Raw genomic sequence first — 91,125 nt, 5'->3', positions numbered from 1 at the left:
GTCGCAATCCACACCGAACCCGGAAGGCCCTCACCCGTTCAAGATCCCTCAGCCGAGACCTGCATCACCCGTCCACAACCTCCCCGGACAGAACAGCTAGCGCCTTCTCCAGGGCGGGCCGAACCGTGACTGCGCCTGGGGCAGCGAGGCGGTCAAGACCGGACGAGACCCCTGTCAGAGGCCGGCGGACCACGGTGGCCCGCTCTGGTGGTTGCCGCAGTACGTGGCCTCGGGGCCAGTGCCGCGCGGAGCGCCGGGGCGAGGGTGAGGCGGGCCTCGGCCGGGGTGAGGGCGGCCGGGGTGGGGAGCGGGTTGAGGTAGCGGGTGTAGATGAGGCCGCCGAGGATCGTCACCACGGCCGTGGCTCGGGCGGTCGCGTCCTGGCCGCCGAGAAATTCAACAAGCCGGGCCAGCAGCTCCTGTTCCAGGTATTCGCGGATGACCTCGGCCGCCTCGTCACCCTGGACGGTGAGCCGACGGAAGTCGGCGTCCTCCCACAGGTCCGTCACTGCATCGATCAGGCGGTCGGGGAGGGTGGCCCGGTCGCCGTCGAGGACGTCGTCCACGGTCAGCGCCTGGGCGCACTGGAACTGCATCACGTCCGCGAACAGGCCCTTCTTCGAGCCGAAGTGGTACGCGATCAGCGCCGGGTCGACCCCTGCTGCCCCGGCTACCGCACGCACGGTGGTGCGCCGGTAGCCGCGTTCCAGGAACAGCGACCGGGCCGCCGAGACGATCGATTCACGGGTCGGCGGGTTACCGCGGGGCCGGCCTCGGGTGCGGACAGGGGCAGGGGCGGCGTTATTCATCAGCGTTGAGCCTGCGGTTCATGATCGCCACAGTCAAGGGCGTTCCGCAATCCACACGAAGGGATGCCCCGACACCATGCGCATCGCAGTCTTCGGCGCCAACGGACCGACCGGCTGCCACCTCACTGACCAGGACCTCGCTGTCGGGCACGAGGTCGTCGCCGTGACCCGCCGCCCCGGCTCCCTGCCCGCACGGCCCGGCCTGACCGTGGCGGTCGCCGATGCCACCGACCCGGCGGCCGTCGATACCGCGGTCAGCGGGACGGACGCCGTTCTCTCCGCGCTGGGTGCGCGCTTCAGCAAGGAGACCATCACCACTTACTCGGCGAGCGCCGCGGCCATCACCGCGGCCATGACCCGCCACGGCATCAGGCGCCTGCTCGCCGTCAGCTCCAGCATCGCGGACCCGAAGTGGCGGCCGACCGGCGCGCACTTCTTCAACCATGTGCTCGACCCGCTGATGAACCGGCGCCTGGGCCGCACCCTCCACCAGGACATGCGTCGTATGGAGGCCGTAATACGGCAGACGCCCCTCGACTGGACCCTCGTCCGGCCCTCGGGCCTCTTCGATCACCCGGCCGTCACGGACTACCGCATCGCTGGGACCAGCGCCGACGGCGTCTTCACCGCCCGCGCGGACCTCGCCGCGAGCATGCTGCGCGAACTGGAGGAACAGCGGTACGTCCGCACGGCCATGGGCGTCATCACCACGGCCGTGAAGCCGAACATCGCCAAGCTGATCTGGAACGAGGGCGTGAAGAAGAGGTGAGCCGAGCGACCGCCGAACTGCCAACCGCTGCGCGGACGTTCCTCACCCGCCCTCACGCAGCCACCCTCACCACCATCCGTCCCGACGGCACCCCGCACGTCGCCCCTGTCCGCTTCACCTTCGACGCTGCCGCCGGCCTGGCCCGCGTGACCACCCGCGCGGGGACCCGTAAGGCCCGGAACGTGGCAGCGGGCGGACCGGCAGCGCATGGCGCGCTCTGCCAGGCGGACGGCTTCCGCTGGATCACCCTCGAAGGCCAGGCCGCGGTCAGCGACGACGACACGCGCGTCGCCGATGCGGTGCGCCGCTACACCGACCGCTATGGCACGGCTCCTCCCGCCCCGCCGGATCTGGTCGTCATCGAGATCTCTGTCGAACGCGTCCTGAGCCTCAACCTCTGAATCCCCGCACAGAAAGCGAAGTGACACCGCGATGCCCACCCTTCCTGTCCTCGACTCCACCCTCCACTACCGTGAGAGCGGCGATCCCGACGGGCTGCCGTTCGTCTTCCTGCATGGCAATCCCACCTCCTCCCACCTGTGGCGAAACGTCCTGCCTGGAGTGGCCGCGCCCGGCCGTCGCCTACTCGCGCCCGATCTCATCGGGATGGGCGACTCCGGCAAGCCCGACCTCGCCTATGCCTTCGATGACCATGCCCGCTACCTCGACGCCTGGTTCGACGTACTCGGCCTCACCGAGGCCGTTCTCGTCGGCCACGACTGGGGCGGCGCGCTGGCCTTCGACCGTGCCGCCCGCCTCCCGGGCCGCGTCCGCGGCATCGCCTTCACCGAGACCATCATCAAGCCGCTGATCGGCGATGAATTCCCGGCGGCCGGACGCGAGTTGTTCAGGCTCCTGCGCACCCCCGGGGTGGGCGAGGAGATGATCCTGGAGAAGTCACTGTTCATCGAGGGGCTGCCTGACACGCTCGCCACCCCGCTCGCCCCTGCCGACCTCGAGGTCTACCGCCGCCCCTTCCCGACCCCGCAGAGCCGCCGCCCGGTGCTGGCGTGGACGCGCATGATGCCGTTGGACGCCGAACCCGCCGACGTCGTGGCCCGCATCGAGCACTACGACGCCTGGCTGGCCGCCAGTCGCGAAGTCCCCAAGCTGCTGGCCGCGTTCGAGCCGGGCCCGGGAGCAATGACCGACCGAAGAGCAGTGGCCTGGTGCGAGAAGCACATCGCAGGTCTGGAGGTCTCCCGGCACGGCCTCGCCGGCCACCACTCCCCTGAAGACCGCCCCGAGGAACTGGCCGCCGCGATCAGCGCATGGGCAGACCGCCACGGATTGGCACACCCGTAGCTGCGCCCTCGATCACGGTGGCCGGTGGCCGCTCGCCCGGGGTCATACATTTTCGGGCGGCGCTTCACAACAGGGCGAACGTTGCTTGATACGGCACCAGGCGTGCAGGGGCGGGCGCAGAGCGTATCTCTTTGATGGGTTGGTCAGTTGATCGGATGTGTCTGTCCGATTGGTGACCACTGATTCGATGTGGGACCGGATCGAGCCGTTGATGCCGACCGATCGGGTCCGTGGGCGACGGTGGGCCGACCACCGTCGAACCCTTGATGCCATCGCGTGGAAGTACCGACCTGTTCGCCCTGGCGGGACCTGCCTGCCGACACGGCTGTCCTGAGTGCTGCGGGCGCTGGTGACGAGTTGGGCTGGACGGTGTCCGTGGACTCAACACTCCACCGGAGTCAACAGCACGCCGCCGGAGCCAGGAAGCGATGCATCAACCAGCGGCAGCAGGGGCGCGGCCCGGCGATGCGAACGGACAAGCTCGCCATCGCATATCAGGCCGCACTCCACTTGCCGCCATCCTCATCTGGATTCGGCAATAGCCGGCTCGGTCACCGGTCGACCGCCCAACGCGCGTCCGCGGGCCAAGATCCCAAGCTGACGATGTGGTCTACGATCCTGAACGCCTCGTCAAGAGGAACGGTGTCCACGTCCGGGTATTCGTCGTACTGCCCGTCGGACAGGACGAAACCGCCGCTCGATCCCTCAGCTCCGGGGTCGGCGGCATGCTCGCCAGCATCATCCTCACCGTTCATCAACACCACCATCGCGCGCTCGGCGTCGGTCACAAAGGCCAACTTGTGCCCGGACGAGCTGGCCAGCCATGTCCAAGCTGACCTTCGCTGGTTTTCGTCCGGAGGGTCTCCGGTACCACCTGCACAGCGCTGCCGTCATCGACAACCCAGGACTCGATCATGAGCACGGCGATCCCACAGACGGATCTGAGAGACATTCCCCAGCTGTGCCATCTCACGACAGGAGTTCTCGCTGTCAGTCTTGACGGGCGTAGGACGAGAGGCGATCGGCGAACGCGGTGACGAGGTCGCGCAGTTCGTCGGGGCGCTCGATGACGAACGGCCGGTCGAGTGAGGCGAGTATCGGAGGCAACCAGTCGAGCCGCTCCGCCCGCAGCTCGACGCGCAGCCAGCGCTCGGTTGCCCGGTCCTCGTCTGCCGCGGGCTCGTGCTCCTCCAGGCTCGCGACGCCGGCGGGAAGGCGGGCGCGGATCTGCCCGACCGTGCCGTGGATACGCAAGGTCACCTCATGCCGGTACTCGGCGGTCGCGAACGCTGACAACACGCGCTGTGCCGGACCAGGGCCCACGGGCGCTTCGAATGAGCCGGGCAGCGCCCTCGCGTCTGCGATGCGATCGAGCCGGAAGGTTCGGTCTTCGCCGATCCGGGCGTCCTTGCCCGTGACGTACCACCGGCCCGCATGGGCGACGATCCCGTACGCGTGCAGCGTGCGTTCGCTGCGCCGTCCGTCGCGGTCGGTGTAGCGAATCGAGACCGGTCGGCAGTGGTGCACCGCATCGGCGATGGTGAGCAGGACCTCGGCGTTCGGAGTGTTGAACTCGCCGGGCTGATCCGTGAAGGCGAGAGCTTCCAGGAGCGTTTCGAGCCGATGGGCGAGGTGCTTGGGCAGCACCCGCCGGATCTTGGCCGATGCCGTCTCGCTTGCCGTGTGCTCCGTCGTCGTGAGCCCGGTTCGGCGGCCTGCGACCAGGCCGAGCAGCACGGCCAGCGCCTCGTCGTCGCTGAGCATGAGGGGAGGCAGGCGGTACCCGTGGGCGAGCCGGTACCCGCCGTAGCGGCCGCGCACTGATTCCACTGGTATGTCCAGGTCGATCAGCTGATCCACGTACCGCCGCACGGTGCGCCCTTCGACGCCGAGTCGGTCGGCAAGTTCGGCCACGGTCCGGGTGCCGCCCGACTGCAGCAACTCCAGGAGGGTCAGCACGCAGGCCGTCGGGCGAGACATATTCGGAGCCTAACGCAAAATACAGGACCGATTCTGTCCACTATTCCCCCTAGCCTGCGACGTGCACGCCTCCAGCACAGCCAAGGAGATTCCGATGGACTTCGTCTCGATCCGCATCATCACCGGCGACGTAGCGCGCCTCGTCGAGTTCTACGAGCGAGCCACAGGGGCGCGGGCGACGTGGGCCACCGAGGACTTCGCCGAACTCAAGACCGCGGGAGCCACCCTCGCGATCGCCGGCACCCGCACCGTCCCGCTGTTCGCCCCGGGCTCCGCCCGCCCGGCGGACAACCACAGTGTGATCACCGAGTTCCTCGTCGACGACGTGGACCGCGTTCACCAGAACCTGACCGGCTTCGTCACCGACTTCGTCACCGAGCCCACCACGATGCCCTGGGGCAACCGGTCACTGCTGTTCCGCGACCCCGACGGCAACCTCGTCAACTTCTTCACCCCCGTCACCCCGGCGGCCATCGAAAAGTTCGCACGCTGACACCACACACAGCCGCTCACACGGGAGCCCTGCGATCCCAGGGCTCCCGGTGAACGCGGCCGCCGAGTCCGGGAGCACCGCCGGCAGGGGACTTCGGAACGCACCAAGGACCCCCCGGAGGACGTCTGCGCTTGTCTCTATGGATCGACGCCGGACGTCCGATCGCGCACGTCGCTGCGGAAGCCGGCATCTCCCGCCACCGCCTCGCCGAGTGGTACGCCCTGTGGCTCGCACACGGCGAAAACGGGCTGCGGCACACCGCCAACTACTCCCCCGCTCCCAGCCGCTCGACGGCAGCCACGGCGTTCCCACAGTCCCGGCCCAACGCAAGGCCCGCCGCGAGTACGAGAACCGCGTCAGCAGACCGTGCCGGGTCAGAATTCGGTGCACCGTCGAAGCGGGCAGTCCAAGGATCGAGCCGAACCGGCCCGAGTTTGCGGTCCTACAGGCCGTGTATCGAAAGTCCTGCCAGATGGTGCGAGTCGATCTCGACGAACCTGGCTGTCAGTGCCCTCAAGTAGATTCTGTCCGTTCGGCCCGACGGGTGGGTCGTCGAGCTGAGGGATTCATCGTCGTGAGCATCTACCTGCACTTTCGTGCCGTGGCGGAGTCCGAGATCCGGGACGACCACACCTGGCTCGCTGCGTTCATGTCTGTGGCTTGGGAAAATGACGAAGCCGAACACCACTCACCCCAGGACCCGGACGACGCTCAACGTCCCCACAGCCGACATCGAGCCGGCCTGGTGACGGGGGATGCCGTGTTCCCCGGTGACGTTCCGGCCTTCGGCGGGTTGGACGACCGCGGCCCGGCCTCAGGAGTCCTGGGCGGCGCGCCGAGGAGATGAGGGCCGACGTGGCGCCTCGCCCCCGGCCTGATCCGGGCATCGGGCCCGGCCCGTGGCGCCGGACCCGCCCACGGTTCCGGGGACAGGTCGGAACTCGGTGACGTGCGGAGATGAGAACCGCCGGCTCGCACGACATGTCCGGCTTGTTGGACGCGCGGAAACACGCCCAGCAGAGAACGGTCATGAGCTCGCCCCGCACCGTGCACGCCCGGGTCAGTGATCAGCGGGCCGGGTTCCGAGTGACGACGGAAGGAGTGGTCCGTCCGTGGCTCGGGACCAGCGGCAGGTCGGGCCCGGCTGCCGCACTGTCCTGCGGGGTCAGGAGTGCCGTCGGCTTCCGTCAGGCCCCGGCCACTGAATTACCGAGCGTCTGACGGGTGGCTGAGTCCGTTCCCGCGTCCGTTACATCCCGGGAGTACAGTCGCCGTGCCCCGTCGCTTTCAGTACACAAGGTGAGAGATGTCCAGCCACATAGACCAGCGGTCCACGCACCCCAGACCTGACGACGCCCTCTACACGGAGCGCGCGCACCGGTTGCGCCGGCGGCTGGAGCGCCTGATCGGCATCGCCGCCACCGAAGGCAACAAACTCGTCCCCCTCCGCAACGGGGACCAGATCTTCGCCTCGATGCTGGAGTCCATCCGCGGAGCGCAGCACACCGTGGACATGATGACGTTCGTGTACTGGCGTGGCGACATCGCCCGCGACTTCGCCGAGGCACTGGCCGAGCGAGCTCGCGCCGGAGTTCGGGTGCGGCTGCTGCTGGACGGATTCGGCTCCCGGCTCATCGAGAAGGGCCAGCTTGCGCTGATGGACGAGGCCGGGGTGGAGGTGGCGTGGTTCCGCAAGCCGCTCTACCTCTCGCCGCTCAAGCAGAACCACCGCTGCCACCGCAAGGTCCTCATCACGGATGAGGAGACGGCGTTCACCGGCGGAGTCGGGATCGCCGAGGAGTGGTGTGGTGACGCCCGCAACGAGAACGAGTGGCGGGACACCCATGTGAGGGTCCACGGCCCCGCGGTGGACGGTCTGGCCGCAGCGTTCGCGCAGAACTGGGCGGAGTGCCACGACGAGCTGTTCACCGAACGTGACCGGTTCGTCGCCGCGACTCAGCCTGGCGACGCGGTCGTACAGGTGGTCCGCGGATCGGCCGGCTTCGGCTGGCAGGACATGCAGACCCTGTTGCGCGTCGTGCTGGAGTCCGCCGAGGAGCGGGTCCGGCTCACCACGGCGTACTTCGCGCCTGACCCGTACTTCATCGGGTTGCTGTGCGCAGCCGCCCGCCGGGGGGTCTCCGTGGAGATCCTGCTCCCCGGGCCGCACACGGACAAGCGGGTGTGCCAGCTTGCAGGTCAGCATCACTACGAGGAGCTCACGGCGTGCGGGGTGAAGATCTACCAGTACCAGCCGACCATGCTGCACGCCAAGGTCCTGACGGTGGACGGCATCGCCTCGCTGATCGGTTCGACCAACTTCAACCGCCGTTCGCTCGAGCATGACGAAGAGGTGATGCTCGCGGTCCTGGACCAGGAGTTCACCGCCACGCTGGACGGTCACTTCCTGGAGGACGTGGAGCGGAGCACGCTGATCGACGGACGACGGTGGAGGCGCCGTTCACCGGTGCAGAGGGTGCGGGAGGCGGCGGTCCTGCCGATCCGCCGCTGGCTCTGACACACACGAACGGGTGCGCCACCACGCAAAGTGGTGGCGCACCCGTGTCTCACGCGCGGCCGGTCAGCCGCCCACGTACCAGCTGAAGCCGCCTGACGAGGCGGCCACGACCATCAGGACGACGAAGAGGATCACGTCGATGACGCCGAGCACCAGCCCGGCCTTCGCCATCCCGGCGCCGCCCTTCGCCGAGACCTGACGCAGGCCGAAGACGCCGAGGACGATGGCGACGGGGCCGAGGATCACGCTGAAGAAGACCAGGCCCACGATTCCGCACACCAGACTCGCGACGGCGAGACCGTTGGTTCCCGACCTGGAAGTGGACATGGACGAACTGTCGTGATGCGACATCACTCTCTCCCCACGTTCGACGGACTGTGCGCGTGCAGTGACGTACGGGTGCCCCTGAGCCGGTGCGGCAATCACCCGGTTTCCGGTGGTGTGACGGCTCAGGACGGGGGCATACGCGCTGTCACCTGCCATGTGTCAGGTGAAGGGAGTGGTCCATGAGCGAGTTTGTCGAGACACGGCCGCAGACAGCTGCGGTGGTGACGGAGCCGGTGCCCGATCTGCAGCTGCAACTGCTGATCCAGCTGCTGGACAGAGAACTGCGCTCCAGTCTGCCGATCACCCTCACGCTGGCCGGTGGCGTACTCCACGGAGACGTGATCGGCCACGAGGCGTGGAAGGCCGACTGGGCACGGAGCCTCCGCCAGGTGGAGGGTGAGGGCGCGAACCTGATCGCGGAGTTCCCCGAGACGGTGGACCAGGGCATCAGGGAGCTGGGGGCCGGAGAAGCCGCCTCGCAGCTGCCGCGCTGGATTCATCTGAGGGACGCCACGATGGTCTTCGGCGGTACGGGTTCCCTGCGGCTGCCCCTGTGGCGCGGGCGTCTGGCCGATGTGTCGGGCTGGGCGCTGGGACGGCCGCAGTAACAGAGAACGTGCGGGACTGCCGGCGGGCACACGGGCGAACCGGACCGCCGGCAGTCGGCTGTCCGAGACCGACCGCTCACCGACGCCCGTGGCCGCGTCCGTACGGGCCGCGGACCCGAGCCGGAGCAGCTTCCGGCCGGCTCCCCGGCGGGGCGTCCTGCGGCGCGGCGCATCCTGATCGCGGGTGAACGGAGCGCCGGACAGGGCACACGAGTCACCCGAAGAGGCGGTCTCCGTGGCGGCTGCTCGCTTCGGAGCCCGGAACGTGATCGGGTTGACGCACCGTCAGCCGTACGGGACCGAACCGAGGGACGTGGATGACGAACCGACAGCACCCGCCGCCGCCGGACGCCGTCGTCGTGGGCGCAGGCCTGGCGGGACTGGCCTGCGCACTCGACCTCAGCGGCGCGGGGTTCCGTGTCGAACTGCTGGAGGCCTCCGACGGAGTGGGTGGCCGGATGCGTACGGACCGCAGGGACGGCTTCCTGCTGGACCGTGGCTTCCAGGTCTTCAACACCTCCTACCCGCAGGTGAAGAAGCGCGTCGACCTGCGCGCACTGCGCCTGCGGCCCTTCACGCCCGGTCTCATCGCACGGACACCCTCGGGGCGGGTGCGCGTCACCGACCCCACCCGACGGCCGGGGGACGCGGCCCAGCTGCTGCCCGGCAGGGTTCTCCCGGCCCGGGACCTCGCCGCCCTCGGTGCACTCACCGCCCGTGACGTGCTGCTCCCCGCCAGGCGTCTGGGGCGTACGACCGACCGCACCGCGTCGGAGGCGCTCGTCCGCGCCGGGCTGTCACCGCGCGCGATCGAGGACCTGTTGCGGCCGTTCCTGTCCGGGGTGTTCCTGGAGGAAGGCCTGGAGACCTCGGCGCGCTTCCTGCACCTGGTCTGGCGGAGCATGGCACGGGGCACGCTCTGCCTTCCCGCCCGGGGCATCGGCGCCGTGCCTGCCCAGCTCGCCGCCCGGCTGCCGGACGGCACCCTCCGGCTCGGTTCGGCCGTCGCGGAGGTCACGGATTCCGGGGTGCTCCTGGCCGACGGCGGCGAACGGCCGGCCGCCTCCGTCGTCGTGGCCACCGACTCGGTCACGGCCGCGCGCCTGCTGCCGGGCCTGCCGGTACCTGACAGCCGTACGGTGACGACGTACTACCACGCGGCGGACCGGTCACCACTGACGGAACCGACCCTTGTCGTCGACAGCGGTCTCGCCGTCCTGAACAGCTGCGTGCTCACCGAGGTCGCACCCACCTACGCACCCCCGGGCACCACGCTGGTGTCGACCTCCGTCCTGGGCGCCGGCCCTCCGGGCGGCGACAGGACGGTCCGCGCCCGGCTGGCCGAGCTGTACGACACGGACACGAGTACCTGGGACACGGTCGCCGCCTACACCGTGGAGGGCGCCCTGCCGGCCATGCGGCCTCCCTGGCCGCTGAGCCGCACGACGCGTTTCGCGCCCGGGCGGTACGTGAGCGGGGACTACCGGGCCACCGGGTCCGTGCAGGGCGCGCTGGCCTCCGGCAGCAGGGCGGCCCGCGAGGTACTCGCCGACCGGGCGGCGGCACGGACTCCCACGAGGTGACCGGAGGCGTTCACGGGCGGGTGGACGACGCCGTCGTCGTGGGTGGCGGCGCCGCCGGGCTCTGCCTGGCCCACTGGCTCACCAGGACCGGCACGGGAGTGACGCTGGTCGAAGCACCCGACGGGCCCCTGCGCCCGGCCGAGCGCACCTGGTGCTACTGGGAGGCCGGCACCGGCGAGTTCGAGGAGGCCGTCGTCGCGTCGTGGCAGCGGCTGCGGGTGCGGGGGCCGGACGGCAGCACCGTCGGGTCGGACCCGTCTCCGCTGCGGTACCGCATGGTGCGGTCGGGCCCTTTCGAACGACTGATCCATTCCCGCCTGGCGGCGGCTCCGGCAGGCCGTGTCCTTCGCGCGACGGCCCACGAGGTACGCGACGCACCGTACGGCGCCGAGGTGCGCTGCACCACGGCCGGCGGACAACCGCTCACGCTCCGCGGCCGGTACGTCTTCGACTCCCGGCCCGTGCGGGACACACCGCCGCACCGCACGATGCTGCTGCAGCACTTCCGTGGCTGGTTCGTGCGCACCGCCGTCCCCCGCTTCGAACCCGGAGTGGCGGACCTCATGGACTTCCGGGTCCCGCAGCCCCGCCACGGTCTCGCCTTCGGCTACGTACTGCCGCTGGCACCGGACCGGGCGCTGGTGGAGTACACCGAGTTCTCCCGTGCCCCGCTCTCGACGGCGGCGTACGAGGCCGCTCTGCGGCAGTACAGCGCGGGCGTCCTGCGGCTCGGCAGGTTCACCGTGGAATCGGCCGAGCAGGGTGTCATTCCCATGACCGACGCGCGCTTCCCCCGCCGGACCGGCCGCGCCGTCTTCCGCGTCGGAGCCGCAGGGGGCGCGACCCGCCCGGCCACCGGCTACACGTTCGCCGCCGTCCAGCGCCAGAGCCGGGCCATCGCCACCGCACTGCGCGACGGGCGCCCGGTCGTGCCGCCGCCGCACGGCCGCAGGGCTCTCGCCATGGACGCCGTGCTGCTCAGGGCCCTGGACACCGGGCGTGTGGACGGGCCGCGCTTCTTCACGGACCTGTTCCGCCGCGTCCCCATGGAGCGGCTGCTGCGTTTCCTCGACGGCGGGAGCACGCCGTGGGAGGAGTTCGGGATCGGTCTGCGTACGCCCGTGGGCCCGATGCTCCGCACCGCGGCCGAAGTCCCCTTCCTCGCCCGCCGGACCACCGGCCGATCCGAAGAGAGCTCTTGATGACCCTCCTGCGGGACCACGACCTGGCACGCGCCTTCGATCACGCGTCACACTCGTACGACCGGCTCACGGCGATGAATCCGGGCTACCGCTCGGGGCTCCTCCGCTCGGCGCACCGTCTGCGGCTGCCTCGTGGCGGCAGGGGGCTGCGGGTCCTCGATCTCGGCTGCGGGACGGGTGCGTCCACGCGGGCTCTTCTGCGGGCGGCCCCGTACGCCCGGATCACGGCGGTCGACGCCTCCGCGGGCATGCTGGAGCAGGCGCGCGCGAAACGCTGGCCCCCGAACGTCCGTTTCCTGCACCGTTGCGCGGAGGACCTCCGCACCACCGACGACGAAGGCTCGTACGACGCCGTGTTCGCGGCCTACCTGTTCCGCAATGTCGCCGCCCCCGGTGACGTGCTCGAAGCCGTGCGCGCCGTTCTGCGCCCCGGAGGCCGTCTGCTGGTCCACGAATACAGCCTCAGCGGTTCGGCCGTGCACCGTGCTGTGTGGAACACGGTCTGCCGGGGCGTCATCGTCCCGGCGGGCACGCTGACCGGAGACCGCGAGCTGTACCACCATCTGTACCGCAGCGTCCTCGCGTTCGATACGGCACCCGTGTTCGCGCGACGGATCTCCCGAGCCGGGTTCCCCTTCGTACGGACCGTGCCCGTCGGCGGGTGGCAGACCGGCATCGTCCATGTGTTCCTCGCCGGGGGCGGCGTGGCTTCCGCCGGGCCCGTGGCGTCATGAGTGCCCGCAGGCGCCGCGTCGACGCCACGCGGCACGGACGCGACGGCCGGGCAGAGGTGCTGATGCCCGGCCCCGGACGCGAGCGCTTCACCGGCGACGCCCCGTCGGCCGCGGTGATCGGCGGCGGGATCGCCGGTCTCGCGGCGGCGACCGCGCTCGCCGAACGCGGTGTCCGCGTGACCCTGTACGAGCAGGGACAGAGCCTCGGCGGACGTCTCGCGGGGTGGCCCGTGCACCTTGCCGACGGGTCGGACACGACGATGAGCCGCGGGTTCCACGCCTTCTTCCGCCAGTACTACAACCTGCGCGGGCTGCTGCGCCGGGCTGACCCCGGACTGTCGGCGCTGAGCCCGATGGCGGACTACCCGCTGCGGCACCGGAACGGGATGGCGGACAGTTTCGCCCGTGTGCCGCGGACCCCGCCGTGGAGCGCGCTCGGATTCGTCGCGCTCAGCCCGTCGTTCGGCTGGCGCGACCTCGCCGCGATGAACCCCCGTGAGGCCCTGCCCCTGCTCGACGTCCGGGTACCCGAGGTGTACGAGCGGTTCGACGGGATCAGCGCCGAGGACTTCCTGCACCGGATCAACTTCCCCGAGGCGGCCCACCACCTGGCCTTCGAGGTGTTCTCCCGCAGCTTCTTCTCCGACCCGCGCGAACTGTCCGCCGCCGAACTGCTGCTGATGTTCCACATCTACTTCCTCGGCTCGTCCGAAGGTCTCCTCTTCGACGTGCCGCGCGAACCGTTCCCGCAGGCGCTCTGGGAACCTCTGGGCGGCTGTCTGCGCCGGCTGGGAGCCGAGGTGCGCACCGGCACTCCGGTCCACCGCGTCCGCCCGGCCGCCGACGGGGATCTGACCGTGGAGACCGGCGGAGGGGCGGACCGCCACCAGGCCGTGGTCCTCGCCCTGGACCCACGCGGCCTGCGCCGTCTCGTCGGTGTTTCGGAGCAGTTGGGAGACGGGTCCTGGCGCGCGGACATCGCCGCCGTGCGTACGGCGCCCCCGTTCCTCGTGTCCCGCCTGTGGCTGGACCGCCCCGTGCGCGAGGAGCGCGCGGGCTTCCTCGGCACCAGTGGCTTCGACGGGCTCGACAACGTCAGTGTCCTTGACCGCTGGGAGGGCGAATCGGCCCGGTGGGCCGCGCGGACGGGCGGTTCCGTGGTCGAACTCCACGCCTACGCCGTCGACGGGAGGGCCGAACAGAAGGAGATCCAGCGCCGGATGCTCGACCGGCTGCACGAGGTGTATCCCGAGACGGCGGACGCGGCAGTCGTCGACTCCCGTCACGAATGGCGCGACGACTGCCCCCTCTTCCCCGTGGGCGGCTACCATCGCCGCCCCGCCGTGCGCACGCCTCATCCCCGTGTCACGGTCGCGGGCGACATGGTCCGGACCGGCCTCCCCGTCGCCCTGATGGAACGCGCGGCGACCTCAGGTTTCCTGGCCGCCAACGCGCTCCTCGCCGGCTGGGGCATCCGGGGGCAGGTGCTCTGGACCGTTCCGCGCGCCGGGCGGTCACCGGTCCTGCGGGCTCTCGCGGGCCTGGCCGCGCGACGCTGAGACTCAGCCGGGGAAGCGCCCGGCGCTCCGCAGCGTCCAGCGGCGCTCGGCGTACGCCAGGTCGTCGCGCCAGAGGCGGCCGGCCGTCCGGCGCATCAGAGGCCGAAGAGCGGGCGCGACGGCGCGCGCCAGGGCGAAGCCCCGCCGCTCCGAGGCCGCCACGACGGCCTCGACCACCGCCGTGCGGGGGTGGGTGGAGCCGGGTGCGGTGAGCGGCGTGGCGTGGGTCTCCACGACCGACCCGGCACCCTCGCCGTCGGTGATGTGCATGACCACCGTGCGGGGTCCGGGCGCGGTGAACACGGCCCGGACCGGCACCACAAGGCGGCCGGCGACCTTGAACGAGACATCGACGGCGAACGCGTCGTCCCCGCCGTCCTCGGGGGTGCCTGCCACCTTCAGGCCGACGAACGCGTACGGGTGGAACCAGGATCCGTGCCAGGGGTCGAGCCGGTTCGCGACCACGTCCTCGGGTTCGCACCGCCCCACCGCCGTGAACACGGCGTCCACCGCGCCCCCCGGCACAGGCCGCACCGGCACCGCCGGGCGCTCCAGCGGGGTTTCGCCCCCGGCGGCGTCGAGCCTCACCCAGACCAGCACGCCGTCGTCGTACACCGGATACGGCTCCCACCCGGCGAACGGCCCGCCGTCCAGGGCAAGACCGTGCCAGTGGCACAGGAGCGTCCCGCACACCACCCTGCTGTCGCGCAGCGGGGCCCCGAGATGCGGGCACTCCCCCGGGCCGCAGCGCAGCGCACCGTCCTCGGACCGCCACAGGACGACCTCCGTCCCGGCGATCGTCCGGCCGTACGGGCGGTCCCGCGCGCCGATCTCGCGCGAGGCGCCGGCGACGTACCAGTTGCCCGACGGGCGGGCGGCGGCTCGCTTCAGCGCTGCGGCGATCACCGTGGGCTTCGCCTCGCGCCAGGTCGGGGTCTGCCGCTCCCAGCCGGGTGCGCGCCGCACGCGCAGCGGTGACGTCCACGGAGTCCTTCGGCGCGGTTCGCTCATCGCCGTGACCCCTCCGCCCGCGCGACCGCGCCCGGCGACGCCACCGGCGTCCGGGCCCGCATCCGCGCGCCCACGATCCGTACGAGCCCGCCGGCGGCGGTGAGGGCACGGCGCCGGCGCGGCACCACGGCACGACGGTGCAGCACCCGGTAGTCGTCGGCGGCGATGGCGTCCAGGATCCCCCGGTACAGCACGAACGCGGTGCGGATGCAGGGCTGGACCCGCGGCTCCAGCATGTCGACGCCCGGCGCCGCCTCCCTGTACACGGTCCGGATCAGCGCGTCGGCTTCGACGAACGCGGCCCTGATACGCGGGTCGTGGCGTCCGGTGCGGCGACTCCAGTCGAGCAGGGGCCTCTCCACGCCGTGGGCGGCGAGCAGGTCCGCCGGCAGGTAGACGCGGCCGCGGTCCAGGTCCTCGCCCACGTCCCGCAGGAAGTTGGTCAGCTGGAAGGCCACGCCGAGAGCGGCCGCGTGCGGGGCCGCTTCCTCCCGTGGCACGACCGTCCCGAGTACGGGCAGCATCTGGAGGCCGATCACCGCCGCCGAACCGTGCATGTAGGCACGCAGATCGGCGTACGTCGGGTAATCGGTGACGGTCAGGTCGCTGCGCATGGACGCCAGGAAGTCGGCGAACAGGCCGTGGTCGATGGCGTACCGCTCGGCGGTGTGGGCGACGGCCCTGACCACTGGTTCCTCCCCGCCCCCCGAGCGCAGGCCGTGGGCGAGGTCGCTCTCCAGGCGACGCAGCAGGCGGTCGCGTTCCCCGGGAGGCTGCCGTCGGTCCAGGTCGTCCACGATGTCGTCCGCCCACCGGGCGAAGCCGTACAGCGCGTGGACGGCGCAGCGGCGTTCGACCGGAAGCAGCCGGGTGGCCAGGAAGTACGTCCGGCCGTGCCGCGCGTTGAGCCGCCGGCATCTGGTGTAGGCGGCACGCAGAGCGGGCCCGGTGATTCCTGCGGCGTCCAGCTCACGGCCGTTCATGTGCTCTGCCCTTCGAGGAGGGGGGAACGACGGCGCGCACCCGTCGCGTGGGGAAGGCCCGTGATGCGGGCGGCGGCGAGCTTCCCGCTGACGAGCACGGTCGGCACGCCGACCCCGGGTGTGGTTCCACATCCGGCGAGGACGACGTTGTCGTAGCCGCGTACGAGGTTGCGTGGCCGGAAGGGGCCTGTCTGCGCGAACGTGTGCGCCACGGAGAACGGGGTGCCCGCCGCGTGGCCCTGGGCGGCCCAGTCCACCGGGGTGACGAGCAGTTCCTGGTCCATGGATTCCTCGAAGCCGTCCAGTCCCCGGCGTTCCAGTTCGGCCAGGAGACTGTCGCGGTAACGCGGTCCCAGCTCGTGCCAGGTGGCCGCTGACGGGCCTGTCGTGGTGTTGGGGCACGGGGCCAGGACGTAGTGCAGGTGTCGGCCGGGCGGGGCGAGCGACGGGTCGTGCGTCGTCGGCCGGGTGATGAGCAGCGACGGATCGCTCATCAGACGGCCGGTCCGGGTGAGTTCGTCGAAGGTGCGCTCCCAGGCGGCACCGAAGGAGAGCGTGTGGTGCGCCAGGCCGGGCCAGGTGCGGTGGGTACCGGCGTGCAGGATCACGGCCGACGGCGCGTGGCGCAAGGGCACGGGGCGTCGGGGCGCCCGCCCCAGAAGACCGTGGACGACAGGCAGATCAGGTGTCAGGACGACGGCGTCACAGGCGATCCGCTCGCCTGACTCCAGCCGTACGGCCCGGACCCGTCCGGCGGCTCGCTCCAGTCCGGCCACCTCGGCCGACCAGCGGAAGTCCCCTCCCGCGTCGGCGGCGGCGTCGGCCATGGCCCGGGGCAGTGCGTACATGCCGCCCTTGGGGAACCAGACGCCCGCGACCGTGTCCATGTAGGCGATGACCGCATAGGCGGCGAGCGCGCGGGCCGGCGCGACTCCCGCGTACAGCGCCTGGAAGGAGAACACCCTGCGCAGCCGCGGGTCGGTGAGGAATCTGCCGATCTGCGGGTCGAGCCGGCCGAAGCCGCCCAGGGCTGCCAGCCGGGCGAGGTCCGGGTGGAGCAACTGGAGGGGCGAGTCGAAGTTGGTGTCGATGAAGCGGCGCATCTGCGCCTGGTAGAGCCTTTCGAGCCATTGACGCAGACGGCGGTATCCCGCGGCCTGCGACGGCCCGGCGAACCTCAGGATCTCGGCCTCCATGGCGTCGCCGTCCGTGTGGACGTCCAGCCGGCTGCCGTCGGCGAAGTGAGCCCGGTAGGCGGGGTCCAGCGGGATGAGCTCCACCCGGCGGTGGAGGCTGTCCCCGACGGCGGCGAAGGCCTCGTCCGCCAGGTGCGGCATGGTCAGCACCGTGGGCCCCGTATCGACCCGGTAGCCGCCGAGTTCGAGCCGTCCCGCCCGGCCTCCGGGACCGGAGGCGCGCTCGACGACGGTGACCCTGCGGCCCGCGCCCAGCAGGTGAAGGGCGGCGGCGAGGCCGGAAAGGCCGGCGCCGACCACCACCACGTGGTCCGTGGGGCCCGCCACGGTCCTCATACGCCCTCCCCCTTTGCGTCGGGCACGGTGCCCACGGCCCTGGCCACCAGCACCGCGAACTCCCGCCGCGCTCGGGCATCGTCTCCGACGGCGGCGAAGTGACGCAGGCTCGACGCCGAAAGACCCGCGATCTCCTCCTCGACGACCGCCCGTGCGCCCGTACGTTCCAGAGCGGCGCGCATCCGGTCGACCGCGCCTGCGTCCGGCCCTGCGTCCCCGGCACCGAGTACGGAAAGAGCCTCGGTGTCGCCGGATTCGGCGGCGAGGCGGAGAGCGACCGCGCGGAGACAGGTGAGCTTGCGTGCCCTCAGGTCCTCATCCGCCGGCTTCCCCGTGACAGCCGGATCCCCGAACGCGCCCAGCACGTCGTCACGCAGCTGGAAGGCGAGTCCGGCGCATCGTCCGGCGGCCCGTAGCCCGTCCATGGTGCGGGCATCGGCACCGGCCAGCGAGGCACCCAGGGCGAGCGGCCGCTCGACGGTGTAGAGCGCGCTCTTGAGTGTCGCGATGTTCCTGGCCTGGGCGTGGTCGCAGGAGCCGGTCGCCTGCGCCCGCATGTCCAGGTACTGTCCGGCGACCATCTCGGCGCGCATCGCCTGCCATTCCCGGTGCAGCTGCTCGCCGTACGGGGAGGTGAGTGCGGTCTCGGTGAGCAGATCGTCGGCCCATGCGAGCGCCAGGTCGCCCGCGAGCAGTGCGGCGTTGGCCGCGTAGGAGGCGGCGGAACCGCGCATGCGGCCCGCCCGGTGAGCCCGCGCGAAGTCCGCGTGCACGGCGGGCGCGCCCCGGCGCACCGGCGATCCGTCCATGACGTCGTCGTGCACCAGCGCACAGGTCTGCAGGAGTTCGAGGGCGGCACCGATGCGCAGTGGGGTCCGGGAATCGCCGACACCTCCGGCTGCCAGCCATCCGCACCAGACGAAGGCGGTGCGCAGCCGTTTACCGCCGTGCAGGACGAACGCGGCGACGCGCGATGCCACTTCCTCGGCGAAGACCGCGTCGACCTGTCGGGCCTCCCGCAGCCTGGTGCGCAGGTGCTCCTCGAGGACGGCCCCGACGGCTGATGCCGCCTCACCGGCGGTGCGCGGGGCCCGGCCCGTGCGGATGCCGGCGTCTGCGTCCGGCACGGGGTCCGCGCGGGAGTCCGTGCATCCGCCGGTGCTCGTCGGCGGGCCGGCGCCTCCGCCGGCCCTTGCGCGCGCCGCCCGTGGACCGAGCATGGAGAGCCCCTTTCGCTGGGTTGTCCGCCTCATGCGTCCACCGGTGCTTCCCGGCCACGTAAGGCGCGGATGCCCCATGCCTGCCCGCGGCGCGGCGCGGTCGGGGCGGATTCCACCCGGATGGCGGACAGAAAGATGGAAGGGACGGGCGCGGCCGCTCGATCCGCGCCCCTTGCGCGTCAGTCGCCTGCACACAGACCAGCGATGCGCCGGAACCGCCTAGGCTCGCCTCATGCTGAGAATCGGAATCCCTGTCATCGGCGTCACGGACATTCCCCGCGCAGTTGCCTTCTGGACCGCGGCGTTGAACCTGGTCGTCGCGCAGGAATGGAAGAGCGAGACGTGGCGAACGCTCGATCACGCCGACGGATCCGGCAGAGCTCTCGGGCTGCTGCGCAGCACGTCCCCGGTCGAGCCGCACCCCCGTCTGCACCTGGACCTCTTCACGGATTCGGCCGAGGAACAGCGGACAGAGGTACGGCGGCTGGTCGGCCTCGGCGCACGAGAGGTCGACTGGGACCTTTATCCACCGGCCCCGGACTTCGTCGTTCTCGCCGACCCCGACGACAACGTCTTCTGCGTTGTGGACCTGAGCCATGCGCCCAGCGGCGGTGACGATTCGACGCCCTGACAGCGCGCGCCCTCCCTGGGACGCACAGCAACGGGGCAGGCCGTGTGCGAGATGATGCGGCGGTGATCAACGTCCCGACGACCTCTGGCTCCACGGGACGCACCGACTCGAACTCGCCCGAAAGGCAGCACCCGATGAGCCAAGCCACCACCCCGATCGTCCGGAACGTGGACGCGAGGCACCGCTACGAGATCCAGACCGACGAGGTGAGCGCGGGGTTCACCGCCTACCGCGACCGCGACGGGCAGCGCGTGTTCTTCCACACCGAGATCGATGACGCCTTCGCGGGCCGGGGGCTGGCCTCCGTTCTCGTGCAGGAGGCGCTGAGCCACGTGCGGGGCGAGGGCAAGCGGATCGTGCCCGTCTGTCCGTACGTGGCGAAGTTCCTCGAGAGGCACGACGAGTTCGCCGACATCACGGACCCGGTCACGCCCGAGGTACTGCAGTGGCTGGAGGCCACCCTGGCACGCTGATCACCCGCGGCCTCGTCCCGTACGTCGTCCGGGGCGGGGCCGCGGAACCAGGTCAGGCCGGCCGCAGCTCGAACCAGTCGAAGGCCGGGGTGCCGCGGGTCGCGTACATGCCGACGACCCGGCCGGTGAAACCGCCCGCGACCTCGGTGGTGAGGTAGCGGCCGTCGAGTTCGGCGAGGACCTCGAAGTGTCCGTCCTCGGTCTCGTATCCCAGGCGGAGGGTGTCGGGTCCGCCGACGCGGAGCCCGGACAGCGTGTCTGCCTCGGCGTCCGCGGGCCGTGCCGTGACGGTGGGCGGCAGGACGTCCGTGGTGGTCACGTCGATCCGCAGCGTCAGGGGACCGGAGGCAACCGCCCGTTCGGCGACCGTCTGACACAGCGGACCGATGCGGGCGACCGCGCGCACCATGCCGTCCTCGGTCTCCACCTGGTAGTGGTGCGCCTCGTCGAGCCGTACGGCCAGGCCTCCCCTGCCGCCTTCACCCGCGTCGGCACGGGCCCGTGCACTGCAGTCCGCGTCGCGCTGACGCCGTCCCACGAACACCGCACCGGGCTCGTCCAAGCTGTTCGCCCGGGCATGCAGCACCAGTTGCCCGGGCCGCTCGTCGAGGCGTACGGCGTCCGGTTCGTGCCGTCTCGTCGACACCCAGCAGGGTGCGAGGGCCGGTGCGTCGAAGTCGTCGCGGTGCGGCTCGGCGGGCCAGGGGTGCGGAGTCAGTTCCGGCGCCGGGGCGCGGAGTTCCAACGGTCCCGGCAACGGCCACTCGTCCTCCCAGCGCACGGGCACGAGGAAGGTCTCCCGGCCCATCCCGTGGTATTGCGGCGTGTCACCGCGGGGCCGGGTGCCCAGCAGCACCATCCACCACGTCCCGTCGTGCGCCTCGACGAGATCACCGTGTCCGGTGTTCTGCACCGGGTGACCGGTACTGCGGTGGGACAGCACCGGGTTGTCCGGATGCGGTTCGAACGGCCCCGGCAGGGAGCGTGCCCTGGCGATCGACATCGCGTGCCCGCGTTCCGTGCCGCCTTCGGAGAGCAGCAGGTACCACCAGTCACCGACCCGGTAGAGGTGCGGGCCCTCGGGGTACTGCAGCCCGGTTCCCGACCACATCCGCACCGGTTCGCCGAGCAGTCGACCCGTCTGCGGCTCGATGCGCACCGCGCGGATGCCGTCGTGGGAGAACACGCACCAGCAGTCCCCCTCGTCGTCCCAGACCAGATCGGGGTCGATGCCGGGTATGCCTACCGGCACGGGATCCGACCACGGGCCGGCCGGATCCTCGGCGGTCACGAGGACGTTGCCCGCGCCGGCCACCACCGTCGTGATCATCCAGAAACGGCCGTCGTGATGCCGGAGCGTGGGTGCGTACACCCCGCACGAGGACGGGGCCGTGTCCGGCAGCCGCAACTGCGACGGGCGGTCCAGCGCGTGCCCGATCAGCCGCCAGTGCACGAGGTCCCTGCTGTGCCACAGGGGCACCCCGGGTACGTACTCGAAGCTGGACGTCGCCACGTAGTAGTCCTCGCCCACGCGGCAGATGCTCGGATCCGGGCTGAAGCCAGGGATCACGGGATTGTCGAAGTACGCCATCGTCCGCCCTCGGGGCTCAGGCCGGGACCGGAATCCCAGGCCAAGATCGTTGAAGCGCTTCGAAGATGGCAGTCGTGAGGAAGGGTGTCAATAGGCCCGTCGGGAAGTTCAGGTCGGGAAGTCGAGCAGACAACCGCAGTGAAACCTGCGTCCATGGACGGCCTGCGGTGGTGAGCCGGACGACCGTTGCCTACGTGAAGCAGTCGAAGCGCTTCAACAGCCGGTGCGACCCGGTCTCCGTCAAGCGGCCGCAGCCGGGCAACTGAGCGTGGAACTGTGCGCGAGAAGCCGGTTCCTCCGCTCCGGCCCTCACGTAAAGTGCGGTCGTCGGCGCGGTCACATGCACCGTTCCACACGCCTCCCGGACCTCTTCACTCCCCTCGGGAGGCCGAACCCGCAGGACCGCCCGTCCAGCGTGGTCGTCGGCGGTGCCCCGCGCCGGTAACAAGACAAGGGCCGGTGTTGCGGCCGCGATGGAGGCGCAGTGGAAGGTCCCGATATGTCGCACCGTGCGCGTCTCGGCACTCATAGCACCGTCTCCACGTCCTTGGCCCTGCGCAGTGATCGCGCCCTGGGCGAGCTCGTGGACGCCGCCGTGCCGATCGGATCCGGCATCGGCGGGAAGTCGGCACTGATGGAGGTCGCCGGCACGCCGGTCTTCGTGAAGCGGGTGCCCCTCACCGATCTGGAGCGGCAACCTGAGCACGTCCGGTCCACGGCGAACCTGTTCGAACTGCCCGTGTTCTGCCAGTACGGCATCGGCAGCATCGGAGGACCGGGCTTCGGGGCATGGAGGGAGCTCGCCGCGCACACCATGACGACGAACTGGGTGCTCGCGGCGGAGTACGAGGGCTTCCCCCTGATGTACCACTGGAGGGTACTGCCGGACTCGACGCCCCTGCCCGGGGAACTGGCCGACGTCGAACGGGCTGTGGCGTACTGGGGCGGAGGATCGCAGGTACGCCACAGGATCAGGGCCCTCGAACGGTCCTCGGCGAGTGTCGCGCTGTTCCTGGAGTACATCCCGCGGAACGTGCACCAATGGCTGGGCACCCAGGTCGAAGGCGGCGCCCGCGCCGCAGGCCCGGCCTGCGACATGGTGGAGAGGAACCTGGCAGCCGGCACCTCGTTCATGAACAGCCGCGGGCTCCTGCACTTCGACGCCCACTTCGAGAACATCCTGACCGATGGCCGGCGCCTCTACTTCACGGACTACGGACTCGCCGTCTCCTCCGGGTTCGAGTTGTCGCGGGTCGAGTCCGACTTCTTCGAACGGCATCAGACCTACGACCGCTGTTACACCTCCACGTATTTCGTGAATTGGCTGGTCACCGCTCTTTTCGGATACCGGAGAGAGGACGGGGACGGCCGCTACGCCCTGGTGCGTGCCTTCGCGGAGGGCAGGCGCCCCACAGGAATCCCGGAGGAGGCCGCGGCGATCATCGCCCGGCACGCGCCGATCGCAGCGGTGATGTCCAACTTCACTCGCACGTTCGGGCGCCGGAGCAGGCAGACCCCGTATCCCCTGGAAGAGATCCGACGGATCGGTCGCCTGTAGAACCGGCGCCCCGCAGGGCTTCGGTCACCAGGAGGCCGGCCACCACGCATCCCGGCTCCTCCCGGCAGCAGGTTTCGGTCCGGCCCACGACGGACACGCGCAGGAGGGTGCAACAGCTCGGGCACGGCTGCAGCCTCGTTCGACGTGCGGGGCGCAGCGGCCCGGACACAGCCCGAACAGGGATTCCTCATTCAGCCGTATCAACCTGTTTGCCCCGATTGAGGTCGGGTACGCCGCAGTGAGGGCGGAATGCAGTGTTCCGCTATATGCCTCAACCGCTGCCGGGGAGATTTCGTGTCGGATCAGCGCGTACGGCTTGGCGTGGCCGAGTGCCGGAGGCGGGGCTGCGTGATCGCCCGCTGAACCGCCGCCGCCGTGCACCGGTGCAACCCGCCGGGCAGTGCGGCGGCGTCCGCACCGCCCGTACAGAACGGCCCGGGACGCCCGTGGCAGCGGTAACAACCCTGAACACCAACGACAAGGAGTCACCCGTGCCCGCAGTACCCGCCATCACCCTCAACAACGGCGTGGAGATCCCCCAGCTCGGTTTCGGCACCTTCCAGATTCCCCCGGAGGACACCCGCGAGACCACTCTGGCGGCTCTGGAGGCCGGTTACCGCCACATCGACACGGCACAGATGTACGGCAACGAGAAGGAGGTCGGCCAGGCGGTCCTGGACTCCGGCCTCGACCGGGCCGACGTCTTCGTCACCAGCAAGCTGGACAACGACGCCCACGCCTACGACGACGCCCTCCAGGCGTTCGAACGCACCATGGAGAAGGTGCGGCTGGACTACCTGGACCTCTTCCTCATCCACTGGCCTCTCCCCGACAGGGGTGATTTCGTCGAAACCTGGAAGGCCCTGGAGGAGATCTACCGTTCGGGACGCGTCAAGGCCATCGGGGTTTCGAACTTCCAGCCCAACCACGTGCGCCGCCTGCTCGACAACAGTGTGGTGGTGCCCGCCGTCAACCAGATCGAGGTGCATCCCTACCTCACCCAGGACGCGGTCCGGTCCTTCGGGGCCGAACACGGTATCGCCACGGAGGCCTGGTCCCCGATCGCACAGGGCAAGGTGCTCGACGATCCGGCCCTCGTTCGTATCGCGGAGCGGGTCGGCAAGTCGACGGCCCAGGTGACCCTGCGCTGGCACCTGCAGCGTGGGGACATCGTGTTCCCCAAGTCGGTGACCCTGCGGCGCATCGAGGAGAACTTCGACCTCTTCGACTTCGAACTCACCGAGGGGGACATCGGCGAGATCAGTGCCCTGAACCGCGACGAGCGGACCGGGTTCGATCCGGACCGCTTCAACGGCTGAGCGCCGCGCGGCGGAACGGGAGGACCCGCCCCTCGGCGAGGGGCGGGTCCCGTGCGTGTCCCGGTTGTTCAGCGCGTCACTTCAGGGCGGGCGGTGCCGCGTCCGCCGATGTGCCCCACCGCGAGGGCTGTGTACCGACCTCGAAGGACAACTCGCGCGTGTCACGGATGTCTTCGGTGGTCAGGTAGGTCTTCTCGTACGCGGCCCCGTCGGTCCGCGCCGACTGGATGTAGCGGGACGAGTCGGAGGTGCCCGGAGCCTTCACGGTCAGGCTGCCCCTGGGGTAGTAGCGCCGGTCCAGGGTCAGGTCGACCCGCTCGAAGACGGGGGTCGACAGGCTCCACGTGTCGGTGCCCGGCTGGACCGGGAAGATCCCGATCGAGGAGAGGACGTTCCAGGCGGACATCGTCCCCAGGTCGTCGTTACCGGTCATACCGGTCGGGGTGTCCGTGAAGAGCGTCAGCGCGGCGTGCACCACGTCGGTCGTCTTCCAGGGCTGGCCGGTGGACAGGTAGGTGTAGGGGGCGATCAGGTCGGGCTCGTTCTGCGGGTTGTACTTGTCCGCGTTGTAGTAGTCGTACGGCCCGTTCACCCACACCTCGCGGGCGGTCTTCGCAGGGTCCTGCAGCAGCTGTTCGTACGCGAAGAACGAGTCGAGACGCTCGTTGGCCGCCTGGGTGCCACCGATCAGGGAGACCATGCCCGGCAGATCCTGCGGGACGAGCCACTGGTACTGCCAGGAGGTGCCCTCGTGGAAGCCCTCGCTCTGTGCCGGGTCGACGGGGCCCGTGAAGTCCCCCTTCGCGTCCCGTGCGCGGAAGAAGCCCGTCGAGCTGTCGAAGATCTTCCGGTAGTTCTGCGCCCGCTCCGCATACCGCGCGGCGTCGGCCTCGTGCCCCAGCTCCTTCGCCATCTGCCCGAGCATCGCGTCGGACAGGGCGTACTCCAGGGTCGCGGAGGCACCGTGGTCGTAGTCCGAGTCACCGGGCTTCACATGGGCCCTGCCCTTGATGTAGGGCGCGAAGCCGTCGGCGAGGTACTCCTTGTTGGCTTCGCGGCCCACGGGGGCGGAGTCGGCCGGGGGCACGCCGTCGGCGTTCTTCCTGAGCGCGCGGTAGGCCTGTTCCTCGTACCCCTTGAGCAGGCCCTGCTGGTAGGCGTTGGTGAGGAACGGTGTGACCGGGTCGCCGGTCATGATGTTCGTCTCGACCGTGCCGTAGCCCCACTTGGGCAGCCAGCCGCTGTCCTCGTCGATCTTGAGGACGGAGATCGCCATGTCGCGCGACTCGTGGGGGGCGAGCAGCGACAGGAGCTGGGCCTGGGTGCGGTAGGTGTCCCAGAGCGACCAGTTCTGGTAGTAGGTGAATCCCTTGGCGCGGTGGATCTTCTGGTCCCAGCCGGTGTAGCGGCCGTCGACGTCGCTACCGATGTTCGGTGCGAGGAACGAGCGGTAGAGGGACGAGTAGAAGGTGCGCCGCAGCGTCTCGTTGCCGCCCTTCGCGCGGACGTCGTCGAGGCGGTCCTCCCACGCGGCCTGCGCGGCGCGCGCGACGCGGTCGTACGAACGGCCGCCTTCGGCACGGAGGTTGAGGGCCGCGCCCTTGGCGTCCACGTACGAGATGGCGGTGGTCGCCTCGACGGTGCGGTCCTTGGTCGTGTCGAAGCGCAGGAAGGCTCCGTTGCGCTCGGCGGCCGCCGACGAGGACTTCGAGCCCTCGGTGACCGTGTCACCCTTCCAGGTACCGGAGGTCGTGAAGGGACGGTCGAAACGGGTCAGTGTGTACACCGTGTACGGCTTGGTGTCCTGGCAGAAGCCACTCCCGGTGATGGCCGTACGCACGGTGCGGCTGTCGAGGATCTCCACCTCGGTGTTCACCGTCCTGTGCAGCGACTGGCCGGCGTTGATGAGGACGTTGGCCTTGTCGGTGGCGGGGAAGGTGTAGCGCTGTACACCCGTCCGCTCGGTGGCGCTCAGCTCGGCCTCGATGCCCGTCTTGAGGCCCACCTTGTAGGTGCCGGGGCTCGCCTTCTCGTCGTCGTGGCTGAACTCGGCAGCGTATGTGGCGTTGTCCGTCGAGGTGATGTCACCGGTCGTGGGAAGGACCGGGAGGTCACCGCCCAGGCCGCAGCCCACGCCGGAGATGTGGACGGTGGAGAAGCCCCTGATGTGGGTCTCCGAGTAGTCGTAACCCGTGTTGTGCCCGGTGTCGGGCGAGAACTGCACCATGCCGAAGGGCACCGCGGCACCCGGATAGGTGTTGCCCTCGTTCTCCGTACCGATGAACGGGTTGACGAGATCGGTGAGCCGACCGCGCTCGGCATGCCCCCCTCCGTCCGCCGCGGCAGGTGCGGCGACAGCGCCGCCGAGGAGAGCGGCCGTGGCGGCCGCCGCCCCCGCACCGCGAATCCAGTGGGTCCATCTCATGGAATGAGCGCCTCTCGAAACGTAGACAACGTTGTCATGCGCACTGCGCGATCATTCTTGGCCTGCATGCGTGTACTCGTCAAGAGTCCGGGCGGACCCGTCACCCGGCGTCCGCATGCCGGACGCGCCCTTGGGCCGTCTGTCGGCGCACCGGCCCTTGCCGTCGGCCGGTATCGGATCCCGCCGGATCCGAGCGGCGTGCACGGACTTGGGACCGGGCGACGTTCGCCACGCCGACAGCGGCACGTGGGCGCCAGCCGTCGGAGTGCTCGTTCCGCCGGACGATGCCGGCGGCGGAACAAGCTGCCCTGTGCCTCGTGGCCGGGATGGTCGATGCCGTCGAGGGCGAAGTGGAGGACCGCCGTTGACCGGGCCCCGCCGCGGACGCGTGCCCGGCCCGGGGTCGTTTCAGCGCAGCGTCGCGTACACGATCAGGTTGTCCACGGGGTGACCGGCGGCGTCGAAGGCTCCGTCGCAGGTGATCAGCCGGAGCACGCTCTCATCGGTGGCGCCGTAGACCTTCTGGGTGGGAAAGGTCTTCTTGCTGACGGTCTCCGTTCCGCTGACCGTGAAGTGGACCTTCTCCCCTCCCCCGCCGGACACGGCGATGTCCGCACCCTTGGCGATCGTGTGCAGGTCGTGGAAGACGGCCTTGCCGAACCGTGTGTCGTTGTGCCCGATGAGCACGGCTGCGCCGGGCTCGCCGGGCACGGCCCCGCCCGCGTACCAGCCGGCCGTCATGCCCTTCTCGGCCGGCGGCACCTCGACCGTCCCGTCCTCGTTGAGTCCCAGCCGCAGCAGCGTGCTGTCTATCCCCAGCGACGGGACCGTCAGCCGCGTCGGCGCCGGCGCCCCGGGGGATTCCGAGGGCCCGGGAGTGGCTGTGCCCGTCCTGACGGGAGGCGGGGGCGCATCGTCCGTCGCGCAACCGGTGACAGGGGCGAGCAGCAGGCCGGCTGTTACCACGGACACGGCCGTCCGCATGGACGATTTCGATGTGAGGGACATGAGTTGCTCCGGTGCAGTGGGCGAGCTGAGTCGGGAGGAGAACGGCGGGTGGCGCCCCTCCCCACGCGGGGAGGGGCGCCACCGTCGGGGATCAGCCGTTGCGCTGTGCGGACCGGCGGCGCAGTACGAACGCGCCGCCGCCCGCGAGCAGCACCGCACCGGCCGCGGATCCGTACAGCGCGGTGCCGCCGGCATCTGCGGCCGGGCTCTCCCCGGCGTCGACACCGCCCCGCGGCATCGGGCCGGCCGGCACGGAAACGGCCGGGGCCGAGGTCGGAGCCTCGGAGCGTTCGGCGCCTTCGGGCGCGGGGGCAGGGGTCGCCGTGCGCTGGGCGGGTACCGGCGTGGGCGTGTCGTCGGCGACGGCCACGCCTGACGGGAGCAGGACCGCGCCGAGGCCGACAGCGGCGAGGACTGCGGTGCGCAGGGTCGGGCGAAGGGACATGAAGAACTCCGATTCCAGCTCGGCGTTGGTGGTGCCCACGCACGGATGCGCGTCGGGCGCCGGGCATGCCCACAGACTGGAGTGAAGTTGTGAGGAAGCTGTCAGACCACCGTGTTCATCGGATCAGGGCCGGCCGTCGGCAGCCGCAGTGTGAACACCGATCCCTGGCCCACCGTGCTGGCCACGGAGGTCGTCCCGCCGTGCGCCTCGACGAGCTTGCGGACGATCGCCAGCCCCAGGCCGCTGCCCCCTGTGCGACGGCTTCGTGACTTCTCCGCGCGCCAGAACCGGTCGAAGACGTACGGCAGGTCCTCCGCCGCCATACCGCTGCCGGTGTCGGCGACCTCCACCACCACCTCTTCGCCCGTTCCCTCTCCGCCGGCCGTGTACGCGCGCAGCGTCACCCGTCCCTCCTCCGGGGTGTGGCGTACGGCGTTGGACACCAGGTTGCCGATCGCCTGCCGCAGCCGGACCGGGTCGGCGGTGAGTGTGGGGGCCGGTGTGCCGCCCCGCGGACCGGTCACGGTGAGGCGCACCCCGGCGGCGTCGGCCTGTGCCTGGTGCGCCGCCGCGGCGTGGGCGAGCAGGTCCTCGATCCGTACGGGTTCGGGGTGCAGGCGCAGGGCGCCCGCATCGGCCGCCGACAGGTCCTGGAGGTCGTCGATGATGTGCTGCAGCTGCACGGCCTCCTCCAGCAGCGAGGACACGAACTGCGCGTCCGCGTCGGCGATGCCGTCCTGGGCACCCTCCAGCCACCCCCGGATGTTGCTCAGCGGGGTGCGCAGTTCGTGCGCCACGTCGCTGACCATCACCTTGCGCTGCTCCTCCAGGCGGGCGCGGTGGGCCGACATGTCGTTGAAGGCGGCGGCGAGCCGGCCGATCTCGTTGTCGGCGGCCACTTCGACGTGTGACGGCTCCTCACCGTCCCGCATGCGCTGGGCCGCTCCCGTGAGCGCGTGCAGCGGCCGTACGAGACGGACTCCGGCGAGGATCGAGGCGCCGACGGTGAGTGCGAGGACGAGCGCCGCGACCCCGGTGATCCTCGCCGTGTTCCCGGGGGACAGTTCGAAGCCGGGGACGGCACCGCCGCCAGGGTCGGTGATGAACAGCAAGGCGGGTGAGGCGACATACGAACTGAGCTGCTCCTGGCGGGCGATGCCGACGCACGAGGCGATGTCGCGGTCGACGTCGCTGTCCACGGGCGAGGCGGTGGGCAGCTCCGTCGGCACGGCCTCACGCGGGGCGCTGATGCTGGGCACGGGCCTCGGCTCGGAGACGGCCGACGCGGACGGAGGCCGGTACGTGTCCCACGAGAGGTCGAGGTCGAGCCGTACGGCTTCGCGCTCCTGCCGGCCCAGGCAGGCGTTGACGAGCTCGTTGAGCGCGGTGAGCGCCTTCGTCTCCGTCGCGGTGGGGCTGTCCAGGGCTTCCGTCGCGCACCGGCTGCCGCGTATGCGGTCGGGATCGTTGCCCACGACCTGGATACGGGGCCGCCCGCTCGGTCCCTCGACGACGTCCGAGGCGATGCCGGACCGGCTGAGGCACCGCACCGTCTCGTCCGCGGTGCGCCTCAGCGACGTACGTTCGGTCGCGGAGAGCCTGAACGGTCCGACGGCCCGCGCGTCGACCCGGTCGGTCCCGGGGTGCTGCACTCCGTCCGTGCCGGGTGCCGCAACCGTCACGGACCCGGATTCCGATCCGGAGGGCACGGCGGCCACGGACAGCGGGTCCACGACCGCCGATGCCTGGGGAGGCAGAGCCGGTGGCGGCGGGGAGGAGTCCGCGGAGTCCGCGAGTGTCTCGCGGCTCTGCGTCGTCAGGGTGATGCGGCGGTCGGACGCGTCGGCCAGTTCGTCGACCGTGGCCTCCACGCCGTCCCAGGTGGGGTGTTCGGCCGCGTAGGCGAGCAGGGCGTCGAGGACGCGGGTGTCCGCGGCGAGGTTGCGGCCCTGCTCCTTCTCGATCGCGCCGGACGTCGTCTGCACGGCCAGCCACGCGGTCGCGGCGACCGAACAGGCCGCGACGAGCGCCGACACCGCCAGCAGCCTGCCGAGGAGGCTCTTGCGCAGGCGCAGACGTTGGGCGCCCCGCTCAGCGCGAAGCACGCGGGGTCCCCTTCAGCGGGTCGACGAGTTTGTAGCCCACTCCGAAGACGGTGAGCAGCCGGGCCGGGCGCCGGGGGGCACGCTCGATCTTCTTGCGGAGGTTCATGATGTGCACGTCGACCGTGCGGCTGCTGATGTACCGGTCGAACCCGTGGAGTTCGGCGAGCAGTTGCTCACGCGTGAAGACCCGCTCGGGCTCGGCGGCCATCGCCGAGAGGAGCCGGAACTCCCCCGGTGTGCAGTCGACCTCGGCTCCGTCGACCGCCACCTCGTGACGCGCGGGATCGACGGCGAGCGTTCCCACCCGCAGTACGTGACCGTCGTCGCGCCCCCCGTCCCGGCGGGTGCGCCGCAGCAGCGTGCGCACACGCGCCATGAGCTCCCGCGGACTGTAGGGCTTGGTCATGTAGTCGTCCGCGCCCAGGTCCAGTCCGAGCAGCAGGTCGTCCTCCGTCGCCCGCGCGGTCAGCATGAGCACCGCCAGCTCCCGCTCCTCCGCTCGCAGGATGCGGACCACGTCGAGTCCGTCCGCCCTCGGCATCATCACGTCGAGCACGAGCAGGTCCGGCGCCCCCTGCCGCGCCTGCTCCAGGGCGGAGAGGCCGTCCGCCACCACCGTGACCGCGTGGCCTTCGCGTTCGAGGTAACGGCGGACCAGCTCGGCCTGTTTGGCGTCGTCTTCAGCGACTATGACGTTTGCGCACACGCGGACGATCGTAGAGGAGGCCCCGAGGCGCGGGCCCTTGCGGCCCGGCCCGGGCGGCCGGGCCGGGGCAGGCCGGGCCGGGGCAGGCCGGGCCGGGCCGCCGGTCCGACGCGGTCAGCAGACGCCGTCGCCCGGCTTGGGGTTGCCGAGGCCGAACAGCGGGCGCAGCCTGAGTCCGATCCAGGTTCCGGCCAGTGCGACCGCGCCCCAGAGCCAGCCGCTCAGGCTGCCCGAGGCGATGCCCGCGAGGTAGGCACCGATGTTGCAGCCTCCGGCCAGTCGTGCCCCGATGCCCATCAGCACGCCGCCGAGCACCGACGCGACGGCTGTCCGCCACGGAATACCCCGGTGCAGCGCCCAGGTGCCGCCGGTCGCCGCGGCGACCGCCGCACCGATCATGATGCCGATGTCGGTGAGGCTGGTCTTGTCGGCCAGGACCGGGCCGGCCAGCATCTCCGCGTTCCCGGCCTGCCGCCACCAGGTCCAGTGCTCCGGGTGCCCGCCGAGCGCGCCCACCAGTTCCGATCCCCACAGACTGAACGCACTCGTGACACCCCAGGCGCCGCCGGACACCGTCAGCACGCCAGCGCCGAGCACGGCCAGCACGAGGGCGCCGGCGGCCAGGGGCCACGATCCGCGGATGGCCCGTACGGCTGCGGTGCGTGCCGAGGGCACGACACCGAGGGGCGGCGGGTTACGGCGGGCCTGGACGCGTCGCGTGACGACGACCACGAGCAGCAGCGCGGCGATGGTCGCCGCCCACGATCCGAACCAGCCGAGGTGTTCGGAGAGGACGACCGGCTCCCAGGCGGGCAGGTCCTTCCACAGGTCGAACTGCCAGGCGGCGAGTGTGGCACCGGCGACGAAGCCGCCGAGGGTCAGAAGCACCGAGGTCTGCCCCGAGCCGACGGCGAAGAGGGTGCCCGACGCACAGGCGCCGCCGAGCTGCATCCCGATGGCGAAGAGCAGCGAACCGACGACCAGGCCGACTCCGAGCGACCCGGCGGAGGGCGCCGGCTGCGAGCCGAACAGGCCGGTGCTCGTTCCGATGACCAGTGCGAACAGCGTGGCCGTGGTGCCGAGCAGCAGCGCGTGCGCCCGCAGACCGCTGCCGTTGCCGACGGCGATCAGCTGGCGCCAGGCGGAGGTGAAGCCGAACCGGGAATGGAACAGGGCGACGCCGAGACCGAGGCCCAGCACGAGCAGCACGCCGGGTTTGGCGCCGTGGGTGAACCACACGTACGCGGTGAGTGCCACGGCCAGCAGTCCGGACACGACGAGTGGGGCCCTGCGCACCGGGGGCAGGGGTGGCGGTTCGGGCTGCGGCACCGACGTGGGCGACGGGACGAGCAGGGCGGGCAGGGCGCGCGGCGGGGCGGACCCGGCGGGTGGCGCGGTGGTCACGAGAGGTCTCCGGATGATGCTCGACGGACGGCGGCAGTGCGGGCGGCGGCGCGGCACGCGCCGACGACCGGGTATTCAGCCGCGACAGAGTCCGTCGTCGACGCACCACGCCGAATGCGCGAACAGCGCGAGGCACAGCGACAGGGCCGTTACAGACATGCGTACGAATATACGGACGGGCTCGCTCCGGATGCCCGACCGTCTCGCCATACGGAAGGCGCCCTGAGACGGCGCACCGGGGCGCCCCGCTCCTGGGTGGTGCGGGACGGCCCCGTCGGCCGTGGGTGCGGGCATCCGTCAGGGCGCGATCCCCACGTCGGTGATCCGGCTCCACTTCCTCTCCTGGGCTGCTGTCATGGCGGGCCAGGAGAGGCCGCCCGGCCGGGGCCGGACCCTCGACGCGTACGACGGAGGGAGGAAACGGGGGTTGTAGAAGCACCCATCCGCATGAACGCGGTCGAAGGCGGCGCACGAGGCCGCGATCGAGCCCGGGGTCGGCTTGCGGCCGGTGCGCACCCAGGTGTCGAGGGCGGAGACGGAGTTGGCGTACTCGGAGTCGCTCAGCGCGCTGTGCTCCGTCTCGGTCGTGTAGGTCTGCACGAGGTGCCCGTCCGTGCCGGCTCCCTCGAGGGTGGCGCGGTAAGCGGATTCGTGCTCCACGAAAGCGGTCGGATCGTCGATTGCGTGCAGGGTGAGGACGGGGATGGAAACGTTGCCCGTGAGGTCGCTGTCGTAGGAGAGGTCGCGGCGTGCGGTGGGGTCGGCCGAGAACCGTTCGACACCTGCGTTGAGTGCCTTGTCGTCGTGTGAACCGGAGTACCGCACGCCCTGGTTGCTGAACGGGTTGCGGCCACCGAGCCGGCCCGACACGATGTCGCGGAAGGTGAAGGTCGAGAACCGCAGGTGCGACTCGAGTGCGCGCTCGGGAACGCGGGTGACGGCGAGGATGTCCTTCAGGTTGCGCTGCTGCAGTGCGGTCCGGTCCGCGGGCTCCGACGCGTAGCCGGTGCATTCCTCGAGACGGGCCCGGAGTCCGGTGCTCGTCATGAGGGAGCCCGCGCGCAGACCCTGCCACAACGGGTACTGGGTTTCGGTGGGGCGAGGGTGGTTACGGCAGTAGTACTGGAAGACGGCCCGCAGATCGACGCGGTAGTCGTAGCCGCGTGAACCGCCCCCGAGCACACCGCTGGTCAGCAGGGCACCGTCGTAGGCGCCGGAGCGGGCTCCGTAGGTCTCCGCGACCTTGGCGGCGACGTCGCCGCCCCATGACTGGCCGTGGACGTACGTCCGCTTCGGTTGGCCGAACCGGGAGACGAACAACCGCCGCACGTTCTCCGTGTCGGCCGCGGCCATTCGTGTCCCATAACCCCCGCGGCGGTAGGAGGAACCGGCCCAGGCGTATCCCTCGTCGACCATGACCGCCCAGCGCTCCAGGTCACCGGCACTGCGGGACGGATCCGAGGTGTCGCCCAGATCGGGCCCGCCGTGGGCGTGCACGACGAGGGAACCGTTCCAGCGCTTGGGCACTGCCATCGTGTAGTACGCCCCGTTGCCGTCCTGGCCGGTGTAGCACGTGGCCTTCCCCGCAAGACCGGCCGGGCACTCGGCGACGGAGGGAGCCCCGGTGCTCACCCGGGCGGCGGCGGAGGACTCGCCGAGTGCGCCGAGGAGCAGGGCCGCGAGAGCAGCGGCCACTACCGCCGAGCGCCGTCGCGGAGCATGCGTGGGCGCGTCGAATACGTTCAAGAGTGAGCTCCTTCAGGTGCTCTGCGCAGAGTTGCGCTGCGAGCCGGGATGCTAGGAAGGACGCGACCTGCGGGGCCACCCCTGCGGCCGTTGCGTTCATAGTGTTCGCCCGCCCGGTCGCCCGGCGACCCGGTCGGCCCAGCCGTACGAACGCCTTCGGACGCCCTGTTGACAGGGCATCGGTCCTGGCCACAGACTCGCCGACATCGAGTGAAGTAACTTTCACTATGCGGACACATGGCTCGGAGGCGCGGGCGTGCAGCCGGCCTCAGGGGTGCGAACTCCCTCATGACGAAGGAGAGCCATCGGTGCACACGACCGTAGGAATCATCGGCGGCGGCCCGGCAGGGCTGCTGCTGTCCCGCCTGCTCCACCGGGCGGGCGTCGACTGCGTCGTCCTGGAGCGTCGTGAGCGCACCTATGTCGAACAGCGTCAACGGGCGGGGATTCTCGAACAGTCCACGGTCGACGCCCTCCGGGAGGTCGAGGCGGCCGCGCGGCTGGACGCCGAAGGGCTGGTCCACGACGGCATCGAGTTGCGGTGGGAGGGCCGTTCGCACCGAATCGACTTCCCGTCGCTGACGGGCGGCCGCCGTGTGTGGGTGTACGCACAGACCGAGGTGGTCAAGGACCTCATAGCACTGCAGCTGGCCGACGGCGCGGCCCTCCACTTCCGGGCCGAGGTCAGCTCGGTCGAGGGCGCGGACACCGACCGGCCGACGGTCCGTTACTCGCACGACGGTCAGGACAGGACCCTGACGTGCGACTACGTCGTCGGCTGCGACGGCTTCCACGGGGTGACCCGGGCAGCCGTGCCCGAGGGGGCCCGCCGCACCTTTGAGCGGGTGTATCCCTACTCCTGGTTCGGCATCCTGGCCGATGTGGCCCCCTCCTGCGACGAGTTGGTCTACGCTCACTCCCCCCGCGGCTTCGCCCTGCACAGCATGCGGTCACCCGAGGTCAGCCGGATGTATCTGCAGGTACCCAACGGCACCGACCCCTCAGCATGGCCGGACGAGCGGATCTGGGAGGAACTGGACGCCCGGTTCGCGCTCGACGGCTGGAAGCTGAACCGCGGCCCCATCACCTCCAGAAGCGTTCTGCCGATGCGGAGTTCGGTCACCGAGCCGATGCGGTACGGCCGCGTCTTCCTGGCCGGCGACGCCGCGCACATCGTGCCGCCCACAGGCGCGAAGGGGCTCAACCTCGCCGCGGCGGACGTCGTGGTGCTGAGCCGCGCGCTGACACGACAGCACAGGACCGGTGCGACCGACCTGCTGGACGCCTATTCCGACACGTGCCTGCGGCGCGTGTGGCGCGCCGAACACTTCTCGTACTTCATGACCACGACGCTGCACACCGATCCGGACCACGACCCCTTCGACACCCGGCTCCAGATCGCGCAGCTCGACCGTATCGCCACGTCACCGCACGCGGCGTCCGAACTCGCCATGAACTACGCGGGTTTGCCGTTGCCGTAGACCGTCCCACGTTCCGCCGAAGTCCGGGGACGACAGTCGTGTGAGCCCGTGGGCACCTGCCTGCGGGCTTGCTCACGTCCGGGAGCCCGCGTCAGCAAGCCACCCTGCAGCCCCCATTGACACGGTCGGGGGCCGAAGGGAAACTCGCACCGCTTCATAGTGGAATTTACTTCACCTCGCGAACACTTGCCCCGCTGGTGGAGTCGCTCCCCCGGCAGCGGGACAGCCCACCCACCACACCGCCGTGGCAGAAAGCGAGTACCCCGTGGCTGCATCGACCACGTCCCCACCCGACCGCTCCTTCCGGGTCGTCGCTCCGGTCATCGCACTGTGCTGGCTCGCCGTGTTCTTCGACGGCATGGACGTCAACATCTACGGCGCGACCATGCCTCACCTGCTGGCGGACGAGAGCCTCGGTTTCACGCCCGCACTGGCCGGGACCATCGGCAGCTGGACCACTTTCGGCATGCTCATCGGCGCGTTGGCCGCGGGCACACTCACCGACTGGCTCGGCCGAAAGCCACTGGTCATGGGCAGCGTCGTGCTGTTCTCGGCCGGATCCGCGCTGTGCGCCCTGGCGCCCGGCGCCACGGTGTTCGGCACCGGGCGTTTCCTCTCCGGGCTCGGCCTGGGCGGGCTGATGCCGATCGGCCTCGCCATCGTCGCCGAGTTCGCACCACCGCGCCGCGTCGCGCTCGCCACGGGCCTGATGATGACCTCTTACCACGCCGGTGGCATGACGGCCACCGGCATCGGTCTCGCCGTGGCCCCCGAGCACGGCTGGCGCTGGGTGTTCTGGGCGGGCGTACTGCCGGCCTTGATCGCGGTTCCGCTGGTGCTGAAATGGCTTCCGGAGTCCCCCGGTGTGCTCTTCACCCGAGGCCGCGCGGAGCAGGCGTACGCCGTCGCCGACCGCTACCGGCTGGAGCGTCCGGGTGTGCAGCAGGCCCCCCAGGCCGGCCCGAAGGGCCGCATGGCGGCGATCACGGCACTGTTCGCCCCCGGCACCCGCTGGGCGACCCCACTGCTGTGGACGGCGTCGTTCGCAGGTCTCCTCCTCGTCTACGGCGTCTCCACCTGGCTGCCCGAACTGATGCGGGCCACCGGCTACTCCCTCTCCTCGTCCGTCACCTTCCTGATGGTCATCAACGCGGGCGGCATCGTCGGCATGCTGATAGCGGGCCGCACGGCGGACAGGTTCGGCCCGGTGAAGGTCTCCGCCCTGTGGTTCCTGCTGACCGCGGTCGGCACGTTCCTGCTGAGGGCGCAACTGCCGCTGGGAGCCGCGTACGTCGTCGTGTTCGTCACCGGCATCTGGCTGTTCAGCGCCCAGGTGATGGTGTACGCGGCCACCTCCCGCGTGTACGCGGCCCGCGAACGCGCCACCGGCCTGGGCTGGGTCACGGGCATAGGCCGTACGGGCGCGGTGGTCGGCCCGACGCTCGGCGGTGCGGTCCTCGCGGGTGGCAACGCGAGCCTCGGTTTCACGACGTTCGCCGTGACGGCCGTGCTCGGCGCGGTGGCGATCTCCCTGGTCCCGCTGTTCGGGCACAACCGCCCCGGGCTCAGCACGGACGGGGCGCCGTCCCTCTCTCCGGACGCCGCCCCGAGCGGCGTGGACCGCGCGTGACAGCGGGCGGGGCCCGTGCCTGAGGTGACCCACGCCCGTTCCCGGCCGGGGCACCGGGCGTCGGTCACCTCAGGCGCGCTTTCGGCAGGGCCGGTCAGGTGACGTCCGGTGTCAGGACGCGTGCATGCCGCGGCCCCGGTGGCAGATGAAGAGAGTTGGACCGTCCCCTCGTCCCAGGAGCATCATGCCGCCTCAGAGTTCCAACCCGCGCTACACCGTGCCCGGCCTGAGCACCAAGGAAGGCGGGCGTCTGATCGACTTGCTGAAGATGCGCCTGCACGCACTCAACGACTTGGCACTCACCCTGAAACACATCCACTGGAATGTGACCGGCCCGCACTTCATCGCCGTGCACGAGATGCTCGACCCGCAGACTCTGGCGGTGCGTGACATGGCGGACGCGACCGCCGAACGCATCTCGGCCCTGGGCGGTGTGCCGCACGGCACCGCGGGCGTACTGGTCGCCGAGCGGGCGTGGAAGGACTACAGCGTGGGCAGAGCCGACGCGATCGCCCACCTCGGCGCACTCGACCTCGTCTACACGGGGATCATCGAGGACCACAGGAAGGCCGCGGCGAAGGCCGCCGCCGTCGACCCGGTCACGGAGGACCTGCTCATCGAGCACCTCCGTTCACTGGAGCAGTTCCAGTGGTTCGTCCGCGCCCACCTGGAGAACAGTGCCGGGGCGCTCAGCACGGCGGACGCCGCCAGCGAGACGCAGGCCGCCGAGAAGGCCGGGCCGTCGCGCGCGATCCCGGCGAAGAAGACGGCCAACTCCGGTCGCACGGCGAAGAAGGCCGCCACCGGTAAGCGCGCTCGCTGACGCGTGCCCGGCGCGGGGCCCGGTCGGCAGGCGGCAGGACGCCGGGCGGCAAGGCCCACGGCATCGGTCTGCGGCTTCCCGCCACCTCCGGCCCCGTACGCCCTCACCGCGATGTGCACGGCGGGGGTGTAGGGGACGGGGCGTCGTCGGCGTGCTTGTCAGGCGGGTGGGCCGACCGCGGGCTCCGATTTCATCGCGTCACCGTCCACTTCTGGTTGGCGGCGCCGGTGCAGGTCCAGATCTGCAGTCGGGTGCTGTTGGCGCTGCCCCCTCCGCTGACGTCCAGACACTTGTCGGCCTGCGGGTTCACGATGTCCCTGGCGGCCGGCGTCGCCCACTGCTGCGCTGCCGAACCGTTGCAGTCCCACAGCTGCACCGCCGTGCCGTCCGCCGTGCCACCCGACGCCACGTCCAGACATTTGCCCAGTGCACGGATCGTGCCGTCGCCTCCCACGGTCCACCGCTGCGCCGCCGTACCGTTGCAGTCGTACAACTGCACCGCTGTACCGTTCGCCGCCGCACCGCCCGCGACATCCACGCACTTGCCCGCCAGACCGGTGATGGGACCGCCGCCACCCGGCTGGCCGCTGTCGGAGCTGACGCGGACGTAGTCGACGAGGAGTTGCTGCGGGAGGACCGTGCTTCCGTCGGGGTCGCCCGGCCAGTAGCCACCGACGGCCAGGTTGAGGATGATGAAGAACGGCTTGTCGAAGACCCACTGCTTCCCGCCGAGGTCGGCCGTGGTCCGCCGCTGGTAGACGGTGCCGTCGACGGACCAGGTGACGGCGTTCGGACTCCAGTCGACGGCGAAGGTGTGGAAGGCGTCGGCGAACGCCTGTCCGCCGGGCAAGGTGTAGCCCGCGCCTATGCCTCCGCTGCCCGAGTAACCGGGGCCGTGCAGGGTGCCGTGCACGGTGGACGGTTCGAATCCGACGTTCTCCATGATGTCGATCTCACCGGAGGCGGGCCAGCCGACCTGACCGATGTCATTCCCCAGCATCCAGAAGGCGGGCCAGATGCCCTGCCCGCGAGGGATCTTCATCCTCGCCTCGACCCGGCCGTACGTGGTGGTGAACTTGCCGGAGGTGTTCAGCCGGGCCGAGGTGTATTCGCACCGCCCGTACCAGCACTGGTAGTTGCCGGGGTTCTCCTTGCGCGCGGTGATGACGAGATTGCCCTGGCCGTCGAGCGCGGCGTTGTTCCTGCCCGCCGTGTAGTACTGCCGTTCGTGGTTGTTGACGTTGTCGCCGGTCTCGGTCTGCCACTTTCCGCCGTCGACGGCGGATCCGGCGGGCCCGTTGAACTCGTCCGAGAAGGTGACGGCGGCCGGTGCGGCCGCGACGGTGGTGTCCGCCGCCGGCGTGGGCTCGCTCTGCGCCAGGCCGGTGGACAGTGAGGCGAGGCCGAGTGCCATGACGAGGGACAGAACCAGGCGCCGGGGCAAGCGCGGAGAACTCATGCCTTCTCCCTTCGGGGAGCGTGGTGGACTGACGTGCACATGTCAGATCCAGGCGAATCGGGCAGGCACCGCATCGAACACTCCCCCGCGCACCCTCATCGAGCCGACGGGAAGCGAAGGAACAGAAGCACTTACTTCACTCCGTGATTTAAGGAATGAACGCCGAGCATGTCAAGGGTTTGGTATAGACCGGAGGTGCGTGCATGTCCTAGGTGCCGCGAGCAGCGTCCGAAACCACTTCCGCACCGGCCGTCGGCCCCGGCCGCAGCGGGTATGGCAGACATGTTCAGGGCAGGCCCCGCGATCAGGACGGCGACGCCTCTGTGGCACCCGCCCGTACACAGCCTGCTCGAACTAGGGTGGGACACCAGACCGAGGCCGACGAGGGGGACACCATCGACACCGCCGAAACGGGCCGGAACCCGCTGGACCCCGCCAGCGTGATGAACGCGAAGGAGACCCTCTTCGAGCTCCTGGGCCGTGCGGGAGTCTTCCGGGGCGAGGCCGACGAACTGATCGCCCTCGTGGAGGCCGGCGCGATCGCGGATGCTCACAGCGAGGTCGGGAAGGCGGCGGGAGGCCCGGCCGGCCGGGAACCGTACGCCGTCGGCTGGCACGACGGTGCCCGAGCGGTCGGCGACGAACTCGTCCGCGTCGCCGAGCAAGCCCTTGAGCGCGCCATCGGCCCCGCGATGGCAGGTCCGGTGGGGGTCGGGGCCGGGGGCCATCATCCCGTCGGGAGGGTGGACGTGGAGCGCGCCAAGGTCGCCGTGGCGCCGCTCTATCTCGCGTTCACGGACACCTCGGACCTCGACCCCGAGGTGTCGGACGAGGTCCTCACCGCCGTACTCGGCACGATGAGAGTCGTGGGGCGGGTCGGATACGCCGGGCAGTTGGAGCGGTTCACCGAGTCCCACGGACAGCGGCTGACCCAGCTGTACGCGCGGTACGGGCCACGCAGCAGCATCGCGGTCCACGGCCGCTACTCCCTCCTCCACTCCCCCACGAGCATCGCCGTACTCGAACGCCTCACCGGCGCACCGTCGGCGCTCCGGGCGGAATGGGAGCTCGCCGAACTGCCTCCGGCATGGCTGGAAGGAATCGCCACCGCCTGGAGTGCGTCGGACGCCCCGCCCGCTTGACGCCGCGCCCGGGGGGGCGTCCGCCCGGACGGCACCCCGCCGGCGCGCATGAGCGGAACGACGCGGGGCACCCAGGGTTCGCAGGCGCCCCGCGTCGGTACGGAGCCTGAGGCTCGCTCAGCTCAGCGGTTCGATCCGGATGTTGCGGAACCGCACCTTGTTCCCGTGGTCCTGGAGACGGATCGCTCCGGCCGACGGGCCCTCAGGCAGACCGGCGCCTGTCGGTCCGTCGATCGCGACGTCGTCGTGGACCGTCCGTCCGTTCCACACCACTGTGACGCGTGCGTCGGCGGTCTTGCTGCCGCTGTCGTCGAAGCGCGCCGCGCGGAACGTGATGTCGTACGTCTGCCACGTCTCCGGAGCCGTGGCCGCGTTGCTGTCCGGCGCCTTCTTCTGGTAGATGGCCCCCGCCTCGTTCGTGTCGGGGGTCGTGTCCCCGTAGGAGTCGAGGATCTGGAGCTCGTAGCGGTCCTGGAGATAGATCCCGCTGTTGCCGCGGTCCTGGCCGGTCACCTCGTCCGGCAGCAGCGGTACCCGGAACTCGGCGTGCAGTTCGAAGTCCTGGTAGGCGTCCTTGGTGCGGATGTCACCGCAGCACACCTCCATCGAGCGCTCGGCGGACAGCGGCCATTCGACGCGCCGGCCGTCCGTGTGCTGCCACTGCTCCTGGGAGGCGGCGGTGCCGTCGAAGAGGGGTACCGGGGCACCGTGCGGCAGCACGGTGATGAGGTCGAGGTTGACGTGCCCGGTGTCACCGGGATCGAAGCGGTACGAGAGGGTGTTGGGTCCCGCGTGCAGGCGGATCCGCTCGGTCCTCGTCGACCAGGTGTCCCAGGTGCCGGTCGAGGCGAGCTTCGTCTGTCTCAGCTTCTTCCCGTTGACGTGGAGGGAGAGGGACTTGGTGCCCCGGAAGGGGTCGGGTCCGTTGGAGTACCGCAGGTTCACGTCGTAGTCGCCGACCTTGGGGACCGTCACGTCGAAGGTCGTGGCGGCCTTGCCCTCCGTGTCGTAGCGGTCGACGAAACCGCTGCCCGAGTACCCGGTGTGGTCGGTGTCGAAGCCGGCCGTTCCGGTGAGCCGCCCCTCCTCCGCCTCGTACAGCGTGGCCGCCGCCGGTTGCTTGCCCGGCAGGGCGTTGAGCGTGTACCAGGCCTCCGTGCTCCACAGCGCCTCGCCGGACGCGGAGGCGAAGGGGCGCGGCGAACGGAGGTGTACGACCCGGCCGGGCTTGAGCCCGTCGAGTCGCAGCCGCACGGTGCTGCGGTCGTCGGCGAGGGTCGCCGAGCGCACGGCCAGCCGCTCCTCGGCGACCTTCGGCCCCCCGTAGTCGGACGTCGGGGTGTAGCGCCACTGCTCGGCCCGGTAGCGGGACGTCAGTTCCGCGGCGGTCTCCTCCGACAGCGGTTGGGTGTACTCCAGGTCGAAACCACCGGGAACCGCACGCATCTCCTTGATGTCGAAGGTGTTGCCGCCGTTCGGTGTGAGCTTCTGCAGACCGAACTTCAGCTTCCCTTCCTGGCCCCAGTTGCCGTCGGCGCCGAGACCTCCCGCGTACACCGCGCCGTCGGGCCCCATGGTGATGCGGTTGACGCCCGCTTCGAGTCCTTGCGTGTAGCGGAAGACGGCCCCCTGGTACTGCCCCTTCACCTTTTCCAGGTAGGCACGCTGGAGACCGCCGTAGGTGACGTCGCCGATCAGCATCTGGCCGGCGAACCGGCCCTCCTTCAGGTGCAGGGGGGTGCTGGGCGAGTTGGCGATCTCGTTCTGGGGCAGCCAGAGCACCGGCTGGGTGACTGGCTGGGCGTCGAACGGGCCCGAGGGTTCGGTGTAGTGGTTGAAGAAGCGGTTCTTCTTGATCTGGACGAGTTTCGAGGCGGGCAGCCAGCCGCCCTGGTTGTCGGTGGTGAAGATGTCACCGCCCGGACCCCAGCCGATCCCGTTCGGCGTCCGCAGGCCGCCTGCAACCGCCTCGATCCTGCCCGTCTTCTTGCTGACCTTGTACGTCGCGCCTCGGCCCGGCGCCGGCTGCGGAGTGGTGGTCGCACCGCCGTAGTTGATGGCGACGGACAGGTTCACGTAGAAGAAGCCGTCGCGGTAGAGCAGTCCGAAGGCGAACTCGTGGAAGTTTCCGCCGTACGGCCAGGTGGCGACCGTGCGGTACTCGTCGGTGACGAAGTCGTCGTCATCATCGATGAGTTGTGTCAGCTCGTGCTTCTGTGAGACGTACAGCGATCCGTCGACGTACTTGACGCCCATCGGCTCCCGAAGGCCCTCGGCGACCTTCTTCACCGTCACCTTGTCGCGGCTGGTGGCACCCGTGACGTGGTCAAGGAGGTACACCTCCCCGGTACGGCTCTCGGAGCCACCCCACGTGGAGAGTGCCAGACGTCCGTCGGGAAGCCAGTCCATGCCGGTGACCTGCGGTTCGAAGCCCTCAGGGCGCAGATCTGTGAGGTCCAGGTCGGGGCGCACACCGGCGAGCGGCAGACCGTCACCGGGGCTGTCCGTGCCGGATTCGCACTCCTTCCGGCCCGGAGCGGTGACCCGGACGACCCCGGCATCGGTGCTCAGGGCCTCGCGGGGCACGACTCCGAATCCCTCCGCGCCCGGCGGCCTCCACGCGAGCGTCAGTTGCTGCTCGCCGCCCCGCTCGAAGTAGTCGACCTTGAACGGATGTGACCCGGCGTCGAGTTCGACGGAACCGTCCTTGGGCTCGGCGCCGTGCAGACCGTCGTGGTCGATGACCTCCCGGTCGTCGACGGTGAGCCGTGAGCCGTCGTCGCTGGTGAGGCGGAAGGTGTACGTCCCGTCGGCGGGGACGACCAGATAGCCGGAGGCCTCTGCCACGAAGTTGTCGGCGAAACCGCCGAAGTCGTCGACCGTGGACCAGTCCACGCTGGACATCAGCTTGTCGTGGTTGGGTGTCTGGCCCGGCTTGAGCGTACACAGGGAGCTGAGTGGCACCTGGGTGTCGAAGACGCGCAGCGTGACGCCCGGTTCCTGGGGAGGGATGTCGTCGGGCGCGGCGGCGGCAGGAGGGCCGGCCCAGACACCTCCCGCGAGAAAGCCTCCGACGAGCAGGGCGGTGAGTCGTCTTCGGGCACGCAAGAGCAGCCGTGGATGCATCGGTCCTCCAGAAGGGGGTCGCACTCCGGTCGGGCTGTACTGAACCGCGAAACAGCAATACGCCTACGGTGGCGCCGCCACGCTAGGGGACTTCTGCTGGGGAAGTCCATACTTTGTCATCTGTGAGTTCAAAGTGCGGAGTTCACCTTCGCGGGCATGTGCGCGTCCGGGCCGGGGTGAGGCCGAGATCCACCGCGGGACGGGTGGCGGGCGGGTGCACGGAGGAGTTCGCCCCCGAACCGGGGCCGAACACGCGTACCCCGTACGGCCGTCGAGGCGGTGGGCTCCTGCGTGGCGGATGACCTGCGTCCCGGGATAGTTTCCTCACACACAACTGTTCACCGGGGGCGGACGACGTGAGGCCGAGGTTGACTTCCGGGACCCCTCTTGCCGCCCGGAACGACTGAAAGTCTTCATGATTTCCCATATAGCCGTGTACAGGCATCGTTCGTCCGTCTGGGTCCTCTCGCTGCTGTGGACCTTCGTCCTCGGCCTGTGGGGGTTGTCGCGACAGCACACGCTGTGGCGGGACGAGGCCGCGACCTGGCAGGTGGCACAACGGTCGAGCACCGAGATATGGCAGATGCTGGGACAGGTCGACTCGGTTCACGGGCTCTACTACCTGCTGATGCACGGCCTGTTCGAGTGCTTCGGGCCCAGCACGACGACCCTGCGTCTGCCCTCCGTGCTGGCCATGTCGGTGGCTGCGGCGTGTGTGGCGGCCATCGGCCGCCGGCTGGCCGGTCCAGGAGTGGGTCTGACAGCAGGACTTGCCTTCGGGCTGATTCCGGCCGTGCAGTTCTACCTCCAGGAAGGCCGCCCGTACGCGCTGGTCGTCATGGGCGCCGGCATCTCGACGCTGTTGCTGGTGACCGTGCTCGAGCGAGGTGGCCGACCGGTCCGTTGGGCGGCGTACGCAGGCACGGTACTGGTGTGCGCGCTGCTGAACTGGCTGTCTCTCCTGGTGCTTCCGGCGCACCTGTTGACTCTCGTCCGTGCCAGGGCCGGACGAGAGGTGTGGATGCGCTGGGCGGCTGCCTCGGCGGTCGCTGTCGCGGCCGCGTCACCGTTGATCCTGTTCAGCCGGAGACAGTCGGATCAGGTGTCCTGGATACCACCTCTGACGTGGCACATGCTGATCGGGCCCGCCGTCCTCCTGACGATCGGCGGGATCGGGGCCCTCGCGGATCGGACGCGGCAGGGCCGGCTGTCGGTCGCGGCTGTGGGCCTGCCCCTGCTCGCGGTGCCGCAGGTCGGCCTGATCGGCCTCTCCATGGTCCAACCTCTGTTCCTGGACCGCTACGTGCTGTTCAGCATGCTGGGTCTGGCCTTGCTGATCGGCGCGGCACTGGATGCGGCACACCGTGCTGTCGGCACAGGGTTACCGCAGGTTTCATCATGGTTTCTTCCGGGAGTGGCAGTCGTGACGGTGCTCGCGCTCCTGCCGCAGTCGGTGGCCAAGCGCTCTCCGGCGAGCCGGGTCGATGACGTACTGGCCGTGGCGGAGGACGTACGGGACCTGAAGAAGGCCGGGGACGCGGTGATCTTCATACCGGCAGCCCGGCGCGACACGGCGCTCGTCTCGCCCGACGCCTTCGACGGCCTTCGGGACGTCGCTCTGGTGAAGAGCCCCTCGACATCGGGAACGTTGAAGGGTCTGGAGGGCCGCCCGGACCGGATAAGGACCGATCTCCTGGCACAGCGGCGGGTGTTGCTGGTCACGGACGCGGTGGCGGTGGCCCGTCCGGTGTCGGCCGAACGTGACAAGGCAAAGATGTCCGTCCTGCGGGGCCACTTCGTCGTGGTGACGGACCGACAGGTCCGCGGGCGACGGGTGGCGGTGTACGAGCGGCGCACGTGAGGAGCTGCGCGGAGGCCGACGGGCCCGGGTGGTTCCCGCGGATGACGGCCCGAGGCCGGGCCCCTCGCGGGGCCGGCGGCCGAAGGGCCTCAGATCGTCGCGGTGTCGATCACGAACCGGTACCGGACGTCGCTGTTCAGCACTCGCTCGTACGCCTCGTTGATCTCGGAGGCGCCGATGAGTTCGATCTCCGCACCGAATCCGTGCTCGGCACAGAAGTCCAGCATCTCCTGCGTCTCCTGGATGCCGCCGATACCGGAGCCCGAGAGGGACTTGCGGCCGCCGATCAGGGAGAAGAGGTTGACGGAGATGGGCTCCTCCGGGGCTCCGACGTTCACCAGCGCACCGTCGGTCTTGAGCAGGGAGAGGTAGGCACCGAAGTCCAGCGGCGCGGACACCGTGGACAGGACGATGTCGAACGTGCCGCTCAGGTCCTCGAAGGTCTTCGGGTCGCTCGTCGCGTAGTAGTGGTCGGCGCCGAGCTTCAGTCCGTCGTCCCGCTTCCGCAGGGACTGCGAGAGAACGGTCACCTCCGCACCGAGCGCGTGCGCGATCTTGACACCCACGTGTCCGAGGCCGCCCATACCGACGACGGCCACCTTCTTGCCGGGGCCGGCGTTCCAGTGCTTCAGCGGGGAGTAGGTGGTGATCCCCGCGCACAGCAGCGGCGCGGCCTCGTCCAGGGACAGTCCGTCGGGGATGCGGACGGTGTAGTTCTCGTCGACGACGATGTGCGTGGAGTAGCCGCCGTAGGTGGGGTCGCCGTTCTTGTCCAGAGCGTTGTACGTGCCGGTGTTTCCCTTGGCGCAGTACTGCTCGAGGCCTGCCTTGCAGTTGTCGCACTCGCGGCAGGAGTCGACCATGCAGCCGACGCCCACGCGGTCGCCCACGGCGAATTTGGTGACGCCGGGGCCCGTCTCCGTGACGATGCCGGCGATCTCGTGGCCGGGCACCATCGGGAAGATGCCCTCACCCCAGCCGTCGCGGGCCTGGTGGATGTCCGAGTGGCAGATGCCGGCGAACTTGATGTCGATCAGGACGTCGAACTCGCCGACCGCGCGGCGCTCGATGGTGGTGCGCTCCAGCGGAGCCTTGGCGGAGGGGGCGGCGTACGCAGCGACAGAGGTCATGCCGGAATTCTCCTAGGGAGTGGTCCTGCGCCCGGCAGCTTTCGGTCCGGGCATGCCGTCCAGCCTGCCCCACCTCACAGGATTCACCCAGGCCACGGTTGTGCCTACGTCCGCCGGTCCTACTACTGGCGGGGTCAGGATGGTGCGCGTACGACCGTGGATACTGGACTCATGGAGGAGCAGCCTGAATCCCAGCGGCGTCCCGTGCGTGACCATGCTCACGGCGGCGATGCGGGGCACACCCTGGACCGGCGCGCGGAGCTCAGCGAGTTCCTGCGCAGCAGGCGTGCACGGCTGAAACCGGAGGACGTGGGTCTGCCCGACTTCGGGCGGCACCGTCGGGTCCCGGGGCTGCGCCGCGAGGAGCTGGCCCAGCTGGCCGGGGTGTCCGTGGCGTACTACACACGCCTCGAGCAGGGCAACGGGCAGAACGTCTCCGGTGAGGTGCTGGGCGCGATCGCCTCCGCACTCAGGCTGACGGATGCCGAGCAGGCGCATCTCACGCACCTCGCCAAGCCCAAGCAGCACCGCAAGAGAGGGGCGGCGCGCCAGCAGCGGGTGCGTGGGACCCTCTGTCAGCTGCTCGACACCATGGAAGGCATTCCCGCGTACGTCGTCGGTCGGCGTTCGGAGATCCTGGCCTGGAACCGGATGGCCGCGGCGGTGTTCGGTGACTGGTCGCAGCTGCCTCCGCAGGAGCGGAACTGGGCTCGCCTGGTGTTCCTGAACCCGGAGTACCGCGAGCTGTTCATGGAGTGGGACCAGAAGGCCGCGGACATCGTCAGCTACCTGCGGATGGACGCGGGTTGCCACCCCGACGATCCCCGCCTCTCCGCGCTCGTCGGCGAACTGTCCGTGAAGAGCGAGGAGTTCCGGCGGTTGTGGGCCAGGCACGACGTCAAGGAGAAGAGCCACGGCATCAAGCGGCTGCACCACCCGCTGGTGGGTGGGCTGGCGCTCTCCTTCGAGACGTTCGCTCTGCCCGACGACGCGGAACAGTCGGTGGTCGCCTATCACGCGGAGCCGGGCAGCGCGTCCGCCGAGGCACTCCGGCTGCTCGCGAGCTGGGGCACGGACGCCACCCGGGCCGGCGTGTCCGTCCCCAAGGGGCAGTAGGCGCAAACGTCGCTTCCGCCCGGTCCCGTCCGATCTCCCGCCGCCCTCGGCTCCGACTCGGCCGGCGCCGATGAGGTGATCGGCACAGGGTGGATTCCGGTAGGCCGAAGCCGGCGGACCGCACTGCGCTCCGGCGACGGTCCGATCGGCCGTGTACCGCCTCCGACCGGCCTGTACGCTGCGGGGATGCAGCCGTCCGCCTCTTCCTCCTCCGCTCGGTCCGGCCGGCCCGCGGCTCCCGCCCAGCGTGGGCTGCTGACGGAACGGATCGCACGGGAACTCGAGCACGACATCCGGTCCGGTGACATCTCCGTAGGGACGAAGCTCCCCTCGGAGCGCGAGCTCGCGTCGCAGTTCGGCGCCAGCAGGAACGTCGTGCGCGAGGTGCTGCGGCGACTCGAGGCCCAGCACCTGATCGAGGTCGCGCCGGGCCGCGGTTCCTTCGTGCGGGAGCAGACTCCGGGGCAGGCCAGGGGGTACGACGCGTTGTACCGCGCCGGCCGGCCCACCGTCAGACAGCTGATCGAAGCCCGGCTGCCGCTCGAGGTCGAAACGGTACGCCTGGCGACCGAGCACGCGACGGACGAGGACATCGAGGCGTTGAGGTCGGCGCGGGACACCCTCGAGTCGGCGAGCGATGTCGTCGTCAAGGCCCGTGCCGACATGGCGTTCCACGACGCCATCGCCGAGGCGAGCAGGAACCCGGTACTGAGGATCATGCTCTCGTCGATCAGCGGGATGATGTTCGAGATGATGCTGCGGTCCAACTCCGACCCCTCGATCGGCGAGCCCGGCGTCCCGCACCACCCCGAGATCTTCGAGGCGATCGAGGCGCGCGACGCGGACCTGGCCTGTGAACGCATGCGTGAGCACCTGATGCTCGGTCTGCGCACCTACGGACCGGATCTCGACGTCCAGGTCGACATCATGGCGCGCAACCACATCGAAGCGCTGCTCGACGACACCGGAAACCGGTACGGCACCGGCAGGGCGAGCGAGTAGAACCCGCGACCGCCACCCTGAGCAGGCTGTATCCCCGCTCCCTGTGCCGGCAGGTTCGCAGGCACCTTGCCGGATCCGGCCCGTGAAAGGGCTGTTCGGCGCGCGTCCCTCCTGCTAACGTCCCTCTGGTTCAACTGGTCCTACCAGTTGAACCAGAGAAGCGGAGCTCCCACGGAGGCACGGTGCCCCCGGCGAGCACGAGGCACCACAGCGCAGAGAGACGAGGACGACGATGTCCACGAGCAGCCAGCTCCTCAGCCGGCGCTCCTTCGGCAGGCTGGCGGCGGGAGTCGCGGGAGCTGCCGGGATGGGGGCGCTCGGCGCGTGTACGACCGGGGGCGGGCGGCCGTCATCCGGCACCCCGTTGCGGATCATGGCGATCAACCACGTGTGGTCCCAGGCGATCCGGCGCCGGACGGAGGAGTTCGAGGAGCGCATCGGGCGGCGGGTCTCCATGACTCTGCTCACCGCTGACCAGCTGGCGAGCAGCTACAACGTGAAGCTCAACGCGTCGGGTACCGACGTGGACGTCATGATGGTCCGCGCGCTCCAGGAGCAGCTGCTCTTCGCGCACAACGGCTGGCTGGCCGATCTGAGCGACCGCGTCACGCAGGACGAGGGCTTCGCCTGGGCGGACTTCCAGAAGGCCCCGCGCGAGGCTTCCTCCTCCGGGGGGAAGGTACTGAGCGTCCCGGTGGTGACCGAGCGCCCGGCGCTGTACTACCGCAAGGACCTCGTGGAGGACCTCGGCGGACCGCCGCCCACCCTGGCGCGGTTGATGTCGGCCGCCCAGGAACTCGCCGACAGGAAGCGGGGCTTCTACGGCTTCGTCGGCCGGGGCCAGCGCAGCGGCGCCGTATCCCAGTGGTCGAGTTTCCTGTACTCGCACGGCGGGGACTTCGTCGTGGACGGCAAGTCGGGGATCGGTACTCCGCAAGCCCTTGCCGCGTACGAGTACTACGGCAGGCTGCTCGCGAGCACGGGGCCGCCCGGCGCCACCAACATGAGCCTCGAACAGGCCATGCCGATCTTCGCTCAGGGCAAGGCGGCCTTCTACATCGACGCCGACGCGATCTACAGCAGCTTTCTCGACCCGAAGGTGTCGACCGTGCGTGAGACCGTCGGCTTCGCGCCCTTCCCGGCCGGACCGGCCGGAGCCCGGCCGCACAACATCCCGTCCTGGAGCCTCGGTATCAGCGAGTTCAGCCTGCTGCGCGACGACGCCTGGGAGTTCATCAGGTGGGCCGCCGGGAGCGAGATGACCGCGGCCCTCCAGAAGGACGGCATCCCCGGCGCCCGTACCTCGGTGTGGTCCGATCCCGCGTCCCTGGCCTCCTTCCCGCCGGACCTCGCGGAGGCGATGAGGCTCAACGCGGAGCGGGGCCTTGGCTACGACAGGCCCCGCGTGCTGCAGGTCGGGCGGGCCCGGGACATCGTCGGGCGCCCGCTGGTCGCGGGCATCCTCGGCAACGACGTACGGCCTGTGGCCCGGGACGCCCACGCGGAGTTCGCCGGTTTCCTCGTCCGCGACAACCGCCACAAGGAGTCCTGATGTCCACCACAGAGGTCTCCCCTGCCCGCCCGGCCGCCGCGTCCGGCACCGGGCCGGCCCCCGCGCGACGTCCCCGCACCTTCGAACAGGCCAACCGGCGGCTGAAGTGGGCGATGCTCTCCCCGGCTCTGCTGTTCGTCGGCCTGATGATCGTTTTCCCGCTCGTCTACACCGTCGGCCTCAGCCTGACCGATGCCTTCGGCGCGGTGAACGCGGGCAAGGCGTATGTCGGCCTGCAGAACTTCACCGACGCCCTCGGTGACACCCGCAGGTTCTGGCCCGCCGCGCAGCGCACCCTGGTCTTCACCGTCGGGGCGGTGGTCCTGGAGACGGCCCTCGGCCTCGCCCTGGCGATGCTCATGCGCAAGCCGTTCCGGGGCATGCGGTGGGTGCGTACGGTCCTGATCATCCCGCTGCTCACCACGCCGGTGGCGATCGGCATCCTCTGGCTGCTGATCCTCGACCCGACCAACGGCATAGCCAACCACCTGCTCGCCGGAATCGGTCTGCCCCGGCAGGAGTTCCTCGGCTCCGTCAGCCAGTCGCTGCCGACCCTCATGCTCATCGACGTCTGGCAGTGGACACCCATGATGACCCTGCTGCTGCTCGCCGGGCTGACCACGCTGCCCGAGGAGCCGGAGGAGGCGGCCCGCGTCGACGGGGCGAACGGCTGGCAACGGTTCCGGTACGTCGTGCTGCCCATGCTCGGGCCGACACTGGCCACCGCTCTGGTGCTGCGCGCCGTCGACGCCCTGAAGACCTTCGACATCCTCTACGCCACCAAAGGTGCCGGAGGCGGCTCGGACTTCGAGGTGGAGACCCTGAACGTCTACGCCTACGGGCTCACCTTCGACTACCAGGAGTACGGCCTGGCCGCCGCCGTCCTGGTGCTGTTCACGCTCTTCATCATCGGCGTCGTGGTGCTGCTGCGCCGCCGGAGCGGAAGGAAGACCGCATGAGTGCCACCGTCACCCCCGCACCCGTCACGGCACATCTGCGCCGGCGCACGGTACGGTCCTGGCTGCGCGGCATCGCCATCGCCGTCGTGACGCTCGTCTTCGCACTCCCCCTGGTGTGGATGTTCGCCGCCGCGTTCAAGACCAACGTCCAGGTGACCGATCCCTCCGTGGGCCTGTGGTTCAGCCCCACCCTCGAGAACTTCCGGAGCATCGTCGAGGCCGGACAGATCCTGCGGTCCATGGGCAACTCCCTGCTGGTCGGTGTGGTCTCCACCGTGCTGTCCGCGATCATCGCGGTGCCGGCCGCGTGGGCGGTCGGACGCTTCGGCATGCACCGCACCGGGTCGCTGATCCTGGTCGCGCGCATCGTGCCGGCCATCTCGCTGCTGGTCCCCTGGTACTACCTGTTCGCGCAGATGGGCCTCGTCGGCTCCTACACCGTGCTGATCCTCAGCCAGATGTTCGTCTCCGTCCCGCTCATCATGTGGATCATGATCAGCTTCTTCGCCGGCCTGCCGGTCGAACTGGAGGAGGCCGCGCGCACCGACGGGCTGAGCGCCTTCGGAGCGTTCTGGCGCATCGCACTGCCCCTCGCGGCCCCCGGGACGGCGACCGCCTCGCTGCTCGCCTTCGTCTTCAGCTGGAACAACTTCATGTTCGCGCTGATCTTCGCCGACGACCGCACCCAGACCGTGCCGGTGACCCTCTTCAACTTCATCTCGTACGCGAGCACCGACTGGGGCGGCCTGATGGCCGCCGCGACGCTCATCACCGTCCCGGTGGTCCTCGCCGCCGTACTCGGACAGAAATACCTGGTGGCCGGCCTGACCTCCGGCGCCACCAAGGGCTGAACGACCCTCACCACCGCATTCGGAAAGAAAGTACCCCCATGAAAATTGTCGACGCGAAGGTCCTCGTCACCAGCCCCGGCCGCAACTTCGTCACCCTCAAGCTGACGACCGACGAGGGACTCACCGGCCTCGGGGACGCCACCCTGAACGGCCGTGAACTGGCCGTGGTCAGCTACCTGGAGGACCACGTGGCGCCCCTCCTCGTGGGCCTCGACCCGCACCGCGTCGAGGACACCTGGCAGTCCCTGTACAGGGGTGCCTACTGGCGGCGCGGACCGGTGACGATGGCCGCGATCGCCGCCGTCGACGTCGCCCTGTGGGACATCAAGGCGAAGGCCGCGGGTCTCCCCCTCTACCAGCTTCTCGGCGGCGCGAGCCGGGACCGCGTGGGAACCTACGGCCATGCCAACGGCCGCGACATCCCCGAGCTCCTCGACTCGGTCCGGGCCCGTCTCGCCGAGGGCTACCCCGCCGTCCGCGTGCAGTCAGGCATTCCCGGGCTGAAGGCGGTCTACGGCGTGTCGAGCACGGACGACAGCGGCTCGCCCGTGCTGCACCAGCAGGCCCGGCCGCTGGTGGAGGACTGGGACACCGACGCCTATCTGCGCCACATGCCGAACGTGCTGGAGGCCGTACGCGCCGAGTTCGGCCCCGAGCTGCCCCTCCTGCACGACGCGCACCACCGGCTCACACCGGTCCAGGCCGCCCGTCTCGGCAAGGACCTGGAGCCTTACCACCTCTTCTGGCTCGAGGACTGCACGCCCGCGGAGAACCAGGAGGCGCTGCGCGTCGTGCGCCGCCACACCACCACGCCACTGGCCATCGGCGAGGTCTTCAACACGGTGTACGACTACCAGGCCCTCATCACCGAGCAGCTGATCGACTACGTACGTTCCGCCGTCACGCACTTCGGCGGGGTCACTCCGCTGCGCAAGCTCTTCGACTTCGCGGCGCAGTACCAGATCAAGAGCGCGATACACGGGCCGGAGGACATCTCCCCGGTCGGCATGGCCGCGGCCGTCCACCTCGACCTCGCGGTGCACAACTTCGGCATCCAGGAGTACTCGGGCCACACCCCGCTCACCGAGGAGGTGTTCCCCCACGCCTACACCTTCGAGGACGGCTACCTGCACCCCGGCGAGGCACCGGGCATCGGGGTGGATCTGGACGAGGGTCTGGCGGCCGCTCACCCCTACGAAGCGGCCTACCTCCCGGTCAACCGGCTGCACGACGGGTCGGTCCACGACTGGTGACCTGCCCACAGTTCGTGCGGAACACCGCGCGGCGCGGCCGGGGTGGCCCCTTCCCGGCCACGCCGCGCACCGCGTGGTTCGTCAGACACGAGGCGGAACGCGGTGCAGCTCCACGTCGACGATCCGGCCCTCCGCGACCTCAACGGTCATGTACGTGCAGTACGGCTGCCGGCGCCTGTCGGTCGGCGACCCCGGATTGAGCAGTCGCAGGCCCCCGGGGGCGGTGGTGTCCCACGGGATGTGGCTGTGTCCGAACACCAGGACGTCGAGATCGGGGAAGCGGTCCGCACACCGTTTCTCGCGCCCCTGTGACACCCCCGTCTCGTGCACGACGCCGAAGCGGAGCCCTTCGCACTCCACCCGTGCGATCTCGGTGAGCCTGGACCTCAGCTCCGGCCCGTCGTTGTTGCCGAAGACACCCACGAGGCGCCGCGCACGAGCTTCGAACAGGTCCAGAGTCGCCGCGTCCACCCAGTCACCGGCGTGGATCACGAGATCGGCCGCGTCCATCTCGGCGAGGAGCGGGGCGGGCAGCCGCCCTGCCCGCTTGGGCAGGTGCGTGTCGGAAGTGAGCAACAGGCGCACAGGCACTCTCCTGGTCCGTCGACGCGACGACCGACACCGTCGGCCGGTCCACGATTGTCCGTCAATGCGCTGATCACCTGCCACACGGAGGCAGGGAGAGGAAACGCTCCTCCGGGGATTCCCGTGCGCACCATGGACAACGCCTCACCCTGCCGATACGTTCTCCCCTTGCTTGACAACGATGTCACGAGGTCTCTCCCCAAGGAGTGGTGATCGTCCATGGTGTCCCGGAGAACTCTTCTGCAAGCAGGCGGAGCAGCCCTCGCGGGCGGTGGGCCGGGAATCTCCCTGCCCGGTCGCGCCGGCGCGACAGTGGCCGGTGACTCGGCCCCTCTCCTGCCGTCCTTCGGCCGCCCCACCCGGCTCGACGTCGCCGACATCAGCTCCCTCGGCGGGAACGACCAACTGCTGCTGACGACCCTTCAGGGTGTCGTCAACCGCCGCCGTCCACGCCTCTACTTCAACTTCGACGCCGACGGCGTCGACTTCCGCTGGCTGCCCGGTACCGGCGCCTCGGTCACACGTCACGACGAGGCGCTGGACCTCGTGGCCCGCTACCGAGGTGAGATACGCGGAGCGATCCTGCACGACCCCGGCGTCCCTGACTCGGTGAACGTGGCGACCACGCTGGCCGGCCTGGAGAACGCCGTCGTCGCAACCGCCGAGCAGGCCCGCGAGCACCGCCTGAGAACGGTCGGCGATCTGCGGGGCCGCTTCGAGGCGGACGACGCGCTCGCCACGTACCGCTGGCAGCTGGACCATCTGTTCCCACGCTGCACCCGCACCCTCCTGGTCGGGCTCCCGCCCACCCGGACGGTCCGGGCGGACGACGTGCGGTGGCGCGAGCTCGCACGGGAGACCGAGCGCGTCCGCGACGGGTCGAACCGGCGGGTCCGCACCTTCGACCTGAGCCCGGAACTCTCCGGCGGGGAGGGCGTCTACCTGCGTTTCCAGGACTCGCTCGGCGACGACGGCTGGGGCGCCTCGGTAGGCTCGGTCAAGGTGACCGCCGACGGCGACCTGGTGACGGCCTCCTTCGCGCCGGGCACCCCCGCCGAGGCGCCGTACCTCTTCGACGGCTCGAACTCCTCCCTCGGCGAGAACGCCAACCGGTTCTGCGACGGCGGCGGGTCCTTCGTCTACCACTTCACCCCGCCGGCCGGCACGCAGCGGCTCCTGGTCGAGGTCGACCTGTGGAACCAGTTCCTCGTCTCCGCCACCACCACCGCGCCGACCAGGGTCGAGCCGTTCCCGTACTTCCGGGACTACGCCGTCGCGAGCCGGGCCATGGTCGTCTGGCTGCCTCCGTCCGGCGAGACGGGGGCACTCCTCGACGAGGTCTTCAGCCGGGTCGAGCCCACCACCCCCTACGCAGGCTGGTTCTCCGACGATGTGGCGGGAGAGTGGGGTGGTGTCGACCGCGCCTCTCGGCACGGCATCGAAGTGGTGCCCGCCGACTACTACATGAACGGCACCGTGCACGCCGGCGTCCCCGTGAAGGTCTCGGACAAGGTCCCGCCGAGGCCGACAGCCGCGCTCCGCAACCGCGTCTACCTCACCCTCACGGTCGGCGAGGGCGACAACCTCCAGTACTGCCAACGTCGTATGCGGAACATCTGGGACGACCCGAAGAGGGGCCGCGTACCGGTCAACTGGACCGTCAGCCCGCTGCTCGCGGACATCGGCCCCGCGCTGCTGGCGCACTACCGGAGCACCGCGACCGAGAACGACCTGCTGATCGCGGGCCCGTCCGGGGCCGGCTACACCTATCCCGGCTCCTGGCCCGAGAGTGCCCTGGACGCGTACACCGAACTCACCGGACGCTATCTGCGCCGGACCGGCATGGACCTGGTGTACGCGTACAACCCGCGTGCCGCGGCGGGCGACGGATGGATCCCCTTCGACGAGCGCGTCGCCCGCTCCTACCGGAAGAACACCCCGTTGCGCGGCGTCATCCAGTCCTGGGAGACCGGCGACCTCCGAATCCGCCCTGCGGGACTGCACGTGATCGGCAACTTCTTTCCGCAGGGAAAGGCCGCGGAGTACAGGGACGGGCTGCTGCGGCACATCGAGGGCTGGGACGGCACTGCGCCGCTGTTCATCGCCGGCGCCGTCAACGCCTGGAGCTGGACGCCCAGCGACATCGCCGAACTCGCGGATCTGCTCGGCGCCCCCTTCGAAATCGTCCGCGGCGACACCTTCTTCGACCTGATGAGCCGGGCCGGCCGAGGTTCCTGATTTCGGACCCGAGGCCACGCCTGACACGACCGGGGCAGAGCGTGCCGAGTGGCTTGTCGACCGTCACGGGTCCACCTGCCGCGGCGCCTGTGCGCGTCAGTGGTACTCGTGAACGGCGGCGTGCCCCTTGCCGCGGCCGATCATCCACTTGTTGACCGGGGTAGTGATCACGAACGCCACGGCGAAGCCACCCAGCAGCGAATACCAGAACAGGCTGTCGGACAGGTCTGCGTCCACCGCCCCCGGCGTCAGGGCGATGATGGTGTTGTCGACCAGTTCCATCACCGCGATGGACACGGTGTCGGCGGCCAGCGCGACCTTGACCGCGGCCTTGACGGATACCCCTGCACGCAGCACCGCGAAGAGGGTGAACGAGTAGCCGAAGACGAAGGCCAGGGCGATCGCGAGGATCATGGTCGGTACGTTGCCCCACAGCAGGGCGGTGCCGATGACCATGCCGAGAATCTCGCCGACGGCGCACCCCGTCAGGCAGTGCAGCGTCGCCTTCGCCGCCGTCGGCCAGGATGCCCCGCGGCTCTTGCCCCCGCGGCCCTCGGGGACGGGGTGCTCCTGCCCGGTACCGGAGTGATGCGCGCTGTGGTCCATGCCGCTCGTCCCCATCCGAATTCCAGTGTCCACCCGCCCCACCCGTACTCGGAATGTATACCCCTGCGGGGCATGTGCCCAGCTGGCAACAGCCCCCGCGCGTCAGCCGCGCGGGGGCCGGCCGCCACACGAGCAGGGCTCTCATGCGCCCCAGCTGCCTGGTCACCTCGACTTCCGCCGCGAACACGCCATGGTCAGCTCGTCCGGGGTGACCGCCGACGGATCGGCGCCACCGAGCGCGACGCCGTCATGCGGTTCGAAGCGGTCAGGCGTCTGCGACGGGCGGATGCGCGGGCCGGGCCTTCAGCCGTCGGCCGGAGCTCCGGGCTGCCCATACGACCACCAGGAGGGCCAGAGCGAGCAGCGGGTAGCCCATCGCGATCTTCGCGAAGGCGAGCCAGCCGGTGGCGTTCTCCTCGTACAGCCACTGCTGCACGACGAACCTGGCGGCGAAGACACCGGTGAGGGCAAGCGTCGCGATGTCGTAGTAGCGCCGCGACGGCTTGTCCTTCAACCAGGTGGACGCCGTTCCGTTGAGCGCGCCCCAGATTATTCCGGCCAGCGGGCGGCGCACGAGGACCGAGAGGAGGAAGATCCCGCCCAGGAGGAGGTTCGACCAGATGCCCAACAGGAAGAACCCCTTGGCCGATCCGGTCTTCCAGGCGACGAACGAGGCGACCGCGACGCCGAACAGACCGGAGAGAGCCGGCTGGACCGGTTCCTTTCGCACGAGACGCAGTGCGGAGAGCCCCAGTGCGAAGGCGATGGCGGTGCCGATGGCGGGCATGAGGCCGAGGGAGGCGTTGGCGAGCACGAAGGCCACGATCGGCAACATCGTGTACACCAGTCCTGAGGCCCCGCCCATCTGCTGCAGCGGAGTCTGCACGGCCTTCGGGGCCGTGGCGGGGTCCTGCTCCGGAGGTTCGACGACCTGGTGGGTGGCCGAGTCGGCGGCCGGGCGGCGAGTGGGACGTACGGATTCAGTCATGATGCGCAATCAACTCACTGAGTGGTGGGGGAACTTCTCTGCACGTGCTGACCGGCACACACGGCTGCCGGCCGGACGTCCGGCGGCCTGTACCGGGGTGGGGCCCGGGTGGCCGAGGGTTACGCCGCGTCCGGCCGGCCCGCCAGATGGCGGGCGAGGAAGCGGTCGGCCATCCGGTACATGTCGATGTTGTTGTCCGCGTTCACGAAGCCGTGGCCCTCGTTGTCCTTGACCATGTACTCGACCTCGACGCCCCGGGCACGCAGCGCCTCCACGATCCGGTCGGACTCGGCCCTGACGACGCGGACGTCGTTACCGCCCTGCACCACCATCAGAGGTGTGCGGATCCGGTCCACCCGGCTGATGGGCGAACGGGCCAACAGGTCCGCCTCCTGCGCGGGGTCATCGGGGTTCCCCGCATAGAGGTACCAGTTGTTGAACAGCTGCGGTTTCACGAAGTCCGGCACCGTCCGCAGGAAGGTGACCAGGTTGGAGATGCCGCAGAAGTCGACGGCGGCGGCGAAGACGTCGGGGGTGAAACTGACGCCGACCAGTGTGGCGTAGCCCCCGTAGGAGCCACCGAGGATCGCGACTCGGTCCCGGTCCGCGTAGCCCTCGTCGACGGCCCATTCGACGCCGTCGATGAGGTCGTCGTGCATCTTCCCGGCCAGCTCCCCGATGCCCGCCCTGAGGAAGCTCTTGCCGAATCCGGTGGAGCCGCGGAAGTTGACCTGGAGCACCGCGTAGCCGCGGTTCGCCAGGAACTGGGCGGTGGGGTCGAACTTCCAGTTGTCGCGGTGCCATGGGCCACCGTGGACCAGGAGCACCATCGGCAGCCCCTTGGGCTCCACCCCCACGGGCAGCGTCAGGTAGGAGGGGAGTGCCAGCCCGTCGCGCGAGGTGATCGTGACCGGCTTCATCGGGGCCAGCACCGCGGGATCCAGGTGCGGAAACGGCCGGAAGAGCAGGCGGCTCGTCCCTGTGGAGTGCTCGTAGAGGTAGGTGACGCCGGGGTCGCGGTCATGGGTGAAACTCACGACCCAGCGCTGTCCGCTCCGGTCGGACGACACGGCAGCCAGGTCCCCGTCGGACAGCTTCTCCAGGTTCTTCAGCACCGTGGCGAAGTGCGGGTCGACAGCATGGATGACCTGTCGCTCGCCGAGATAGCGCACCCCGAGCAGCTCTCCGGTCCGCCGGTCCAGGATGAGGGGTGACGGCAGGGTGGGGAAGACGGAGGAACGCGTGTCGAGGTCGAGGTCCGGGTGGCTGTCGACCTCGGTCTCCTCACCGGTGGCGAGATCGAGCCGGACCAGGCGGGTCCTGTCGCTGTCCCGGTTGGATCCGGCCCACACTCCGGTGCCGTCCGGGGTGAGCTGGAAGGGAGCGATGCCCAGGGGGTAGTCGGAACCGTCGAACGTGGCGACCGGACGCCGCTCCCCCGTCACGGTGTCGCACTCCACCAGCTCGATGCCGCCGTCGGGCGTCCAGATCTGGGCGTACAGGCCGCCGTGGGGCGTGTACATCAACCCGGCGATCTGGCCCGGGTTCTGCGCCAGCATCGTCAGTTCACCCGTGGCGATGTCCGCCTCGTAGAGGTCGAACTCGACGGGATTCCTGTGGTTCAGGTGCAGGAGCGCCTTGCCCGGGCGGGAGGCCGTCATCTCGAACCCGACGGCGGTGGCTCCGGGGAAGGGGGTGAGGTCGACGGCCCGGGCCTCGGGGTCCTCCAGATCGACCCGGTAGATGTGCCAGTTCTCGTCGCCGTCGCCGTCCTGCTCGTAGAGCAGCCACCGCGGATCGTCCGTCCAGTGGTAGACGTGCACGCTTCGGTTGTCGTCGGCGGTGACGCACCGTGCCTCGTCGTCCGAACCGGTCTCCTGCACCCACACGTTGAGGCGGTCCCGCCACGGTGCCAGGAAGGCGATCCTGGCACCGTCGGGTGAGAGCGACGCACCGATGCGGACGGGCGGGGCGAAGAAGTCCTCGACGGAGAGGTGTGGAACCTCGTTCGGGACCGTGGACACCGTGGACATGGGGACACTCCATTTCGTGTAGGTGTACGTGTTCGCGTTCACGGTTCGGTCGGCGCCCTCGCAGGCTCGACGCCCTCAGGCGACGGGGTCGCCGACGACTCCGCTCGTGGCCGTGCGGATCGCGTGGCTGTAGCGCCGGGCGAGAGCGGGCACGTCGCCGAACTCCGTGAGATCGGCGCCGGCGAGGACGGCGGCACCGATGTGCTCGTCCAGGACCCGGATGACCGACGCCGCCGCCGATGCGTGCAGTCGTACCGTGAGGTCGTCCGCCGGGAGACCCAGACGGTCGCCGATGATCCCACGCATCTGGTGCTCGGCCTGATCACAGGCCATCAACCACGCCGTACGCAGGGCAGGTTCGGTGTCCGCGAGCCGGATCATCTTCATCGCGAGCATCTCGTCGGCGAGATCGACGGGCGGCGACCCGTCCCGGAGCCTGACCAGCTCCGCGCCCAGATGGTCTTCGAGGGAACTCTGCCGGGGCCAGCTGCGCAGCACCGACATCAGGGTGACGACCCCCTGCATGACGACCGGCTCGGCGCAGCTCTCCTTGCTGCGGAAGTGCCGCCAGATGGACCGCGTGGAGAGGCCCACGGCTTCGGCGATCTGGTCACCACTCGTGGCAGCCACACCCTGCTCCCAGAACAGGCGCGCCGCCTCCCGTGAGATCTCCAGCCGCAGCCGCGTGCGCCGCTGCTCACTCATCGCACCTGAACCGCGCTTCGTCGTCGCCATGGGGCTTCGCCACCCTCCTTCACTCGTCCTCAAACGACACTATGTCACTTAGTGACACTTTGCAATGTCACCCACGGCCGCACCCCACCTCCCGGCGGCCTCCAGGGGCGGGACAGAGCGCCACTGCGGGCGCAATGGGCCGGGTGGAACCGGGCGCGACCACAGGTCGGCGCATCGGCGTCACGCGCCGCCCGGGCGGCCCTGGACACGTTTCCGGTCACTCGCGCACGCAATTAAGTCAGTCGATTGATTTAGAACGGGGACGTGGTGTCTAGTGATCGGAAGCGCGAACTCAGGGAGGCAGCCATCAGCGAAGTCCAGGAGGCGCGGATGCGACCGCCGGCCGACCCGCCCCGCACCGGCCGCGGCGCCGGCACACGCGAGGCGATCATGGCGGCGGCCGAGCGCCTCTATGCCGAGCACGGTCTGTCGAGCGTCTCCAACCGCCAGATCAGCGAGGCGGCGGGCCAGGGCAACAACACCGCCGTCAGCTACCACTTCGGCAGCAGGACAACGCTCGTGCGGGCCATCATGAGCAAACACGGCACGCACGTCGACGTGATCCGCAGACGTTACGTGGAGGCCGCCGGCGACAGCACCGACGTGCGGGACTGGGTACGTTGTCTGCTGCGCCCGGTGACCGATCACCTCGCCGGCCTCGGGGCCCCCTCCTGGCAGGCACGGTTCGCCATGCAGGTGATGGCCGACCCGCTGATGCGGGCGCTGGTGGCGGACGAGGCCCTCACCCGTGACAGCCTGCGCCGCACCCTCCAGGGGCTGGGTCGTTGCCTGTACGACATCGTGCCCCCCGAGATCCGTCCCGCCCGCGCGGACATGGCACGCCACCTCATCACCCACACCTGCGCAGAGCGCGAACTCGCCCTGGCCGAGAACCCGGCGGATCCAGGCATGTCGTGGGAGCGCACCGCCGACGCCTTGGAGGACGCACTGGTGGGACTGCTCGCCGCACCCACCACCGGCCGCTGAGGACCACCCAGAACAGATCGATCCGGAACAGCGACAAGGGAGAGACCATGAAGATCACCGTCGACGAGGAGAAGTGCTGCGGTGCCGGCCAGTGCGTCATGATCGCCCCGGAGGTGTTCGACCAGCGGGACGAGGACGGCATCGTCGTCCTTCTGGACGCCGCGCCTCCGGCCGACCGGCACGAGGTGGTCCGGGAGTCCGCCGACATCTGCCCCGCCGCCGCCATCCAGCTCCATGAGGACGCGTGAACACCCCGTCGGACGTACTCGTGGTGGGGGCGGGGGCCGCAGGTCTCACCGTCGTGGAGAGCCTGCGCCGCAAGGGCTATCGCGGACGGATCACGTTACTCGGCGACGAGGACCGCGTACCGTACGACCGGCCGCCCCTGTCGAAGCAGATACTCGCGGGGACGTGGGACGCCGAGCGCACACACCTGCGCACCCGTGACGTACTGGACTCCCTGGAGACGGAGTTCGTCCTCGGTGATCGCGCGCTGTCCCTCGACGCCGCCGCACGAACCGTGCGCACCGAGAGCGGGGCGGAGCTGGCGGCGGAGGCCATCGTGCTGGCCACCGGACTGCGCGCCCGCCGACTGCCGGGTCTTTCGGGCACGGCAGGCGTTCACGTGCTGCGGACCCTCGACGACGCCGCCCGGCTCCGCGGAGAGCTGCTGGAGGCCGGGAAGGTGGTGGTCGTCGGCGACGGGGTACTCGGCGCCGAAACCGCCGCCACCGCACGCCTCATGGGCGCCGACGTGACGCTCGCGGGTCCGCAGGCGGCGCCGATGCGGGCACAGTTGGGCCACGACATCGCCCGGCTGCTCGCCTCGCTGCACACGGGACGCGGGGTGCGACTGCGGCCGGACACCCTGGTGGAGGCGCTGGAGACGGCCGGCGGACGGGTGGCCGGTGTACGGCCCGTGGACGGCGCGGCCATCCCCGCGGACCTCGTCGTCGCGGCGGTCGGCAGCACTCCCGCCACCGACTGGCTGGCCGGCAGCGGGCTGGTCCTGGAGGACGGCGTGGTGTGCGACTCGCGCTGCCGCGCCGCCGAGGGGATCTACGCCGCCGGGGACGTGGCCCGCTTCCACCACGAGGTCCTCGACCGGACGCTCCGGTCCGAGAACCGTACGAATGCCACCGAGCAGGCCGTGCTGGTCGCGTCGAACATCATGGGCGAGGACCGTCCCTACACCCCCGTGCCCTACTTCTGGACCGACCAGTTCGACGTCAAGATCCAGGTGCACGGGCTGCCCACACCGACGTCCACCGTGCACATCGTCGAAGGTGGCACGGAGCAGGGCCGGTTCGTCGCGCAGTACCACGACGGGGAGGGCGGCCCCGTCGCCGTGCTCGGCTGGAACATGCCCAAACAGGCCCGCCTGCAACGCCGTCACCTCACCGACAGGTACACCCCCGCTGCGGCTGCCGCCCCGCGGTGACCGAACGCTCGCGCCGGGGACCCGGCACGCGTCGCCCCCTCGGACCGACCATCCACATCACCGGCCCCCGCGCGACCGACTCGAAAGCCCGTCGCCGACGGCCCACAAGGGCCTCAGCTCGCACGCTTCCGTCGCCCGCCCACCTCTGACTGATCCGCGCACGCCTCCCGCCCCCCACTACGGCGAGGGCGTCCCCACCCACCGGAGAAAACCGTGACCAGCACGCCAGCCACCTCCGAAACAGGCGCTCCCGAGATCCCCGACTTCCCCCCGCCGCGCTCCTCGGAGTGCCCTTTCGCCCCCTCGCCCGGTATGCGGGCGCTGTCCGGGTACGGCCCGCTGACCCCGGTCCGCTCCTGGGGCGGCAGCACCCCGTGGGCCGTGACCGGGCACGCCGAACAGAAGGCGCTGCTGTCCGACGCCCGTCTGAGCGTCGAGTTCTCCAGGCCGGGCTACCCCAGCCCCGTGGACCCGGCGCACGCCCACACGGGCAGTGCCGACCTGAGCTTCGTGGGCATGGACGACCCCGAGCACGCGCAGCTGCGCCGCATGGTCAGCGGCGCGTTCACCATCAAACGGGTCGAGGCGATGCGCCCCCGGGTGCAGAGGATGGCCGACGACTTCGTCGACGCCCTCCTCGATGGTCCCAAACCGGCCGACCTCGTCCAGTCGCTCGCGCTGCCGATCCCCTCCCTCGTCATCTCCGAGATGCTCGGAGTCCCCTACGAGGACCACGAGTTCTTCCAGGTCAACAGCAAGGCCATCGTCTCCGCCGTCGCCACTCCCCAGGAACGCCAGGCGGCCCACACCAACCTCGCCACCTACCTCGACGAGCTCGTCGGCCGCAAGCTCGTCGAACCCGGCGACGATCTGCTGTCCAGCCTCTGCACACGGATCGAGAGCGGCGAACTCACCCGCCGCCAGGCCGCCACGATGGGTGTGCTCCTCCTCCTGGGCGGCCATGAGACCACCGCGAACATGATCAGCCTGGGTACGCTCCTGCTCCTCCAGCACCCCGGTCAACTCGCCCTGATCCGCGACACCGACGACCCAGCCGTCGTCCGTGACGCCGTCGAGGAACTCCTGCGTTACCTCTCCATCGTCCACCTCGGCCGACGCCGTACCGCCCTGGAGGACATCGAGATCGCCGGCCACACCATCCGCGCCGGGGACGGCGTCATCCTCCTCGGCGAACTCGCCAACCGCGATCCTTCGGTCTTCCCCGAGCCCGACCGCCTCGACATCACCCGCAACGCACGTCAGCACCAGGCGTTCGGCGCCGGCAGCCACCACTGCGTCGGCCAGCCACTGGCCCGCATGGAACTGCAGGTCATCTATCCCACCCTCTTCCGCCGCATCCCCACCCTCCGGGCCGTCGACGGCCTCGACGCCACTCCCTTCAAGTACGACGCCCTCATCTACGGCCTCCACTCCCTCCCTGTCACCTGGTGACCGCCACGGCGCCGGTCGGCCGGGCCCCGGTGGCCGGGGGCTGCGTCAGTCCGTCCTGATTGCCGGGTCGGAGACCCCCGCTTCGCCGGTCTCCACGTGACCGGCGAAGCGGCGCAGGAAGGTCGCGTCGGTGTCGGAGACGACCTCGACGTCGTACCAGCGGGCGGTGGTGCGCAGGGCGACCGTGTGGGAGACGGTCGCACCGGGGTTGACCTTGAAGGTCTGGGCCGCACCGTCGTAGGTGTTGGTCACCGTCAGGTTGACCGCGCTGCGGGCGGAGTTGGTCATGCTGAGCGCGAGGTTGCCGCCGGCTGTCAGGTGGCGGGCGGTGACCTCGGGGCCGGTGGTCTTCGCGAGGCCCCGCCAGGTCCGCAGGAAGCCGTTCGGGCCCCATACGGTGAGATCGATCCGGTTGCCGGTGGAAGCGCTGGTGCTCCAGGTGTCCGAGAGGGTCTTGCCCGCCTCGACGGTGTAGGGCCACGGGCCGTCCGTACGGTTCCCCGAGGTGCTGTGGAAGTGGGCGCCCAGAGTGGGTCCGCCGGAGAAGGTCAGGGTGAACTTGCCGGTGGAGACGGTGGCCCGGCCGTCCACGTACGGGCTGTAGCCGAGGGCCCGCGTCAGTTTGGAGCCCGCCTCCTGGCTCGGCAGCGCGCCCGTGGGCGGCGGGGTCGGCCGGTAGGAGGGGTGCCGGTTCCTGTCCGGCGGCACGTACCCGGCCGTGGAGGGCAGGGCTGCGGGAGCAATGTCCGCACGGGCGAAGTCGAACGCCGAGGTCAGATCCCCGCAGACGGCGCGGCGCCACGGCGAGATGTTGGGCTCCCCCACCCCGAAGCGCTTCTCCATGAAGCGGATCACCGAGGTGTGGTCGAAGGTCTCGGAGCAGACGTAGCCGCCCTTGCTCCACGGTGAGACCACGATCATCGGCACGCGCGGGCCGAGCCCGTACGCGCCCGCCGCGTAACCCCCGCCGCCCGTGTACAGGTCCTTCGACACGTCCGCCGTGGACAGGCCCCAGGCCGAGGAGGCCGGCGGGTACGGCGGCACCACGTGGTCGAAGAAGCCGTCGTTCTCGTCGTAGGTGATGAACAGGGCGGTCTTCGCCCACACCGCCGGGTTCGCCGTCAGCGCGTCCAGGACCTGCGAGATGTACCAGGCGCCGAAGTTCGTGGGCCAGTTCGAGTGCTCGCTGAAGGCCTCGGGGGCGGCGATCCAGGAGATCTCCGGGAGGGTTCCGTCCGTCACATCCGCGCGCAGCCGGTCGAAGTAGGTGCCGCCCGCCTTGACGTCGGTGCCGGTGCGGGCCTTCTCGTACAGAGCGCTGCCGGGCTGGGCGTTGCGGTAGCTGTTGAAGTACAGCAGGGAGTTGTCGCCGTAGTTGCCGCGGAAGGCGTCGTTGATCCAGCCCCAGGACCCGGCCGCGTCCAGGCCGTCACCGATGTCCTGGTAGACCTTCCAGGAGACCCCGGCCGCCTCCAGCCGCTCGGGGTACGTCTTCCAGTCGTAGCCGGCCTCCTGGTTGCCGAGGACCGGGCCGCCGCCCGTCCTGTCGTTGCCGGTGTGGCCCGACCAGAGGTAGTAGCGGTTGGGGTCGGTGGCTCCGATGAAGGAGCAGTGGTAGGCGTCGCACACGGTGAAGGCGTCGGCGAGGGCGTAGTGGAAGGGGATGTCGTTCCGTGTCATGTGCGACATGGTCGTGGGGGTCTTGGCCGGCACCCACTTGTCGTACTTGCCGTTGTTGTAGGCCTGATGGCCACCGGCCCAGTCGTGGTCCAGGCCTTCGAGGAACTGCATCCCGAGGTCGTCCACCTGCGGGTTGAAGGGGAGGACGTCCTTCGTCCCGTCGGACTGGTGGAAGACGGACCTGCCGTTGTCCTGGAGCACCGGGCGGGGGTCACCGAGGCCTCGCACCCCCTTCATCGTCCCGAAGTAGTGGTCGAAGGAACGGTTCTCCTGCATCAGGACGACGATGTGCTCGATGTCCTGGATCGATCCTGTGCTGCCCTGCGCCGGAATGGCGGCGGCCCTCGCGATGCTCTCGTTCAGCATCGTGAAGGCGGCGGTGCCTCCGGCGATCTGCAGGAACCTGCGGCGGTCGAGCTCTGTCATGGGTGACGACCTCTGGATGTGGGGGTGTCAGGGGCGCCCCCAGGACAGCGGTCCCGGGGTACCGGACGGGGGTGGGTTCGTGACACCACGCCGTACACCTGGAGAACGCAAGCCCTCACCGGCGCCACGGACCTGCCCACGCCGACGGCTGGTGGGAGGCTACACGCGATGGCGTCCGTGGCCCACCCCCCGCCACGCCTCACCGCGTCGATCCACCGGCTGGCCCGGCGCCCGGGCGGGAGGCAGGTCCGTCGACGGGCCGACGGTCCACCAAGTCAGCTGCTGCTGGTGCCGGGTGCTCGGGGGCGCACCGGGGCGGGAGGGCATGACGACGGGATCCTGCCCGGGGCCCTCACACGGTGTCCGCCCCGGGATCGGGCTGCTTCCCTCCAGGGCCCGTCAACCCGCCTTCGTGTAGCGTCCGGCGGGGCGCGGCAGGCCCAAGTGGCCTCTCAGGGTGCCGTGTTCGTACTTCTCGCGGAACGCCCCCCGCCGTTGCAGCTCCGGGACCAGTCCCCGGGTGACAGCCGTCAGATCGTGCGGCAGGGTGCCCGGACGCAGGCGGAAGCCGTCCAGGCCGACGGTGCGTCGGTCGAGCAGGAGGTCGGCCAGTTCGCCGGGCGTGCCGGTGAATATCTCGGCGTCGGAGCCGAGTTCGGTGCCGGCCACCCCGTCCAGGCGTGCCAGGCGCCTGGCGGCCGCGCCCGGCTCCTCGTCCAGCAGGACGAGGAGATCGGCGAAGATCTTCAGCGGACGGTTCGTCACGTCCCTTCCCGTGCGCTTCACCGCCTCGTCGACCTGGGCGAGGATCGCCACCGTGCCCGCCCTTCCGTGCGGGGTGATGTGGACGACGTCGGAGCTGAGAGCCGCGAACCCGTACGGCGTGGAGGCGTGCGCCAGGCTCACCACCGGCGGCTGGCCCTGGGGGCTGCGCGGGGTGATCGAGGGGCCTTTCACGCTGAAGTTCGCGCCCTGGAAGTCGATGTGGTGGACCTTGTCGCGGTCGATGAAACGGCCGGTCGCCGCGTCCCGTATCTCCGCGTCGTCCTCCCAGCTGTCCCAGAGCCGCCGGGCCGCCTCCACGACATCGACGCCCTCCGCGAAGAGTTCTCGCAACCGCTCGGCGATCAGTTCGGAGTCGGTCACGTCCTCCTCCGTGACCTGGGGCGTGGTGCGACGGCCGAAGTTGGCGGCGTCGGCCGCGCGAGACGAGATCTGCGGGCGCCATCCGGCGCGGCCCTTGCTCGCGTGGTCGAGCGTGGCGATGCCGATGGCGAGGTGAAACGGTTCGGTGTGGGTGACGTTCGTGGTCGGGACCAGGCCGATGCGGGTGGTGAGCGGGGCGAGGTACGCCGCGAGCAGCACCGCGTCCACGCTGCCCCTGACCTGGTCGGTACGGTCGTCGGGCCGGTGGAAGGCGACGGACTGAAGCCCGAGGGCGTCCTCGAAGGTGACGAAGTCGAGAAGGCCCCGTTCGGCCTCCGCGACCAGATCGGCCCAGTACGCGGCGGTGAGCAGCTCACCGGGCCGGGCGCCCTCCTCGCGCCAGGCCGCCGGGTGCCAGCCCGCACCGTCGAGTGCGACCGCGAGGTGGAGTGGAGCGCCGGCAGCGCCCGTCGTGCCGGTGGCGCCGCCCGTACCGGTCATGCGGAGGTCTCCTTCTCGTCGCGCCTGTCCGACGCGCGTCGCCGGACCGGGCGGGGTACGTCGGACAGGCCCAGGTGCTCGCGGAGCGTGGTGCCGCTGTAGTCGTCACGGTGGACGCCCTTCTCCTGGAGCAGCGGCACCACCCGGGCCACGAAGTCGTCCAGGCCGCCGGGAACGAGGTGGGGGACGAGGACGAAGCCGTCGGCGCCATCGGTCTGGACGAAGTGGTCGATCGCGTCGGCGACCGTGCGCGGACTGCCGACGAACGTCCGGCGCCCCCCGACCTCGACGACAAGCTCTCGGATGGACAGGTTCCGCTCCGCCGCGAGCTTGCGCCACCGCCGGGCCGTCCCTCCCCGATCCTTACGGAACTCGGAATGCCCCTTCAGGAGGTGCTCGTCGTCCTCCGGCTCGATGTCGGGCAACGGCCCGTCGGGGTCGTACGCGGACAGGTCCCGTCCCCAGACCGCCTCCAGGTGGGCGATCGCGGTCTGCGGGCTCACCAGCTCGCGGCTGATCCCGTCGGCGTGGGCGGCGGCCTCCTCGTCGGTGTCGGCGACGACCACGCCGGCTGTGGGGAGGATCAGCAGCTCGCCGGGGCTGCGGCCGTATCCGGCCAGCCGCTGCTTCACGTCCCGGTAGAACTCCCGGGCCACGTCGATACGGTTGTGTCTGCTGAAGATGACATCGGCGTCGGACGCGGCGAACTCACGGCCCGCGTCGGACTCGCCGGCCTGGATGATCACCGGGTGACCTCGAGGGCCGGGCGGGGTGGTGAACCGGCCGGATATGTCGAAGTGCGGGCCCCGGTGGGCGAAACGGCCGGCCCCTGCGCGTACGAACTCTCCCGTCGCCGCGTCGGCCTTCAGGTCGCCTTCGGCCCAGCTGTCCCACAACTCCCTTGCCGTGCTGAGGAACTCGGCGGCCCGGGTGTAGCGGTCGGCCTCCGGGAGGTAGCCGCCCCGGCGGAAGTTCTCGCCGGTGAACGCGTCGTAACTGGTGACCACGTTCCAGGCGGCCCGCCCGCCACTGAGCAGGTCCAGGGTCGCGAGCCTGCGCGCCACCTCGTAGGGCTCGTTGAAAGTGGCGTTGACCGTGGCGGCGAGGCCGAGGTGCGTGGTGACGGCGGCCAGAGCGCTCAGCACGGTCAGGTTCTCCGGGCGTCCCACGATGTCCAGGTCATACACCCGCTCCTTGTGCTCGCGCAACCGCAGTCCCTCGGCGAGGAAGAAGAAGTCGAACTTGCCGCGTTCGGCGGTCCGCGCGAGCCGGGTGAAGGAGTCGATGGAGATCTGGCTCCCGGAGCGTGGGTCCGACCAGACGGTCACGTTGTTGATGCCGGGCAGCTGCGCTGCGAGGTGCACCTGCTTCTTTCGGGTCACGGGCACGGTGCGGTCTCCTCCTGCGGAGTCGGGCAGTAGGACGGGTGGTTGCGTGGTGCCTCTGCGAAGCGTGCACGGGTGCGCACGCGTCCGCACAGGGCGACCGGCCTTACTTCATGAGGCGTTCACGCCCTGGCGACCGATCCGCGGCGACGGGTGCGGTGGCCGGGGGTCGAGACGGCGCACACGAGCGGGAACCCCCGGAGCCACCGCCCTCCGGTCGCCGCACCTGCTAGGTGTCACCCCGGGTCCACCCCTGTCGCCTGGGTCGTAGCCACCGGCCGCCGGGAAGGGAAGCCGGCCTGTCGGGCGTACAGGACGACCGCGATCACCGGCAGCAGGAGCAGCAGGACCGTCCAGGGGAACGACTCGCTGCCGACCGCGTCGAGCAGGATGCCTCCGGCGATGCCTCCGCCCGCCATCGCGAGGTTCCAGAGCGTGACGAGCATCGCCTGCGCGGAGTCGGCGGATTCCCCGCCCGCGTCACCGACCGCGGTCTGGAGCAGCGTGGGCACGCCGCCCCAGCCCAGACCCCACAGGACCGCGGCGATGTGGACCGGTGCGGCGGTGTCGGAGAGGAGGGCAAGGAGTGCGACGGCAAGGGCGACCAGCAGGGCGCTGCCGATGGTGAGGCCGCGCAGCCGGCGGTTGATCAGCGTGCCGACGATCCAGATGCTCGCCAGTGACGCCGCGCCGAAGACCAGGAGCACGGATCCCGTGCTGCCGCCCAGACCCAGGTCGTCGAGGTACGTGGCGATGTACGCGTACAGGACGGTGTGGGCCAGGACGAAGACGAGCGTGACGACGAGGACCGGGGTCACGCCCGGAACACGCAGAGTACGCAGCATCTTCGGCCGCTCGCCACGCCCCGGCCCGGGAAAGTCCGGTACGGCCGCGACGATCCACACCAGGAGCAGCAGTGTGAGCACCGTCATCGACAGGAACGCCACCCGCCAGCCGAGCCGGTCACCGAGGAAGGTACCGGCGGGCACGCCGACGGCGAGTGCGACGGGGATACCCGCCATGGCGACGGCCATGGCCTTGCCCTGGAGCCGGGCGGGTGCCATGCGCCGCGCGTAGCCGGCGAGAAGGGCCCAGGCGAGACCGGCCGCGACACCGGCGAAGAACCGCGCCACCATCGTCAGTTCGTAGACGGACGAAAAGGCCGTGACGGTGTTGGCGACGGCGAAGCCCGCCATGGCGGTGAGCAGCAGCGCCTTGCGCCGCCGGCCCGCGGTGGCCGCTATGAGCGGGATCGTGGTCAGCGCGGTGCCGATCGCGTAGACCGTGACGGTCTGCCCGGTCGCGGACTCGCTCACCCGCAGGTCCTGGCTCATCGCCGGCAGCAGACCGGCGGGGAGGGTCTCGGTGAGGCTGGTGACGAATACGGCGGTGGCCAGGGCGAGCAGAGCGACCAGCGGAAGTCTTTCGCGTACCTCGTCTCCGCTCTGCGGGTCCGGTGCCACCGCAGCGGCGGGCGCCGTGTCGGGTTCGGTGCTCATGGGGTCTGCTCCAGGTCTTGCGGAAGGGAGGTGTGGGGCGTCGAGGTGACTGGTGGGGGCTTGGGTGCCGCTCCCTCCAGGGGCGATCGGTCCTCGCCGGCGCTCGGTGCCGACCGCGGGGACGACTCTGTACCGCGGCGCTTCGGAAAAACCTCCGGAAACCATCGGACCGGCCCACGACCCGGCGGGCGGTGGGGCCGACGCTGCCGGAAGCCCGCCATGTGCCGGTTGCCGCACATGTACGTTGGTTCCCATGCGGTTTGGGGTGCTCGGGCCACTGGTGGTGTGGGACGGCGAGGGGCGCGAGGCCGGAGTCCCCGAGGCCAAGGTCCGGGCCTTGCTGGCGGACCTGCTCGCGAACGACGAGGGGCCGGTCTCCGCAGACCGGCTGATCCACGATCTGTGGGGCGACGTGCCTCCGGGCAGGCCACGGGCCGCCTTGCAGGCCAAGGTGTCCCAGCTGCGTCGGGTCATCGGCCGGGACCGGGTGGTTCGACAGCCCCCGGGCTACCTGCTGCGGCTCGACGGCGCCGACGAGGTGGACGCCGTACGGTTCCGCGCCCTGGTGACCGAGGCCCGCCCCGTCCAGGACCCGCGCCTCCGGGCCGCGTTGCTCACCGAGGCACTGGACCTGTGGCGGGGGCCCGCGTACGCGGACTTCGCGGACCTCGGGTTCGTACGGGGGGCCGTGCAGCGCCTCGCGGAGCAGCGGCTGTACGTGCTGGAGGAGCGGGCGGAGGCACGCCTGGAGGCACGGGACCACGCGCTCCTCACCGGGGAACTCGCCGACCTCGTGGCGCGTCACCCTCTGCGGGAGCGTCTGCGCGCAGTCCAGATGAGGGCCCTGTACGCGGCGGGACGCCAGAGCGAGGCGCTGGCGTCGTACGACGACCTGCGGTCGCGGCTCGTCGGGGAGCTGGGGGTCGATCCGAGCCCCGAACTGGCCGCCCTGCACGGGGCGGTGCTCCGGCAGGATCCGGAGCTGAGCTCGGGGGCCGCCGGGACGCCGGGAGTGTCCCTCGTCCCCGGAGCGGGCGCGGCGAGCACCGTGGCCGGCAGGGGTGTCAGGGATGCAGCCGGGCCGGGTTCCCCTTCGAACCTCCCCGTCCCCCTCACCCCCCTCATCGGCCGCCGTAAGGCCCTCGACCGGCTCTCCCGGCTCCTCACGGAGAAACGGCTGGTGACCCTCACCGGTCCCGGTGGCGTCGGCAAGACCCGGCTGGCCGTGGCGGCGGCCACCGCCGAGCGGGACAGCGCAGGGGCCGGTGAGCCGGGTGACGGGACGTGGCTCGTCGAGTTCTCCGGCGTCCGCGAGGGCTCCCCCGCGGACCTGGCGCAGGTCGTCGCCGCCACTCTCGGCATCCAGGACCACGCCCCTCGCCCACTGCCGGGCACAAGTCCCGCCGTTCGCTCCCTGCCGCACCGTCTCGCCGCCGTCCTGCGCGACCGCCGCACCCTGCTCGTGCTGGACAACTGCGAGCACGTCGTAGACGCCGCCGCCGAACTCGCCGAGCTGCTCCTGCGCACCGCCCCCGGACTGCGCGTCCTGGCCACCGGGCAGCAGCCGCTCGGTCTCGCGGGCGAGGCGGTGTTCCTCGTCGAGCCCTTGCGGCCCGACGACGCCGTCCGGATGTTCATGGAGCGCGCGGCCGCCGCTGCCCCCGGCTTCCCGTGCGATCCGGACGAACCCGAGCGTCGGGCCGTCGCCGAGATCTGCCGTCGCCTCGACGGCATTCCGCTCGCCCTGGAGCTCGCGGCCACCCGCGTGCGGGCTTTGGGTGTACAGGGGTTGGCCGCCCGGCTCCACGACCGCTTCCGGCTGCTGACCTTCGGGCAGCGCGGCGCGCCCGCGCGTCAGCAGACGCTGCGAGCGGTGATCGACTGGAGCTGGGAGCTGCTCGGCACATCCGAGCGCATCGTCCTGTGCCGCCTCGCCGCGCACAGCGACGGCTGCGACCTGGACGGCGCCGAAGCGGTCTGCGCGGGGGACGAGGTCCCCCGGGAGGAGGTGCTCGACCTCCTCACCAGGCTGGTGGACCGGTCTCTGGTGGCGGTGGTGGACCGGCGCGACGGCCCCCGCTACCGCCTCCTGGAGTCCGTCGCCGCGTACGCGACCGAGCGGCTGCACGAGAGGGAGGGCTTCACCGCCGTACGGGACCGTCACCTGCGCCACTACCGGGCCCTCGCCGAACACGCCGAGCCGCAGTTGCGCGGCGCCGGGCAGCGGTCCTGGCTGGCCCGGCTGGACGCCGAGGCCGGGAATCTGCGTACGGCGCTCGACGAGGCGTTGCGCCGCGCGGGCGCGGGCGAACCGGAGGAGGCGGTCCGGCTGGTCACCGCTCTGGCCTGGTGGTGGCTCCTGCGTGGCCGCCTCACCGAGGCCCGCCGCAGTTCAAGATCAGTGCTGGCCGCGTGTTCGGGCCCCTCCCCACCTGCCGAACTCGCTCTGCTGGACACTGCTTTCGCACTGCTCACCGGAGATGGCACAGCGGTCGCCACCACCACGGCGAGCAGTCGCACAGCAAGGGAGGGCGGCCCCGCCGGCGACGCCGTTCCCGACCTCGTACGCCGCGCGCGTGCCCTGTGGCTCTGCGCGTACGGCCTGTTCAGCGCGGGGGACCTGGCCGGGGGCACTGACCTGAACACCCGTGCGCTCACCCTGTTCACCACGGCACAGGACCCGTGGGGCACCGCAGCCGCCCTCGGCCTGCGCGCGACACTCGCACTGGTCTCCGGAGACCTCGAAGCTCTCGGCCGTGACGGGGTGCGAAGCGCCCTGCTTTTCCGCGAACTGGGTGACGAATGGGGCGAGTTGCAGACAGTCTCCCCGCTCGCCGCGCTCGCCGAGATCAAAGGCGCCTACGAGGACGCGGAGCGCCGCCAGCACGAGGGGCTCCGGATGGCGCGGGAGCTGGGCCTGGAGGCGGAGGTGTCCGCGCGCCTCTCCGGGCTCGGCCGCCTGGCGTTGCTCGCCGGCGAGTGGGACCGCGCCCGCGACCTGCACGAACAGGCGCGTCGTATCGCGGTCGGGCAAGGCTACAAGTACGGAGAGATCCACGCCGGGATGGGCCTCGCCCTCGGCGCACGCCGCTCGGGCGACCTCGACGGGGCCGAGGCGCACCTGCTGCGCCTCCGCGACGGTTACTCCGATGTGTCGTCGCCGGCCGGCGACCACCTGCTCCTGGCCGAGCTCGGCTTCGTCGCCGAGCTCCGTGGCGACGCGAGCGGGGCGGCGGCCCACCACTCGGAGGGGCTGGGGATCGCCCGCGTCCTCGCCGAGCCCCGTGCCCTCGCGCTCTCCCTGGAAGGTCTCGCAGGTGCGGCGGCCCTTCGTCGCGACGGGCCCGCCGCCACCTCCGCCGCCGTCCTGCTGGGTGCGGCGGCGGCCGCACGCCGCGGGGCCGGGGCCCCGCTGCCACCCGCCGAACGCACCGATGTCGACCGCATCCACCGCTTCGGTGCGGGCCGCCCTGGGCGCCTCCGGGTTCACGGAGGCCTACGACAGCGGCACCCGGCTGACCATCGAGGAGGCGGCCCGCCGAGCCGTCCCCGGAGACCGTGGTCAGAGGGCTCGCGTCGATGGGGCGGAGATGGTCGGCGGGTGCTCGGGGTCCGGGATCTGATGGCTCCAGCCACCGGGGACCGCACGGCCTTGCTGCTCACGGAACCGGACCGGGGCCATCCCGACGCGGCGGGTGAAGAGGCGGGAGAAGTAGGCGGGGTCGTCGTAGCCGACCCGGCGGGCCACGGTGGCGACGGGGAGCTCGGTGGCGGCGAGGAGCTCCTTGGCACGGCCGAGGCGGATACCGAGGAGGTATGCCTTGGGGCTGCATCCGGCGCCCCGTCGTACGGCGGTGCGCAGTTCGGCGGGTGTCATTCCGTGGCGGGAGGCGTGTTCGGCGACGGACAGGGGCTGGAAGGCGTCGCGGGCGAGAGCGTTCAGTACGGGGTCCCCGTCGGCTCCGACATCGGCCCGGGCGCGGCGCAGGGCGACGAGCAGTTCGTGCACGGCGGCACCCGTCTCCACTTCCAGGAGGGGGTTACCGTGACGGGCCGCACGCGTGATGCGGCTCACCGCGGCGCGGACGGACGCGGTGCCCGCCAGGGGGACGACCGGGCGGTCGGGTTCGATGTAGCCGAGCTCGGTGTACGGGGCGGTGGCCGGGCCGCTGAAGTCGACGAAGCTCTCGTCCCACCCGGTGTCGGGGTCGGGACCGTAGTGATGCGGGATGCCCGGTACGAGCCAGATCAGTGCGGGGGCGGTCACGGGGGTGTCCCTGCCGTCGGGGCTGCGGTACCAGCCGTTGCCCGCGCTGATGACGACCGCGACGTGGTGGTCGAGGGTGCGGGGTCCGACCGGGGGCAGCGTGCCGTGCTGGAGGCCGACTCCGAGGCAGACCAGACCCAGCTTCCGGTGGGCGGGGCCGGGCGTGAAATAGCGCATCCAGGTGTGGTACATCCGGTCCGTGTCCTCCCCGCCCCGGTTCGCCGGCGTTCCGTTGTGTCCAAACAGCGCTGATCTTTGTCCATGGACGGCTCCGCCGCCAGGGGGTGAGGTGGGGTGGTGGCGGAACGAGAGGTGGGGACCGTGGCTGAGTTCAAGGTGGGTCAGGCGGATTTCGAGCTGGACGGGCGGCCCGTACGGCTGTTGTCGGGCGCTGTGCACTACTTCCGGGTGCACGAGGACCAGTGGGGACACCGGCTGGCGATGCTGCGTGCCATGGGCCTGAACTGTGTGGAGACGTACGTCCCGTGGAATCTCCACGAGCCGCGGCAGGGACGCGGTCGCGATGTGGAGGCGCTGGGGCGGTTCCTGGACGCTGCGGAGGCGGCGGGCCTGTGGGCGATCGTGCGGCCGGGTCCGTACATCTGTGCCGAGTGGGAGAACGGCGGCCTGCCGCACTGGCTGACGGGGACGCTGGGCACTCGGGTGCGGACCCGCGATCCGGAGTACCTGGGGCAGGTGGAGCGGTGGTTCCGGCGACTGCTGCCGCAGGTGGTGCGGCGGCAGATCGACCGCGGCGGGCCCGTGATCATGGTGCAGGTCGAGAACGAGTACGGCAGTTACGGCTCCGACCACGTGTATCTGGGCCGCCTCGCGGAGATCTTGCGCGAGCTCGGTGTGACGGTGCCGCTCTTCACGTCCGACGGGCCGGAGGACCACATGCTGACCGGTGGTTCGGTGCCGGGGGTGCTGGCGACGGCGAACTTCGGTTCGGGTGCGCGGGAGGGTTTCGCGACACTGCGGCGGCACCGTCCTGACGGGCCGCTGATGTGCATGGAGTTCTGGTGCGGGTGGTTCGGTCACTGGGGTGCGGAGCCGGTGGTACGGGATCCCGCCGACGCGGCTTCGGCGTTGGAGGAGATCCTTCGGTGCGGCGCGTCCGTCAACATCTACATGGCGCACGGCGGTACGAACTTCGGCGGCTGGTCGGGGGCGAACCGTTCCGGGGAACTGCACGGCGGGGAGCTCCAGCCGACTGTCACGTCGTACGACTACGACGCCCCCATCGACGAGTACGGCCGTCCCACGGAGAAGTTCTGGCTGTTCAGGGACGTCCTCGCCCTTCATCAGGAGAAGGACGCCCCACTGCCCGACGTGCCCGCTCCGCCCGCCGCACTGACCGGCCCGGTGCGCGCGGAGCTCGTGGACTGGGCACCTCTGAGTGACGTCATGGACAGCCTCGGGGGTCCGGAGGCCGAGTGGGTGATGCCACCGACCTTCGAGGAGCTGGGGGTGGACCGGGGGCTGGTCCGCTACCGGGTGGACGTGCCGGGGCCACGCCGGCCGTATCCGCTGGGTGTGACCGGGCTGCGGGACCGGGCGGTGGTGTACGTCGACGGCGCACGGGCGGGGGTGCTGGGCGGCGGCCCCGCCGAGGCCGGTTCGTACACCGGGCTGGACGAGCCCGTCTCCGGGCCGGCGTCCGTGGAGCTGTGGGTGGAGTCGTTGGGGCGGATCAACTACGGGCCGCGTTTCGCCGAGCCGAAGGGGATCGCGGGGGGCGTCCTGCACGACCGGCAGTACCTGCACGGCGTACGGGCGCGGGGGCTGGCCCTGGACGCCTTCGAAGGCGCGGACGCGCTGGGAGAGGTTCCGTTCCGCTCTCCGGAGGCGGGCGCGACAGGTCTCTTCCGGGGAACCTTCGACGTGTGCGGCGCGGGTGACGCCACGGTCGCCCTGCCGGGGTGGGAACGCGGCTTCGTGTGGGTGAACGGCTTCTGCCTGGGACGCTATTGGAACGTGGGTCCCCAGCAGTCCCTGTACGTTCCCGGGCCCTTGCTCCGTGAAGGCGTAAACGAGGTGTGGGTCCTGGAGCTGGAGCACTCGGGTGAACGTCTGCTGACCCTCGGCTGAGGGGCGCGCACGGGGTGGACGAGGAGGGCGGCACAGGACCCGCCCGTCTCGTCCGCCCCGTAGCCCGCCCCACAGGCCCGTCACGCCTCGCGCACCTCGAAGGAGTCGAGGACGAACTCCGCGGTCCCGTCGTCACCTGTCTTGCGCAGGCCGACCCAGGTCTCACCTTCCGGCGGTGCGGTGAACTCGTAGCTCAGCACGGTCGGCGAGGTGGCGACGGGAAGGTCCCTGCGGTCCAGTTCGCGGGAGGCCGGCGTGTCGACCCCGGTGATCCAGGCGTACTGTCCTGCCTTCTCGTTCTCGTACCGGAAGGTCACCCGGTAGCGCTTGCCCGCCTCGAATCGGACGGTGTGCTGCACGGTGCGGTGGACCAGGCCGTCGTTCTCGCCACGCGACTTGAGCGACTGGGTCCCGTCGACGACGTCATCGATCGCCTTGCCGTTCCAGCCACGCCGGGTGAACGGGGCGTGCCGCTCAGCGATGTGGGTGCGCGGGTCCGTCGAACCGCCCGCGTCGCCCTTGACGAAGACGCCCCAGCCCTGGGGCACGTGCTGGAAGTCCTCGAAGGCCACGGCTCCGGCCTTGGTGGTGCGCTGCGCGGCGACGATCCGCACGTTGTCGAAGCGGACCCTGGCGCTCCCTTCCTCGGTGCGCAGGGTGAGGTCCACGGGGCCTGGGCCGTCCGGCACGCTGAAGTACGTGAACATGCGCTGGAAGCGGGTGTCGTGCTTACGGTCCGCCGCGACGAGGTTGACGGCGGTGGAGGAGTCCGTCCAGTTCTCGGTGACGGTTCCGTCGGAGGTGCGCACGGTCAGCGCGGCCCGTCGCCGCTCCCCGGCCCTCTCCCCCACCTCCACCTGTACGGACGCGGCGTAGGTGCCCGGCGCCAGGCGTGCGAGCCGCCGGCCGACGGCAGCGGCCGGACCGGCGCCGATGACGAGTTCGTAGTCGCCGAGGGCGCTGAGCTCGACGGACGCCGGACCGCTGACGTCCCAGCCCTCCAGGGAACCGGAGTTGAAGCCCGGGTCGCGGAGGGGCGTCGACTGACCCCACTCCGGGTCCGGGTTCGCGGGCATCCGGGTGCGGTGGACGACGTACGGCTGCTTCGCCTCGGCCTCGATGGTGACGCGGCCGGAGCGTACGGGCAACGCACCGGCGTACGTGCGTCCTTGGTCGGAGAGTCGGTACAGGGCGACCTCCGGCCGGCCGGCCCAGCCCCGCGGCAGGTGCCAGGTGCTGCTGCCTCCTGCCGGGTTGTAGTGGTACAGGCGGTGCGGGTCGGTGGCTTCGCGCGGCTCCCACGGCAGCAGATAACTTCCCCCTTCGTAGACGACACGGCCGTCGGTGGTGATGCGACGGGTGCCGTCGGTGTCTTCCACAGACGTCTTCGTCGGGCCGAAGAACGTGATCTCGTGGGCGCCCCAGGTCCTGACCGGGTAGGCCTGGAGGTACTTGGCGGGCAGACTGTCGGTCCAGATCTGCTGGTAGAAGGTGTTCCAGTCGGTCTTGTTGACCCAGCCCTCGAAGTTGCCGGTGCGCGGGATGCCGAGGAGCGTCGGCCACTTGTCGGCGAAGACGTCCTTCTGGTGGTTGCGGATGAAGCGGATCAGCCGCGAGTTGATGCCTCGGGACGTGTCGCCGCCGTAGTCGGTCTCGGTGGCCCAGTGGGACCAGACGGAGGAGCGCTCGAGGCCGTGGCCCCATTCGGTGGTGACCTGCCAGCCCTGCTCGCGCAGGGCCCGCTGGAGCCGGTCGGAGGTCCAGCCGGATTCACGCAACACGTCGATGTAGAGCATGTTCAGGGCGGGGTCGGTCTCGTCCCTGAGGTCCTGGAAACGCTTGATGATGTCGCCTGAGACGAGATCGCGCCGCTGGTCTATGCGGTAGCTCTGGTCGAGCCAGTCCCACTGTTCGTCGCTCTTGTCGACGAGCGTCTCGGAGAACGCGTGAGCGACGGGGTACGACTCTGTGGCGTTCACGTGGACACCGAAATCGCTTCCCCACCTGCGTCCCTCGCGCACGAGCGTGTTGAGGTCCTCGAGGCCGCCCGCGCGCGCGTTGTAATGGCCCGCGTAGTCGGGGTGGGCCGAGTCGTGGCCCTCCGACTGGTAGCCCTTGAGGAGTGTGTACTGGCGCAGCCCGTCCGTAGCGAGGGAGATGCGCTTGACGTTGTCGAGCGTCGCGAGGAACGGGTTGGTGGCCTGGCTGGCGAAGTTGAACGGGATGTGCGGGACGACCCGGAGGTGCTGCTCGTCGGCGCCCAACGGGTCGACCATGATGTCACGGAAGGCGATGGCGGCGTCCTGCCAGTCCACCACCCCGTCGCCGTTGCGGTCACCGGTGATGATCACGGTGGCGTACGGGAGCGGTTCGGTGGCGTTCAGGGGTGCGGTCGCCGCACGGTGCGTCCACTGACCGCAGGCGAGCTGTGCCTTGACGTAACCGTCCTTTCTGACGGTCTGCCGCCACAACCGCCCGTTCTCCCAGGTGGCGCCTGGCACGCTGTCGGGCTTGTCGTACGTCGTGTTGGTCTCCACGGCGCCGCCGAGCCGGTCGTGCGCGACGACGGCGTACGCGCAGCCCGTCGGCGCGGCGTCGGGCGCGGTTCCTGGCGTGAGCTCGATCAGGGTGTCGCCGCTCGTGGCCTTGTCGAGCTGGACACGTGCGGCGAGGACAGCGGCGCCCGGCTGATCGCTGCGCACGGAGAGGAACGCGAGTGACGGAATCTCGAACGTGCCGACGCGCAGGGCCGGTGTGTCGGTGATGCCGGTGACCCGCCAGTCGACCTTGCGGCCGGCGACTCGGATCTCGACCCGGATCTCGGTACCGCCGTCGAAGGCGAGGGTGTACGAAGCGCGGTCGTGGCCCGAGCGTGAGGTCACCCGCGGGGTACGGGCGGTCCCGTCGATCAGCACGGAGATGACGGGGTCCTCCTGCCCGTGCAGTACGGCCCCGCCGGCCCGTTCGGTGTACGAGACGACGCGTGGGAAGTCAGGGTCGACGCACACTTCCAGTTCGCGGGAACGCAGCACGGTCTTCTGCTGCACCGCGAGCGCGGAGCCGGGTCCGGCGAGGGCCAGTCCCGCTCCCGCCAGTGCAGTGGCCGCCACCACGGTCCTGCGGCGCGGTCCGGGGTCCTGTGCGTGCATGCTCGCTCTCCTGACGCTTGTCGGCATCTGTGCACGCCAAGATGCGCCGCCCGGGGTGAGCACGCCCATGGACAAAGGAGGGGCGGGTGTTGGACTAAGCAGCCGCTGTCGTACCGAGAGGTTCCATCGTGGGCCGGCTCCCGTGTCCGGTGAGCGGCTGGTGGCCGGCAGGCATCCCGAACGGCTGATGGGTGCCACAGGTCGTCCGCCCGCGTGACGACGAGCCCGCCCATGGCCTCGGCCGGGGCGGGCTCGTCGTCACGCCGACTCTTCGGGGTGGCGGTCGCAACCGGGCATCCGCCGACCGGCCGACTACGCGAGAAAGGGTGTGGAGCACCTGCAGGGGCGCTGCCACCGGAGGTGGCGGCGCCTGCCGCAGTCGAGTCCACGGTTGGCGGAAATCTGCACCGGCCGGTCACGCGGACGTACAGTCCGGCCCTTCGCACGGGGATTCACACCGAGGGGAACCGGCGACCGCGTGACCTCCGGAGAGCGTGCCTCCCCCGCACGCCCGGGGCGTAGCCGACGGTGCAGACGTTCCCGTCCACGAACCGCCCGGCTGAAGGTAATGCTAGAAGTAATGCTTGCGTCCGCCGACCTTGCGACCAGTCGCGCCGAGAAGCCACAGAACCGCACCGACCACGACGAGAATGCCACCGATCGTCGTCAGCAGGGAGACTCCGACCAGCAGGCCGATGATGAGCAGAATAGCGCCAAGGAGAATCATTTCAGTTCCGATCTCTAATATTCGATGTGTACAGGCCCCTCGTCACGACTGGCATACACCATCCCCCGTACGCCTCCAGCACAACACGTGCCAGGTGAAAACCGGGCTGTCGTGCCATCGGCGACTGTGGGGTTTCTGTCGTGCCACCTCCGTGTGCCCCGCTCCTGACGGCTTAAGCACGCCCGTCCCGCAGAATCATCACCTCTTTTTTCCTCCTCGTCATGCCCTCCCCCGCAGGAGTCGTACTCCCCGCCCTCGCCCTCCGCCGGCTCGTCCTCGGCCGGCGCCTTCCTCGTCGTAGTCGTGCCGGACTCCTCGCGCGGTTCTCCTCCGCCACGGCCCAGCCGTGCTCGACGACTACTTCCCCGTCGCGGATCCCGCCGTGAGCCGTCGCTCGGCCGTGGGACTGCCGGCTACGGACTTCCTGAGCTCGGTGAGGGGGGATTCAGCCACGGTCGTCCTCCTGGTTCCTGCGCGCGGAGCGCGGAGCCTTGGCCGTCCCGGCTTTTTCACCTGTCGAGCAGGCCTCGACCTGCCCCTTCGGCGCCGTATCGCGGCTCCGGGCGCCGCTCGCGCGCGGGAGCCTCACCACCGCCGCGAGTCATCAAAGTGAGCCCCTCGGCCGGGCCCGCAGCAGTGGTCCGGCGTGCTCACCCTCGTCCGTCCGCGGTGCGTCCGCTGAATCGGCCGCCGTCTTCGTGGCACCGAACACCTCTGTCCGGATCTGGTCGGGGAGTCCGGCCAGAAGCGGACTCCCAGCAACAAGCTGCCCCAGTTGCGCAGGCTCAGCTTCTCGCCCCGCAGGACCTCCGGCTCGTCGGCCGACCGAGCGGATCGAAGGCCGAGAATCTGCAACAAATTGATCTACGGCTGTTTTGACTACCCCTCAGCGACTGGACATCCAGAATCCCGAAACCGGTGCGGGAGATACGTACAGGAGCGTCAATAGCCGCACCACCCCGTCGGATCCGCAGACAGGAGGTCTGGATTTCATGCTGCGTGTCAGTTTTCCTCGCGCGCCCTCACGGCTTCGGGGACGCGCCCGGCCCATTGGTGCACACATGAGTGAGGGTAGACAAGCCGGAGCACGTAGGAGTTCCGTCGTCCCGGCACTACGAGAAATCATCACGCCGCCCTCATCCAGGGGCAGGCGGATCACAGATCCCAAATTCCTCGGACAGTTCCAGCCCGCATCACCTCGTCATCCGCGCCGACCCTCAAAGCTGACTCGGACCGCTCCGCCCGGGCCAACGTTCCGTCTCGGCCTCTTCGAGGGCGGCTGAACCGGAGTGGGCGAGAGCTGGGAGAGGAACCCCGGCCGCCGCACGGCTGGGGTCCCTCCGGAGGGTGGGCGTCGGTCAGCAGGTGGAGGGGCCGACATCCCGAACCGCTCGACCACACGCCTGCGGACCGCCTCTCATCACGGTCGCCGTGAACCGGCGAGGTCAGCGCCGCAGGGTGAGGACACCCGGCCGCCACGGCAGTTGGTCGTAGGGACCGCCCGCGGTGGGAGACTTGCCCTGGTAGAGGAACTGCAGGTTGCAGGGGTCGATGGTCATGGTCTGGTCGGGATTGTTGCGGACCAGGTCACCGTGGCTGATGTCGTTCGTCCAGGTGGCACCACTGTTGGCCTTGCCTGCGAAGGGGTTGCTCTCGCTCGCGGCCCGCGGGGTCCACGACCCACCCAGGCTGGAGGACGTGAAGGAGCGGAAGTAGCGGCCGTTCACACCCATGGCCTCGACGATCATGAGGTACTGGTTCTGTCCCTGGACCTTGTAGACCTGTACGCCCTCGAACAGGTTGGCCTTGGTGTCGCTCATGACCGTCGTGTACGCCGAGCCGAAGTTCCCAGGAAAGTTCCCGACCGGCATGCTCGCCCGGTAGATCTTGCCGTTGTCCCCGGCGAAGAACAGGTACATGTTCTGGCCGTCGGCGATAAGGGTCTGGTCGATCGGTCCGGTGTCGGAGCCCGAGATGCTGCCCGTGAACAGCGGCTGCGGTGAGGACCAGCCGTTGGGGTTGGCGGGGTCGCTGGACGTGCGGTAGACGAAGGCCGACGCGCCCCACTGGTACGCCAGCACCCAGATGTTCCTGGGCGCGAAGTAGAACAGCGTGGGTGCCACCGCGGCCTGACTCATCCCGGTCTGGCCCGCCGACGCCATGTCCGACCAGTTCGTGAAGGGACTGAACATCATCGAGCCGTACGACGAGCCCGACACGTTCGACGCGTAGACCAGGTGCTTGCCGTTGTGAGTCACGGTGGTGAAGTCCTTCACCGCGGCCCACCCGTTCGCCGGCTGCGCCAGCACGCCGGTCGACGTCCACTGGAACGCCGACGGAAGGGAGCACGGGCCGTCGGTCGGCGGCGCCCCCGTCGGACCGGCCCATTTCTGACTGTTGGCACCGCTGCACGTCCCGATCTGCACCGCGGTGCCGTTGGCCGTACCGGCGCCCGCAACTTCCAGGCACAGACCGGACTCCACCCCGACGACCGCACCGTCGGCGTTCACCCGCCACTGCTGGTTCGCACCGCCGGAACAGGTCCAGATCTGCACTCGGGTGCCGGGCGTGGTGGCGTGGCCCGGAACATCCAGGCACTTACTGCCGTACACGGTCAGCTGGTTGCCGTCCGTCAGCGTCCACTGTTGATTGGTCCCGCCCCAGCAGTCGTGAATCTGCAGGTACGTGCCGTTGGCCTGGTCGGCGCCCGGAACGTCGAGGCACCGGTTCGAGCCGACGCCGCGCAGGGCGCCGGTCGAGGCAGCCTGAGCCGGGACGGCCGCGAGCAGCGCCGCCAACGCGGCCAGGACCGCAACCGCTGCGGCGAGCAACGCGGACGGATGCCTGCGGCGTAAATGTGTTCTACACATGGGCACTTCCTCAACCTCGAGCGGGCGGTTCCGGCCGGCCCCTGAAGAGGGCGTCCGGAGTGTCGGTGCGGTGCGGTGGGCAGCGGACCGTGAGCACCACGGCAGACCGCTTGTGCTTTACCGGTCCTCCGAGCCGCCCGGGTGGCGCGGTACGACAGGACGACGCCAGATGACGGCGTGAGTACGAGTCGGCTCCGCATGGGGCGATGCGACCTGGAGATGTCCTGCTGTGCGGCAAAGCGAGGCGCTGTGTTCGATATATCGAAAGCGGGTCGATGTGTCGGGCAACCTGAATAATAGGGAACCACTGGGTGGCGTCAACACCCCTCGCACGTATCGACGTCAGAGCCGAAATGTACGCAGACATCGCCGCCACGAAATATCGCACGCCACAGCATCCAAGAGGCGCGCCGCGCCACCCTTGCCACCGCTGAGGCATCCCGGAAGTCGACACCGGCGGGTCGACGAGCAGCCCGGCCAAGTCCGAAAGTTTCGAATTCCAGGCAGAAAATTTCTGCACCCATAGGCTTGACGATGCATCGTCAAGCCTCAATCATTTCTGTCTGAGAAGCCGAGCACAGCTCGATATCTCGAACCACGCCGGCGTGGAGGAATCCGTGCTGCGCGGCAGCTCCACGCACAACCGCACCGCAGATCCGCGCACCATAAATGCACCTGCGCCACCCCGTTTCGTTCCGGTGAGACCGACACCAGCGCATCCTGGCTCTTCCCGCAGCGGGAGAGGTGCGTAACGCCGCGTGACGGTCCCCCCGGCTGAGCCGCGATGGAGCACCTCCCTGTCTGCCTCGAGGAACGCCCCGTCCCCGTAAAGCGGTGTCCGGCAACTCCGTGCAGCACGGACTCCGACCCGCCCCCGGGCTGCGGCACGGGAGGCCACTCCGTTCCCGCGTTCCAGCCGTTCCGTGATTTCCACCTTGGAGGCACAGCCATGGGCTCGTATGCCCTTACCGGACCCCACATCCGCCGAAAGTTCCGCGGCCTGCTGTTGACGCTGATCGTCGGCGTCCTCGGTACGGCCGCCGCGCTGGTCGCGCCGCCGACCGCACACGGCGCCGAGAGCACGCTCGGAGCCGCAGCGGCACAGAGCGGCCGCTACTTCGGCACCGCCATCGCCTCCGGCAAGCTGGGCGATTCGACGTACACGACGGTCGCGGGCCGTGAGTTCGACTCCGTGACGGCCGAGAACGAGATGAAGATCGACGCCACCGAACCGCAGCGCGGCCAGTTCACCTTCACGGCCGCTGATCGCGTCTACAACTGGGCCGTGCAGAACGGCAAGCAGGTGCGCGGTCACACCCTGGCCTGGCACTCCCAGCAGCCCGGTTGGATGCAGAGCCTCAGCGGCGGCACACTGCGCCAGGCGATGATCGACCACATCAACGGCGTGATGGGTCACTACAAGGGCAAGCTGGCCCAATGGGACGTCGTGAACGAGGCCTTCGCCGACGGCAGTTCGGGAGCTCGGCGGGACTCCAACCTGCAGCGCACCGGCAACGACTGGATAGAGGTCGCCTTCCGCGCCGCACGCGCCGCCGACCCGGCGGCCAAGCTCTGCTACAACGACTACAACGTCGAGAACTGGACCTGGGCGAAAACCCAGGCCATGTACACCATGGTCCGGGACTTCAAGCAGCGCGGCGTGCCGATCGACTGCGTCGGATTCCAGTCTCACTTCAACAGCGGCAGCCCTTACAACAGCAACTTCCGCACCACGCTCCAGAACTTCGCCGCCCTCGGCGTCGACGTGGCCATCACCGAACTCGACATCCAGGGCGCCCCGGCCACGACCTACGCCAACGTGACCAACGACTGCCTGGCCGTCCCGCGCTGCCTCGGCATCACCGTCTGGGGTGTGCGCGACACCGACTCCTGGCGATCGCAGGACACGCCGCTGCTGTTCAACGGCGACGGCAGCAAGAAGCCCGCCTACACCGCCGTGCTCAACGCACTCAACGGCGGTTCCACCACGCCTCCTTCGGATTCCGGAACGATCAAGAGCGTCGATTCGGGCCGCTGCCTCGACGCGCCTGGCAGCAACACCACCGACGGCGCCCAGCTCCAGCTGTGGGACTGCCACAACGGCACCAACCAGCAGTGGACGTACACCGACACCGGCGAACTCAGGGTCTACGGCAACAAGTGCCTGGACGCCGCCGGCACCGGCAACGGCTCCAAAGTCCAGACCTACAGCTGCTGGGGCGGCGACAACCAGAAATGGCGCCTCGCCTCCGACGGATCCATCGTCGGCGTCCAGTCCGGCCTCTGCCTCGACGCCGTCGCAGGCGGTACCGCCAACGGCACCCTGATCCAGCTCTACTCCTGCTCGAACGGCAGCAACCAACGCTGGGCCCACACCTGATCGGACCTGCGTCAACCCCACGGGCCAAACGCTGACGGTCCACGGTGCGGCTTTCTCCCGCCCCACCAGGAAGCCATCGTTGCTGCTCCCGGGTCGCCGCCGTAGTGGCGGCGACCCTCCCGATCGGCGTGCTCGCCACGGTGAAGCCTGCGCACGGGAGGGTCGCCGCCACCAACGCCTGGCACCTCCTGGTCAATCGCAACGGGGACGAGGCGGTACCGGCGTCGGAAACCGCCGACGGCGCGGCGTCCGCTCGCGGGTACCGCGTCTGCCCGACATCACCGTAGGCGCTGAGCGCCTCGGTGACGGGGGCCGGCAGAACGCGGTACCGCCGGAGGAGCAGTTGCCCGGTCGCCGCGACATGAAATTTCCAACGATGAACAGAGAGCGCTTACCGACCTGTTGCCTTTTCGGCGAGAGCTGTCCTTCACTGTGAACGGCAGCCCGTCGCCACCGGACCGCCGGCTGCCTCGGTCCTCAGGGAGGAAGGCCTATGCGGCCCTTGGTCGTACTCTTCTCAGCACTGTTCCTCGTGTCCCTCGCCCCGGGACGGGCCGCCGCCCAGCCTCCCGACATACCGCCCCAGGAACCGGGCGTGACCATGCGGGTGTTCGACGTACAGGTGCCGCTGGACGACTACTGCGAGCTCAAGCCCGGACAGACACCGAACATCGACGAGTTGAAGCCGACGATCGACTGGACCACTGACGAGGACTTCGGGCTGAGTGGGAAGTTCGTCACCGAGGTCACCGCGTATCTCGACGTCGAGTCGCCCGGGAAGCATGACTTCCGCATCACCAGCGACGACGGATCCCGGCTGATCATCGACGGCGCGGAGGTCATCGACAACGGGGGCGTGCACGGCGCCCAGGCCAAGGACGGCTCGACCGAGCTGGCCGGGGGCCACCACGCACTGCGCATCGACCACTGGGACGGCGAGCACGATCAGCGCCTTCTGCTGGAGTGGCGGCCGCCCGGAGCGGACGGGTTCTCCGTCGTGCCCACCTCGGTGCTGAGCACCGACGCCGAGGTCACCCGGGTCACCTCCCCGGGCCGCAAGTTGTGCGAGGGCGTCGACGAGTCACCGGGCGACGGCCTGCCGCTGGCCGGTGTCCACCCCGACTACACGCTGACCGACCTGCGCCCTGACGGCTTCGAACCGCAGGTCACCGGCATGGACTGGCTGCCGGACGGCCGGCTGGCCGTCAGCACCTGGGGCGGCAGCAGGGAGAGCGAGCTCGGGCAGGTGTACCTGCTCGACAACGTCACCGGCGCCACCGACCCGTCGAAGGTCACCAGGAAACTGGTCGCCGAGAACCTGTTGGAGCCGATGGGCCTCAAGTACGTCGACGGCACCCTCTACGTGTCCGAGAAGGACGGTCTGACCGCGCTGGTCGACGAGGACGGCGACGAGGTCACCGACGAGTACCGCAAAATCGCAACCTGGCCGTTCGGCGGCAACTACCACGAGTTCGCGTTCGGGCTGCTCTACGAGAAGGGGCACTTCTACGTCAGTACGGGCATCGCCATGGTTCCGGGGGGGCGCGACCCAGGACCCGCAGAACGTGCCCAACCGCGGGAGCGCCCTCAAGATCAACAAGGACACGGGAAAGGTGTCCTACGTGGCCGGGGGACTGCGCACGCCGAACGGCCTCGGCCGGGGCCCGGAGGGGGACATCTTCGCCACCGACAACCAGGGCGCGTACGTGCCGACGTCGAAGCTGGTGCGGATCAAGCAGGGCGCCTTCTACAACCACCACACGAACCCTGACGGCCTGTACGACGGCCAACCGGTGACCGAGCCCGTCCTCTGGCTGCCGCACGGTGAGATCTCCAACTCGCCGAGCAACCCCCTTCTCCTGCCCGACGGGCCCTTCGCCGGTCAGATGGTGTTCGGTGACGTGACCTACGGCGGCCTTCAGCGGGCGTTCCTGGAGAAGGTCGGCGGCGAGTACCAGGGTGCGGTGTTCCGGATGACGCAGGGCCTGGAGGCCGGGGTCAACCGGATCAGTCTCGGCCCGGACGGGGCGATCTACGCCGGCGGCATCGGCGACTCGGGGAACTGGGGCCAGGAGGGCAAGCTCAAGTTCGGACTCCAGAAGCTCTCGCTCACCGGCACGGACGCCTTCGACATGCGCGCGATGCGGGCGATCGACGACGGCTTCGAGATCGAGTACACGCAGCCGTTGTCCGAGGAGACCGCCGAGGACCTGACGGCCAAGTACACCGCCCAGCAGTGGCGTTACGTGGCGACCCCGCGGTACGGCGGCCCGAAGGTCGACGAGGAGACCCTCGACGTCACCTCGGCGACGCTGTCCGACGACCGCACGACCGTGACGCTGAAGATGGACGGCCTGCGCCCCGGCCGGGTGGTGCACGTGCAGTCGCCCCGCCCGTTCGCCGCGGAGTCCGGAACGGAGCTGTGGAGCACCGAGGCGTGGTACAGCCTCAACACGCTGCCCGACGGTTCCGAGCCGCCGCCGGTGTACGAGGCGGAGTCCGCCTCCCTGGACGGCGGCACCAAGTTCAACGACAACCACGCCGGTTACTCCGGTGCGGGCTTCATCGACAGCAACTGGGAGCCGGGGTCCCGCACCACCTTCGCCGTACGCGCCGGCAAGAAGGGGAAGCACGACCTCGCCCTGCGGTACGCGAACGGGCAGAACTCCGACCCGGAGCCCACCCCCAGGTCGATGACCCTGTACGTCAACGGCGAGCGGTGGAAGCAGATCTGGCTGGACTCCACCGTCACCTGGAACACCTGGGCGACCCACGTCGAATCGGTGCCTCTGCGCAAGGGCGCGAACACGCTCGCCTACGCCTACGGGCCCGAGGACGACGGCCATGTGAACCTCGACAGTCTCACGGTCACCCCGACGAAGCGCACCACTCTCTTCGACGGCTCGAACCTCGACGCCTGGGAGTCCAAGGACGGCGGTCCGGCGAAGTGGCCGGTGGCGGACGGCTCCATGGAGTCCTTCGGCGGGGACATCCGTACGAAGGAGAAGTTCGGCGACTTCCGGATGCACGCCGAGTGGTACCAGCCCGACTACCCGCCGGACGTCACCGGACAGGCTCGGGGCAACAGTGGCGTCTACCTCCAGGAACGGTACGAGCTCCAGGTGCTCGAGTCCTTCGGCGTCGACGTACCCGCCAAGGACGACGCCGGTTCGATCTACCTGCGCAAGGCCCCCGACGTCAACGCGGCGGCCCCGCCCGGCACCTGGCAGAACTACGACATCCAGTTCCGGGCGGCTCGCTTCGACAGCGACGGCAGGAAGACGGAGGACGCGCGGGTGACCCTCCGGTGGAACGGCAAACTCGTGCACGACGACGTGGCCGTCCCCGGTCCCACCGGGGCGGGCCGCCCGGAGGGGCCCGCCCCGGGCCACATCCGGTTGCAGGATCATGGGGACCCAGGTGAGAACCCGAGGTTCCGCAACATCTGGATCGAACGGCTCTGAACCACGTCCGCTGCGCGATCGGTGGTGCTGCCCCGGCGGCCGGAGCAGCACCACCTCGCGCGTTCGCCCGCCGGTCGCCTATCAAGCTTCCGACCGCACCCCACGGTGCCTGACCGGGCCGACCCGCCTGCGGAGCGGACCATCGGCAGAGCCCAGGGCGCGTGCACGCCGACGGGCTTCAGGCACACAGCGCACAGCGCACAGCGCATCGAGACATCTCCCGCTGTGTGTACCTGACGGCGGTGCCTAACCTCTGTACGTCTCCAGCAGCCGGAGCCACACCTCGCTGATCGTCGGGTAGGCGGGCACGGCGTGCCAGAGCCGGTCGATGGGAACCTCTCCGGCCACGGCGACCGTCGCCGAGTGCAGGAGTTCGCCGATGCCCGGTCCGACGAACGTGACGCCGAGCAGGATCTCGCGATCCAGGTCGACGACCATCCGGGCCCGGCCCTTGTACCCCTGGGCGTACAGGCCGGAGCCGGCGACCGCGGCCAGGTCGTGGTCGACGGCGCGGACCCGGTGGCCTGCCGCCTCAGCCTCGGCGAGCGTGAGGCCGACCGAGGCTGCTTCCGGGTCCGTGAACACCACCTGGGGGACTGCCGCGTGGTCGGCGGTGGCCGCGTGGGCACCCCAGCGGTCGGTCTCCAACAAGGGGGCCTCCTGCGCACGGGCTGCGATAGCGGCTCCCGCGATGCGGGCCTGGTACTTGCCCTGGTGGGTCAGGAGTGCGCGGTGGTTGACGTCGCCGACCGCGTACAGCCAGTCGCTGCCCTCGACGCGGCAGCTGTCGTCGACGTCGAGCCAGGAACCGGGCTCGAGACCCACCGTGTCGAGGCCGAGGTCGTCCGTGCGCGGGGCGCGGCCGGTGGCGAAGAGGATCTCGTCGGTCTCGAGCCGTTCCCCGTTGTCCAGTTCGACAGTGACCGGCCCGTCGTGGCCGGCCCTGCTCACCGCGGTCGTCGAGACCCCGGTCAGGATCCGTGCGCCTGCTTCGGCAAGGGCCTCCGCGACCAGCTCACCGGCGAAGGGCTCCATCTTGGGGAGCA

66 protein-coding genes and 4 pseudogenes (1 of these 70 only partly in view) are annotated in these 91,125 nt (G+C 70.2%); 37 read left to right on the top strand and 33 right to left on the bottom strand.

The annotated features are described in order from the left end of the window. Positions 1-152 precede the first annotated feature (152 nt). Positions 153-809, bottom strand: a complete 657-nt coding sequence (locus ABZ441_RS18715) for a TetR family transcriptional regulator (protein ID WP_358974975.1) — start codon at positions 807-809, stop codon at positions 153-155. A gap of 76 nt (positions 810-885) precedes the next feature. On the opposite strand from ABZ441_RS18715, the gene ABZ441_RS18710 reads away from it, so the two are divergent. The 4 genes and pseudogenes from ABZ441_RS18710 to ABZ441_RS18695 form a co-directional block, all read left to right on the top strand. Further along, entirely contained in the window at positions 886-1,578 is a 693-nt protein-coding gene (locus ABZ441_RS18710) for an NAD(P)H-binding protein (protein WP_358974972.1), read from the top strand. Positions 1,579-1,595: 17 nt separating this feature from the next. Next, complete coding sequence (locus tag ABZ441_RS18705) at positions 1,596-1,979, top strand: TIGR03618 family F420-dependent PPOX class oxidoreductase (protein ID WP_358974986.1); 384 nt, start codon at positions 1,596-1,598, stop codon at positions 1,977-1,979. Positions 1,980-2,004: 25 nt separating this feature from the next. Further along, positions 2,005-2,883, top strand: a pseudogene (locus tag ABZ441_RS18700) (haloalkane dehalogenase); the annotation flags it as partial. A gap of 157 nt (positions 2,884-3,040) precedes the next feature. Continuing rightward, positions 3,041-3,312, top strand: a pseudogene (locus tag ABZ441_RS18695) (transposase); the annotation flags it as partial. 122 nt (positions 3,313-3,434) lie between these two features. Here the strand turns inward: ABZ441_RS18695 and ABZ441_RS18690 are convergent. Further along, a complete protein-coding gene (locus ABZ441_RS18690) occupies positions 3,435-3,671 on the bottom strand; it encodes a hypothetical protein (protein WP_358974992.1) in 237 nt (78 codons plus the stop codon). A 202-nt stretch (positions 3,672-3,873) separates the two neighbouring features. Next, complete coding sequence (locus ABZ441_RS18685; RefSeq protein ID WP_358974969.1) at positions 3,874-4,863, bottom strand: YafY family protein; 990 nt, start codon at positions 4,861-4,863, stop codon at positions 3,874-3,876. 94 nt (positions 4,864-4,957) lie between these two features. Here ABZ441_RS18685 and ABZ441_RS18680 point away from each other — a divergent pair, with 94 nt between their 5' ends. The 4 genes from ABZ441_RS18680 to ABZ441_RS18665 all read left to right on the top strand — a co-directional run bounded on the left by ABZ441_RS18680 (position 4,958) and on the right by ABZ441_RS18665 (position 7,874). Further along, entirely contained in the window at positions 4,958-5,356 is a 399-nt protein-coding gene (locus tag ABZ441_RS18680; protein WP_358974966.1) for a VOC family protein, read from the top strand. 131 nt (positions 5,357-5,487) lie between these two features. Next, a complete protein-coding gene (locus ABZ441_RS18675) occupies positions 5,488-5,877 on the top strand; it encodes a helix-turn-helix domain-containing protein (protein WP_358974964.1) in 390 nt (129 codons plus the stop codon). A 53-nt stretch (positions 5,878-5,930) separates the two neighbouring features. After that, positions 5,931-6,203, top strand: a complete 273-nt coding sequence (locus ABZ441_RS18670; protein WP_358974961.1) for a hypothetical protein — start codon at positions 5,931-5,933, stop codon at positions 6,201-6,203. Between the two features lie 459 nt (positions 6,204-6,662). After that, entirely contained in the window at positions 6,663-7,874 is a 1,212-nt protein-coding gene (locus tag ABZ441_RS18665) for a phospholipase D-like domain-containing protein (protein ID WP_358974959.1), read from the top strand. Between the two features lie 63 nt (positions 7,875-7,937). Here the strand turns inward: ABZ441_RS18665 and ABZ441_RS18660 are convergent, their stop codons facing one another. Beyond that, positions 7,938-8,225: a DUF4190 domain-containing protein gene (locus ABZ441_RS18660; protein ID WP_358974956.1), complete on the bottom strand. Its 288-nt coding sequence runs from the start codon at positions 8,223-8,225 to the stop codon at positions 7,938-7,940. Between the two features lie 155 nt (positions 8,226-8,380). Between ABZ441_RS18660 and ABZ441_RS18655 the strand changes: the two genes are divergently transcribed. The 5 genes from ABZ441_RS18655 to ABZ441_RS18635 all read left to right on the top strand — a co-directional run bounded on the left by ABZ441_RS18655 (position 8,381) and on the right by ABZ441_RS18635 (position 13,887). Then, entirely contained in the window at positions 8,381-8,809 is a 429-nt protein-coding gene (locus tag ABZ441_RS18655; RefSeq protein WP_358974953.1) for a hypothetical protein, read from the top strand. A 317-nt stretch (positions 8,810-9,126) separates the two neighbouring features. Beyond that, positions 9,127-10,392, top strand: a complete 1,266-nt coding sequence (locus tag ABZ441_RS18650) for an NAD(P)/FAD-dependent oxidoreductase (RefSeq protein ID WP_358974951.1) — start codon at positions 9,127-9,129, stop codon at positions 10,390-10,392. Then, positions 10,389-11,594 (top strand): lycopene cyclase family protein, encoded by a 1,206-nt coding sequence (locus ABZ441_RS18645; protein ID WP_358974948.1) that lies wholly within the window; start codon positions 10,389-10,391, stop codon positions 11,592-11,594. The genes ABZ441_RS18650 and ABZ441_RS18645 overlap by 4 nt, the downstream gene beginning before the upstream one ends. Beyond that, a complete protein-coding gene (locus tag ABZ441_RS18640; protein ID WP_358974945.1) occupies positions 11,594-12,328 on the top strand; it encodes a methyltransferase domain-containing protein in 735 nt (244 codons plus the stop codon). Before ABZ441_RS18645 ends, ABZ441_RS18640 begins: the two co-directional genes overlap by 1 nt. Beyond that, a complete protein-coding gene (locus ABZ441_RS18635) occupies positions 12,325-13,887 on the top strand; it encodes an FAD-dependent oxidoreductase (RefSeq protein WP_358974942.1) in 1,563 nt (520 codons plus the stop codon). Before ABZ441_RS18640 ends, ABZ441_RS18635 begins: the two co-directional genes overlap by 4 nt. A gap of 3 nt (positions 13,888-13,890) precedes the next feature. On the opposite strand, the gene ABZ441_RS18630 is transcribed toward ABZ441_RS18635, so the two are convergent. Genes ABZ441_RS18630 through ABZ441_RS18615 form a run of 4 tightly spaced genes read right to left on the bottom strand, consistent with a single transcriptional unit; the run spans position 13,891 to position 18,633 of the window. Next, positions 13,891-14,898: a DUF5914 domain-containing protein gene (locus tag ABZ441_RS18630; RefSeq protein ID WP_358974939.1), complete on the bottom strand. Its 1,008-nt coding sequence runs from the start codon at positions 14,896-14,898 to the stop codon at positions 13,891-13,893. Continuing rightward, complete coding sequence (locus ABZ441_RS18625; protein WP_358974936.1) at positions 14,895-15,881, bottom strand: phytoene/squalene synthase family protein; 987 nt, start codon at positions 15,879-15,881, stop codon at positions 14,895-14,897. Before ABZ441_RS18625 ends, ABZ441_RS18630 begins: the two co-directional genes overlap by 4 nt. Beyond that, positions 15,878-17,413: a phytoene desaturase family protein gene (gene crtI / locus ABZ441_RS18620; RefSeq protein WP_358974933.1), complete on the bottom strand. Its 1,536-nt coding sequence runs from the start codon at positions 17,411-17,413 to the stop codon at positions 15,878-15,880. The genes ABZ441_RS18625 and crtI overlap by 4 nt, the downstream gene beginning before the upstream one ends. After that, on the bottom strand, positions 17,410-18,633 hold the full coding sequence (locus ABZ441_RS18615) for a polyprenyl synthetase family protein (RefSeq protein WP_358974931.1): 1,224 nt from the start codon (positions 18,631-18,633) through the stop codon (positions 17,410-17,412). The genes crtI and ABZ441_RS18615 overlap by 4 nt, the downstream gene beginning before the upstream one ends. A 232-nt stretch (positions 18,634-18,865) precedes the next feature. On the opposite strand from ABZ441_RS18615, the gene ABZ441_RS18610 reads away from it, so the two are divergent. Both ABZ441_RS18610 and ABZ441_RS18605 read left to right on the top strand, forming a co-directional pair. After that, positions 18,866-19,264, top strand: coding sequence for a VOC family protein (locus tag ABZ441_RS18610; protein ID WP_358974928.1), 399 nt, complete (start codon positions 18,866-18,868; stop codon positions 19,262-19,264). Positions 19,265-19,398: 134 nt separating this feature from the next. Continuing rightward, positions 19,399-19,737, top strand: a complete 339-nt coding sequence (locus ABZ441_RS18605; protein WP_358974925.1) for a GNAT family N-acetyltransferase — start codon at positions 19,399-19,401, stop codon at positions 19,735-19,737. Positions 19,738-19,789: 52 nt separating this feature from the next. Here ABZ441_RS18605 and ABZ441_RS18600 read toward each other — a convergent pair whose 3' ends face one another. Then, positions 19,790-21,328, bottom strand: a complete 1,539-nt coding sequence (locus tag ABZ441_RS18600; RefSeq protein ID WP_358974922.1) for a glycoside hydrolase family 43 protein — start codon at positions 21,326-21,328, stop codon at positions 19,790-19,792. A gap of 499 nt (positions 21,329-21,827) precedes the next feature. On the opposite strand from ABZ441_RS18600, the gene ABZ441_RS18595 reads away from it, so the two are divergent. Both ABZ441_RS18595 and ABZ441_RS18590 read left to right on the top strand, forming a co-directional pair. After that, on the top strand, positions 21,828-22,886 hold the full coding sequence (locus ABZ441_RS18595) for a protein kinase family protein (protein WP_358974919.1): 1,059 nt from the start codon (positions 21,828-21,830) through the stop codon (positions 22,884-22,886). 491 nt (positions 22,887-23,377) lie between these two features. Continuing rightward, complete coding sequence (locus tag ABZ441_RS18590; RefSeq protein ID WP_358974917.1) at positions 23,378-24,205, top strand: aldo/keto reductase; 828 nt, start codon at positions 23,378-23,380, stop codon at positions 24,203-24,205. Positions 24,206-24,281: 76 nt separating this feature from the next. Here the strand turns inward: ABZ441_RS18590 and ABZ441_RS18585 are convergent, their stop codons facing one another. The 7 genes from ABZ441_RS18585 to ABZ441_RS18555 all read right to left on the bottom strand — a co-directional run bounded on the left by ABZ441_RS18585 (position 24,282) and on the right by ABZ441_RS18555 (position 34,044). Beyond that, the gene (locus ABZ441_RS18585; RefSeq protein WP_358974914.1) at positions 24,282-26,630 is read right to left on the bottom strand and encodes a GH92 family glycosyl hydrolase; all 2,349 of its coding nucleotides are present in this window, start codon (positions 26,628-26,630) and stop codon (positions 24,282-24,284) included. 408 nt (positions 26,631-27,038) lie between these two features. Next, positions 27,039-27,638 carry a class F sortase gene (locus tag ABZ441_RS18580; protein WP_358974911.1) on the bottom strand — a complete coding sequence of 200 codons (600 nt, stop codon included), beginning with the start codon at positions 27,636-27,638 and terminating at the stop codon, positions 27,039-27,041. A 91-nt stretch (positions 27,639-27,729) separates the two neighbouring features. Next, entirely contained in the window at positions 27,730-28,083 is a 354-nt protein-coding gene (locus tag ABZ441_RS18575) for a hypothetical protein (RefSeq protein WP_358974983.1), read from the bottom strand. A 101-nt stretch (positions 28,084-28,184) separates the two neighbouring features. Then, the gene (locus tag ABZ441_RS18570; RefSeq protein ID WP_358974908.1) at positions 28,185-30,188 is read right to left on the bottom strand and encodes a HAMP domain-containing sensor histidine kinase; all 2,004 of its coding nucleotides are present in this window, start codon (positions 30,186-30,188) and stop codon (positions 28,185-28,187) included. After that, complete coding sequence (locus ABZ441_RS18565; protein WP_358974905.1) at positions 30,175-30,894, bottom strand: response regulator transcription factor; 720 nt, start codon at positions 30,892-30,894, stop codon at positions 30,175-30,177. Before ABZ441_RS18565 ends, ABZ441_RS18570 begins: the two co-directional genes overlap by 14 nt. A gap of 114 nt (positions 30,895-31,008) precedes the next feature. After that, positions 31,009-32,298, bottom strand: coding sequence for a YeeE/YedE family protein (locus ABZ441_RS18560; RefSeq protein ID WP_358974902.1), 1,290 nt, complete (start codon positions 32,296-32,298; stop codon positions 31,009-31,011). A gap of 297 nt (positions 32,299-32,595) precedes the next feature. Next, on the bottom strand, positions 32,596-34,044 hold the full coding sequence (locus ABZ441_RS18555) for a hypothetical protein (protein ID WP_358974899.1): 1,449 nt from the start codon (positions 34,042-34,044) through the stop codon (positions 32,596-32,598). A gap of 308 nt (positions 34,045-34,352) precedes the next feature. Here ABZ441_RS18555 and ABZ441_RS18550 point away from each other — a divergent pair, with 308 nt between their 5' ends. The 3 genes from ABZ441_RS18550 (at position 34,353) to ABZ441_RS18540 (ending at position 37,978) form a co-directional block, all read left to right on the top strand. Further along, a complete protein-coding gene (locus ABZ441_RS18550) occupies positions 34,353-35,525 on the top strand; it encodes a 4-hydroxybenzoate 3-monooxygenase (RefSeq protein WP_358974896.1) in 1,173 nt (390 codons plus the stop codon). Positions 35,526-35,790: 265 nt separating this feature from the next. Continuing rightward, on the top strand, positions 35,791-37,155 hold the full coding sequence (locus tag ABZ441_RS18545; protein ID WP_358974893.1) for an aromatic acid/H+ symport family MFS transporter: 1,365 nt from the start codon (positions 35,791-35,793) through the stop codon (positions 37,153-37,155). Positions 37,156-37,339: 184 nt separating this feature from the next. Then, positions 37,340-37,978 (top strand): DNA starvation/stationary phase protection protein, encoded by a 639-nt coding sequence (locus ABZ441_RS18540; protein ID WP_358974890.1) that lies wholly within the window; start codon positions 37,340-37,342, stop codon positions 37,976-37,978. 190 nt (positions 37,979-38,168) lie between these two features. Here the strand turns inward: ABZ441_RS18540 and ABZ441_RS18535 are convergent, their stop codons facing one another. Further along, a complete protein-coding gene (locus ABZ441_RS18535) occupies positions 38,169-39,437 on the bottom strand; it encodes a lectin (RefSeq protein WP_358974887.1) in 1,269 nt (422 codons plus the stop codon). A 359-nt stretch (positions 39,438-39,796) separates the two neighbouring features. Between ABZ441_RS18535 and ABZ441_RS18530 the strand changes: the two genes are divergently transcribed. Continuing rightward, on the top strand, positions 39,797-40,579 hold the full coding sequence (locus ABZ441_RS18530) for a hypothetical protein (protein WP_358974885.1): 783 nt from the start codon (positions 39,797-39,799) through the stop codon (positions 40,577-40,579). Between the two features lie 117 nt (positions 40,580-40,696). Here the strand turns inward: ABZ441_RS18530 and ABZ441_RS18525 are convergent, their stop codons facing one another. Next, a complete protein-coding gene (locus ABZ441_RS18525; RefSeq protein WP_358974882.1) occupies positions 40,697-43,705 on the bottom strand; it encodes a family 16 glycoside hydrolase in 3,009 nt (1,002 codons plus the stop codon). A 415-nt stretch (positions 43,706-44,120) separates the two neighbouring features. Here ABZ441_RS18525 and ABZ441_RS18520 point away from each other — a divergent pair, with 415 nt between their 5' ends. Then, on the top strand, positions 44,121-45,566 hold the full coding sequence (locus ABZ441_RS18520) for a glycosyltransferase family 39 protein (protein WP_358974880.1): 1,446 nt from the start codon (positions 44,121-44,123) through the stop codon (positions 45,564-45,566). A gap of 89 nt (positions 45,567-45,655) precedes the next feature. Here ABZ441_RS18520 and ABZ441_RS18515 read toward each other — a convergent pair whose 3' ends face one another. After that, on the bottom strand, positions 45,656-46,696 hold the full coding sequence (locus tag ABZ441_RS18515) for an NAD(P)-dependent alcohol dehydrogenase (protein ID WP_358974877.1): 1,041 nt from the start codon (positions 46,694-46,696) through the stop codon (positions 45,656-45,658). Positions 46,697-46,867: 171 nt separating this feature from the next. Between ABZ441_RS18515 and ABZ441_RS18510 the strand changes: the two genes are divergently transcribed. The 6 genes from ABZ441_RS18510 (at position 46,868) to manD (ending at position 53,429) form a co-directional block, all read left to right on the top strand. Then, complete coding sequence (locus ABZ441_RS18510) at positions 46,868-47,812, top strand: helix-turn-helix transcriptional regulator (protein ID WP_358974875.1); 945 nt, start codon at positions 46,868-46,870, stop codon at positions 47,810-47,812. A gap of 186 nt (positions 47,813-47,998) precedes the next feature. Further along, positions 47,999-48,814, top strand: coding sequence for a FadR/GntR family transcriptional regulator (locus tag ABZ441_RS18505; RefSeq protein ID WP_358974872.1), 816 nt, complete (start codon positions 47,999-48,001; stop codon positions 48,812-48,814). Between the two features lie 232 nt (positions 48,815-49,046). Beyond that, entirely contained in the window at positions 49,047-50,366 is a 1,320-nt protein-coding gene (locus ABZ441_RS18500; RefSeq protein WP_358974869.1) for a sugar ABC transporter substrate-binding protein, read from the top strand. After that, positions 50,366-51,325, top strand: a complete 960-nt coding sequence (locus ABZ441_RS18495) for a sugar ABC transporter permease (RefSeq protein WP_358974866.1) — start codon at positions 50,366-50,368, stop codon at positions 51,323-51,325. The genes ABZ441_RS18500 and ABZ441_RS18495 overlap by 1 nt, the downstream gene beginning before the upstream one ends. Continuing rightward, positions 51,322-52,176: a carbohydrate ABC transporter permease gene (locus tag ABZ441_RS18490; RefSeq protein ID WP_358974864.1), complete on the top strand. Its 855-nt coding sequence runs from the start codon at positions 51,322-51,324 to the stop codon at positions 52,174-52,176. The genes ABZ441_RS18495 and ABZ441_RS18490 overlap by 4 nt, the downstream gene beginning before the upstream one ends. Positions 52,177-52,214: 38 nt before the next feature. After that, positions 52,215-53,429: a D-mannonate dehydratase ManD gene (gene manD, locus ABZ441_RS18485; protein ID WP_358974861.1), complete on the top strand. Its 1,215-nt coding sequence runs from the start codon at positions 52,215-52,217 to the stop codon at positions 53,427-53,429. Between the two features lie 81 nt (positions 53,430-53,510). On the opposite strand, the gene ABZ441_RS18480 is transcribed toward manD, so the two are convergent. Beyond that, the gene (locus tag ABZ441_RS18480) at positions 53,511-54,014 is read right to left on the bottom strand and encodes a metallophosphoesterase (protein WP_358974858.1); all 504 of its coding nucleotides are present in this window, start codon (positions 54,012-54,014) and stop codon (positions 53,511-53,513) included. Positions 54,015-54,233: 219 nt separating this feature from the next. Between ABZ441_RS18480 and ABZ441_RS18475 the strand changes: the two genes are divergently transcribed. After that, entirely contained in the window at positions 54,234-56,252 is a 2,019-nt protein-coding gene (locus tag ABZ441_RS18475; protein WP_358974855.1) for a GxGYxYP domain-containing protein, read from the top strand. A gap of 96 nt (positions 56,253-56,348) precedes the next feature. Here ABZ441_RS18475 and ABZ441_RS18470 read toward each other — a convergent pair whose 3' ends face one another. From ABZ441_RS18470 to ABZ441_RS18455, 4 genes are all read right to left on the bottom strand, one after another. After that, complete coding sequence (locus ABZ441_RS18470) at positions 56,349-56,858, bottom strand: DUF4396 domain-containing protein (protein ID WP_358974852.1); 510 nt, start codon at positions 56,856-56,858, stop codon at positions 56,349-56,351. Between the two features lie 265 nt (positions 56,859-57,123). Further along, the gene (locus ABZ441_RS18465; protein ID WP_358974849.1) at positions 57,124-57,846 is read right to left on the bottom strand and encodes a DUF3159 domain-containing protein; all 723 of its coding nucleotides are present in this window, start codon (positions 57,844-57,846) and stop codon (positions 57,124-57,126) included. Between the two features lie 119 nt (positions 57,847-57,965). Next, the gene (locus tag ABZ441_RS18460; RefSeq protein WP_358974845.1) at positions 57,966-59,879 is read right to left on the bottom strand and encodes a S9 family peptidase; all 1,914 of its coding nucleotides are present in this window, start codon (positions 59,877-59,879) and stop codon (positions 57,966-57,968) included. Between the two features lie 75 nt (positions 59,880-59,954). Beyond that, entirely contained in the window at positions 59,955-60,614 is a 660-nt protein-coding gene (locus ABZ441_RS18455; RefSeq protein WP_358974842.1) for a helix-turn-helix domain-containing protein, read from the bottom strand. Between the two features lie 330 nt (positions 60,615-60,944). Between ABZ441_RS18455 and ABZ441_RS18450 the strand changes: the two genes are divergently transcribed. From ABZ441_RS18450 to ABZ441_RS18435, 4 genes are all read left to right on the top strand, one after another. Further along, positions 60,945-61,601 (top strand): TetR/AcrR family transcriptional regulator, encoded by a 657-nt coding sequence (locus ABZ441_RS18450; RefSeq protein WP_358974840.1) that lies wholly within the window; start codon positions 60,945-60,947, stop codon positions 61,599-61,601. Positions 61,602-61,648: 47 nt separating this feature from the next. Next, the gene (locus ABZ441_RS18445) at positions 61,649-61,849 is read left to right on the top strand and encodes a ferredoxin (RefSeq protein WP_358974838.1); all 201 of its coding nucleotides are present in this window, start codon (positions 61,649-61,651) and stop codon (positions 61,847-61,849) included. Next, positions 61,846-63,042 (top strand): FAD/NAD(P)-binding oxidoreductase, encoded by a 1,197-nt coding sequence (locus tag ABZ441_RS18440; protein ID WP_358974835.1) that lies wholly within the window; start codon positions 61,846-61,848, stop codon positions 63,040-63,042. The genes ABZ441_RS18445 and ABZ441_RS18440 overlap by 4 nt, the downstream gene beginning before the upstream one ends. 213 nt (positions 63,043-63,255) lie before the next feature. Beyond that, the gene (locus ABZ441_RS18435; protein ID WP_358974832.1) at positions 63,256-64,494 is read left to right on the top strand and encodes a cytochrome P450; all 1,239 of its coding nucleotides are present in this window, start codon (positions 63,256-63,258) and stop codon (positions 64,492-64,494) included. Positions 64,495-64,539: 45 nt separating this feature from the next. Here ABZ441_RS18435 and ABZ441_RS18430 read toward each other — a convergent pair whose 3' ends face one another. The 4 genes from ABZ441_RS18430 to ABZ441_RS18415 form a co-directional block, all read right to left on the bottom strand. Then, complete coding sequence (locus ABZ441_RS18430) at positions 64,540-66,600, bottom strand: phosphocholine-specific phospholipase C (protein WP_358974830.1); 2,061 nt, start codon at positions 66,598-66,600, stop codon at positions 64,540-64,542. A 399-nt stretch (positions 66,601-66,999) separates the two neighbouring features. Continuing rightward, positions 67,000-68,247 carry an LLM class flavin-dependent oxidoreductase gene (locus ABZ441_RS18425; RefSeq protein WP_358974827.1) on the bottom strand — a complete coding sequence of 416 codons (1,248 nt, stop codon included), beginning with the start codon at positions 68,245-68,247 and terminating at the stop codon, positions 67,000-67,002. Beyond that, complete coding sequence (locus ABZ441_RS18420) at positions 68,244-69,635, bottom strand: NtaA/DmoA family FMN-dependent monooxygenase (RefSeq protein ID WP_358974824.1); 1,392 nt, start codon at positions 69,633-69,635, stop codon at positions 68,244-68,246. Before ABZ441_RS18420 ends, ABZ441_RS18425 begins: the two co-directional genes overlap by 4 nt. Before the next feature lie 233 nt (positions 69,636-69,868). Beyond that, entirely contained in the window at positions 69,869-71,131 is a 1,263-nt protein-coding gene (locus ABZ441_RS18415; protein ID WP_358974822.1) for an MFS transporter, read from the bottom strand. A gap of 253 nt (positions 71,132-71,384) precedes the next feature. Between ABZ441_RS18415 and ABZ441_RS18410 the strand changes: the two are divergent. Continuing rightward, positions 71,385-74,754 (top strand): annotated as a pseudogene (locus ABZ441_RS18410) (BTAD domain-containing putative transcriptional regulator). On the opposite strand, the gene ABZ441_RS18405 reads toward ABZ441_RS18410, so the two are convergent. Next, positions 74,694-75,590 carry an AraC family transcriptional regulator gene (locus ABZ441_RS18405; RefSeq protein WP_358974820.1) on the bottom strand — a complete coding sequence of 299 codons (897 nt, stop codon included), beginning with the start codon at positions 75,588-75,590 and terminating at the stop codon, positions 74,694-74,696. The pseudogene ABZ441_RS18410 and the gene ABZ441_RS18405 sit on opposite strands and share 61 nt — an antisense overlap. A 129-nt stretch (positions 75,591-75,719) precedes the next feature. On the opposite strand from ABZ441_RS18405, the gene ABZ441_RS18400 reads away from it, so the two are divergent. Next, a complete protein-coding gene (locus ABZ441_RS18400) occupies positions 75,720-77,489 on the top strand; it encodes a beta-galactosidase family protein (RefSeq protein WP_358974817.1) in 1,770 nt (589 codons plus the stop codon). Between the two features lie 80 nt (positions 77,490-77,569). Here the strand turns inward: ABZ441_RS18400 and ABZ441_RS18395 are convergent, their stop codons facing one another. The 3 genes from ABZ441_RS18395 to ABZ441_RS18385 form a co-directional block, all read right to left on the bottom strand. Beyond that, entirely contained in the window at positions 77,570-80,638 is a 3,069-nt protein-coding gene (locus tag ABZ441_RS18395; RefSeq protein WP_358974815.1) for an endo-alpha-N-acetylgalactosaminidase family protein, read from the bottom strand. 571 nt (positions 80,639-81,209) lie between these two features. Continuing rightward, positions 81,210-81,365, bottom strand: coding sequence for a hypothetical protein (locus tag ABZ441_RS18390; protein WP_205021302.1), 156 nt, complete (start codon positions 81,363-81,365; stop codon positions 81,210-81,212). A 1,445-nt stretch (positions 81,366-82,810) separates the two neighbouring features. Beyond that, positions 82,811-84,235, bottom strand: a complete 1,425-nt coding sequence (locus tag ABZ441_RS18385; RefSeq protein ID WP_358974811.1) for a non-reducing end alpha-L-arabinofuranosidase family hydrolase — start codon at positions 84,233-84,235, stop codon at positions 82,811-82,813. Positions 84,236-85,184: 949 nt separating this feature from the next. Between ABZ441_RS18385 and ABZ441_RS18380 the strand changes: the two genes are divergently transcribed. Both ABZ441_RS18380 and ABZ441_RS18375 read left to right on the top strand, forming a co-directional pair. Next, entirely contained in the window at positions 85,185-86,615 is a 1,431-nt protein-coding gene (locus ABZ441_RS18380; RefSeq protein ID WP_358974808.1) for an endo-1,4-beta-xylanase, read from the top strand. Between the two features lie 493 nt (positions 86,616-87,108). Then, positions 87,109-90,079 (top strand): annotated as a pseudogene (locus tag ABZ441_RS18375) (family 16 glycoside hydrolase). A 246-nt stretch (positions 90,080-90,325) separates the two neighbouring features. Here the strand turns inward: ABZ441_RS18375 and ABZ441_RS18370 are convergent. Next, on the bottom strand, positions 90,326-91,125 hold the 3' portion of the coding sequence (locus ABZ441_RS18370; protein WP_358974805.1) for an NAD(P)/FAD-dependent oxidoreductase. Its footprint extends 646 nt past the window's final position; the window shows 800 of its 1,446 coding nt (coding positions 647-1,446); its start codon lies off the right edge, out of view; it ends in the stop codon at positions 90,326-90,328.

Origin of the sequence: Streptomyces sp. NPDC005752 (assembly GCF_040630715.1) — a bacterium.
GTDB lineage: Bacteria > Actinomycetota > Actinomycetes > Streptomycetales > Streptomycetaceae > Streptomyces.
Note: the sequence above shows the minus strand (reverse complement) of the source record. Positions and strands in the feature narration are given on the sequence as shown.

Excerpts from the sequence above, each read along its gene's own strand:
- ABZ441_RS18715 (WP_358974975.1), bottom strand. The coding sequence starts at position 809 with ATGAATAACGCCGCCCCTGCCCCTGTCCGCACCCGAGGCCGGCCCCGC.
- ABZ441_RS18710 (WP_358974972.1), top strand. The coding sequence starts at position 886 with ATGCGCATCGCAGTCTTCGGCGCCAACGGACCGACCGGCTGCCACCTC.
- ABZ441_RS18685 (WP_358974969.1), bottom strand. The coding sequence starts at position 4,863 with ATGTCTCGCCCGACGGCCTGCGTGCTGACCCTCCTGGAGTTGCTGCAG.
- ABZ441_RS18680 (WP_358974966.1), top strand. The coding sequence starts at position 4,958 with ATGGACTTCGTCTCGATCCGCATCATCACCGGCGACGTAGCGCGCCTC.
- ABZ441_RS18665 (WP_358974959.1), top strand. The coding sequence starts at position 6,663 with ATGTCCAGCCACATAGACCAGCGGTCCACGCACCCCAGACCTGACGAC.
- ABZ441_RS18660 (WP_358974956.1), bottom strand. The coding sequence starts at position 8,225 with ATGTCGCATCACGACAGTTCGTCCATGTCCACTTCCAGGTCGGGAACC.
- ABZ441_RS18655 (WP_358974953.1), top strand. The coding sequence starts at position 8,381 with ATGAGCGAGTTTGTCGAGACACGGCCGCAGACAGCTGCGGTGGTGACG.
- ABZ441_RS18650 (WP_358974951.1), top strand. The coding sequence starts at position 9,127 with ATGACGAACCGACAGCACCCGCCGCCGCCGGACGCCGTCGTCGTGGGC.
- ABZ441_RS18640 (WP_358974945.1), top strand. The coding sequence starts at position 11,594 with ATGACCCTCCTGCGGGACCACGACCTGGCACGCGCCTTCGATCACGCG.
- ABZ441_RS18635 (WP_358974942.1), top strand. The coding sequence starts at position 12,325 with ATGAGTGCCCGCAGGCGCCGCGTCGACGCCACGCGGCACGGACGCGAC.
- ABZ441_RS18630 (WP_358974939.1), bottom strand. The coding sequence starts at position 14,898 with ATGAGCGAACCGCGCCGAAGGACTCCGTGGACGTCACCGCTGCGCGTG.
- ABZ441_RS18625 (WP_358974936.1), bottom strand. The coding sequence starts at position 15,881 with ATGAACGGCCGTGAGCTGGACGCCGCAGGAATCACCGGGCCCGCTCTG.
- crtI (WP_358974933.1), bottom strand. The coding sequence starts at position 17,413 with ATGAGGACCGTGGCGGGCCCCACGGACCACGTGGTGGTGGTCGGCGCC.
- ABZ441_RS18615 (WP_358974931.1), bottom strand. The coding sequence starts at position 18,633 with ATGCTCGGTCCACGGGCGGCGCGCGCAAGGGCCGGCGGAGGCGCCGGC.
- ABZ441_RS18610 (WP_358974928.1), top strand. The coding sequence starts at position 18,866 with ATGCTGAGAATCGGAATCCCTGTCATCGGCGTCACGGACATTCCCCGC.
- ABZ441_RS18605 (WP_358974925.1), top strand. The coding sequence starts at position 19,399 with ATGAGCCAAGCCACCACCCCGATCGTCCGGAACGTGGACGCGAGGCAC.
- ABZ441_RS18600 (WP_358974922.1), bottom strand. The coding sequence starts at position 21,328 with ATGGCGTACTTCGACAATCCCGTGATCCCTGGCTTCAGCCCGGATCCG.
- ABZ441_RS18595 (WP_358974919.1), top strand. The coding sequence starts at position 21,828 with ATGTCGCACCGTGCGCGTCTCGGCACTCATAGCACCGTCTCCACGTCC.
- ABZ441_RS18585 (WP_358974914.1), bottom strand. The coding sequence starts at position 26,630 with ATGAGATGGACCCACTGGATTCGCGGTGCGGGGGCGGCGGCCGCCACG.
- ABZ441_RS18580 (WP_358974911.1), bottom strand. The coding sequence starts at position 27,638 with ATGTCCCTCACATCGAAATCGTCCATGCGGACGGCCGTGTCCGTGGTA.
- ABZ441_RS18575 (WP_358974983.1), bottom strand. The coding sequence starts at position 28,083 with ATGTCCCTTCGCCCGACCCTGCGCACCGCAGTCCTCGCCGCTGTCGGC.
- ABZ441_RS18540 (WP_358974890.1), top strand. The coding sequence starts at position 37,340 with ATGCCGCCTCAGAGTTCCAACCCGCGCTACACCGTGCCCGGCCTGAGC.
- ABZ441_RS18535 (WP_358974887.1), bottom strand. The coding sequence starts at position 39,437 with ATGAGTTCTCCGCGCTTGCCCCGGCGCCTGGTTCTGTCCCTCGTCATG.
- ABZ441_RS18525 (WP_358974882.1), bottom strand. The coding sequence starts at position 43,705 with ATGCATCCACGGCTGCTCTTGCGTGCCCGAAGACGACTCACCGCCCTG.
- ABZ441_RS18520 (WP_358974880.1), top strand. The coding sequence starts at position 44,121 with ATGATTTCCCATATAGCCGTGTACAGGCATCGTTCGTCCGTCTGGGTC.
- ABZ441_RS18515 (WP_358974877.1), bottom strand. The coding sequence starts at position 46,696 with ATGACCTCTGTCGCTGCGTACGCCGCCCCCTCCGCCAAGGCTCCGCTG.
- ABZ441_RS18510 (WP_358974875.1), top strand. The coding sequence starts at position 46,868 with ATGGAGGAGCAGCCTGAATCCCAGCGGCGTCCCGTGCGTGACCATGCT.
- ABZ441_RS18505 (WP_358974872.1), top strand. The coding sequence starts at position 47,999 with ATGCAGCCGTCCGCCTCTTCCTCCTCCGCTCGGTCCGGCCGGCCCGCG.
- ABZ441_RS18500 (WP_358974869.1), top strand. The coding sequence starts at position 49,047 with ATGTCCACGAGCAGCCAGCTCCTCAGCCGGCGCTCCTTCGGCAGGCTG.
- ABZ441_RS18495 (WP_358974866.1), top strand. The coding sequence starts at position 50,366 with ATGTCCACCACAGAGGTCTCCCCTGCCCGCCCGGCCGCCGCGTCCGGC.
- ABZ441_RS18490 (WP_358974864.1), top strand. The coding sequence starts at position 51,322 with ATGAGTGCCACCGTCACCCCCGCACCCGTCACGGCACATCTGCGCCGG.
- manD (WP_358974861.1), top strand. The coding sequence starts at position 52,215 with ATGAAAATTGTCGACGCGAAGGTCCTCGTCACCAGCCCCGGCCGCAAC.
- ABZ441_RS18475 (WP_358974855.1), top strand. The coding sequence starts at position 54,234 with ATGGTGTCCCGGAGAACTCTTCTGCAAGCAGGCGGAGCAGCCCTCGCG.
- ABZ441_RS18470 (WP_358974852.1), bottom strand. The coding sequence starts at position 56,858 with ATGGACCACAGCGCGCATCACTCCGGTACCGGGCAGGAGCACCCCGTC.
- ABZ441_RS18465 (WP_358974849.1), bottom strand. The coding sequence starts at position 57,846 with ATGACTGAATCCGTACGTCCCACTCGCCGCCCGGCCGCCGACTCGGCC.
- ABZ441_RS18460 (WP_358974845.1), bottom strand. The coding sequence starts at position 59,879 with ATGTCCACGGTGTCCACGGTCCCGAACGAGGTTCCACACCTCTCCGTC.
- ABZ441_RS18455 (WP_358974842.1), bottom strand. The coding sequence starts at position 60,614 with ATGGCGACGACGAAGCGCGGTTCAGGTGCGATGAGTGAGCAGCGGCGC.
- ABZ441_RS18450 (WP_358974840.1), top strand. The coding sequence starts at position 60,945 with ATGCGACCGCCGGCCGACCCGCCCCGCACCGGCCGCGGCGCCGGCACA.
- ABZ441_RS18445 (WP_358974838.1), top strand. The coding sequence starts at position 61,649 with ATGAAGATCACCGTCGACGAGGAGAAGTGCTGCGGTGCCGGCCAGTGC.
- ABZ441_RS18430 (WP_358974830.1), bottom strand. The coding sequence starts at position 66,600 with ATGACAGAGCTCGACCGCCGCAGGTTCCTGCAGATCGCCGGAGGCACC.
- ABZ441_RS18425 (WP_358974827.1), bottom strand. The coding sequence starts at position 68,247 with ATGACCGGTACGGGCGGCGCCACCGGCACGACGGGCGCTGCCGGCGCT.
- ABZ441_RS18415 (WP_358974822.1), bottom strand. The coding sequence starts at position 71,131 with ATGAGCACCGAACCCGACACGGCGCCCGCCGCTGCGGTGGCACCGGAC.
- ABZ441_RS18405 (WP_358974820.1), bottom strand. The coding sequence starts at position 75,590 with ATGTACCACACCTGGATGCGCTATTTCACGCCCGGCCCCGCCCACCGG.
- ABZ441_RS18395 (WP_358974815.1), bottom strand. The coding sequence starts at position 80,638 with ATGCACGCACAGGACCCCGGACCGCGCCGCAGGACCGTGGTGGCGGCC.
- ABZ441_RS18390 (WP_205021302.1), bottom strand. The coding sequence starts at position 81,365 with ATGATTCTCCTTGGCGCTATTCTGCTCATCATCGGCCTGCTGGTCGGA.
- ABZ441_RS18385 (WP_358974811.1), bottom strand. The coding sequence starts at position 84,235 with ATGTGTAGAACACATTTACGCCGCAGGCATCCGTCCGCGTTGCTCGCC.
- ABZ441_RS18380 (WP_358974808.1), top strand. The coding sequence starts at position 85,185 with ATGGGCTCGTATGCCCTTACCGGACCCCACATCCGCCGAAAGTTCCGC.